This is a genomic window from Erythrobacter sp. HL-111 (genome assembly GCF_900105095.1).
In the GTDB taxonomy this organism is placed as follows: Bacteria; Pseudomonadota; Alphaproteobacteria; order Sphingomonadales; family Sphingomonadaceae; genus Erythrobacter.
In genome coordinates this window covers 1691868-1802821 of the sequence record NZ_LT629743.1, presented here as the reverse complement: position 1 = coordinate 1802821, position 110954 = coordinate 1691868, and the positions used below count along the sequence as shown (strand labels likewise).

The window sequence follows — 110954 nt, the reverse complement described above, 5'->3', positions numbered from 1 at the left end:
CGTGCAGCAGGCTGGCATCCGCATCGCGCAGCTTCTCGAAAGCGCCTTCGCGCCCGGCCCGCTGCCGCCCCCGGAACGCCGCTAGGCGAGGCGTTCGGTATCGTAGCGGGTCCCGTCCTTGCGGAAATAGCCTTCCGGCGAAAAGGTCATGTCGATGTCGGAATACACGCCTTCGTCCGATGCCGCGTCGCCCGCGCTGATCGCGGCATAGACGAAAGGCTGGTCGGAGCGGTTCTGCAGGTGGTGCCCGTTCGGCTCGCCCGCGGGCCAGGCCAGCACGTCGCCCGCGCGCACGGGCGTTTCGCCGCCATCCTCGACCAGCACCGCTTCGCCCGCGAGCACGACGACCAGTTCGTCGAGCCCCTTGTGCCAGTGGCGCTGGGATGACCACGCCCCCGGCTCGAGCACGACATGGCTTGCGCCCATGTTGGTGAGGCCGGCAACCGGCGCGAGTCGCCGCCACCAGCGTCCGCGCACGGCGGCAGCGAAGGGCGCGGGATAGCCGGTCGCATTGGTCTGTTCGATGGCATCGAGATCGAGCTTGGGCATCGGCGCATTCTCCTGCTAGCGGGGGGAGGATGAGCGAGACCCTTGACCTTGCCAAGCGGCTGATTGCCGCCCCCAGCATCACTCCTGCGACCGGCGCGGTGTTCGACGAGCTCGAAGCAATGCTCGCCCCGCTCGGTTTCGCGGTGCACCGGTTCACCCGCGGCGAGGGCGCGGAGGGCAGCGACGAGGCGCCGGTCGAAAACCTCTTCGCGATCCGGCGGGGACCCGAGCCGTGCGCCCATTTCGCCTTTGCGGGCCATCTCGACGTGGTCCCGCCGGGAGAGGGCTGGGCGAGCGATCCCTTCGAGCCGACGGTGCATGGCGACCTGCTGCACGGGCGCGGCGCGGTCGACATGAAGAGCGCGATCGCCGCGATGGTCAGCGCCGCCGCCGCGGTCCCGCGCGAAGCGGGGACGATCAGCTTCCTCGTCACCGGGGACGAGGAAGGCCCCGCGCTCCACGGGACGCGGGCGCTGATCGACTACATGGACGCGCAAGGCATCCGTCCGGACCTGTGCCTCGTCGGGGAGCCCACCAGCGTCAACCGGCTCGGCGACATGATGAAGATCGGACGGCGCGGCTCGGTCAACATCTGGCTGGCGGTCGAAGGCGTGCAGGGCCACGTCGCCTATCCGCATCTGGCCGACAACCCGATCCCGAAACTCGTCGCGATGCTGGCCGAACTCGACGCGCTGGTGCTCGACACGGGGACGGACTGGTTCCAGCCCACCAATCTTGAAATCACCGACATCGAGGTCGGCAACCGCGCGCACAACGTGATTCCCGCCGCCGCCAGGGCGCGCATCTCGATCCGGTTCAACGATCTCCATTCGGGCGCGAGCCTGTCCGAACGCGTCGTCGCCATCGCCGAAAAGCACGGCGGCACGGCCCTGCCGATCATCTCGGGCGAACCCTTTCTCACCGAACCGGGGCCGTTTTCCCGGCTGGTCGCCCAGGCGATCGAGGCCGAGACCGGCCTCAGGCCCGAACTGTCGACCACCGGCGGGACCTCGGACGCCCGGTTCCTGCGCGCGGTGTGCCCCGTGATCGAATTCGGCCTCTGCAACGCGACGATGCACAAGCGCGACGAGGCGGTGGCCGTGGAAGACCTCGATGCGCTAGCCCGCATCTACGCGCGCGTGGCCGAAGGCGCGCTCGCGCTCGGCATGAAGCAGGGGGCCTGAGGCTTCGCATGAAAACATGGTTCGCAATTCCGCTGTGGCAGCGCGTGATCGGCGCGCTGGTGCTCGGCATCGTGGTCGGCTTCCTGTGGGGGCCGGGCGCGGAAAGCATCAAGATCGTCGGCGACATCTTTATCGCCTTCATCAAGATGCTGGTTGTGCCGCTGATCTTCTTCAGCTTGGTCGCGGGCGTCGCCTCCATCGGGGACCTGAGGAAGCTCGGCAGCGTCGGCTGGCGCGCGCTGGTGCTGTTCGTGGTGACGGGGCAGATCGCGGTCTGGCTGGGCCTTGCCATCGGCACCCTGCTCGCCCCCGGATCGGGGATCGACGGGCGGAGCATGGCTTTCGACGAGGCCACGCTCGAAAACGCGCAGAACCGTCGCGAAAACGCGCAGGGCTTCGAGGAGATGATCCTCGAGGTCATCCCGTCGAGCCCGGTGCAGGTCATGGCGGACGTCAATGTCCTGCCGCTGATCGTCTTCGCGCTCCTCATCGGGATCGGCATCCTGATGGCGAAGGAGGAGGGCGAGCCGGTCCTCAGGATCTTCGATAGCGGCAACGCCGTCATGCAGAAGGTGACGATGATCGTGATGGAACTGACCCCCTTCGGCGTCTTCGCGCTGATGGCCTGGGTCGCGGGCACGCTCGGGCTCGACGCGCTGCAGGCGCTCGGCATCCTCGTCGCGCTCAACTATGTCGGCTGCCTGCTCATCATCGGGATCGTCTACGCCGGCATGATCAGGTTCATCGCCCGCCTGCCGGTGATCGACTTCTTCCGCGGCATCGCCGACGCGATCGCGGTGAGCTATTCGACCGCGAGCTCCAACGCGACGCTGCCCGTCACGCTGCGCTGCGCCGAGCGGAACCTCGGTGTTTCCAATTCGGTGGCGAGCTTCGTGATCGCGCTGGGCGCGACGATCAACATGAACGGGACCGCGATGTATCTCGGCCTTGCGACCCTGTTCGGGGCGCAGGCGTTCGGCGTGGACCTGTCATGGGCGGACTATTTCACCATCTCGGTGCTCGGCACGCTGGGCGCGATCGGGGCGGCGGGGATTCCGGGGGCGGGCCTCATCATGATGGTGCTGGTGTTCGGCGCGGTCGGCGTGCCGCTCGAAACGATCGCGCTGGTCGCGGGCGTCGACCGGATCATGGACATGATGCGGACCACCACGAACGTTTCGGGCGATGCGGCGGTGGCAACGACCGTGGCCAGCCTGACCGGCGAACTCGACCGGGCGGAAATGATCAGCGCGGACGACGTATAGTCTCGCCCTCGTTGAGCACGATCTTCTCCCCGTCCGCCCCCGTATCGGCGAGCTCCAGCGGTTCGAAGCTGCCCAGGTGGCACAGTGCGTTCGGGTTGCCGCCGAATTCGTCCTGCAGGGTCACGCTCATCCCGGAACAGATCTGGCTGCGCCCGAACCCGGCGGACTGGGTGAAGCCGTTGATGAGCACGCCCTCGCAGGGCAATTGCAGGCGGTTGATGAAGAACCGGCCGTCGTTCATGAAGACGACGCTGTTCTCGTCATTGACGACGAAGAAGGTATTGGCGGTCTGGAGGCAGCGGCGCGGCTCGCCCTCGGCGCGGACGAAGACCGTCGCCGCCCTCGGCCAGATGCGGGCATTGGAAACCTTGCTCTCGATCGCGCGATCGCCCGCCGGCGCGCTGACACAGCCGAGGGGGAGGAGCGCGATGGCGAGCGCTCCGCCTGTGGTCGCGGCCTTGCGGAACGTCATCTCGCCCTCTCTTTCCATCTGATTTATAGCCGGAAATCTCGCCCGGCAGCGGTGAACCGCGGCTGAACCCGGGCCTCCGCGACGCGCGCCTATTCGTCCTCGCCCTCCTCGTCCTCCTCGACATATTCAACCGGAACAAAGCGGCCGAGCCCGCAGCCCGCGCCGCGCTGGACCCCGCCGCCGATCTGCTGGAGCACGTAGATGATCTCCGCGCTGCACAGCTGGCTGATCTCGGTGTCGTAGGTGAAGGCTTCCCACAGGCCCAGCTGCGGGCAAGAATTGGCGAGGACGTTGCGGTAGACGCGCCCGCCGCGCATCTCGAAATCGATCACGTCGTCGCTCCGCACCGGCGTCTGGCGGATCTGCGCCAGCGGAATGCAGTTCTGCGCCTCTCCCACCACGCGCACGGGCGGGTCGTAGGCGGCCGGATCGTCGGAGCGTTCGCCCTCGTCCACGGGCGCGCAGGCGGCTGCCAGCGCGAAGAGCGGCAGAGCGGAAAAGGCCAGGGGTCTCGGCATCGTTCTCTCCTCCGGTGCGCTGTCCCATGCGCGCCCGGTCAGGCGCGCACCTTTTTCCTTTCCCCCTGTTTCGGGTCCTTTAGCACCTTCTTGCGGTAGCTGCACAGGTCGACCACCGGGCAGCGCCAGCATTCGGGCGTCCTCGCCTTGCAGACATAGCGCCCGTGCAGGATCAGCCAGTGATGGGCGTGCAGGCGAAACGGCTGCGGCACGCGCTTTTCGAGCTTCGCCTCGACCTGGTCCGGCGTCTTGCCCTTGGCAAGGCCGGTGCGGTTGCCGACGCGGAAGATGTGGGTGTCGACCGCGAAGGTTTCCTCGCCGAACCAGCAATTGAGCACGACATTGGCGGTCTTGCGCCCGACACCGGGCAGCCTGACCAGTTCCTCGCGGCTCGCCGGGACCTCGCCGCCATGCTCCTCGACGAGAATGCGGGAAAGGGCGATGACGTTCTTCGCCTTTGAATTGAACAGGCCGATCGTCCTGATGTGCGCGACAAGCCCCTCGAGTCCGAGGTCGAGCATCTGCTGCGGGGTCTCGACCTGCGCGAACAGCGCGCGGGTCGCCTTGTTGACCCCGACATCGGTCGCCTGCGCCGACAGCGCGACAGCGACGAGGAGCTGGAAGGCATTGCCGTATTCGAGCTCGGTGCGCGGTTCGGGATTGTCCTCGGCAAGGCGGCGGAAGAATTCGAAGATCTGGTCCCGCGTCACGGCATCGTGCCCTCGTCGTCGGACGGCGCCAGCCTGTCGCGATAGTTCTGCATGGCATCGGAAAAGGCCGCCGCGATGATCCCGGTGGGCATCGCGACAAGCCCGATCCCGCCCACCGCCACCACCGCCGCGAGCACCTTGCCGAGCGGGGTCATGGGTGAGACGTCGCCATAGCCCACGGTCGTGAGCGTGATAACCGACCACCACATCGCGCGCGGGATCGATCCGAACGCCTCGGGCTGGACCTTGCCTTCGGCCCAGTAGAGCGCGGTCGCCCCGCCCAGCAGCAGGACGAGGCCGAGCGCGCCCGTCACGAAAAGGTCGTAACGACGCTCGATCACCGCCGATCCGAGCGCCCTGAGCGCCATCGAGAAGCGCCCGAACTTGAGCAGCGCGGCGAGCCGGAAGAGCCGCAGGAGGCGCAGGATCGGCGCGCCGGGAAGGAGGAAGGGGACGATCGTGACGACCACTACGAAAAGGTCGACCAGCGCGAAGAAGGAGCGGATCCAGACGAATCGCTTGGCCCAGTCGCTCCCGGGGCCGGGGCGTTCGGCGACCGACCACAGCCGCGCGGCGTATTCGGCAAGGAAGAAGATGCCGAAGCCGAACTCGGCCCACAGGATCGCGCTGCGGTTTTCGCTCGCGAAGGCGGTTTCGGTGCCGATGATCGCGACCACGACCGAGGCGAGGATGGCGATGATGATCACCCGGTCCGCGCCCGTCATCCGCCCGTCGGCCCGGGCCGAGGCGAACAGTTGATGATAGGTACGCGCGCGCAGGACCGCCGGCTTGCGGTCGGGCGGGGAGCTGGGCGGTGTCGCCGGGGGCCTTGCTGGCGGGTTCACAGGCCGAGCACGTCCTCCATCCGGTAACGCCCCGGCTCGCGTCCGATCAGCCAGAGCGCACCCTTCACCGCGCCGCGGGCGAAGATCGCGCGGTCCTCGGCGCTGTGGGCGAGGGTGATGCGCTCCTCCTCGCCGGCGAAGATCACGCTGTGTTCGCCTGCGACCGTCCCGCCGCGCAGGGTGGCGAAGCCGATCGCGCCCCTTCGACGCTCGCCGGTGAAGCCGTGGCGTCCGCTCTCCATGTTGTCGGTGAGGGCGATCCCGCGCGCCTCGGCCGCCGCCTCCCCCAGCAGCTTGGCCGTGCCCGAGGGCGAATCGACCTTCATCCGGTGGTGCATTTCGAGCACCTCGATGTCCCATTCCGGCCCGAGCCGGGCCGCCGCCTCGCGCACGAGATGGGCGAGCAGCGTGATCCCGAGCGAGGTGTTGCCGGTCTGGAGCACGGGAATCGCCTTCGCCGCTTCGGCGATCATCGCGAAGTGCTCCTCCCCGAGCCCGGTCGTGCCGATCAGGATCGGGATGCCTGCCGCCCTGGCCGCGGCAAGACTGGCCTTGAGCCCGTCCGGCGCGGAAAAATCGACTGCCACCTCGCACTGGCCGAACAGGGGTTCGGGATCGCCGCCCCGGTCGACCCCGACGCGAAATTCGTGCCCCGCCTGCTCGATCGCGTCGGCCAGCGCCCGGCCCATGCGTCCCTTGTGTCCGATCACGGCAAAGCGCCGCGCTCCCTCGCTCATTGCCCCCTCCTTCGTTGCGGGCCTACGCCACCTGTGGTCAAAGGCGTTCATGGCAAAGTTCGAGCGTATCGTCATCCTCACAGGCGCAGGCGTTTCCGCCGAAAGCGGGATCGACACCTTCCGCGATGCCGGCGGCTTGTGGGAACGCCACCGGATCGAGGATGTCGCGACGCCCGAAGGCTTCGCACGCGATCCCGATCTCGTGCTCGGCTTCTACGACCAGCGGCGCGAGGCGCTGAAAGCGGTCGAGCCCAACGCCGCGCACCGTGCGCTCGCCCGGCTCGAGGCGGAGTTTCCGGGCGAACTGCTGCTGGTGACCCAGAACGTCGACAACCTCCACGAACGCGGCGGGTCGCGCGACGTGCTGCATATGCACGGCGAATTGTCGAGCGCGCTGTGCACCTCGTGCGAAATGCGCTCCCCCTGGGACGCGCCGCTCTCGGACCGACCGGCCTGCCCGGTCTGTCAGGCGCCGACGCTGCGGCCCGACGTGGTCTGGTTCGGCGAAATGCCCTACCGGATGGAGCGGATCTACGCGGCGCTCGGCAATTGCGACCTGTTCGTCAGCATCGGCACGAGCGGGGCGGTCTATCCGGCGGCGGGGTTCGTCCAGGAGGCGCTGATGAACGGCGCGCGCACGCTCGAACTCAATCTCGAGCCGAGCGAGGGCAGCCGCTACTTCACCGAATCGCGCCACGGTCCGGCGAGCGTCCTCGTGCCGGGATGGGTGGACGAGGTGCTGGCCGGCTGATCATTCCGGCCCGGACAGATCGATCGCCCACAGCGCCGCAGCGAGCGCGAGGCTCGCGATTACGAGGGCGGACGCGATGATCCTGAGCTTGAAGCTGCGGATGGGCGAGGCCTTGTGCGATTCCATCCGGTCCGTGACCCTGTCCGCGTTGCGTTCGGCCGCGACGAACACGAAAATGCCGGTGAGGATGAAGCAGGTCGCGATGACCTTCCCCGTCCAGGCCGGTTCGAGCTTGGCGAACAGCGCGTTGAAGCCGAGGCCAACCCCGACCGCGGCGAGGCCGGTCCGCATCCAGCCGGCGAAGGTCCGCTCGTTCGCCATGAGCGTGCGGTCTTCGGCCCAGTCCGTGCGATCCTCGGCGAGGTCGTCGCGGTCCTTCGAATCACCCATCGCGCTTCACCTGGTCGATGCCCACGAAAAAGGCCGGCTGCGGGGCCGGCCTTCCTCGATTTGCGGGTCGGCGCTTACGGGCGCGCCCTGGTCGGTTCGCCCCCGCCCTTGAACTTGTCTTCGGGATGCGGGCGGGGATTGCTCGGCGTTTTCCTTTTCATTTTCTGCCACTGCGAAAAGCCGAAGATGGCACCAGCGGAAAGAATGAAGAGATTGAGAAGTGTCATGAAATAATCCTTTCGTCTTGAACTTCCAACGAAAGGAGGACTTGCCGGTTCCGCGCCGCCGCTGCGCTGCGACGGGGCGAGACGCGTTCGCGTCAGGGCGTGGCGCAGGCCCGGCAGGCGGGATCCCTGGCGATGGTCAGCGTCCGCATCGCAGGCGTCATCCCGTCGAGCAGATGGAGCCGGCCCCATTGCGGCCGCCCGAACGCGCTCACCCCGTCCAGCAGCACGCGCACCGCCTGCATCGCCGCGAAGCTTCCGGTCCAGCCGGCCATCGCGCCAAGCATCCCGTCCTCGGCGCAGGTGTCGCAATCCTCGGCATCGAAGGCGTCGCCGACGAAGCAGCGGTAGCACGGCTGGTCCGGCAGGTGCCCGGCAAAGGCGCCGACCTGGCCCTGGAACCGGCCGACGGCGGCGGAAAGCAGCGGGACCCGCGCCGCGACGCAGGCATCGGAAACGGCGAGGCGGGTCGCGAAATTGTCGGTCCCGTCGAGCACGAGGTCGGCCCCGGCGACGATCCCGGCGGCGTTCCGGGCCGTCACCCGCGCATCGGTGATCTCGACGGCGAGCGAGTCGTCGAAATTGGCGAGCCAGCGCCGCGCGCTCGTCGCCTTGCCGTGGCCGACATCGCGGGTGGTGAAGATCGTCTGGCGCTGGAGGTTCGAGGCGTCGACCGTGTCATCATCGACGAGGGTGAAGCGCCCGATGCCGGCGCCAGCGAGATATTGCAGCGCGGGCGAGCCGATTCCGCCGAGGCCCATGACGACGACATGGCGCCGCGACAGCGCGACCTGCCCCGCGCCGCCGATCTCGGGGAGGACGATGTGGCGGGCGAAGCGGTCGAGGCGGCCTGGGGAAAGGGGTGTGGAAAGGCTCATGGACAGGCTGTTGGCATCCTGTGGAGCGCCTGTCGACAGGCCTGTGCAAAAGCGCGCGCGCGGCCGGTCGACAGGCCTGCCCGCAAGCCGGGGACGAGCTGTGGACAGCTTGGGGACAGACGCTCGCCGCCGCCTGTGGACAAGGCTGTCCACAGGCGGCGGAACCTAGGCGTGCCTCAACTTTCGAGCTGGCGCAGCAGGCTGCGCACGTCGCCGTCCATGTCGGCATCGCGCTGGCGCAGGTCCTCGATCAGGCGAACCGCGTGGATCACGGTCGAATGGTCGCGCCCGCCGAACTTGCGCCCGATCTCGGGATAGCTGCGGGGGGTCAGCACCTTCGACAGGTACATCGCCACCTGCCGCGGCCTGACGACGGCACGCGCGCGGCGCTTGGAGCTCATCTCGGCCCGGTCGATGCGGTAGAACTGGCACACGGTGCGCTGGATCTCGTCGATCGTGATCCGTCGGCGATTGGCGCTGAGGATGTCGGTCAGCTGCTCCTCGGCGAGTTGCAGCGACACTTCCTGCCCGGTCAGCTGGGCATAGGCGATCAGCTTGTTGAGGCCGCCGACCAGTTCGCGCACGTTGCGCGTGATCGTGCGGGCGAGGAAGTCGATCACGTCCTCGGGGACCGAAAGCGGGGCGAAGCGCGAAAGCTTGGATTCGAGGATCTTCTTGCGCAGCTCGATATCGGCCGCCTGGATATCGGCGACGAGGCCCATCGACAGGCGGGAAAGCAGGCGCGGCTCCACCCCGTCGAGCGCCTGCGGGGCACGGTCGGCGGCGAAGACCAGCCGCTTGCCTTCGGCGAGCAGCGCGTCGATCGTGTAGAGCAGTTCCTCCTGCGCCGACGCCTTGCCGATGATGAACTGGATGTCGTCCACCAGCAGCAGGTCGAAGCTCCTGAGGCGCGCCTTGAACTCGATCATCTGCTTGGCTTTGAGCGCCTGGACGAATTCGACCATGAAGCGCTCGGCCGAACAGTAGAAGATCCGCGCGCGCGGGTGCGCCTGGAGATAGGCGTGCCCGATCGCGTGGAGCAGGTGCGTCTTGCCCTGCCCGGTCGCGGCCTTGAGGTAGAGCGGCGAGAACTGCGGCTTCTCGTTCGCCGCCATGCGCTGCGCGGCGTTGCAGGCGAGCACGTTGGCATCGCCGGTGACGAAGGCGGCGAAGGTCAGCGAGGGGTCGAGCCCGACCGAGCCGGTGAAGCCGGCATCGCCGATCGTGCCCGCGGCGACCGCGATCGCGCTCGCCCCGTCATTGGCCGGCCGGCGCGGGGCGTCGAGATTGAGTTCGGGCAGCTGGCGACGGCCCGGGTGGACCTGCACGCGGACCTGGCGGACCTCGCTGCGCGCGATCTTCCAGGCGAGCTGGAGCCGCTCGCGGAAGCGGTCGTTGACCCAGTTTGCGGCGAATTCGGTCGGCAGGTAGAGATCGAGCGTGCCGGTCTCCTTGTCGATCCGGCCGAGCTGGATCGGCCTGATCCACTGGCTGTGAAGCTGATGGCCGAGATCCTTTCGCAGGCCCTGGCTGATATCGGCCCAGTCGGCCGCGAGGTTGACGGCTTCGGCGTCCTCCATGAGATCATCATCGGTGGAGCGACGCGCTGCCCGCGCCTTGTCTATTTTATGTACCATCACTTCCCCATTCCGTCCTCGCCCCGGGGCGCGAGCGTCCCGGGCGGTGCATCTCTTTTGCGACAGGCAAAAGCCGCCCACCCCCGGGAATCGCGGTCCCGCGGAAAACGTCCTGTCGATCAGCTTTCAAGAACCCGGACTGTCCCGCCCCGGGTGAGACAGGAATAAAGAACCGTTCGGCCCTCAAGGCAAGCAGCCGCGTTTAAAAAAAATGAAATAATCCTGTTGACTCGGCGCTATCCCGCAGGCCCTCGTTCAAGTGCCTGTTTTGCTTTGCGAAGCCCTAACCGTGCCGCGCGAATCGGCAGGTTTCCTAACATTTCGGGCGCGATCCGTTGTCATATTTGTCGTAATAAAAAGGGGCTGCGGCCAGACGGCGCAGCCCCTTTCGAATTGGCCGGACCGAGGCGGTCCGAAACCCGGTAGAATCACTTATGGCCGCCCGCTGATTCGCCCGCACGGGGCTCCGGGCAGGGCGGTGTCAGAGCGCGGCGACGCGCTTCGACAGGCGCGACATCTTGCGCGCGACGGTGTTCTTGTGGATCACCCCGCGGGCGACGCCGCGCTGCATTTCGGGCTGGGCCGCCTTGAGGGCAGTGGCCGCCGCGTCCTTGTCGCCGGATTCGATTGCCGTTTCGACCTTCTTGATGAAGCTGCGGATACGGCTCATGCGGGCGGTGTTGATTTCCGCGCGGCGGTTGTTGCGACGGATGCGCTTACGGGCTTGCGGCGTGTTGGCCATGGCTTTTTGTCTGTCTCGCGTTCGTTGTGACCGCAGGAATCGCGGCCGGAGGTGTCTCGGGTTGGTCGAAAGGGACGCCCGGAGCAGCTCTCCATGCGTCTGAAAGCGGGGCGCTTACCGCCGGAACGCACAAAGGTCAAGGATTCGCACGGGATCTCGCGCGGGGCAGCCCTGGCTGCGGGCGCTATCTCTGGCACCTGGGGCAGAACCAGGTGCTGCGCCCGCCTTGCGCGAAGCGGCGGATGGTCCCGCCGTCCGCGCGCCGGCAGGGCTCGTCGGTGCGCCCGTAGACGTCGAAGGAGCTCGCGAAATAGCCCAGTTCCCCGTCGGGTGCGGCATAGTCGCGCAAGGTCGAGCCGCCGTCGCGGATCGAGGCTTCGAGCACGTCCCGGATCGCGGGGACGAGCCTTGCGAGCTGCCCCCCCGTCACCTTGTCGCCGGCCTTGCGCGGATGGATCCGCGCCCGCCACAACGCCTCGCAGACATAGATGTTGCCGAGCCCGGCGACGATGCGCTGGTCGAGCAGGCACAGCTTGATCGCCTGGCTCCTGCCCGCGAGCGCGGCCTCGAGATACGCCGGGGTGAGGTCCCCGCCGAGCGGTTCGGGGCCCATCGCGGCGAATTGCGGCCAGGCTTCGAGCGCCGCGGTTTCGACGAGATCCACGGAACCGAAGCGGCGCGGATCGCACAGGGCGAAGCGGTGCCCCTCGGTCTCGATCACGAGGTGGTCGTGGACGTGCGGTTCGGCAGGGTCGATCCGCCAGCGCCCGCTCATGCCGAGATGGAAGATCATCGTGCGCCCGCGATCGGTGTGGAGGAGGCCGTATTTCGCCCGGCGGGCGAGCGCCGTCACCCGCGCCCCGGTCAGCACCTGCACGAGATCGGCCGGGAAGGGGCGCCTGAGGTCCGGCCGGTTCACCGCGACGCGCGCGATCCGCCGGCCTTCGAGGAAGCGGGCGAGCCCGCGCACGGTGGTTTCGACTTCGGGCAGTTCGGGCATTTCGGGCTGCTGTCATGGAACGGCGCGGACCGCGCCGGGAAGGGTCAGGGGGAGCGGCACGCTTTCGCCGGCTCTCCGCGCGAATACAAGGCCTTTGCCCCGCGCGCGATTCACCCTAAGGCATGGCCCCATGAACGAGCCAGCTTCCAGCCCTTCCGAAACCAGCGAAACCGTCTCCTTCGGCTACGAGGACGTGACCCCCGAGGAAAAGACCCGCCGCGTGGGCGCGGTCTTCACCAGCGTGGCCGGGAAATACGACATCATGAACGATGCGATGTCGGCAGGGATGCATCGCCTGTGGAAGGACCGCTTCGTCAAACGGGTGAAGCCGCAGCGCGGCGAACAGGTGCTCGACATGGCCGGCGGCACGGGCGACATCGCCTTCCGCATGGTCGCGCGCGGGGCCCACGTGACGGTCGCCGACATCAACCAGGACATGCTCGACGTCGGGGCCGAGCGCGCGGTCGAACGCGGCGGGAGCGAGGACGAAGGCAGCCTCGTCTTCACCCGCCAGAACGCGGAAGCGACCGATTTCGCCGGCTCCAGCTTCGACGCCTACACCATCGCCTTCGGCATCAGGAACGTGACCCGCATCGACCGCGCGCTGGCCGAAGCCCATCGCGTGCTGAGGCCGGGGGGGCGGTTCTTCTGCCTCGAATTCTCCACCGTCGAATGGTCGGGGCTGAAGGAGGCCTACGACCTCTATTCCGAACAGCTCCTGCCGCGCATGGGCCAGGTGATCGCGGGCGATGCGGATTCCTATCGCTATCTCGTCGAATCGATCCGCAAGTTTCCGCGCATGGCCGAATTCGAGGCGATGATCGCGCGCGCCGGCTTCGTGAACACCAGGGTCGAGCCGATCCTGGGCGGGCTCGTCGCGATCCATTCGGGCTGGAAGGTCTGACCCGCGCGAGCCCGAGGGAACCCTTTGCCGCTTCGAGCGCACTGACCTGACATGACCGCTCCTGCCATCCACCTTCTGCGCCTCGCCAATTGGGGAACGACGCTCGCCCGCCGCCGCGCGCTGGTCGGGATCGAGGAGGATCCCAACGCGCCTTCCGCCCTGCGCCGGCTGGTCAGGCTCGCCCGGCTCGCGACCTTCACCAGCGCGAAAGGCCCGCGCGACTACGCCGGTGCCTTCCGTGCGATCGGTCCGGCGGCGATCAAGCTCGGCCAGAGCCTCGCGACGCGGCCCGACCTCGTCGGCGAGGAAGCGGCGCACAATCTCCTCAGCCTGCAGGACAACCTCCCGCCCGTCCCCTTCGATAAGATCCGCGAGCAGATCGAGGCGAGCTTCGAACAGCCGCTCGAGGCGCTGTTCGCCGAAGTCGATCCCGTGCCGGTTGGGGCCGCTTCGATCGCGCAGGTCCACAAGGGCGTGACGAACGACGGGCGCAAGGTCGCGATCAAGGTCCTGCGTCCGGGCATCCGCCAGAAATTCGCGCGCGACATCCAGACCTACGAATGGGCCGCCGCCCATGTCGAGGCGATGGGCGGCGAGGCCTCGCGCCTGCGCCCGCGCCTGACCATCGCCAATTTCAAGCGCTGGTCGAATTCGGAACTCGACCTCAGGCGCGAGGCGGCCTCGGCGAGCGAGCTTGCCGAGCAGATGAAGGGCGTTCCGGGCTACCGCATCCCCGCGATCGACTGGGACCGCACCAATGGCCGCGTGCTCACGATCGAGTGGATCGACGGGGTCAAGATCTCGAACACCGAGGCCCTGATCGAGCGGGGCCACGATCTCCCCGCGATCGCCGAAAAGCTCGTCATCAGCTTTCTCACCCAGGCGATCAGCGCGGGTTTCTTCCACGCCGACATGCACCAGGGCAATTTGTTCGTGGAGGATGACGGGACGATCGTTGCGATCGATTTCGGGATCATGGGCCGGATCGACCGGCGCGCGCGGCAATGGCTGGCGGAAATCCTCTATGGCCTGACGACCGGCAATTACCAGCGCGTCGCCGAGATCCATTTCGAGGCGCAATATGTGCCCTCCTACCATTCGGTCGGCGAATTCGCCACCGCGCTGCGCGCCGTGGGCGAGCCGATGCGCGGCAAGCCGGTCAAGGAATTGTCGGTCGGCCAGATGCTCGACGGGCTGTTCGCGATCACCCGCGATTTCGACATGCAGACCCAGCCGCACCTTCTGCTGCTGCAGAAGACCATGGTGATGGTCGAGGGCATCGCCACCCAGCTCAATCCCGACATCAACATGTGGGACACCGCCGCGCCCTATGTCCGCTCGTGGATCCGCGACGAGCTCGGCCCCGAATCCGCGCTCGCCGACCGGCTCAAGGAGGATACCGAGACGCTGCTGCGCCTGCCCGGCCTGATCCGCCGTCTGGAAGAGAAGTTCCCGCCCAAGGGCGGCGCGCCCGAAGCGCCGCCCCTGCCCGAGATCCGGCTCCTCACCGAACGGCGCGCGCGGGAACGGCAGGGCGGCTCGCTGCCGGGCTATCTCCTCGCCGGCGCGGTCGGCGCGGGCGCGATGTTGGCGCTGGTCGCCGCCGGGGTCATCGGCTGAGCCGTCACTGCGCCCGCTCGACCAGCGCGCCGCTCGGCAGGATGCGGCTTGCGACAAGGACGAGGATCACCGTCACCGCCTCGATCCCCATCGGTGTCACCCAGCCGAGGTAGAATCCGTCGACCACCAGGCTGTAGGCGCGCGCGAGGAAGGTGAGGCCGAAAATCGCGCCCGCGACCAGCAGGAATTCGCCGCGCCGCTTCCACGCGCCGAACATGAGACACCCGCCCGCGACCACGAAATAGGCGAAGAAATCGCCGCGCAGGCTCGACAGGCCCTGCGCGCCGCGCGGCACCAGGCCGAAGCCGCCGCCCATCGCCGCCGGATCGACGAGGAAGGACCCGCCGATGATGATGAAGGTCAGCCCGGCAAGGAACAGGGCGGCGCGCAGCAGGGTGACGGTCATCGACGGAATCCTCTTCGTTATGGCGTTGCCCTTATGCCGTTGTCGCGGCCTTCGTCTCAAGGCGTTTGGCGCCGGGGCTTCGAGCCTCTATAAGGGAAACCTTAACCATGGCGGGCGCAAGGCACCCGCTGGCCCTTGGCGGCGAGGGCTTGACGGTTAGGGGACTCGCCGGCCGAACGGGCGCCTGCCGGCCCGGCCCGGCCCTGCGCCTGGCGGCGATGAGGAGATGCGTGACGCGATGAGCGGCTCTGGGCCGAAAATCCTGCTGGTCGTGGGCGGCGGTATCGCGGCCTACAAGTCGCTGGAACTCGTCCGCCTGATCCGCAAGGGCGGGGGCGAGGTCACCTGCGTCGTGACCAAGGGCGGGCAGCAGTTCGTGACGCCCATGTCGCTTGCCGCGCTGTCGGAAAATCAAGTCTACACCAGCCTGTTCGATCTCAAGAACGAGGTCGAGATGGGCCATATCCAGCTCTCGCGCCAAGCCGACCTCGTCGTCGTCTGCCCCGCCACCGCCGATCTCGTCGCCAAGATGGCGAGCGGGATCGCCGACGATCTCGCCACCACTCTGATCCTCGCCACCGACAAGCCGGTGATGGCGGTCCCGGCGATGAACGTGAAGATGTGGGAGCACGAGACGACGCAGCGCAACATCGAATGGCTGCGGCAGGCGGGCGTCACCGTCCTGCACCCGGACGAAGGCGCGATGGCCTGCGGCGAATTCGGCTATGGCCGCCTGCCCGAACCGCAGGCGATCTGGCGCGAGATCGCGGCCCATTTCGGGATCGAGGTCGGGGAACCGGCCCCCGCGGCGCGCCCCGCGAAAGAGTTCGAGACCGGAGCGGAGGACGACGGCCCGGATGACGGTGACGTCGGGCGCGGGCTCGGCGGGCTGTTGTCGCGGATCATCCCGCGCTCCACCGCCAAGCGCACGCACGAGGAGATCGAGGCCGAATACGAGGATTTCGGACAGGACCCGGATTCGGTCGACCTGCCGGAGGGCGAAGACCTTCCCCCCGAAGAGGAAGCGCCCGAGTTCAAGCCCGATTTCGGCGGCCCCCTGCTCGCGAAGAAGGGCGGCGCGTCTTCCGCGCCGCCGATCGATCCCGATGCGCTCAACCACGAATTCGACCCGCGCCGCGCCCGGCCCGAACCGATCGAGCCCGCGCCAATCGAATCGGCCGAAGGCGATGCGCCGCGTTTCGAGGGCGATGCCGCCTACCTCCCGCTCCAGGGTCGCCACGTCCTCGTCACCGCCGGGCCGACCTGGGAAGCGATCGATCCGGTGCGCTACATCGCCAATCGTTCGAGCGGGAAGCAGGGCTTTGCCATCGCCGCCGCCGCCGCCGCGCTTGGCGCGAAGGTCACGCTGGTCGCGGGGCCGGTGGCGCTGAAGACGCCCGCCGGGGTTAAGCGCATCGACGTCGAATCCGCCGGGGAAATGGCCGAAGCGGTCAGGAAGGCATTGCCCGCCGATGCCGCGGTGATGGTCGCCGCGGTGGCCGACTGGCGGCCCAAGGAATACCGCCCGGAAAAGCTGAAGAAGCGCGGCTCCGCCCCGCCGGCGCTGATGCTGACCGAAAACCCCGACATCCTCACCAATCTCGCCGCGGGCAAGGACCGGCCCGAACTCGTCATCGGCTTCGCGGCCGAAACCAGCGACGTGATCGGCAATGCCCGCCAGAAGCGCAAGCGCAAGGCGGCCGACTGGATCGTCGCGAATGACGTTTCGGGGGACGTGATGGGCGGAGACGAGAACCTCGTCCACATCGTCAGCGAAAGCGGGGTCGAGACGCTCGAGCGGATGCCCAAGCTCGAGGTCGCGATGGCGCTCGCCCAGCGGATCGCCGCGAGCCTCAAGGCCGAAGCCGCGGAATGACCGCCATCCCCGTCGCGGTGAAGCGCCTGCCGCATGGCGAAGGGCTGGACCTGCCGGCCTATGCGACCGATGGCGCGGCGGGCATGGACGTGGTCTCGGCCGAAGACGTGACGATTGCGCCGGGCGCGCGGCACCCGGTCGCGACCGGCCTCGCGCTCGCCATCCCGCCGGGATACGAGATCCAGGTCCGTCCGCGCTCGGGCCTGGCCTTCAGGCACGGCATCACCGTGCCCAACACGCCCGGCACGATCGATTCGGACTATCGCGGGGAATTGAAGGTGCTGCTGATCAACCACGGCAGCGAACCCTTCGCCATCGCCCGCGGCGACAGGGTGGCGCAGCTCGTGCTAGCGCCGGTCGTGCAGGCGGCTTGGCGCGAGGTCGCCGAGCTCGACGAGACCGCGCGCGGCGAGGGCGGTTTCGGCTCGACCGGGGGCCACGCCGGGCTGTAGGCGCCGGGCGCATGAAAAAAGGCGGCGCCGATCCCCTGGCGCCGCCTCCCTCCCATCCGGAAATGGCCGGTGCGTGCCCGGCTCAGTCGATTTCCTTGACCTTCTTGGTGTCGTCGTCGCGGATCGTGATCCGCAGCGTCTCGCCCGAATTGCCGGGGAAATCGGTGAAGATCGCATCGACCAGGTTGGGCACGAGCTGCTGCAGCCGGTTCGAGCGGGAAACGGCCTGCGCCTGCCCTTCGAAAAGGCGTTCGCCGGTCGAGGTCTGGTCGATCTTGATCGCGATCCCGCTGGTGTAGACGGTGTAGCTTCGCACGTCCGGTCCGGCGAGCCACGGGTCGTAGAAGCCGAAACCCCAGCCGCGGTTGAAGCCGAAGCCGCCGAAGCCGCCCCAGCCGCCCCACGGGCCGAAGAAGGGACCGCCGGCGCCCACGTTATTGGTGCGGATGCGTTCGCGCCCGTTGTCGACGCCATAGTCGAAGCGGACCAGCAGGTTCGCCTCGGCCGGCGACGCGGCGGGGGCGTAACCGAGTTCGGTCAGCTCTTCCGCGACGAGGTCGGCGTACATCGAGAATTCGAGCCCGCCGGCAAGCTTGGGATCCTCGGCCACCACGGCGAAGGTTTCGCCCTGCGGGGCGGGAAGCTGCGCGGCGAAGCGCGACACGTCCGCCTTGAACGGGGTCGCGCAGGCGGCGAGACTGCCTGCGAGGGCAAGCGCGAGGCCGATTCGGACCGTGGCGGTGTAGGAACGGCGGGTCGGGTTCATGTCAGAATATTCCATGGCATACCTTTGACAAGTTCACCAGCGCCTTGTGCCTCGTCCGGCCGGCCGCCATGCCCTCTCGTTCCCCGGCTGCGAGAGCCCTTTCGTCGGGATGGCATGGCGGCCCGCCCTTTGCTGGCGGCTTGTCCGTTGGCCTCGACAAATCGTGCGACCTGACCGGCGCGCGGATGCAGCACCGTCATGCGGCCTTCTAACTCCGGGGGCATGAACCTTCATTGAACGCGCAACCGGCTCGCTTCGCCGGAAAAAGGCGCGCGATCAAGGGTTTCCGGGATGCCCGGGCGCCGTCAGCCACGCACTAGGCCGAGCGCGCGATAGGCTGCCTCGAGCGTCGGCACCCCGCGTTCGCGCGCCTGCGCCGCACCGCGCGCGAGAATCGCGTCCAGCGCCTCGCGGTCGGCCTTGAGCTCGCGGAAGCGCGCGTTGATCGGGGCGAGCGTTTCGACCAGCAGCTCGCCGAGCTTCGGCTTGAACGCGCCGAAGCCTTCGCCGCCATGCTCGGCCAGCACCTCGGCGGTGCTCTGCCCGGTCAGCGCGCCGTAGATCCCGACGAGGTTCTTCGCCTCGGCCCGCCCTTCGAGCCCGGCTTCCTCGGAGGGCAGGGGCTCGGGGTCGGTCTTGGCCTTCTTGATCTTCCTCATGATCGTGTCGGCGTCGTCGACGAGGTTGATCCGGCTCATGTCGCTGGGGTCGGACTTCGACATCTTCGCGGTCCCGTCGCGCAGCGACATGATGCGCGCGGCGGTCGGCGGGATGAAGGGTTCGGGCAGGATGAAGAGCGGCGCGTCCGGCTCGCAGAAATCATTGTTGAACTTCTGCGCGATGTCGCGGGCAAGCTCGAGATGCTGCTTCTGGTCCTCTCCCACCGGCACGTGGGTCGCCTTGTAGAGCAGCACGTCGGCCGCCTGCAGCACCGGGTAGGTGAACAGCGCAACCGCCGCGCCTTCGCGGTTCTTCCCGCTCTTGTCCTTGAACTGGGTCATCCGGTTGAGCCAGCCCATCCGCGCCGTGCCGTTGAGAAGCCATTGCAGCTCGGCATGGGCAGGGACCTGGGCCTGGTTGAACAGCACGGTCTTTGCCGGATCGACACCGCAGGAGACGAGCGTCGCGACCATTTCGCGGGTCGCCGCGCTCAGCTCTGCGGGGACGTGCGGCATCGACAGCGCGTGGAGGTCGGCGAGGAAGATGAAGCATTCCCCGCCGCTCGCCACCGCCTCGTCCTGCAGCTTCACGTAATTGACGATCGCGCCGAGGTAATTGCCGAGATGCGGCTTGCCGGTCGGCTGGATGCCGGAGACGACGGTCATCGGGGCGCTGTCATGCGAAGTCATTCAAGGGGCTCTCTTCCTGGTGAGGGTGGCGATGCGGGCGCGGTCGATCGCGCCGGTGGCGAAGGCGATGCCGAAATAGACCAGCGCTGCCGCCGCGACCAGAGCACCGACCGCGAGAAAGCCGACGAGCAGCCCGTCGTCGAACACCCCGGCGAGCGCATCGCGCGCTAACCACAGCGCCGCGCCCATCACCGCCGCTGCGAAGACCTGCCGCGCGATTCGGGCGATCAGCGACGGCGGCACGGTGTAATGCCCGCGCCTTGCCAGCACTGCGAGCAGGAAGGCGACATTGATCCAGGCTCCGATCACGCTGGCGAAAGCGATGCCGGCAACGCCGTAGCCGAGCCCCTCGAAACCGGCCCCGCCCACCGACAGCCCGACATTGGCGATGCAGGCGCTGACGAACACGGCGAGCGAGATGAAGGCAGCGACCACCGGCGTTTTCGTGTCGGCGCGGGCGTAGAAATTGGGCACCAGCACCTTGACCAGCACATAGGCCGGAAGGCCGAGGACGAGCGCGGCGAGCACGTCGCCCGTCGCCGCCGCATCGGCCAGGGTGAACTCGCCCCCGCCGAAGATGACCATGACGAAAGGCGTCGCGCACACGGCGAGAGCGACCGCGGCGGGGATGGTGAGCAGCATGGCCAGCTCGATCGCGTCCGACTGGATCCGGTCGGCGCCGTCGCGATTGGCGCTGCCGACAAATTTCGACAGCGTCGGGAGGATCGCGGTCGACAGGGCGATGCCGATGATCCCGAGCGGCAGCTGGTTCAGCCGGTCGGCGTAGTTCATGTAGCTCACCGATCCGTCGTCGAGCTGGTTCAGGAAGTAGAGCTGGACCAGCGTGTTGATCTGGTAGGCCCCTCCCCCGATCGCCGCGGGCAGGGCGATGATCGCGAGCCGTTTCACCTCGGGCGTGATGCGCGGCCACGTGAGGCGCGGGCGGAATCCCTCGACCCGGACCCAGTAATACAGCCAGGCAAGCTGCATCACGCCCGCCCCGACCACCGCCCAGGCGATGCCATAGGCGATTTCCGCGATGCTCGCGCCGGTCGCTTCGGCGAACCATTCCCCGGCGAGCAGCGCGGCGATCAGGACGAGGTTGAGGATGATCGGGAAGCTCGCCCCGGGCGCGAATCGCGAGACCGAGTTGAGCATCCCGGTGAACAGCGTCACCAGGCTGACCAGGATGATGTAGGGGAACATGATCCGCGCGAAATCGACCGCGAGCGGATAGGTCGCGGGATCGACCGGCTTTTCCGACAGGAGCCAGATCACCCCCGGCATGGCGAGCTCGAACAGGGCGACGAGCGCGATCAGCACCGGCAGGAAGACGCTCAGCACCTCGGCGGCGAAGCCGCGCGCCTCCTCCAGCCCCGTTTCCCGGTCGTCGCTGCCGTTGTCGCTGCCGTTGAGGCGCTTCGAGAACATCGGCACGAAGGCGGCCGAGAACGCGCCTTCCGCGAACAGGCGGCGAAAGACGTTGGGGATTATGAAGGCCTGGAACCAGGCGTCGGTCACCCCGTTGGCGCCGAGCACGCGCGAGAAGATCATCTCGCGCGCCATCCCGGCGACACGGCTCAACAGGGTCAGCGACCCGATCGTGCCGACATTCCTGAGCAGGCTCACGGCTGAACGGCCCGCCTGGGGGCGCGCGTCAGGCGTCGCCGCCGGGGGTGGGTGTCGCGGCGCCCTGCTTGCCCTGCTCTGCCTGCTGGCGGCGCGCGTTCAGCTGCTGCACGTAGAGCCCGCCGAAATCGATCGGATCGACCACCAGCGGCGGGAAGCCGGCATCCCGCACCGCATCGGCAACCACCCGGCGGGCGAAGGGGAACAGCAGGCGCGGCGCCTCGGCATAGAGGAAGGCGTGAGCCTGGTCCTCCGGGATGTTGCGCAGGCCGACGAGGCCGCAATAGGCCAGCTCGACGAGGTAGAAGTGCCCCTTCTCGCCCGAGGCGGTGATGTTGATCTTGAGCGTGACCTCGTGGACTTCCTGTCCGGCCGGCTGCGCGCCGATGTTGAACTGCACGTCGATCCGGGGCTGGCCTTGCCACTGGTAGACGTCGGGCGCGTTCGGGTTCTCGACCGACAGGTCCTTGACATACTGGGTGATGATCGCGGCGGCGGGCTGGTTGTCCGTGCCGTTCGCGCCGGGCTGGTTGTCGAGATTGGTGAGAACGTCGCCTTCTTCGGCCATGGGAAAAGTCTTTCGAAAAGGAATGTGGTCGGTTCCATCCGCCCGGCCCGGCCGCATGGCGCGGGAAAAACGGCTTCCGGCGCGCGCGTAGCACCGGTGCCGCGAGCCCGCAACCTGACCGGCCCGTGCCGGATCGGCGAGGTGGGCTATCCACAAGCCTCTGCGAATGTGCGACTATCGCTCGTCACGCAGGGAAAATGCGGCAATTTGCAACCGATTCGGCGTTGGCAATTTGTAATTGATGCCTATTTCGGGCACGACAGGGGTTCTTGCGTCGCACCGCGGGAGGAGCGGGGCGACCACCAATTGAGATCGGGTATCCATTGTGATCGTAGAAATCGTCATCCTCGCCATGATCGCCGCTTTCCTGGGACTGCGGCTGTATTCCGTGCTCGGCCGCCGGGCCGAACACGAAGAGGAATCGATCCCGCAGCGCTTCGATTCGGGCAGTGACGACGAACCGCGCGCGCCCCAGGCGCCGCAATACGCCGCGCCCCCGAAACAGCGCGTGATCGAAATGGAAGGCGTCATGCCCGCGGTCGAACGCGGCATCCGCGAAATCGCGCAGGCCGACAGCCGCTTCGACCTCGCCCAGTTCCTCGAAGGGGCGAAGGGCGCCTATCGAATGGTGCTCGAGGCGTTCTGGTCCGGGGACCGCGAAACGCTCCGCGAATTGTGCGATGACGATGTCTACGAAGGCTTCGTCGCCGCGATCGACGCGCGCGAGGCAGCGGGCGAGAGGCTCGACAACAAGCTCATCCGGATCGAGGAAACCCGCATTCACTCGGCCTCGCTCGACGGCGGTCGCGGCGGCCGCACGGCGCGCATCGCGGTGCTCTTCGTCGCCGACATCGCGGCGGTCACCTATGACCGCGACGGCAACGTGATCGCCGGTTCGCTCGACGACGCGATCGAAAGCCGCGACGTGTGGACCTTCACGCGGAACACCGCGTCGAAGGATCCCAACTGGCTGCTCGACGAAACCGACGAGGGCTGAGGCGCTTTCGCCCCCTAACGGTGGCCGATGCGCGGACGGGGCCAGGGGAAGGCGGGGACGATAAACAGGGGCAGGATCATGCGTGTGCCGGTCGCAATCGGGGCCGCTTGCGGATTGTCGCTGGTCCTCGCGGCCTGCGCGGCGATCCCGCCCTCCGCGCCCCCGCCTGCGGTTTCTGGCCCTCCGCCCGCCCCAACCCCCGCGAGCGCCTTCCTCGCCGGCGTTGAGCCCGGTCCGCCGGTCGGCGCGCTCGGCCTTTCGCCCCCGAACGCCCGGGCCGCGCTTGCGTCCTTCCGCGAATCATGCCCGCGCCTGCTCGGCCGCGAGGATGCGAGCGGCCTCGCTCAGGGGGCCGACTGGCGTGCCGCCTGCTCCGCCGCCGCCACTTGGCCGGGAACCCGCGCGAGCGATTTCTTCGCCGCCCATTTCGAAACCGCCCGCATCGGCGCGGGCGAGGCCTTCGCCACCGGCTATTACGAGCCGGAAATACTCGGCAGCCGTACCCGCCGCCCCGGCTTCGAAGTGCCGGTCTATGCCATGCCGGGCGATCTCGTGCGCGAATGGCCCGCCGACCTGCCCCCGTCCGAGCGCGAAGGGCCGCCGCCGCTTGGCCGGCGCGATGCGAGCGGCGCCTTCGTGCCCTATTACAGCCGCGCCGAGATCGAGGACGGTGCGCTCGAAGGGCGCGCTCCCGTCATCGCCTGGGCCGCCGACCCCGTCGAATTCTTCTTCCTCCAGATCCAGGGTTCGGGCCGCCTCGTCACGCCCGAGGGCGAGGTGATCCGCATCGGCTATGCCGGGCAGAACGGGCGCGGATACACCAGCATCGGTGCGGTGATGCGCGAGCGCGGGCTGCTGGGCGAGGGTCCGGGACAATATCCCGGCTCGATGCAGGGCATCATGGCCTACCTGCGCGAGAACCCGGACGAGGGGCGCGCGCTCATGCGCCTGAACGAAAGCTGGATCTTCTTCCGCGAACTGAATGGCGACGGGCCGCTCGGCGCGCTCGGCGTGCCGGTGCGCCCGCGCGCGTCGGTCGCGGCCGATCCGCGCTTCGTGCCGCTGGGCGCGCCCGTCTGGCTCGACCTCGACCGCGACGAGGCGGACGGATTGTGGATCGCGCAGGACTCCGGCGGTGCGATCAAGGGCGCGAACCGCTTCGACACCTTCTGGGGTGCAGGCGAGGAGGCGCGCGCCATCGCCGGCACCATGAGCGGGCGGGGCGAAGCCTTCGTCCTGCTGCCCGCCGGCACGCTCGACCGGCTGGCGCAGCGCCGGTGAGCGCGCCGCGCGGCCTCTCGCCCGAAGAGCGCGCCGCCTGGGCGCGGCTGGCCGAAAGCGTGACGCCGCTCGCCGGGCGCAAGGTGCCGGGCGCGGATGAGGGCGAGCGAGAGGGCGGGGGCACCGGTCCCCCACTCCCCGCCCCGAGCCCGAAGCCCGCCCCGCCGCCCGCCCGCACCCGGCGCCGCGCCGCCGTCTCCCAGTCCCCACGCCCGGTCCCTGCATCGCCTGCGCCGCGCCCGCGCTTTTCCTCCGAGCTCGCTTCGCACTGGAACCGCCGCATCAAGACCGGCCGCGTGACCCCCGATCTGACGCTCGACCTCCATGGCCACACGCTCGATGCCGCCCATGCGCGGATCATGGGCGGGCTCGATCAGGCGCGGGCGATGGGGGCGCGGGTGGTGCTGGTGGTGGCGGGCCGGGAACGGCCGGTCGATCCCGCCGACCGGATGGAGCGGCGCGGCGCGATCCGGGCGAAGCTGCTCGACTGGCTCGCCGCGAGCCGCCACGCCGACGCGATCGCGGCGGTGCGCCGCGCCCATGTCCGCCACGGGGGCGAGGGCGCGCTCTACCTCGTGCTCAAGCGGCCAGCAGGCTGAGCGGCCGGCCCGCAAGCCTCACCCCAACGCGCTTCACCCCCACAACCACGTCGCCATCATCCGGCCCGGCATGAGGAAGGCGACGAGACCGGGGATGGTCAGCGCGCCCAGGAACAGCACCAGCACTTCCTTCCGGTGCGTCTTCATGTCCCCCCGACGCGCGGCGGCGACGAGCTTCCACGAAGCCAGCAGGGTCAGCGGAACGAAGAGCTGGAGCGGGCTTAGGTGAAGCTCCCCGTGCCTTTGGCCGATGAACATCGCCGACAGGGCGGTCACGACCATCAGGCCTGCCCACACGCTCCCCAGGGCCCTGTGCCGCGCGGTGCCTTTGCGCGCGAGCAGCAGGTACCCGCCGAGCGGGATGGCGGGCAGCACGGCGACGACATGGACGAGGGTGGCGACCTCGCGGATATTGGGATGATGGGGCGCGGCACCGGCAAGGGCGCGGAGCACGGCAGCCAGCGCGAGCGCGCTCATGCCCAGTGCGATCAGCGCGACGAGCGCGCGCAGGCGCCGCGAAAGGTCGAAGCCGCCCGGGCGGGGCCGGACGCCCCCGCCGGAGAGAGGCGGGCAAAGGGCAGGATCGGTCATCGCAAACGCTCCCGTCAGGTGTGCAGGTTCGATTGCCCCCCAGCATGACGGCACGCCCTTCGCGGGCAATCGCGCCTGCGTGAAATGGGCCGGCCCTGCGCGAGCTGCGCGCCGTGCCACTTTACGAAGCGCGAAAGGGCAGGGTAATTTGCCGGCCATGGCCGAGTTTTCCGTCTCCCCCGGCGACGACCTCCGCATTGTTCGCGCGCCCGCCCTGCGCGGCGTGCTGATCGACCTTGCGATCATGGGCGCGGTCGGCGTCTTCCTCGCCATCATCGGGCCGTTCGGCAGCATCGAACTGCCGCTCGCCTGGCGGCTGGTGAGCTGGCTCGCCTTCGCCTATCTCGGCTATGCGATCTATCGCCCGATGGGCTTCCTCGTGAACCGGGCCGAGGCTGCGCTCGACCTGCCGCGCGCGGCGCTGTGGTTCGCGGCGACGCTGCTGGCGACCGTACCGATGGCGGCGATCGTCTGGATCGCGACCCACCTGCCCCCGCCGATCCCCCTGCCGGGGCTGGAACTGGCGCTGGTGCACTATCTCTACGTCTTCGTCGTGGGCGGGGCGGTGGTGCTGCTGTTCCAGCTGATCCGCTCGCGCGGCGCGCGGGCGGAGGATCCCGGCACGGCGCCCGGCCGGCGGCTCGACGGCACGGTGGCGGACCGGGACCCGCGCCGTGCCCTGCTCGCACCGGACCTTGGCGGCAACCCCCTGCTCGCCCGGCTGGCGCCCGAACTCGGCAGCGAGGTGATCGCGCTCGAGATGGAGGATCATTACGTGCGGGTCCACACCGCGCTCGGGTCCGATCTGGTGCTGATGCGGATGCGCGACGCGGTCGCGCATCTGGCGGCGCTCGACGGGCGGCAGGTCCATCGCAGCTGGTGGGTGGCACGCGGCGCGGTCGAGGACGTGAAGCGCGAAGGGCGCAACGTCCGACTTATACTGCCGCGCGGGATCGAGGCGCCGGTCGCCCGCGCGCAGGTCGCCGAACTGCGCGAGGCGGGCTGGTTCTAGCGGGCACGAAAAAGGCCCCCGGGATCCCTCCCGGAGGCCCTTGTCGCCGAACACTGCCGGATCAGGCGTGATACCGGGCGAAGGTCACGTCGAAGCGGTCGGCGTTCATCACCTTGGTCCAGGCCGAGACGAAGTCGGACACGAAGGCTACCTCGTTGCCCATTTCGGCATAATATTCGGCCTGTGCGCGCAGCTGCGAGTTCGAGCCGAACACGAGGTCCGCCCGCGTCGCGCGCCAGCGTTCCTCGCCGGTCTTGCGGTCGGTGCCGACATATTCCTCGTCGCCGCTGTCCTCGACCGGGCCCCACTTGGTCCCCATGTCGAGCAGGTTGACGAAGAAATCGGGCGTCAGCGCGCCGGGCCGGTCGGTCAGGACCCCGTGCCTGCGATTGCCGCTGACCGCGCCCAGCGCCCGCATCCCGCCGACCAGCACGGTCATTTCCGGGATCGAGAGGCCGAGCAGGTGCGCCCGGTCGATCAGCATGTCCTCGGTCTTCACGTCGGCCTTGGTCTTGAGGTAGTTGCGGAAACCGTCGGCGAAGGGCTCCATCGGCTCGAAGCTCGCCGCGTCGGTGTGCTCCTCGTCCGCATCGCCGCGCCCGCCGAGGAAGGGGACGGTAATCTCGACCCCCGCATCCTTGGCCGCCTTCTCGACCGCCGTGGAACCGGCAAGCACGATCGCATCGGCCATGCTCATGTCGCCGCGCAGTTCGTCGAGCGTGGCGAGGACCTTGGCGAGTTCATCGGGATCGTTCGCCGCCCAGTCCTTCTGCGGGGCGAGCCGCACGCGCGCCCCGTTCGCGCCGCCGCGGTGGTCGGACGAGCGATAGGTCGAGGCCGAGGCCCACGCCGCCTTGACGAGTTCGCTCACCGAAAGGCCGCTTTCGAGCACCTTGGCCTTGAACGCCGCGATCTCGCCGTCGGAGGGGGCCTTGCCGGCGGGAACGGGGTCCTGCCAGATCAGCTCCTCTTCCGGCACTTCCGGGCCGAGATAGCGGATCTTGGGGCCCATGTCGCGGTGGCACAGCTTGAACCAGGCGCGGGCGAAGGCGTCGTCGAGCGCGGCCTGGTCGTTCAGGAACCGCTCGGAAATCCTGCGATAGTCCGGGTCCCACTTCAGCGCCATATCGGCGGTGGTCATGATCGTCGGCACCTTCTTCGAAGGATCGCGCGCGTCGGGGGCCATGTCTTCGGGATCGGGGTCGATCGGCGTCCACTGCCACGCCCCCGCGGGCGACTTCACCAGCTCGTATTCGTATTTGAACAGCAGGCGGAAATAGTCGCCTCCCCACTCGGTCGGGTTCGGGGTCCATGCGCCCTCGATGCCCGAAGTGGTGATGTTGCCGGCGGCGATTTCCGCCTCGTCGTTGAGCCAGCCGAAGCCCATCAGGTGCAGGTCCTCGCTCTCCGGCGCGCGGCCGAAGGTGTCGGAGGGTTCCGCCCCGTGGCACTTGCCGAAGGCGTGGCCCCCGGCGGTGAGCGCGACGGTTTCCTCGTCGTTCATCGCCATGCGCGCGAAGGTCTCGCGCATGTCGCGCGCCATGCCCTCGGGATCGTGCGGATCGCCGCCGGGTCCTTCGGGATTGACGTAGATGAGGCCCATCTGGATCGCGGCGAGCGGGTTTTCGAGCGCCTTGCCTTCCTTGGGCTGGATGCGCGTGGCGACGCCTTCGTTGACCCATTGCTCTTCCGTGCCCCAATAGGTGCTTTCGGGCTCGAACACGTCCTTGCGCCCGCCGCCGAAACCGAACACGGGGCCACCCATGCTCTCGATCGCGACATTGCCGGCAAGGATCATAAGGTCGGCCCAGCTGATGTTCTTGCCGTACTTGCGCTTCACCGGCCAGAGCAGGCGCCGCGCCTTGTCGAGATTGCCGTTGTCGGGCCAGGAATTGAGCGGGGCGAAGCGTTGCTGGCCGGAACCCGCGCCGCCGCGTCCGTCGCCGGTGCGATAGGTCCCCGCCGAGTGCCACGCCATGCGGATGAAAAACGGCCCGTAATGCCCGTAATCGGCCGGCCACCAGTCCTGGCTGTCGGTCATCAGCGCATGGAGGTCTTGCTTCAGCGCCTCGTAATCGAGCGCATTGAAAGCTTCCGCGTAGTCGAAATCCTCGCCCGCCGGGTTCGCGCTGCGTCCGCCCTCGGTCAGGATATCGAGCTGCAATGCTTCCGGCCACCAGTCGCGGTTGGTCCGGCCGAGCAGCGAACGCATCGCATTGCCGTGGACCGGGCAGCCGCCCATTTCACCTGTCTTCGCGTCCATGATGTCCTCCTCTCTCTTGCTTGTGCCGCCCGCCCCCGGGACTCGGGGATAGCCGGTCTTGATGGCGAGAGGATGATGGAGTCGCTGTGATCTGTCCAATCGATTAATTCGGCCGGATTGATCGATTTTGTGAGCGGAAAGGCCTGCCCCGGCCCCGGGTGATTCCGGGTCCCCCGTTCGCGGGGATGGCCACTGGGGGAAACACCCGAACGCAAACGGGCTCCCGCATGGGAGCCCGCAAGGTCGACCGGCTGCCCGCAGGCGCCCGGAGCGAATCTGAGGAACAGCGCCGGGGAAGCTCGCCCGGACGGGCGAGCCCCGACCGTTACGCCGCCTGCGCGATCTCTTCCACCGGCTCGTTGCGGATGAGGTAATCGAATGCGCCCAGCGCGGCGGTCGCTCCGGTGCCCATCGCGACGACGATCTGCTTGTCCTTGACCACCGTCGCATCGCCCGCGGCATAGATGCCGGGCAGGTTCGTCGCGCCGTGTTCATCGACCACGATCTCGCCGTATTTCGAAAGTTCGATGCCGCAGTCCTTCAGCCATTCGGTGTTGGGCACGAGGCCGATCTGGACGAACACGCCTTCAAGTTCGATCCGGCGCTCCTCGCCGCTTTCGCGGTCCTTCACCACGAGGCCGTTTACGCGCTTGCCGTCGCCGGTGATCTCGGTCGTCTGGCCGTTCGTGATGATCTCGACATTGGACATCGAGCGCAGCTTGGCCTGCAGCACCTCGTCGGCGCGCAGCTTGGTGTCGAATTCGATCAGGGTGACATGGCCGACGATGTTGGCAAGGTCGATCGCCGCTTCGACGCCGGAATTGCCGCCGCCGATCACCGCGATCCGCTTGCCCTTGAACAGCGGGCCGTCGCAGTGCGGGCAATAGGCAACGCCCTTGTTGCGGTATTCCGCCTCGCCCGGCACGCCGAGGTTGCGCCAGCGCGCGCCCGTGGCGAGGATCAGCGCGCGGCCTTTCAGCACCGCGCCGTTCGACAGTTCGAGCTCGTGCATCCCGCCCTTTTCGGATGCGGGGCGCAGGGCCGTCGCATTGGCGAGGTCCATCACGTCGATGGCGTATTCACCGACCTGCGCGCGCAGGTTGTCGGTCAGTTTCGGCCCTTCGGTATAGGTCGTGCCCGGCAGGTTCTCGATCCCGAGCGTGTCCATCAGCTGCCCGCCGAAGCGTTCGGCCGCGATGCCCGTGCGAAAGCCCTTGCGCGCGGTGTAGACCGCGGCCGCCGCGCCGGCCGGCCCGCCGCCGACGATCAGAACCTCGAACGGGTCCTTCGCCGCAAGCTTGGCCGCCGCCTTGGCATCGGCCCCGGTGTCGAGGCGCGAGAGTATTTCGGCCAGTTCCATCTTGCCGTTGTAGAACAGCTCGCCATTCAGGAAGGTCGCGGGCACCGCGAGGATGTCGCGCGCCTCGACCTCGTCCTTGAAGGTGCCGCCTTCGATCAGGGTCGCGGTGACATTGGGATTCTCGAGCGCCATAAGGGTCAGCGCCTGCACCACGTCGGGGCAGTTGTGGCAGGTGAGCGAGAAGAACATCTCGAACTCGAACTCGCCCTCCAGCGCGCGGACCTGTTCGACCAGGTCGGCATCGACCTTGGGCGGATGGCCGCCCGCCCACAGCAGGGCGAGCACGAGGCTGGTGAATTCGTGGCCCATCGGCAGGCCGGCGAAGCGCACGGCGGAAGCATGATCGTCGGCGCGGCGGATGAGGAAGCTCGGCACGCGGCCCTCGGTCCCGTCGAACCGCGCGGTGACGAGGTCGTGCAGCGCGGCGATTTCCTCGATCAGTTCGCGGGTCTGCGCGCTCTTCGCGTCGTCACCCAGCGTCGCGACCAGCTCGATCGGCTGGCGCAGGTTCTGGAGATACTGCCCGAGCTGGGCCTTCATGGTCTGGTCGAGCATGGCTTAAACCTCTTGCTGCCTTTCTTTCGCGGTTCCTTCGACGCGGAGCCTTGATGGATCCTCGGTCGGGGCGCGGGTGCCGGATCGATGTCCGGGAATTCGGTGATGGTACGTGCCCCCTCGCGCCTCGCCTTGACCCGCATCAAGCGGCGGGCGCGGCAGGCGTGGGACCGGAAAACCGTCCGCCTCCGTGGGGGAGGGGGGAGGGGAGGCGAAAAGCCTTCCGGCCCCTTTGCGACCCGAGGGCCCTCCGTTTTTTTCGAAGGCTTCTCGGGTTTCCGGACGCGGCGCCCCCGCCGGAGGGGGAGGGGCAGGAACGCCGCGTCCTGGTTCTGCCGGGCGGAACGGGCCGCCGCGGCGTGAGAGCTGGATCGCGCCCTTAGATCTTGCCGACGAGGTCGAGCGAGGGGGCCAGCGTCTCGCTGCCTTCTTCCCACGCCGCCGGGCAGACCTGGCCCGGGTTCTCGCGGACATACTGCGCGGCCTTGATCTTGCGGACCAGTTCGTTGGCGTTGCGGCCGACGCCCTCGCAGGTGATTTCCATGATCTGGATCACGCCATCGGGATCGACCACGAAGGTCGCGCGGTCGGCAAGGCCCATTTCCTCACGCAGCACGCCGAACTGCTTCGACAGGGTGTGGAGCTGGTCGCCGAGGAAGGCGAACTGGAGCTTGCCGATCTTTTCCGAATTGTCGTGCCAGGCCTTGTGGCTGAAATGCGTGTCGGTCGACACGGCGAAGACCTCGACGCCCATCTTCTGGAGCATTTCGTACTTCTCGCCCAGGTCCTCGAGCTCGGTCGGGCAGACGAAGGTCCAGTCGGCCGGATAGAAGAAGAATACCGCCCACTTGCCGGCGATGTCGTCGTTCGTGACGTCGAAGAAGTCCTTGCCGGCCTGGAAGGCGGTCGCCTTGAACGGCTGGATGGTCGAACCGATGATGCCCATTGATGTTCTCCTCGTACTTGAAGGGTTGCAGGTGAAAAAAGTCGTTCTGAAACTTGCCTGCCCCACATAAGGCGTGCTGCGTTGCAAAAAAGCGGGAATGTGCGATTGCAACAATCGATTTTTTCAATCGTCACAACGGGAACCGGTCGCAGGCGTTCTGGGGTGGCGATGGCCGGGCCGCGGTTTCTCGCACCTGCGGTAGAGCGGGCGCGCAAGGATCGATGAACAGGCCGGGGGCGGCGACGGCGACCGCTTCGCCGCCTTGGGCGCAGGGCTGAAGCGAGGCGTCCCGCGGCGGCGTTCCGGGCGGTTTTCGGCCACGCGCATCCTCTCGTTCGCGGGGCGGAGGGCTCAGTTGCCGGTCGCTTCGGGGTCAGAGGGATCGCGCGGCGCCCACCATGGGCGGCGGTATTTCTGTTCCATGTCGGCCGGCAGCACCCCGTCGAGCAGCATGTTCGCGATCACCGGCCCGTCATCGGTCATGGTGATCCACAGGAAGTGGTCGAATTCCCCGTATTCGACGCCGCGATTGGACGACACGCCCCCGGTCGAGGCGAGGGTGATCCGGTGCTGGTGCGGAACGCCCGGCGTTTCCTCGTAATTGTAGACGTGTTCGTGGCCCGACAGGAAGGTGTAGGGTCGCCGACCGAGCATCTTCTCGACCTTGCTCCACTCGCTGGGGCTGCGGGTATGCTTCGGCCACGGCCCGGTCGCGGGGACCTCCTCGCCTTCTTCGGGCCGGACCCAGGTTTCGAGCCAGAACGGGCGATGCATGAACAGGAAGGTCCAGCGCGCGTCCCCGTTCGCTTCCAGCGTCTTTTCCAGCCAGGCAAGCTGTTTCGCCTGTTCCTCGGCCCAGTCGCCGCCGCGTTCGCCGTAGCCTTCGAGGCCCTCGCGGTCGAACAGGGCGGAGTTGAGCACGATGAACAGCGCGCCCTTGTAGGTGAACGAATACCAGGACGCACCCAGCCGTTCGGCCCAGACCTCGGCCATCACCTCGTTCGAATAGTCGTGGTTGCCCGGCACGTAGAAGAACGGCGAATCGAGCGTGCCGATCATCCGGTCGATCTCGTCCCATTCGCGTTTCAGCTGGCGGCGATCCTCGGTGTAGCCTTCGACGAGATCGCCCACCGAAACGACGAAGGCGGGCTGGACGAGGTCGATCTTGTCCATTGCATCCTGCCACACGCCCGGGCGGTGGCCGCCGGTGCGGTCCGAGACCACGACGAAATGGAAGCGCGCCTCGGCATCGAGTGCCTCCAGGCTGGTCCAGGGCAGCGCCTCGCTCTCGCTCCCGCGCGCCTCGGGCGGGATCTCGGCTTCTATCCGGGGGTTCTCGTGCGACAATTCCGCGTGCGACGCATGGTCCGGATGGGCGGCGAGCGGGGCGAAGGCAAGGGCGAGGGTGGCGGCGAAAGGTGCGACGCGGATCATGGGCAACCTCCTGTTCGGCCACAGCGATGCGCGGGTAATGTTACCGCTGCGCTACCGCCTGCCCCCTTGCGGGCGCATCTTTTCAAGGCGCTGACCGGACTGTGCGGAAGAGCCCTGTCCGCGCTGCCGCTTGCGCTACCGCTACGCTACCTGAGCGCGTCCTTTTCTGCGCTACCGCTACGCTACCTGAGCGCGTCCTTTTCTGCGCTACCGCTACGCTACTTGAGCGCGGTGGAGCATCTTGTGGTCCGCAAGGACCAGCGCCATCATCGCCGCGGCCACGGGCGCGCCGCGGATGCCGACGCAGGGATCGTGGCGGCCCTTGGTCACGACCTCGACCGGCTCGCCGTCGGAGGTGATCGAGGAAACGGGCGTCAGGATCGAGGAGGTCGGCTTGAACGCGACGCGGCACACCACCGGCTGCCCGGTCGAGATGCCGCCCGCCGTGCCGCCCGCGTGGTTGCTTGCAAAGACGGGCCTGCCGTCCGGGCTCCCCGGTTCCGGGGGGCTCATCGCATCGGCGTTCTCGACCCCCGTCAGCCGCGCCGCCTCGAAACCGTCGCCGATCTCGACGCCCTTGACCGCGTTGATGCTCATCATCGCGCTGGCAAGGTCGGCGTCGAGCTTGGCATAGACCGGCGCGCCCCAGCCTGCGGGAACTCCGGTCGCGACGCATTCGACCACCGCGCCGAGCGAGGAGCCGTCCTTGCGCGCCTTCTCGATCTTCTCCTCCCAGCGCACCGCGGCCCAGCTGTCGGGGCAGAAGAAGGGGTTCTTCGTGATCTGGTCGTAATCGATCGCCTCGCGCTCGATCGGGTCGCCGCCCAGTTCGCAGACATAGGCGTGGATCGTGACCTCGGGGATGATCGCCCGGGCAACCGCCCCGGCCGCGACCCGCGCCGCCGTCTCGCGCGCGCTGGAACGCCCGCCGCCGCGATAGTCCCGGTGGCCGTATTTCGCGTCATAGGCGTAATCGGCGTGGCCCGGGCGATAGCTGCGCGCGATCTCGGTATAGTCCTTGGACCGCTGGTCGGTGTTCTCGATCATCAGGTGGATCGGCGTGCCGGTGGTCCTGTCCTCGAACACGCCCGAAAGGATACGGACCTGGTCCGCCTCGCGCCGCTGCGTCGTGTAGCGGCTCTGCCCCGGCCGGCGCGCGTCGAGGAAGGGCTGGATGTCCTTTTCGCGCAGGGTCAGGCCCGGCGGGCAGCCGTCCACCACTGCGCCCAGCGCCGGCCCGTGGCTTTCCCCCCATGTCGAAAAGCGCAGCACGCGCCCGAAAGTGTTGAAGCTCATGGGCAGCGAGCCTTAGCGGATTCGCGCGGTGTGTCGAGATTGTGGCGATTTTCGCCTGCCGCCCAGCGGCGACAGGTGGCGCGCCGACGATAACAAGCGGGCCGCTCTGGCAATCGGCTGCGGCTTGGTGCAGGAACATTGCGCTCAGGCAGCGAAGCGGTAGCGCGCGAAAAGACCATGATTGCAAAGCTCAAGGGCCGCCTCGACGAAATCGGAGAGGACTGGGCGATCGTCGACGTGAACGGCGTCGGCTATCTCGTCCATTGCTCGGCCCGGACCCTGTCCGCGCTGGGCGGGGTGGGCGCGGCCTGCACCATCCACACCGACCTTCAGGTGAGCGAGAACGACATGCGCCTGCTGGGCTTTGCCGAGGCATCGGAGCGCGACTGGTTCCGCCTGCTGACCGGCGTGCAGGGGGTCGGGAGCAAGGTCGCGCTCGCGATCCTCTCGGCGCTGTCGACGGGCGAATTGCGCGATGCCTGCGCGGGCGGCGATGCGGCAAGCGTGGCGCGCGCGAACGGGGTGGGGCCGAAGCTTGCCGGACGGATCGTCAACGAATTGAAGGACAAGGCCGGCGCGCTGCCCGGCGGGACGGGCGCGCCCGCCGGCGCGGCGAGCATCGCCCCGGCAGGCTCGGCCAGCGCCGACGCGGTGAGCGCATTGGAGAACCTCGGCTTCAAGCCCGCGATCGCCGCCCAGGCCGTCGCCCGCGCGCAGGCCGAACTGGGCGAGGATGCTGCGACGAGCGAGCTGATCCGCGTCGCGCTGAAAAAAGCTGCGGGATAAGAGGAGGAAGCAGGATGAGGACGAGAGCGGGAATCGCGGCGCTGGCGATCTGCATGGCGGTCCCCGTCGCCGCGCAGGACATGAGCGCGTTCAAGACCGGCCCGGTGATCGAGGACTTCGGCCCGCACGCGCCGGTGCCCGGCGTCGAGCGGCTGCCCGCGGACGCCGAATTCGCGGTGGCATTCGACGTGAACGAACCGGCGGGAGAAGGCGGCGCCAATCGCGGCTTCATGGCGGCGGCGCGCTTCCTCAACATGCACGTCGCGAATGGCGTGCCGGAGGAAAACATCCGCCTCGTCGTGGTGGTCCACGGCAAGGCTTCCGAGGAACTGTTGAACGCCGAAGCCAACCCTTCGCGCGCGCTGGTCGAGGCGCTGCTGGAGAAGGACGTGCGCTTCGTCCTGTGCGGCCAGAGCGCGGTCGCCTACGGCATCGCGCCGGAGGACCTCATCACCGGCGTCGAGATGTCGCTCTCTGCGATGACGGCTCACGCGGTGCTGCAACAGCGCGGCTATACGGTGAACCCGTTTTGAGGATGCGGATCCCGAACGTATCGTAAAGAGAGGATGACAATCTAAGAATGAGTTGAAGCAGAAGAAGCGATTTCAGGGAGGCGAATTATGTGGCCGTTCAAATCGAAGAAAAACAAAGCGGATGCTGCTCTCGCTGAGATGCCGCGAGCAATTGAGATTGCTTCTGAAAAATGGACTGAATTTGAAGCTCAGCCATTCGCTCAGTCCATGTCTCTTGAGGAAAAAATCTACCTCTTTGTCGAAGCTTTGAAGAACGGATTTGGCGAATGGAAAGCATTTCGCGATGCGCCAGATGGGTTTTTTCTGCTTATCACTGTCAAAGGGATAGAGCGATCGAAGTCATATCTTAGACTGGAGCTCGAGAAAATTCTCGGCTGTCCTGTCCCAGAGCCGCACGTCCGGTCCGACCAGGAAGAACTCGCAATCTTACAATCGAAGCTGATCGAACGGTGCGCAAGAAAATGGATATTTTTCGAGGAAAATTTGTATTTCGAACCGGGAACACCTCTTTCCGAGCGTATTGAGGCCTTTCGCATCCCATTCTGTGAAGGGCTTCGGAATGATTTTCCAATGTTCAAGGACGCATCCGATCGAGAATTCGATCCGATCATTATGCTTGGGATTGACAAAACTAAACGAGAATCGATCAGCGAAATCGAAGCTGCGATGAGAAGGCGTTAGGCACTTTTTAGTTTTGACCGACCCCGCCCCCCTCCATTCCCCCGCGCCCCAGCCCGGCGACCCGGATGCGGCACTCCGCCCCAAATCGCTTGCCGAGTTCATCGGACAGGAGGCCGCGCGGGACAACCTTCGCGTCTTCATCGAGAGCGCGCGCGGGCGGGGCGAGGCGATGGATCACACGCTGTTCTTTGGCCCGCCGGGACTCGGCAAGACCACGCTGGCGCAGATCGTCGCGGCGGAACTCGGCGTCGGCTTTCGCGCCACCTCCGGCCCTGTCATTGCCAAGGCGGGCGACCTTGCCGCGCTGCTCACCAATCTCGAACCGCACGACGTGCTCTTCATCGACGAGATCCACCGGCTCAATCCGGTGGTCGAGGAAGTGCTCTACCCCGCGATGGAGGACCGCGCGCTCGACCTCATCATCGGCGAGGGGCCGTCGGCGCGCAGCGTGCGGATCGACCTGCCGCCCTTCACGCTGGTCGGCGCGACCACAAGGCAGGGCCTGCTGACGACCCCGCTGCGCGATCGTTTCGGCATTCCGGTCCGCCTCAATTTCTACACCCATGACGAACTCGACCTCGTCGTCACGCGCGGGGCGCGGCTGCTCGGCCTTGCGATCGAGGCGGAAGGCGCGCGCGAGATCGCCCGCCGCAGCCGGGGCACGCCGCGGGTCGCCGGACGGCTGCTACGGCGCGTGCGCGACTTCGCCCATGTCGCGGGGCAGGGGACGGTAACGAAGGCCATGGCCGACGATGCGCTGACCCGGCTGGAGATCGACCGGCTCGGGCTCGACGCGATGGACCGCAAGTACCTCACCATGATCGCGACCACCTACAAGGGCGGGCCGGTCGGCGTGGAAACGCTCGCAGCCGGGCTCGCCGAACCGCGCGACACGGTCGAGGAGGTGGTCGAGCCGTACCTCATCCAGCTGGGCCTGCTGGCGCGGACCGCGCGCGGGCGAGTGCTCAACGATGCGGGCTGGCAGCATCTTGGCCTTGTCCCGCCCCGGGGGCCTACCGACGGCCAGCTCGGGATGTTCGGAGACCGCGATCCGGGCGAGGCATAGGCGGACGGCTTCGTTAACCATGCGGGCGCGCGTCGGCTAAAACTTGCGGCGGCTTTGGTGCCGGAATGGGACAGGCCGGCTCAAAAGCCGTGATTTCGCCCCGTTTCCGGCCATGGTGCGCTTGCCTTGGTGGTTAACGCCGTTGCCCTCGCGGGGCGATCGCCATCACAAGGACTGTGCAATTCTCGCCGAGGCAGGCTCGCTGTCCGGGGGTCTTGTCCAAGATGCTTGTTTCTTCGAGGTGAGTCCATGTCGCTCAAATTGGCTGCCGCAAAGCTTTCCGCCACCGCCGCGGGCGTCGCCATGATGACGGGCGGTGCGCTGCAGGTCGCCCAGCAGGGCGGCGCGGTCCGCACGGCCGAACCGATGACGACCGAGGATCCCGATTACACGACCGATCTCGACGGCCGCCTGGTCGAGGTCGAGCGGCAGGGCAAGTACATCAAGACCGCGCCGCAGCTGGCCGAGCCGACATACATCAAGACGCGCGAGCGGATCGTGCCCGACGCCGAACCGCGCCGCCGGCGCATCGTCGAACGGACGATCGAATGCCAGCCCTATGCGGGCGCGCCTGACATGGCGACGAGCGTGCCGGCCGGTGCGGTGCAGGCCTATTTCGACCCGGCCGAATGTCCCCCGATCCAGCAGGTCGCCTATGCGCCCGCGCCGCTTCCGCCGCTTCCGCCGGTCCAGGGCGGCGGCGGTGCGGCGCCGCTCGTCGTCGGCGGCGGGCTCGGCGGGTTCGGCGGCGGGTTCGGCGGGGGCTTCTTCGGAGGCTTCTTCGGCGGCGGCGGGGGCGGTTCGTCCTCGGGCGACGTATCGGTCTCGACGACGACTTCCACCTCGGGCGGTTCGAGCTCGGGCGACGTGAGCTCGTCGGGCGATGTCAGCTCGACCTCGGGCGGCACGACCTCGACCGGGGGCTCCAACGGCGGGACGAGCGGGGTCGTCATCGACATCGACATCGACAATTCGAGCTCGACCACCTCGTCATCGGGCACGGTCAGCTCGACCTCCTCGACCGGCTCGATCTCGTCGTCGACCGGCCAGGTTTCGACCAGCACCTCGACCGGCGCGGTCTCCTCGAGCACGGGCAGCGTCTCGAGTTCTTCGGGCAACGTGTCGAGTTCGTCCTCTTCGTCCTCTTCTTCGTCCTCCTCCTCAAGCTCCAGCTCGTCATCCTCCAGCTCCTCGGGCGGGACCACGAGTGGCCACCCCGGTTCCACGTCCTCTTCGTCGGGCTCCAGTTCCGGCTCGTCCTCGTCCTCGTCTTCGGGCGGGGCGACCAGCAGCGGCGGCACCTCGGGCGACCTGACTAGCAGCACCAGTTCCTCCTCCTCAGGCTCGTCCTCCTCCAGCTCCTCGTCGAGTTCGGGTTCGAGCTCCGGCGGCTCGAGCACCGGCGGTTCGACGAGCAGCGGTTCCAGCTCGGGTTCGTCGTCGTCGTCCTCTTCGTCGAGTTCCTCGAGCTCCTCCTCGGGCGGGACCAGCAGCGGGATCGAAGTTCCCGCACCGCCGATGGTCGGCCTGTTCGGCCTCGCCGCGGCCGCGATCCTGCGGCGGAGGAAGGGCAAGGGGGACAGGCGGGCAAGGACCACGGCCTGACGCCGACCCGCAGGACCGCCCGTCAGCGGCCAACAAGCCCACGCCATGGGTGCAGGCGGCACCCGTTCCCGATGATGCGGCCGGAGCGGCTTTCCGGGGCCCTGTTGCTCGCCACGAACAGCGTCCCCGCGTCGGCAGTGCGGGAACTGGCCGGATCATGCAAGGCGCGCGGAGCCGCGACCGGATCGACCCCGCGGATCGACCTGGAGCGGCGCGCGCTTATTCGGGCTGGACGATCGCGCCGCCCGCTTCCTGCCAGGCGAGAATTCCGCCCGCAAGATGCCGCTCCGGTTCGCCTGCCTGCGCGGCGAGCCTTTCGGCGGCCTTGGTCGAGCGGCTGCCCGAGCGGCAATAGAACACCACCGTTTCGTCCTCCGCCACGTTGAGCGCGGCGGGGTCGAATTCGTCGAGCGCGATGTGGTGCGCCCCGGGGATCATGCCGGCGGCGACCTCTTCATCGGTGCGGACGTCGATCAGCCGCACGTTTCCCGCCCCCAGTCGCGCAATGAGTTCGGCGGGGGAGACATCGATCACCGGACCGGCGGGCGCCGCGAACCCGGCCTGCGCGGAGGCGAGTTCGAAACCCAGCGGCGGGCCGGAGCCGCGCTTTCCATCGCCCCTTTCGGCCGACGGCGCGCAGGCCGCCAGGGTCGCAAGGCCGGCAAGGCTCAGGAAAAGCACGCTCCGCATCGGTTTTCTCCGTTCCAGTCGCAGCTCCCTCAGGCGGCGAGTTTGCGCAGCACGTAATGGAGGATGCCGCCGTGGCGGTAATACTCCATTTCGTTCGCCGTATCGATACGGCAGAGCGCGGTGAAGGTGAATTTCGTCCCGTCCTTGCGCGTGACCTCGATCTCGACGTCCTGCGCCGGGGCAAGATCGGCCAGCCCCTTGATGCTGAAGGTGTCGTCGGCGGTGAGGCCGAGCGTCTTGCGCGTGTCGCCGTCCTTGAACTGCAGCGGCAGCACGCCCATCCCGACGAGGTTCGAGCGGTGGATGCGCTCGAAGCTTTCGACGATGACCGCGCGCACGCCCAGGAGGATCGTGCCCTTCGCCGCCCAGTCGCGGCTGGAGCCGGTGCCGTATTCCTTGCCCGCGACGACGACGAGCGGCGTGCCGTCCGCCTTGTGCTTCATCGCGGCGTCGTAGATCGGCATCTGCTCGCCATTATAGGTGGTGTAGCCGCCCTCGACCCCCGGCACCATTTCGTTCTTGATGCGGATGTTGGCGAAGGTGCCGCGCATCATCACTTCGTGGTTGCCGCGACGCGAGCCGTAGGAGTTGAAGTCCTTCTTCTGCACCTGGTTCGAAACCAGGTAGGCACCCGCGGGCGAATCCTCCTTGATCGAACCGGCGGGCGAGATGTGGTCGGTGGTGACGCTGTCGCCGAGGATCGCGAGCGGTTTCGCATCGACGATGTCGGTGACGGGGGCGGGGGTCATCTCCATCCCTTCGAAATAGGGCGGATTGGCGACATAGGTGGACCCGGCGCGCCATTGATAGGTGTCCGACGGTTCGACCGTGATCGCCTGCCAGTGCTCGTCGCCGTCATAGACGTTGGCGTAGCGCGATTCGAACATCGAGCGATCGATGTTGGCCGCACGGTGCTCGGCGATCTCGGCATTGGTCGGCCACAGGTCGGCGAGCATCACGTCGTTGCCATCATTGTCCTGGCCGAGCGGGGTGGTGGTGATGTCCTCGGTCACCGTGCCCTTGAGCGCATAGGCGACGACCAGCGGCGGCGAGGCGAGGAAGTTGGCGCGCACGTCGGGCGAGACGCGGCCCTCGAAATTGCGGTTGCCCGACAGGACCGAGGCCGCGACGATGTCGTTCTCGTTGATCGCGGCCGAGATCGGCGGGGCGAGCGGGCCGGAATTGCCGATGCAGGTGGTGCAGCCGTAGCCGACGAGATCGAAGCCGATCGCGTCGAGATCGGCCTGCAGGCCGGACTTCACGAGGTAGTCGGTGACCACCTGCGATCCGGGCGCGAGGCTGGTCTTGACCCACGGCTTGGGCTTCAGTCCGCGCTCGTTCGCCTTGCGCGCGACGAGGCCGGCGGCGATCAGGACATCGGGGTTCGAGGTGTTGGTGCAGCTCGTGATCGCGGCGATCACCACGTCGCCGTCGCCGATATCGTGGTTCGCGCCCTCGACGCCGACGCGCAGCGGCTTGTCCTTCTTGTAGACTTCCTTGAGGTCGCGGTTGAACAGCTCGCCCACCTCGGGGAGGATGACCTTGTCCTGCGGGCGCTTCGGCCCGGCGAGACTGGGCACCACGCTCGCCATGTCGAGTTCGAGCGTGCTGGTGAAGACCGGCTCGGCATGGGGATCGAACCACATGCCCTGTTCCTTCGAATAGGCTTCGACGAGCGCGATGGTCTCTTCCGACCGGCCGGTGAGGCGCAGGTATTCGATGGTCTTGTCGTCGATGCCGAAGAAGCCGCAGGTCGCGCCGTATTCGGGGGCCATGTTGGCGATGGTCGCGCGGTCGGCGAGGGTGAGGTTGGCGACACCCGGACCGTAGAATTCGACGAAACGGCCCACCACGCCCACCTCGCGCAGCATCTGCACGCAGGTCAGCACGAGATCGGTCGCGGTCACGCCTTCGGCCATGCGGCCATCGAGGCGGAAGCCGACGACTTCGGGGATCAGCATCGAGATCGGCTGGCCCAGCATCGCGGCCTCGGCCTCGATCCCGCCGACGCCCCAGCCCAGCACGCCGAGGCCGTTGATCATCGTCGTATGGCTGTCGGTGCCGACGCAGGTGTCGGGATAGGCGACCATCACGCCGTCCGGCCCTTCGGACGACCACACGCCGCGCGCGATGTGCTCCAGGTTGACCTGATGGCAGATCCCCGTGCCCGGCGGTACGGCGGAGAAGTTCTCGAAGCTCTTGGAACCCCACTTGAGGAAGTCGTAACGCTCGGCATTGCGCTCGTATTCGAGCGCCATGTTGGCTTCCATCGCCTTGGGATGGCCGAATTCGTCGACCATGACCGAATGGTCGATGACGAGGTTGACCGGGACCAGCGGGTTGATCTTCTGGGTATCGCCGCCCAGCTGCTTGATCGCATCGCGCATCGCGGCAAGGTCGACCACGCAGGGCACGCCGGTGAAATCCTGCAGCAGCACGCGCGCGGGGCGGTACTGGATCTCGCTCCCGGTCTTCGGATCCTTCTGCCAGTCGACGATCGCCTGGATATGCTCGCGCCCGACGGTGAAGCCCTCGTCCTCGAAGCGCAGCAGGTTTTCCAGCAGCACCTTCATCGAGATGGGGAGCTTCGACACGTCGCCCAGCGCCTCCGCCGCCTTGGCGAGCGAGTAATAGGCGTATTCCTTGCCGCCCACGTTCAGGGTCGAGCGGGTGCCCAGCGTGTCCTTGCCGGTATCGGTCATGTCGTATCCCATCCTTTTGGCTGTGCCCTTGCCCGCGCGCGGGCAGAGGGGTCCGGGCGCCTTGCGCGTCCGACTGAAATCCTTGCGCGCGCAATTGCTGGAGTGCGGGGCCAAGGTCAAGGGCGCGCGAAGGTCCGGGCGGGCGGAATCGGACCCTCCGTGGTCAAATCCCGGTCGGATCGCCCGCGGCCCCGGCCCCGGGCGTTTCCGGGGCGCGCCGGGTGACCAGCCAGCACCCCGCGACGATCAGCGCCGCCCCGGCGAGCGTGGGCAGGGCCAGTTCCTCGCGGAAGAACAGCCAGCCGAACAGGCTCGCCCAGAGGAAGCCCGAATATTCGATCGGGACCAGCGCCTGCGCCTCCTCACGGGCATAGGCCCAGGCGATGGCGAGCGATGCCGCGACGGTGAGCGCCCCGGCGGCCGCGAGCCCGCCCATCACCTCAATCCGCGGCATTTCCCAGGCGAACGGCGCGAAGGCGAGGAGGAAGAGCCCGCCGATGCCCGAATGGAAGGTCGCGATCTCGACCGGGCCGGCGAGCTGGCTCTGGCGGCGGATGACGACGAAGGTATATGCGTAGAGCACCGCGGAAAAGGCGAGCGCGGCAAGCCCCTCGGCAGCCTCGCGCCCCATCTCGCCCTCGCCGATGCGGCCGCCGACGATCACCAGCGTTCCCGCAAGGCCCAGCAGGCTCGCCGCGATCGCCTCGCGCCGGACCGTCTCGCCGAGCAGGATGCTCGCGAGATAGAGCGCGAGCAGTGGCGCGACGAAGGACAGCGCGATCGCCTCGGCGAGCGGGAGCCGCGTCAGCGCGAAGAAGAAGGAAAGCGCCATGACGGCCGAGACGATCCCGCGTTCGAGATGCAGGCGCAGCAGGGCCCCGCGCGGCCAGGCCGGCCCGCGCGCCAGCCAGAACGGTGCGATCAGCGCCGCCCCGATCAGCGAACGCAGCACGGTCGCGGTGTAGGCCCCGGTCGCGAGCGCGGCGCCTTTCATGAAGGCGTCCATCAGCGCGAGGAAGCCGACCCCGGCGAAGGCGGCGGCATAGGGCGCGAGGCGCCGGGGAGGCGGGATGGCGTCGGGCATTGCTTCGCGTTTTCCTAGCCCCGCGCCGCGCCCGTGAACAGGATTCAGCGCAGCGAAAGCGAGGATGATTGATAGGGGGTGGCCGCTGCCATTATATCGGGCGGTACATAACACGATGCCGCGCGCGAAACGCGGCGCAGGACGGACGGTGGAACGGCACATGACATTGAGGGCTCACCTGCTGGCGGGCGGCATCGCCGCCGCGCTCGCGATTGGCGGCGGGGTCGCGGCGCAGGAGCCCGGGGCGGAGGACCTGCGTCCCGCCGACCAGCAGGAGGAGCGCGCGGCGAGGCCACCGGCGAAAGCCGAGGCCGGTTTCGACGAGGCGTTCCCGCGGATGATCTCCGATCCGGTGGTGCAGGGCGATCTCGATCCGCCGGGTCCGCTGGTGCGGCCCTGGACGATCGCCAATGCCGAAAGCCTCGTCGCCTTCATCGAGGGGATCGCGCGCGAGGGCCTCGACCCGGCCGACTACGACCTTGCCGCCTTGCGGACCGCCTTGCGCTCCGGCCCGTCGGAGGAACTCGACGCGCTCGCCTCGCGCAATTTCGTCTGGCTGGTCGAGGACCTGCGCGACGGGCGCACCCCGATGGACGCGCGCAAGCAGTGGTTCGTGGTCGATCCCGACCGCGACATCTTCCGCACGCCGGACCTCTTGGAAACGGCGCTGGAGACGGGCGACATCGCGGGCACGCTGGAGGCTCTCAACCCGACCTATCCCGATTACGCCCGCCTGCGCGACGAACTCGCCGCGACGCCGCCGGACGATGCCGCGAAGCGCAAGCTGATCCGCGCCAACATGGACCGCTGGCGCTGGCTGCCGCGCGATCTCGGCAGGCTCTACCTCATCACCAATGTCCCCGAATACCAGCTTCGCCTGACGGTGGGCGACAAGACGCTGAAGACCTATCGCACCATCGTTGGCAAGCCGGGACGCACCGCGACGCCGCAGCTCGCCGAAATGGTCGAAGGCGTGGTGTTCAACCCGACCTGGACCGTGCCGCAGTCGATCGTCAGGGGCGAAGGGCTGGGCCAGCGCGTGCTTTCCGATCCCGCCTGGGCGCGGGCCAAGGGTTACAAGGCGACGCGCGGCGCGAACGGCTACATCACCGTCGTCCAGCAGCCCGGGCCGACCAATTCGCTGGGCCGGGTGAAGCTGGAGATGCCGAACCCGCACGCGATCTTCTTCCACGACACGCCCTCGCGCCACCTCTTCGCGCAGGACGACCGCGCGCTCAGCCATGGCTGCATCCGCACCGAGGGCGCGCTCGAACTGGGCATGACGCTGGCGATCCTCGGCAAGGGCGCGAGCCGCGACGAGGCGGTCGAGATCTCGACCTCGGGCGAATACACCAAGGTCATGATCGAGCGGCATATCCCCGCCTACATCACCTATTTCACCTACGGCACGAACGTGGAGGGCGAGATGACCGAGTTCGAGGACATCTACGATCGCGACGCGCCGGTGCTGGCGAGCCTCGACGAGCCGCGGGTGCGCAACCGGACCGACGTGATCGACGACGAGGTGATCGTGATCGAGAACGATCCGCGCGACGAGGGCTGAACGGCCTAGCCTCTCTTATTCACGGCGATGCGGTTGGGCGCCTCTCGGCGCGAGCTTGACGCCACTGCTGCGTGCGGCGGCGTAGAGCGGGCGTGCGGCACCGCTGGCGTCTGTTTCACCGCGCTGTGATCGATGGGCTTTTCTGGTTGAAGGACTTGGCTCGGGGTTTCTGCGGCACTGCCGCGCCCGCTACGTCGGCGCAGGCTTGAGCGCGAGAACGATGGCACGCATCAGATCGGCATCGGGGCACGCAGAGGCGAACGCTACGCGGATTCGGGTGGCGCTTTCCATGACGCGGGCAGCAACCTTGAGCAGCCGCAGGCGCAGGGTCGTAAACTCGGCTTTTGCCAGAGCGGTGGTCTTTGGGATCGCCTGCTGAACGCGCCACAGCAGCCAGTAGGCAGCGGTGTGCAGGATCAGGCGCATCTGGTTGGCGTTCGCCGACCGGCACGAGGTGCGGTCACTGGCCAGCTGGGTCTTGTGCAGCTTGATCAGGTTCTCGGCCTGCCCGCGCGCACAGTAGAGCGTGTCATAGATGTATTCAGCCGAGCCTTGGGTTAGCGATGTGACGACATAGCGGATATCCATGCCCAGCGTGCTGGCCTCGATCCTGGCGACGACGCGGCGCTGGCGGTTCCAGCTCTTCGCGCCGTAGCGGGTCTCGGCATAGCTGCGCAGGACCGGGAGTTGGCACTCGGCGCGGCGGACCGCGCAGGCATCGGCGGCAGTGACGATAACCGGATCAGCGCGCAGCGCGGCGTTGGTCGGCAGACCGAACACGTAATCGACATGGGCCGCCTCGCAGAAGGCCATGACCTCGGGCCGTCCATAATGCCCGTCACCGCGGATGGTGATGTGGGTATCAGGCCAGTGGCGGCGAAGATGGCGCACCAGACGCCGGATATGCCCTGCCGCCTCCTTGCCAGAAGGCGTCTTGCCCGTGCGCAGCAGCATCGCCACCGGCCGGCCCGTTGCCGTGTCGTAGACATGGATCGGCAGGAAGCAGCGCTCCCCATGATGTCCGTTCCAGAAGGAGAGTTGCTGATAGCCGTGCACGACGTCGCAGGTGTCATCGATATCCAGCGTCACCGCCGCCGGCGGAGTGGGGTAGCTGGCGCAGTAGATGTCGATCATGATCCCCAGCATCTTTGCCAGCTCGCGCGTGCTCGGCGCATTCTCCCAGCGGCTCATCGTCGGTTGGCTGGCCAACCCCGCACCCGATCCCGGCAGCTTGCCCAGCGCAAGGCGGAAGCCCGGATCATCGCGCAGAGCGTCGAGATCATCGGCATCCTCATAGCCGCAGGCGATCGCGAACATCCGCGCGCGCAGGATATCTTCAAGCCGATGAACCACCCGAGCAGGATCGCGCGGATCGGCAATACACGCCGCAAGCCGCTGGCAGAGCCCCATCATGCGCTCGGCCTGAGCCAGCACCAGCACCCCGCCATCCGAGGTCAGCCTGCCGCCGTCAAACGCAGCTGTGACCTTCTTGCCGCGCACTGCTGGAAACGAAAATACGGACGCGCTATCATCGCATCCGGCGGGTGTGGTCTGTGGCATATTTTGCCCCGTTGCAGGTCTGGCTTAAGCAACCACATTCCTACAACAATGCAAATGCTTACGCCACTCCCGCCAACCCGTCAGACCACTGCCGGTGAATAATCCGGGCTAGGGGAGCGAACTTTCGAGCAGGATTTCTCGGCGATACAGGATCGCTGCGGGCAGGGCGTAGGGGAGGCAAACCAGCAGAACGGCCTGCCATTCCCCGCTCGCCAAGGTGAGTATCGCGCCGATCAATGGAGTTTTGAAAAACAGGAGGGCGATGATCGCGGCGCCGATCGGTGCCGACTTGATGCTTGTCGCCGTAATCGCACGGTCCTCAGGAGAGGGGGCGTGGCTCATCACCTCAGAACGCGCCGGTAACGTAGCGCTGGAGATCGGAAGGCCTGCTCGGGCGCAGAGGCTCGAGATTCGCCGACTGGAACGAACCGTCCTCCTGCAGGCCTAGGCTGTCGGCGAACAGCAGGCGTCCGCCCGACAGGTTCATCAAAGCGATGCGGAACTGTTCTTCGCCCATCGCGAAGCAGCCGTTCGACCGGCCGAGCCTGCCCCAACGGTCGATATGCGACGGCTCGGCATAATCGGCGCGGTGCATCACGATGTAGCGGCGCAGCGCGTTGTCGTTGGTCTCGTCGAGCCCGCCGAGGCGCACGCTGGTGCCGTAGCGGCCCTTGTACCATTCCCACGTGACATAGGCCCCGCGGCTGGTCGCGTTCGAGCCTTCGACATTGGAATAGCGGTTGAGCACGCCGTCATGTTCGGGGTCGGAACCCTGCCCGTGGCTGACGTGGTAGGAATGCACTTCCTGCAGGTCGAGATTGACGAAGTGGAACCGCCGCTCCGCCGAATGGACGCCGTAATCGGCGATGCCGACGATGTCGCGCTTCCAGATCGAATCGCCCGCCCTTTCGAGTTCGCGCCGGGCGATGGCGAAGAGCGCGCGGTCGCGGGCGGAGCCCTTGATCGGCTGGGCGGCGAGACGGGCCGGGGGCAGGGCGAGCACGGCACCGGCGGCAAGGCCGGTCTTGATCAGGTCGCGGCGTTTCATCATCGCCGCCCAATATGACCGATCCTTGCTTTCGCCACAATGAAAATGCTCCTGCGGGTCGGCCTCAGCCGGCGAAGCGCGCGTTCTCGTCCGCCATCGCCAGCATCGAACGGGCGTGACGGCGGGCGACGGCGCGCTGGTCCGCGCCATATCCGCCGCCGAGCGCCGAGGCGACCGGAAGCCCGCGGCCCCGCGCCTCGCGCAGCACGAACCGGTCGCGCCGCTCCAGCCCCTCGTCCGTCAGCGCGAGCCGTCCGAGCTTGTCGTCCACGTGCGGATCGACGCCGGCCTGGTAAAGCACGAGGTCGGGTGCGAAATCGTCCATGATCCCCGGCAGGTGCGCGGCGAGCGCTGCCATGTAGCCTTCGTCGCCGAGCCCGTCGGGCAGCGGCACGTCGCAGTTCGAACGCGCCTTTCGCACGGGAAAATTCTTCTCCGCATGGAGCGAAAGCGTGAAGATGTCGTCCCTCAGCGCGGTCAGGCTTGCGGTCCCGTCGCCCTGGTGGACGTCGAGATCGACGATCAGGATGCGGCGCGCGCTGCCCTCCGCGATCAGGCGGTTGGAGGCAACCGCGAGGTCGTTGAAGACGCAATAGCCCGCGCCCGTGTTCTCCAGCGCATGGTGGCTCCCCGCCGCGCTGTTGGCGGCGTAGCCGTGGCGCAGGGCGAGCCGCGCGGCGAGCCATGTCCCGCCATTGGTGTGCCGCACGCGGTCGCGGATGCGCTCGGTCACGGGAAAGCCGATGCGCCGCTCCTTGTCGCGCGGGACGCTGGCGGTGAAGACCTCCTCGACATATTCGGGATCGTGCACCGCTTCGAGCCATTCGCGCGGGCAGGGGGCGGGCGCGTGTTCGGTGATCGCAGCGCCGCCGTTTCGGGCCTGCACGCGCAGCTCCTCCATGACGAGGTAATACTTGTCGAACCGGAACGTGCCGCGCTCCGGGCGCGGGGCCATGTAATCGGCGTGGTGGACGACGTGGAGCATGAACCCGGCTCAAACGGGCGCATCGGCGAGCCGTTCCAGCTCCACGACAATCGCCTCCTCGCTCCTGCTCGCCGCATTGCGCCAGGTCGTCGCGGTGCCGGCGTGGATCGGCACGCTCCCGGCGATCAGCACGAGGAGGTTCGGCGTGCCGGAAGGCTCGTCCAGCCCGAAGCGGCGCGCGACGGCAGGCTTATGCCCGTTGCTGGTCTGAGGCATCCCGATATCGACGAGGACGACCTCGTATTCACGCTCGACAAGTGCTTCGATCCGCGGGAAACGGCACTGATGCCCGGATCACTCGCGGTGGTCCTCGATCCGCAATTGCCCGATGTGCAGCACGTCGACCTTGGCCTCGCGGATGTGCAGGCGGCGCACGGCGAGACGGCCTATCGCGAGCGTTCCGATCGCGAGCGCGCCCACCGCCAGCGCCCCGATGGCGAGAGCACCGATCGCCGCGGCCCCGCTCGACACCGCGCCCGCCGAAGCGGCGCCGATGGCCCGGGGAGGCGCAAGGGCGGGGCGCCCGGCCACCTTACTCGGCGGCTTCGGGAGTCGGCGCCGGCTCCGGCTCCGGCTCCGCCTGGGGCGCGTGCGGATCGAAGGCCACCGCCTCGCCCGCCTCGATCGCGGCGGCCTTTTCCTCGACCAGGCGCACGATGTGGTCGAGCATGGCCTCGTCGTCGATCGCGTGCGCCTTGACGCCCGACAGGTACACCATGTGCTTCCCGTTGCCGCCGCCGGTCAGGCCGATATCGGTCTCGCGCGCTTCGCCCGGACCGTTGACGACGCAGCCGAGCACCGAGAGGCTCATCGGGGTCTTGATGTGTTCGAGCCGCTTTTCGAGCGTTTCGACGGTGCGGATCACGTCGAAGCCCTGCCGCGAGCAGGACGGGCAGGAGACGACGCGCACGCCGCGGGTGCGAAGGCCGAGCGCCTTCAGCATCTCGTAGCCGACCTTGATCTCTTCCTCCGGTTCGGCGGAAAGCGAGACGCGGATCGTGTCGCCGATCCCGGCCCACAGCAGCGAGCCCATGCCGATCGACGATTTCACCGTCCCGCCGATCAGCCCGCCCGCCTCGGTTATGCCGAGATGCAGCGGGCAATCGACCGCGTCGGCAAGCCCGTGATAGGCTGCAACCGCGAGGAAGACGTCGGACGCCTTCACCGCGACCTTGAATTCGTGGAAGTCGTGGTCCTGCAACAGCTTGATGTGGTCGAGCGCGCTTTCGATCAGCGCTTCGGGGCAGGGCTCGCCGTATTTTTCGAGCAGGTCTTTCTCGAGGCTGCCCGCGTTGACCCCGATGCGGATCGCGCAGCCGTTCGCCTTGGCCGCGCGCACGACCTCGGCGACGCGGTCGGCCGAGCCGATATTGCCGGGGTTGATGCGCAGGCACGCCGCGCCCGCATCGGCCGCCTCGAGCGCGCGCTTGTAGTGGAAATGGATGTCGGCGACGACCGGGATGCGCGCCGCGCGGGTGATCTGGCGGAAGGCCCGGGTCGATTCCTCGGTCGGGCAGGAGACGCGGATGATGTCGCAGCCGACATCCTCGCAGCGGCGGATCTGGTCGACCGTCGCCTTCACGTCCTCGGTCGGGGTGTTGGTCATGGTCTGCACCGTGATCGGGGCGTCGCCGCCCACGGGCACGTTGCCCACCATGATCTGCCGGCATTTGCGCCGCTCGATATCGCGCCAGGGTCTCACAGACATGCGCCCGATATAAACATCCGGGCGTTGCGGGGCAATGACATGCTTGGGCGCGCGAGCCCCCTGCGCCCGGCCGCGCGATTTGCCCGAAGGCTATGCGGGGAAGCTGACGCCCGTCATGCGCTCGCTCATGTCCCACAGCCGCGCGGCCGTATCCGGGTCGAGGGCGTAGGGGCGCACGCCGCGATCGGTCGCCTCCGCCTCGATCGCGGCCTCCCGGCAGTCCTCGCAATAGAAGCCGCCGCGTCCCTCGATCGTCTCGCTGGTCGCGGCCCAGACGCTGGTCGCCGCGCCTTGCGGGATCGATTTCCACGAGTAACCGGGATCGTTCTTGCTGATGTACTGCATCAGGCCCTGTGCCATTTCCGTGGTCAGGTGCCGGCCGAGATTGGTGTCGATCCCGCCGGGATGGACCGCATAGGCGTGGATGCCCTTCGCGCCGAACCGGTTTTCGAGCGCGACGGTGAACAGGACATTGGCGGTCTTGGACTGGCCGTAACTCGCCCAAGGATCATATTCGCGCCGCTCGAAATGGGGATCGTCGAGATCGACGCCGGTCATCTGGTGCGCGCGGCTCGACAGGTTGACGATGCGCCCGCTGCCGGGCCGGCCTGCCGCCGCCTCGATCAGCGGCATCAGCCCCGCGGTGAGCGCGAAATGGCCGAGATGATTGGTCCCGAACTGGCGCTCGAACCCGTCCTTCGTGTGTTCGAAGGGCGTCGCCATGACCCCGGCATTGTTGATGAGGAGGTCGATTCGCGCGAATCGCTCCCGCGCCTCCCCGGTGCAGGCGCGCACGCTCGCAAGGTCGGCGAGGTCGCAGGCGATCGTTTCGACCGACTCGCTCCCCGTGTCCGCGCGGATCGCCTTCGCCGCCGCGGCGAGCTTTTTCTCGTCGCGCCCGGCGAGCACCACCTGCGCGCCCTTGCTGGCGAGCGCGCGGCCGGTTTCCCGGCCCAGCCCCGAATTGCCGCCGGTGATGAAGGCGGTGAGGCCGGACAGGTCCCTGCCTTCCAGAACCTCGTCGGTGGTCGTTTCCTTGCCGTAGGTCATCGCGAATTCTCCCCTGAGCGCATCTTGGCATTCTGCGCGGGGTTGGGCTAGGCAGCCAGGCCATGAAAAACGCCATGTTCGCCGCGCTCGCCGCGCTTTTCGCCCTTGCCTCTCCGCTTGCCGCACAGGAATCCGCCATGCCGCCCGACGAGCCGAAATGGTCGATCGCGATCCATGGCGGGGCGGGGACGCTCGATCCCGACCGGATGACGGCGGAACGCCGCGCCGAATACGAGGCCGCCTTGCAGGAAGCGCTCGATGCGGGGGCGGCGGTGCTGGCGGACGGCGGCAGCGCGGTGGACGCGGTGAAGGCCGCGATCATCCCGATGGAAAATTCGCCGCTGTTCAATGCGGGCAAGGGCGCGGTGTTCACTTGGGAAGGCCGCAACGAGCTCGACGCCTCGATCATGGACGGGCGCGACCGCAGTGCGGGCGCGGTGACGGGCGTGACGACGATCAGGAACCCGATCCTGCTCGCCGACGCGGTGCGGAGCGAGAGCGAACACGTTTTCCTGATGGGCAAGGGCGCTGAAAGCTTCGCTGCGACGCAGGGCATCGAAACCGCCCCGCCCGAATATTTCGCCACCGAATCGCGGCGCGAGGCGCTTGAACGGATGAAGGCGCGCGAGCTGTCCGCGCTCGACGTCGATCACAAGTTCGGGACCGTGGGCGCGGTGGCGCTCGACAGCCAAGGCAACCTTGCTGCGGGCACCTCGACCGGCGGGATGACGGGCAAGCGCTGGGGCCGCATCGGCGATGCCCCGGTGATCGGCGCGGGGACCTATGCGGACAATCGCAGCTGTGCCGTGTCAGCGACAGGGTGGGGCGAATATTTCATCCGGGTCGGCGTGGCGCAGGAGATCTGCTCGCGGCTTCGCTTCGTCGAATCCGAGGCGTTCGCCGCGATGATGGCTGATGGCGACGCAACCGGACCCGCCGAGCTCGACGATGATCTTCGAACCGAAATGCAGCAGCGGGTCGCGGACGCCGTGATGGCCGAGGTCAAGCAGCTCGGCGGTGATGGCGGGGTGATCCTCGTCACGCCGGAAGGCAACGCGCTCTACAGCTTCAACACCACCGGCATGTATCGCGGCCGTGCCAACAGCGAAGGGCTCAGCGAAGTCGCGATCTTCGGCGGCGAGGCGGAAGCGGGCGCATCGAACACGCCCGACCATTGAAGCGCCTTCCCTTGAGGGGAGGGGAACGGGAGGGTTTCAGAAGATGTTGCCCACCAGCGGAAGGCCGTCTTCGCGCTCGGCGAAATCCTCGATCACCTCGCCCACGCTGGCGAGCGCGGCTTCGCTGCCTTCGTCCATCCCGTCATGCGTTTCGCGCGCCCGGTAATAGGCCGCGAAGGTGACCGGCGGATGTTCGGGGGGGCGGGCGAAGCCGATGTCGACATAGCTCGACCCGATCCCGGGCCAGATCGATGTGCCGGTCTTGTCGCCCGCGATCCAGCTTTCGGGGAGCCCCGCGCGCACCCGCCGCGCGCCGGTAGGCGTGTCGATCATCCATTGCCGCAGCCTTGCGCGCTCGGCCTCGGGCATCACGTCGCCATAGGCGAGCTTCGCCACGGTGCGCGCCATCGCCGCGGGCGTCGTCGTGTCGCGGTATTCGGTGACGGGCACGTTGTTGAGTTCGGGTTCGTACCGGTCGAGCCGGCTTTCCCCGTCCCCGATGCTGCGCCAGAAGCCGGTCAGCGCCGCCGGGCCGCCGAGTTCGCGCAGGAGGATGTTCGCCGCCGCGTTGTCCGAATATTTCTGCGTGTATTCCGCCAGTTCGAGCAGGGTCGCGCCCTCGGCCAGCCGCCTTTCGGTGAAGGGCGAAACCGGCATGAGGTCGCCCTTCGTCCACGTCACCCGGCGGTTCGCGTCGATCTCCCCCGCCGCATCCAACGCCAGCACCATCGCCGCCAGCGACAGCTTGAAGGATGAACAATGCCCGAAGCGCCGGTCGCGGTTGAGGCCGACCGACACGCCCGTCGCCGTCTCGTGGATCTCGACGCCCAGCGTCCCGCCCGCCTTCGCCTCGATCAGGCGCAGGCTCGCCTGCATCCGCCCGAGCGGGCTCTGGTCCGGCGGCACGCAGGCGGCAAGGCCCAGCGCCGCGCTTCCGGCGATAAAGCCGCGTCGATCGATCGTCACAGGCGGCGCTCCATGCACAGGCTGAATTCGTCCGGGAGGTAAGGCCCGAAGCCCGCGCTTTCGACGAAACCGTGGCTTTCGTAAAGCCTGAGCGCAGGGCGAAAGGGTTCGGTCTTGCAGGCGGGCGACCAGCTATGCATCTCGGCGAGGTGCAGGCGAAGCAGGTCGAGCACGTCCGCGCTCGTCAGGTCGTCGGGCGCGATGGTGAAGCCGCTCACGAGAACTTGTCCGCCTTGCGCTTGCCGAACCGCATGTCGCCTTCGAGCTTCGCGCGAAGCTGGGCATAGAAGGCCTCGAGGAAGGCGCGCTCGTCGCCCGCGCCCGGGTCCCACCCGATCTTGCGGCAGATCGCCGCGTGGACCGATGCGAGCGCCGCGGCCTGGTCCTCGCGCAGGATGCGTTCAAGCGTCTGGAGCTCGCGCTCGCCATAGACCGAGAGCTCCTCCTCCCCGAAATCGTAGCGCGCGCCGGTGACCGCGCTCGTCCCGGCGGCCGCGGCTCCCTGCGTCGACAGCGCTTCGGCGAGCCGCGTGCGCGGAGCCTCGACCACCCAGGTTCCCGCGATCACGTCGCCCGCGCGCAGGGCGTCCCTGTTGAAGAAGGGGAAGGCCATGAAGATCAGGAACCAGACCAGCCCGGCGATCCCGGCATTGCCCTGCTCGCCCGATGGCGCCATCAGCAGGAAGAGGACGGGCATGAACAGTTCGATGTCGCGGATGAGGTTGCGCGCGATCACCGCCTCGGGCGTGAGCCGCCCGCCGCCCCCGCTTTCCCCCGGCCGCGCGGCGACGCGGATGCCGACCAGCCGCTTGCCCGGGGTCGCCCCGCGCGGGCCGAGCTCGAAGGCGAGGAAATACCCGTAGCGCGCCGCAAAGACGAGCAGGATCGCAAGGATCAGCACGAACTCGCCCGCCGCCGAGATCCTGTCGCCCGCGCTGCCCAGGCTCTCGCCCAGCACCGCCATGAACAGCAGGCTGAAGACGATCTGGATCACGAACAGGGCGAACAGGATGATGATGAAATCGATCGCCAGCGCAGCTATGCGGCTCCCGCGCGAGGCGATGGTGACGGGCAGGGCCAGCCCCTCTGGCGTGACGAGGCTGCGCTGCCGCTTCGCCCGCGGGTCGGCGGGGCCGTCGGCCCGGGCGGGGCCGGAAGGCCGGGCAGCCGCGCTCATGCCGGCTCGTCCGACGGGGCCGGGCGGTAGAGGAAGAAATAGGCGAGCCAGAAGGCGAGCAAGCTCCCCCCGATCGCGAAACGCCCCTCGCTGCTGCCGACCAGCTGGCGCGGGAAGGCCTCGAGCAGCGCGGCGATGATCATCATGATGACGACGCCCACCATGACGACCGCGCCGCGCCGCCCGCTTTGCGCCGCGGCGGCGAGCAGGCTGCGAGTCCCGGGAAAGGCCATCGAACGGCCGATGTGCAGCCCCGCCGCGCCCGACAGGAGGATGCCGAACAGCTCGGTCGTGCCGTGGACCGACAGCCAGGCGGCGAATTCGACCCCCAGTCCCGCGTCCGCGAACAGCCATAGGAAGGCGCCCAGCAGGGCCGTGTTGTGCACCAGCAGCAACAGCGAGGGGATGCCGAAGGCGAAGCCGAGCGCGAAGGCGAGGATGCACACGCCCGCGTTGTTGCTGAAAAGGAAGGCGGCGAAGCTCGACAATCCCGTCGTCCCGCCCTCGACGCCGAGGGTTTCCAGCAATTCCGCGCGGCTCGCCCCCGGGCGGCGGCTGTCGGCGAGGCTCGTGGGGACGAGGCGGTGGAACCATTCGGAATCCCCGGCCACCAGCAGCCAGCCGACGATCGTGCCCGAGACCATGACGAACAGCGCGATCGAGAGGTCGAGCCAAATCTCCCGCACCGCGCGGCTCCATCCGCCCAGCAGGAATTCGCGCAGCCAGGCGAACAGCCCCTTGCGCGGCCCGTAGACCTGGAACCAGGCGCGCTGGACGAGGCTTTCGAGATAGGCCAGCGTCGCCGCGTCGAGCGAGGTTTCGCGCGCCACCGCGAGCGAGGAGGCGGCGGTGCGATAGAGCGTCGGCAGGGCGAGCAGGTCCTCGTCCCCCACGCGCCTGAGGCCGCCTCTCTCCATCGCGGTGACGATCGCGTCCAGTCGCCGCCATTCGGCCTCGCGCTCCAGCCGGAAGCGGTCCGAGCGCAGCGCCGCGCCCGCGATGTCGGCGGGAGTCTCGATCTCCCGGCGGGAGAACCACGATCCGAGCGCGGGAGCCTTCATCCGCCGTCTCTCATCCAATCGCCTCGCTGCCGCGAATCGCGAGGTAGCGGTCGATCAGTTCGAATCCGACCGCTTTCCACGGCGCCTCGATCACGTCGACGCCCATGCGGCGCAGGCGCTGCAGCACGAGGCTGCGCTGCCGCGCGAGCGTGTCGGCGGTGACCGAGCGGGCGAGCGTGGCGATGTCGCCCGGCTCTTCCTCGATGAACGCCTCGAGCTCGCTGTCGGCGAAGGTCACGAACAGGACGAGGTGCTTGCGGACCAGCCGGGACAGGCTCTCGACCATCAGCTGGGCCGCGGTCGGATCGGTGAAATCGGAAAACAGCACGATCAGCGAGCGGCGCTGCAACCGTGCGGTCAGGGTGGCGAGCGCAAGGGTGAAATTGGGCTCGACGCTTTCGTAGTCGAGCGCGGCGGCGGCGCTCTGCAGCCGCGTGAAGCCGCGCGTGTCGTGGACGAAGGGGGTCATAAGCTGCGGGCGCCGGGCGAAGCCGAACAGGGCGGTGCGGTCGCCGCCCTTCAACGCGACATAGGCGCAGGTGAGCGCGGCGGAGACCGCCCGGTCGATCCGCGGCAGGCCGTCCAGCGGCTCGCACATGGCCTGCCCGCAATCGAAGGCGAACACGATCTGGTTGTTGCGCTCGGCCTCGTTCTCGCGCGCATAGAGGTGGTTGTGCCGCGCGCTCGCCTTCCAGTCGATGCGGCGGCGGTCCATGCCCGGCTCGTATTCCGAAAGCGCCTCGAACTGCGTCCCCTCGCCGCGGATGCGCCGGGCGATGAGGCCGCTGCGTTCGTCGCGCAGGAAGGCCTGCAATTCCTTCGAGCGCACGGGGGAAAGGTCGGGCCAGATGCGGATCTTGCTGCCGAGCCTTTGCGAGACCTGCCGCGCGCCGAGGCCCAGCGGGCCGGTCCAGCGCAGCCACAGCCGGGTGACGGGGGCCGTGCCGCGCCGTTCGGGCACGAGTTCGAGCGCGCCCGAGAACAGGCCGGGTTCCTCCCCCGGCGCGAGCTGCAATTCGGCCCGTCCGGCAAGGCCGAGCCGGGGATCGAATTCAAGCGCAGCCTCGGGTCGGCCGGCACCCGCGCGGAGCAGGGCATGGACTTCGATCATCGCGGGCTGCCCGACCTCGGTGTCGGCCGGGGCCGTGACCTCGCGCCGCGTGCATGGCCCCGCGGCGAGCCCGTCGAGCAGCACCAGAACCACCAGCGCGAGCGCGGCCGCGGGAGCAATCATCCATGCACCGGGCGCGGCCGAGGCGATCAGCAACGCGACCGGGGCGAGCCCCGCGACCAGCCACGCCGCGCGCACCGTCGGCACGATCGGCAGGGCCGGGAGACGGGCGAGGAGGGCGCGCAGGCGGTTCATCGGCTCAGCGCGGGGCCTCGGTGCTCTCGACCAGTTCGGCGACGAGCGCCTCCATCTCGCGCCCCTCGATCTCGGCTGCGGGCGAGAGGGTCAGGCGGTGGCGCAGGACCGGCACGGCGAGCGCCTTGACATCGTCGGGGATGACATAGGCCCGGCCCTGCAGGGCGGCGCGGGCGCGCGCGGCATGGGCGAGCATCACCGCCGCGCGCGGGGAAGCGCCGACGACAAGTTCCGCGTGGTCGCGGGTCGCGCGCACCAGCCGCACGACGTAATGGGTGATCTCCTCGGCCACGGTGACATGGTCGAGCGCGGAGGAAAGCTGCGCGAGCCGCGCCGGGTCGGCGACCGGCGACACGCCGAGATCCGCAGGCCGCTGCGGACCCTGCCGCCGGCCGTAGTCGCGCACGATCCGCGCTTCCTCGGCCTCGCTCGGATAGGGCACCAGCAGCTTGAACAGGAAGCGGTCGAGCTGCGCCTCGGGCAGGGGATAGACGCCCTGGTTCTCGATCGGGTTCTGCGTCGCGACCACCATGAAATGATCGGGCAGGCCGTGCGTTTCCCCGTCCAGCGTCACGCGGCGTTCCTGCATCGCCTCGAGCAGCGCGGCCTGCGTCTTGGGCGGGGTGCGGTTGATCTCGTCCGCCAGCAGGAGATCGCAGAAGATCGGCCCGCGCGTGAGGGTGAACTGGCTGGTCTGGAAATTGAACAGGTTGGAGCCGAGAATGTCGCCCGGCAGCAGGTCGGGGGTGAACTGGATGCGCCCGAAATCGAGGCCCAGCGCGGTCGCGAAGCTCTGCGCGAGGAAGGTCTTGGCCGTGCCGGGCGGCCCTTCGAGCAGGACGTGCCCCTGCGCCACCAGTGCTTCGAGCAGGCGGTCCACCATGTCGTCCTGCCCGACGATCGCCTTGGCGATCTCGGCGCGGATGGCGCCCGCCAGGTCGCGCAGTTCTTCGAGGGTCATGCTCATCGCGTCAGCTTCCTTGCCAGTTCGTCGAGCGCCTTGGCGGCGCGCAAAATGTCGTCGGGGGCCTCGGCCGAGCGCAGGGCCTTGGCGCGGGTCGAAAAGGGCGTTTCGTCCGGCAGGCGCGCGGCCAGCGCGGCGTCGATCGCCGCCTCCTGCGCCCGCTTCACGCCGAGCAGGCGGGCGATCCGGCGCTGGGCTAGCGCCGCGTAAGGCGCGGCCAGCAGCCGCATCCGCTTCGCCCGCACGATCAGCCCGGCGCCGTTCCTCACCAGCCGCGCCTTGCCGAAGCCGGTCTCGGGCGCGCCCGCGGCGACCGCGCCGAACCGCATGAAGGCGCGCCAGCCGACTATCACGAGCGCGAGGACCAGGCACAATGTCGCGGCGAGGAAAGGCGGCCGGAAGGCGAGGGTGAGCAGGTTCTGCGCCCCGCTGAAACCGTTGAGCGTCAGGTCGAACACCACCCGCGTGTCCTCGCCATAGCCGGTCTCGCGCACCAGTTCGAGCGCCGCCGCCGCGCGCGCCGGGTCGGCAAGGCCCCAGTTGTTCACGAGGTCGGGTTCGGCCACCACCACCGTGAAATGCGCGTTGTCATAGAAGTCGGACCCTTCCTCGCCCAGCACGTTGAAGGCGAGGACATGGCCCGCCGCGTCGGTGACGAGCGGTTCGAGCGTATCCTGCTCCTTCGCGAAACGGATCGTGCGGGTCGGCAGTTCGCCCTCCAGGCCGAAGCCGTCCCAGCCCGGGCTCTCGTCCTCCTCGAGCTGCTCGATCTCGGTCTCGAAGGCGTAAGGGGCGGGCAGATCGTCGGTCCAGGCCGTCTCGAACGCCGTGCCCAGCGCGACCCAGCCTTCCCTGAACCTTTCGCGGATTTCCCGCGGTGCACGGTCCGGCACGGTGTTCGCCTGCCATTTCGGCAGGACGAGCAGCGTCGGCCCGCGGTATTGCCGCGCTTCGAGCAGCGCGCCGATCTCCTCCGGATCGGCATAAGGCGAGGGCGCGATGACGAGGAGGTCGCCCGTTTCGAGTTCGCCCGGCGAACGCGACACCTCGACCTCGTGGCCCTCGGCCTCCAGCAGGCGGACGAGCCCGGCATAGCCGTTGAGACCGACCGAGACGGCGTGGGCCGCGCCGTCGCTCTCGCGCTCGCCGGTGTCGCCCGCCGAGAGGAACCAGAGCAGCGCGAGGAAGGCGAGGAAGCCGGCCACGAGCACCGCGAACACCGTGCCCTTGCCGAAGGGCGCGGCGTTGCGGCCCGTGCCGTCGGGCGCGCCGGTCGCCGCCGCGTTCATGCCGCCTCCCGCCCGCCCAGCCGGGCGAGCGCGAATTCGGCATAGGCCGCGCGCGCCGCTTCCCAGTCCGAGCGGTCGAGCGAACGCAGCGCGAACAGGCTGCGCTCGACCCGCTCGGCGACCACGGCGAAGGCGGCGCGGGCGGCATCGGGGAGGGCGGGAAGCGCGGCGAGCTCGCGCGCGGTGGAGGAGGGTTCCACCCATTCGGGCCGGGCGGCGGCGATCTGGCCGACGCTGCGTTTGAGGAGGAGATGCGTCGCCTCGTCATAGCGGCCTTCGAGTGCGAGGCGGTCGGCATCCTCGAGCAGGGCAAGGCTCTCGCGCTCGTCCGGGCGCCAGTCGGGCCTGCCCGGTGCTGCCGCCTGCCCCCCCGATGTGCCCGCCCCGCGGGCGAGCGGGCCGTAGATGCGGGCGAGGAAGAACAGCACCGCCGCCGCCAGAACGAGCGCGAGGATCCACCAGAACTCCGCGATGAACAGGGCGACCGGCCGGATGATCGCGGCGAGGGCTTCGAACACGGTTTCGAGCGCCCGGTCGAGCCAGCTCGGCTCGCGCTCGCGCACTTGGGGCAGCTCGACCGGCGCGAACTGGATGTCGGATGCGCCGCGCAGCTCCTCCCAGCCTTCGGGGGCGACATTCGCGGGATCGGCGGGCGGTCCGGTCCCGCCGCTGTCCTGTGCCGAAGGGGGGAGGGTCTGCGCCGCGCCGGTCATGCCCCGCGATTGGTGGCACGCGGCGGGGGGCATGGCAAGAATGGTCGCGGGCTTTCCCGACGCCGGCCCGTCAGCCCCGCGCCCGGCTTTGCCGATATGTGCCGAGGATTCGCAATTCCTTGGAAAAATAAGCACATTCCTCGAGCGCGCGATCGACCGCGGGATCGCCCGGCGCGCCGTGGATGTCGGCGTAGAACATGGTCGCCGAAAAGCTCGCGCCCTTCTGGTAGGATTCGAGCTTGGTCATGTTGACCCCGTTCGTGGCGAACCCGCCGAGCGTCTTGTAGAGCGCGGCGGGGATGTTGCGGACCTCGAACACGAAGGTCGTGATCGCCTCTTCCCCCGCAAGCTGCGCCGGGTCGAGCGGATCGGCGGCGAGCACGACGAAGCGGGTCGTGTTGTCGGGGCTGTCCTCGACCCGTTCGTCGATGATGTCGAGCCCGTAGAGCTGCGCCGCGATCGCCGGGGCGATGGCGGCGATCTTCGGATCGTTTCTTTCCGCGACGAAGGCCGCCGCGCCCGCCGTGTCGGCATGGGAGAGCGGCACGATCCCGCGCTCCCTCAGGTAGAGCCGCGACTGGCCGAGCGCCTGCGGGTGCGAATAGGCCGCCTCGAACGGACCGGGTCCCTTCGCCATCAGCGCGTGATGGATTTCCATGAAATGTTCGCCGATGATCGACAGGCCGCTTTCCGGCAGCAGGAAATGGATGTCGGCGACGCGCCCGTGCTGCGAATTCTCGATCGGGATGATCGCCTGGCCCGCGCGCCCGTCCTTCACCGCGTCGAGCGCGTCCTCGAAGCTGAAGCAGGGCAGCGGCAGGGCATCGGGCCGGGCCTCGATCGCGGCGCGGTGCGAATTGGCCCCGGGCGAGCCCTGGAAGGCGATCGCGCGCGCCGGATCGGCCTCGGCCGCGGCGCGCAGCGAATCGACGATCGCAAGGGCCGGGCCGGGGAAACTGCGCATGACGAAAGCGGTGCTAGCCCCCCTTGACAGGTCCGGCAAGCCTGCTTGCAAAAGGTGCAAGACCTGATGCCGCCATGGCTCTTGCGCGCGCGTGAGGGCGTCAGTAAGGGACGCGCGCAATGGCACAAGACAACAACACCAATCGGGCGTCGGGCGCGGATACGGTCAAGACCGAATCGGGTTCGAGCGACCTGTTCAACACCGCTGCGGGCTGGGTCCTGTTCGCCGGTGTCGTCGGCCTCGGCCTCAGCGTCCTCAGCGACAAGTATTTCCATGGCTACGATCCCTCGGACCTGCCCACCGAACGCATGGGCTATGTCGTCGAGGGCGTCGAGGAAGAGGGCGCGGCTGATGCCGGACCGACTCTCGCGCAGGTGCTGGCCGATGCCGATCCCGAAGCGGGCGCTAAGGTTTTCGCCAAGTGCCAGTCCTGTCACAATGTCGAAGAGGGCGGCCCCAACGGCGTCGGCCCCAATCTCCACGGCGTGATGGGCAAGCCGATCGCGGCCAATGCCCCGGGCTTCAACTATTCCGGCGCGCTCAAGGAAAAGGGCGGCGAATGGACGTGGGAGAACATGAGCGACTGGCTCGCCTCCCCGCGCAATTTCGCGTCGGGCACGTCGATGAGCTTCGCCGGCCTCGGCAGCATCGAGGACCGCGCCAACGTCATGGCGTACCTCGCGGAAAATGGCGGCGCCCCGCCCAAGCCCGAGCCCGAGGCTCCGGCCGCCGAGGAGGCCGCGCCGGCTGAAGAGGGCGGGGAAGAGCAGCCCGAGAACGGGGCCGATCCGGCCGAAGACGGGGCGGAAACCGCCGAGGGTTGATCCTTTCGCGATCCGAATGACGCAAGGGGCGCTGCGGCGCCCCTTTTCGTTGCTACTCGCGGCCCTTGAACCCCTGCGCCACCACGTACCATTCGGACGAACCCTTCCGGCTCGCGGGGGGCTTGGCGTGCTTCACCGTCCGGAAATGCTGCTTGAGCAGGGCGAGCAGTTCCGCATCGGTCCCGCCGGCCAGCACCTTGGCGACGAAGGCCCCGCCCTTCTCCAGCGTCTCCACCGCGAACCACGCACCCGCCTCGACGAGCGCCATCGTGCGCAGGTGGTCGGTCTGCTTGTGCCCCACAGTGTTCGCCGCCATGTCGGACAGCACGAGATCGGGCGGACCGCCAAGCGCGTCCTCGAGCCGTTTGGGGGCGGCATCGTCCATGAAATCCAGCTCGAAGATCGTCACGCCCTCGATCGGCTCCACGGGCAGGAGGTCGATCCCCACCACCTCGGCCCTGGGCGCCCGCGCGCGCACCACCTGCGCCCAGCCGCCCGGCGCGATGCCGAGGTCGACCACGCGCCTCACGCCATTCAGGAGCGCGAAGCGGTCGTCGAGTTCGATCAGCTTGTAGGCCGCGCGGCTGCGATAGCCTTCCGCCTTGGCGCGCTGGACATAGGGGTCGTTCAGCTGCCGCTCGAGCCAGCGGGTCGAGGACACCTTGCGCCCCCGTGCGGTCTTCACGCGGCGGTCGGGGTCGCGGCCGGAGCGGCTCATCTTTCGGGTCTTTCGCCGCGCAGCTTCCTCAGCGCGCGTTCGCCCTGCCGGTCGGCCGCCATCATGCTCCGCAAAATCCCCTCGCGTATGCCCCGGTCGGCAACGCCGAGCCGCGCAGCGGGCCACAGGTCGAGGATCGTCTCGAGGATCGCGCAGCCCGCCACCACGAGGTCCGCCCGGTCATTGCCGATGCAGGGCAGGTTGCAGCGTTCCGCCGGGGACATCCCCGACAGCCGCGCGCTGATCGCGCGCATGTCGTCGGAGCAGACGATCAGCCCGTCCACCGCCTTGCGGTCGTATTGCGGCAGTTCGAGGTGCAGGCTCGCCAGGGTCGTGACGGTCCCGCTGGTGCCGAGCAGGCGGATGTCGTCGGCGCGCGGCGCATCGCCGATCCGCGCGGCGAACCCGGCGAAGCTGTCCGCGACCAGTTCGCGCATCCGCGCATAGCGTTCGAGCCGCCCGGCCCGGCCCGCCTCGCCTTCGATCCCCTCGTCATGGCCGACCGTGTCGGTCAGCGAGACGACGCCCCAGGGCACCGACTGCCAGTCGAGGATGCGCGGCACGCGGCGGCCCGCGGCATCGCCCGCCTCGAGCAGCACGAGTTCGGTCGATCCGCCGCCGATGTCGAAGATCATCGCCGGGCCCTCGCCCGCCTCGAGCAGGATGTGGCAGCCCAGCACGGCAAGCCGTGCCTCTTCCTCGGCGCTGATGACGTCGAGCGCGATGCCGGTTTCGCGGCGCACCCGTTCGATGAATTCCGCCCCGTTCACCGCCCGGCGGCAGGCCTCGGTCGCGACCGAACGGGCGAGGCGGACATTGCGGCGGCGCAGCTTGTCGGCGCAGATCGCGAGCGCCGACAGCGCGCGGTCCATCGCCGCGTCCGACAGCCGCCCCGTGGTCGCCAGTCCCTCGCCCAGCTTCACCACCCGGCTGAAGGCGTCGATCACCGTGAAGTCCCGGCCCGAGGGGCGGGCGATCAGGAGGCGGCAGTTGTTGGTGCCGAGATCGAGCGCGGCATAGGCCTCCCCGCGCAGCGCCCCGCGCGCGGGCGCGCCTGCGGGGCCGGGCGCGGCCGGGTTCGCGCGCGGCGCGCGCTCGGCCGGGCCGCCGCGGCGACTGCGGGCGTCGCCGTCGCGCCGGCCGGGCCGGTGCCTGTCGTGTCCGATGTCCCCGGTACGGCAGCGGGGCGCGCCGCGGCCCTGCGAAGGCCGCTCGCCGGTGGCGTCGGGCTGGAAGGAGCGGGCGTAGCGTGGATCGGCTACATTGCCGGACGTGTCGCCCCTTTGTTTACCAGCACTCCTGTGTCTGTCCGGCGGCAAGGTATCCGCCATGGTGTGTTCTTCTTCTCGCTTCACCCGCACGCGATCGACGCGCGGGGCACCTGACGACAGGGCTAAACCAAGAGGCCCGGCCGCGCAAGCGAGGGGCTTGGCCCCGGGCGCCGGGGGCGGGGCGGGGGGAGAGGGCGAAAGGAGGGGCGGCCGCCCGGCATCTCCCCCTTGACCTTGCGGCGCGGCAAAACTAGGGAGCGCGCTCGTTCGCCAGCCGCGCCCCGAGGCGCCGCCTGCGGACCGGTGCCCCGTCGTCTAATGGTAAGACTACGGACTCTGACTCCGTCAATTGAGGTTCGAATCCTCACGGGGCATCCAGTCTTTTGCCTCGAATCGGGCTGGCCGTTCGCTCCGGGTGGCGATAGGCGGCAAGCGGCCATCTTCCGCGTCGCCGCTTAGCCATGGAGGCAGCTCCCTTTCCTGTCCTGCAGGAGAGCCCCGGGGCGGTTGGATCGGCCTCCGGCAAACCCTGCGCGCCAAAGCCTTTTCGGCCCCAACTTCCTCCCGAGAATGACTCTCGTCAAATTGCGTGCTGCGCGGCTGGAGGCGGCTTGCCGGGGGGCGGGCTTGGCCCTAGGGGCAGGCGCGATGAACGACACGCACCCCGACCGCGACCTCCGGGATCGCCGCTTCTACCGCGCCGGCGAGGAAAGCCGCTTCGCCGACGAGAACCCGGACCGCACCCCCCAGACCGAGCATCCGGCCTACAAGCTCGCCTTCCGCGACACCGATTTCCTGCTGCGCGACGAACTGCGGCCCGTGCGGTTCCAGCTCGAACTGCTGAAGCCCGAAATGCTGCTCGACGAGGCGCGGGTGGGATCGACGCTGGTGATGTACGGCTCGGCCCGCATCCCCGCACCCGCGCAGGTCGAGGCCCGTCTGGAGGCGGCCGAGGAAGGCGACGAATTCGAACGCAAGGTCGCCCGCCGCCTTGCCGAAAAGGCGAAATATTACGACGAGGCCTATCGCCTCGCCCGCCTGGTTTCGGAAAAGGCGATCATCGAGGACGGCCTGCGGCAATTCGTCGTCACCACCGGCGGCGGGCCCTCGATCATGGAAGCGGGCAATCGCGGGGCCTCTGATGCGGGGAGCGAATCGATCGGGCTCAACATCGTGTTGCCGCACGAACAGGCGCCCAACAGCTACGTCACGCCCTATCTCAGCTTCCAGTTCCACTATTTCGCGCTCAGGAAGATGCACTTCCTCCTGCGGGCGCGCGCGGTGGCGGTGTTCCCGGGCGGTTTCGGGACCTTCGACGAATTCTTCGAGCTTCTGACCCTCGTGCAGACGGGCAAGATGAAGCCGATCCCGATCCTCCTGTTCGGGCGCGATTTCTGGACCCGCGTGATCGACTTCGAGGCGCTGGCCGAGGAGGGCACCATCTCGAAGCGCGACCTCGACCTGTTCCACTGGTGCGAGACGGCCGAGGACGCGTGGGAACACGTCGCGGAATTCTACGAACTGAAGCGCTGACCTTCTCTTGCGGCGCTTGCGCGCTGCCGAGCCGCCCTCTCCCCCGCCCCGGGGTTCCGGCGGATGCCGGAACCGCACCCACGCAAGGATTGCCTAGTCCAGCCGCCGCACCGCTTGGTGGCCGAGCGGCCCGCTACCCGCGCCGTAGCCGGGCGCCTGCCGGATCGCCTCGACCACGAAACGCCGCGCGAGCCTCGCCGCGTGTTCCAGGCTCTGTCCGTGCCCGATCAGCGTGGCGATGGCCGAGGACAGCGTGCAGCCCGTCCCGTGGGTGTGGCGCGTGTCGATCCGGGCATGGTCGAACTGGACCGAGCGGCCTTCGGTCGGGATCAGGATGTCGATGATCCGCGCGTCCTCGGTATGCCCGCCCTTCGCCAGCACCGCGCAGCCGTATCCCGCGACAAGCTCGCGCGCGGCGCCCTCGACCAGTTCGGTGGTCCGCAGGTTGCGCCCGGCAAGGTGTTCGAGTTCGGGCAGGTTCGGCGTTACCAGTGTGGCGCGCGGGAAGAGCCGCTCCTTCATCGCCGCAACCGCGTCCTCGGCGATCAGCGCGGCGCCCGAGGTCGCGACCATGACGGGATCGAGCACCAGCGGCACGCGGCTGTCCACCTCTTCCAGCGCCCCGGCGACATGGGCGATGATATCGGCATCGTGGAGCATCCCGATCTTGATCGCATCGACCCCGATGTCGCGGATGCACGAACGGATCTGCTCGGCCACGAAAGGGCCGGACAGGGGCGTGATCGCCTGCACGCCGGTGCTGTTCTGCGCGGTCGCGGCGGTGATCGCGGTCATGCCGTAGCCGCCGAGCATGGCGATGGTCTTGAGATCGGCCTGGATCCCCGCGCCGCCCGATGAATCGGACCCGGCGATCGAGAGGATGCGGGGGGGAGGTCTGGTGCTCATCGCCTTCCCCTATCCCTTCGCCTCGCGCGAAGTCGAGAGCCGATGGCGCGGCTGCGGCCCGACTTCGCCGGCATGAAGCCGGATCAGCCCCCGAACCGCCGCCTTGTCGAGGGCGGGAATTCCGCGTGCAGCGCCTTCGCCCGGGTCGGCCGGTCCATCAGCTCGCCGCGGCAATTGGGGCACAGGTCGTCGAGCGCTTCGGCGCAAGCGGCGCAGAAGGTGCATTCGAAGCTGCAGATGAACGCGCCCGGCACCTCGGCGGGGAGGTCCGTGCCGCAGCGCTCGCAATCGGGGCGCATTTCCAGCATCGCCGCCGCTCAGGCCGCCTGCCGGACGGCTTCGCACACGCTTTCGACCACCTGCTCGACCTCGTCCGGGTCGTCGCCTTCGGCCATGACGCGGATGACGGGCTCGGTGCCCGAGGGGCGGATGACCAGCCGGCCATGCCCTTCGAGGACGCGCTCCGCCTCGGCGATGGCGGACTTGACACTGGCGGCATCGAGCGGGGCACCGCCGTCGTAACGCACGTTCCTGAGCAGCTGCGGGACGGGATCGAACTGGTGCAGGATCTCGCTCGCCGGGCGGCCCTCGCGCACGAGGCTGGTGAGAACGCGCAGCGCCGCCACGGTTCCGTCGCCGGTGGTCGCGTGGTCGAGCAGGATCATGTGGCCCGACTGCTCCCCGCCGACATTGTATCCGCCCGCGCGCATTCTCTCGAGCACGTAGCGGTCGCCGACCTTGGTCCGTTCGAGCGTCAGGCCGATCCCGGCAAGGTGGCGTTCGAGCCCGAGATTGCTCATCACGGTGGCGACGACGCCGCCGCCGGTGAGTGCGCCTTTCTCGTGCATCCGGGTCGCGATCAGGGCCATGATCTGGTCCCCGTCGACCGCGCTGCCTTTCTCGTCGACCACGATCAGGCGGTCGGCATCGCCATCGAGCGCGATGCCGAGATCCGCGCCTTCCTCCACCACCCTGGCCTGCAGCGCCTCGATCGCGGTCGAGCCGACGCGGTCGTTGATGTTCGTCCCGTTGGGCGCGACGCCGAGAGTGACGACTTCCGCGCCCAGTTCCCAGATCGCGGAAGGGGCGACCTGGTAGGCCGCGCCATGGGCGCAATCGACCACCACCTTGAGCCCGTCGAAGCGCACGTCGCTTCCGATCGACCGTTTGACCGCATGGATGTAGCGCCCGCGCGCATCCTCGATCCGGCGGGCGCGGCCGATCCCTTCGGCGGGGGCGAGCCGCGGTTCGGCCTCCATCAGCCGCTCGATCTCGGCCTCGGTCTCGTCCGACAGCTTGAACCCGTCGGGGCCGAACAGCTTGATCCCGTTGTCGGGAAAGAGGTTGTGGCTGGCCGAGATCATGACGCCGAGATCGGCCCGCATGTCGCGGGTGAGCAGCGCGATCGCGGGGGTGGGGAGCGGCCCGGTCATGATGACGTCCATGCCGACACTGGTGAAGCCCGCCACCAGCGCGCTTTCCATCATGTAGCCCGACAGGCGCGTGTCCTTGCCGATCACGACGCGGTGGCGATGCCCGCCGCGCACGAAATGGGTGCCGGCCGCCTGCCCGACGCGCATCGCCGTCGCCGCGGTCATCACCCCGGCATTGGTGCGCCCCCGGATCCCGTCGGTGCCGAAAAACCTGCGTGCCATGTGCGGACTTGCCCCTCGCTTGCGGTCTCGCTCGATTGCCAAGCGGGTCATGGCGTGGTTATCGCGCGAAGGGAAGGGCGGTAACCTTGAAAACGGACGGATTTCCTTGAGCGAAGCAGCGCGGCCCGCGGGCGGGCAACCTTACGAACTGGTGACGATCCGCCTGCCGGTGGTGCTGACCTTCGCGGCGCTCGTCGCCGGGCTCGCGGGCGGGGTGGTGCTGGCGGAAAGCGGGCTGCCGGACTGGCTGCGCGACGCGCTGGCGCTCGTGGGCACGCTGTGGCTGCGCGCCCTCCAGATGACGATCATCCCGCTGGTCGCCTCGCTCCTGGTGCTCGGCCTCTCGCAGATGGTGCGGGCGGCGAGCGCGGGACGGGCCGCGCGCCGGTTCCTGCTGCTGGTCCTCGGCGTGCTGGTCGCGGGCGGGGCGTTCACCGCGCTGGCCCTGCCGCTGGTGCTCGATGCCTTCCCGATCCCGCCGGGCGCCTCGGGCTTTCTCGCCAGTGACGCGGGGCAGCCGCAGGAGGTGCCGGGCATCCTCGATTTCCTCGCCAGCCTCGTCGCGCCCAACCTCGTCGCGGCGGCGGCAGAAACCGCGATGCTGCCGCTGACGATCTTCTTCGCCCTGTTCGCCGTCGCCGTCACCCGCCTGCCGGAAGAGCAGGGCGAGCGGCTGCTCGGCTTCTTCCATGCGCTGGCCAATGCGATGCTGCTCATCATCGGCTGGGTGCTGTGGGTCGCGCCGGCGGGGGTGTTCGCGCTCGCTTTCGGCGTCGGCCTCAGGAGCGGGAGCGGCGCCTTCGCGGCGCTGGCGCATTACATCCTCGTCGTCTCGGCGATGGGCGGGTTCGTGGTGCTGCTCGCCTATGCCCTTGCGGCGGTGCTGGGCGGGGTTTCGCCGTGGCGGTTCGCGCGCGCCGCGCTCCCGGCGCAGGCGGTGGCGGTCTCGACCCAGAGCTCGCTCGCGAGCCTTCCGGCAATGCTCGATTCGGCCTCGCGCCTCGGCCTCAGGGCGGCGACGGCGGAATTCGTCCTGCCGCTTGCCGTCGCGATCTTCCGCGCGACGAGCCCGGCGATGAACATGGCCGTCGCGCTCTATGTCGCGGCGCTCGCGGGCGTCGAAATCACCCCGGCCGCCGCCGGGGCGGGGATCATGGTGGCGCTCGTCATTTCGGTCGGATCGGTGAGCCTACCCGGATCGATCAGCTTCGTCGTCTCGATCGGTCCCATCGCGCTCGCCATGGGCGTGCCGATCGAACCGCTCGCGCTGCTGGTCGCGGTCGAGATGCTGCCCGACATCGTGCGAACGCTGGCGAACGTGACCATGAACCTCGCCGTCACCAGCGCGGTCGACCGGACCGGCCGGTGACGCGCACATGAAGCAAGACCGACTGCGCGATCCGCAACTGCGTGTTTGCAACCCTTCGCGCCCGCGCGCGTTGGTGCTATCGACCCGTCACCTGTTCATCCCTTGAAACCCACCGGAGGAATTATGGCTTTCCAATTGAGTCCGCTTCCCTATGCGCCCGACGCGCTCGACCCCGCGATCTCGGCCGAGACGCTGGCCTTCCATCACGGCAAGCATCACCAGGCCTATGTCGACAAGACCAACGCCGCGATCGAGGGCACCGATCATGACGGCAAGTCGCTCGAAGCGGTCATCGCCGCCGCGCGCGGGAGCAGCGCGGGCCTGTTCAACAATTCCGCCCAGACATGGAACCATGGCTTCTACTGGAACTCGCTGTCGCCCGACGGCGGGGAGCCCTCGGCCGAGCTCAAGACCAAGATCGACGAGGCCTTCGGTTCGATGGACGAGCTGAAGAAGGCGCTGAAGGAACGCGGCGCGGGTCATTTCGCGTCCGGCTGGGTGTGGCTCGCGGAAAAGGGCGGCAAGCTCTCGATCGAGGAATCGCACGACGCCGACACGCTCGCGGACAGCGAATTCAACCCGCTGCTGACGATCGACGTGTGGGAGCACGCCTATTACCTCGACCACCAGAACAAGCGGCCGAGCTATCTCGACGCGGTCGTCGACGGCAAGCTCAACTGGAAGTTCGCGAGCGAGAATCTCGAGCGCGGGTCGACCTGGACCTACGCCTGAGTTTCCCGGCGCGAAACGGAAAGGGCCTGCCGCACATCCTGCGCGCAGGCCCTTTTCGTTGGTGCCGGCGGGAAGGCCTCAGCCCTTGGCGGCGGCGACGCCCTTGCCGGCCGCGACATCGTCGAGCTCCTCGAGGATGGCGCGGTGTGCGGTCTCGTCGTCGATCGAGCGCTTGGGGATGTCCCCGTCGGCGAGCATCGAGTTGAGCGCGGCGCGGGCGCGGCCCACCCGGCTCTTGATCGTGCCGACCGCACAGCCGCAGATCTGCGCGGCTTCCTCGTAGGAAAAACCGCCTGCTCCCACCAGCAGCAAGGCCTCGCGCCGTTCGGGCGGGAGGGTAAGGAGGGCGCGGTGCATGTCGGACAGGTGCAGCGGCTCTTCCTGCCCGGCGGGCGCGGTCAGGATGCGTTCGGCCACGCCCTCGTCATACTCGCCGCGAAAACGGTTGCGCCGCATGTCGGTGAGATAGGCGTTCCGCAGGATCACGAAGGTCCAGGCGCGCATCGAGGTGCCGGGTTCGAAACGTTCCTGCGCGGCCCAGGCCTTGAGCAGGGTTTCCTGCACCAGGTCGTCGGCCATGTCGGGGCGCCCGCACAGGCCCCGCGCAAAGGCGCGCAGGTGCGGCACGACCTCGGTCAGCTCGCGCTTGAATTCGGCCTTTTCGGCGGGCGTGCGTTCGATTTTCTTCTTTTTCCTGTCGGCCATCATGCTCCGCTCCCCCGCGAAGGGGGCTGGTCGGGCGGGCCTTTGTCGGCTCCGCCCGGATCGCTTTCGTCAAGCCGGTCGAGCAGGTCCTTGAAACTGTCGGGAAGGTCTTCCTCGAGCACCGAATCGTAAAGCTGCCTGAGCCCGTGGCTCCAGTCCGGCTTCCCCCGCGGCTGCGCCGCGGCGCACGGTTCGTCGGGCTTGTCCGCCGCCCTGCCTGTCTCGCCGCCCTGCTGCCGGCCGGATGCAGGCCGGCCGCGCGCTGCGGCCCCGGCCTCGCGTGATGTTTCCTGTGACGCCATATGCGTATCTGGTTTCCTCGATCCCGGTTGGCGCGCCTTGCGTTATCGGCCCCTCCGCCCTGTTGCTTCCGTGCCGCAGGCGATCAGACGCAGGCGGCCGGGAGGCGCGTGTTGTGGGAACGTAGCGCGCGGTGTTTGGTTCCGTCCACACACCAGGGCCATGCATCCCACATGAATTCGAAAGCCTCCCCCCAAGGCGCGTCGGCGCCGAGCAGGACCGCAATCGGCGCGCCCGCCGATCCGGGGCCGCCCGCGGGCCCTGCGCCCGGCCCGGTCGGCGCGCTTTCGGCCCCGCCGCCGCAGGCGAGCCGGGCGCGGCGCTGGCTGGTGAGCTATCCGCGCGCCATCCCCGTCGCGATCTTCCTCGCCATAGCGGCGATCACCGCCTTGAGCGTCTTTGCGATCGAGAGCAACGCGCGCGCCCGCGAAAAGGCGCAGATGCGCGAATACGCGCAGGGCATTGCCTCCGCGCTCGAAGGGCGGGGGACCAGTTTCGCCTCCTACCTGCGCGCGGGGGCGGCGCTGTTTTCCAGCCTCGAGGAGGTGACGCCCCGGACCTTTCGCCAGTTCGTCAGCGAATTGCGTCTGGACCTCGATTATCGCGGGGCCGAGGGGATCGGCTGGATCGAGACGCGCGATGTCGAAAGCCCGATCACCCGCCGCGCCCTGGTGCGCTACATCTGGCCCGACACCGAACGCAACCGGCGCGCAATCGGCTTCGACATGTATTCCGAAGAGGTCCGCGCCGCCGCGCTTGAGGAGGCGCGCCGCACCGTGCGCCCGACCGCCTCGGGCCGGATCGTGCTCGCGCAGGAGGGGGCCGGGATGGCCCCGGGGTTCATCATCGCGATGCCGGTCTTCGCCGGCGACCCCTCGCTGCGCGACAGCCAGCGCAGCCTTGCCGGCTTCGTCTATTCGCCGTTCGACGCCGACGAGTTCCTGAGCGCGGCGATCGCGCAGGCGGCCCCGGCCGATCTCGGCGTGCGGCTCTATGACGGCGACGCGCGGACCGACAACCTGCTGGTCGCCCATTCACTCGCGGGAGACCGGGTGCAGCGGATCGAGCAGGAGGTGACGATCGCCCACCGCGAACTGCTGCTGGTGGTCGAGGCGACGCAGGCGCAGACGCTCGCCCCGCTGTCGATGGTGACCCTGCTGTTCGGCCTTGCCGTCGCGAGCCTGCTGATGCTGCTCGCCCGCCTGCTGACCCAGCAGGCCTTCGAGGATCAGGCGCGTCTCGCCTTCTTCGAGGAACAGCATTCCATCCGCAACTCCTTGAGCCGCGAGCTCAATCACCGGGTCAAGAACACTCTCGCCAACGTGCTTTCGATCCTATCCCTGACGCGGCGGCGATCGAACACGCTCGACGAATTCGCCGACAGTCTCGAGGGGCGGATTCGGGCGCTGTCGGCGACGCACGACCTCCTTACCGGGACCGACTGGAGCACCACCCCTCTGGCCGCGGTGATCGATGCCGAATTGCAGCATTTCCGCGCGGGCAGCGACGAATCGGTGACGGTGGAGGGGCCGCCCGCCCAGCTCGCGCCGAACGATGCGCTGAGCTTCGGCCTCGCCATCCACGAACTGGGCACCAATGCGGCGAAATACGGCGCGTTGAGCGTGCCGGGCGGCCATGTCTCGATCCGCTGGCGGCTGATCGAGGGAAACCTCGCCGAGGTCGAATGGCGCGAGCGCGGGGGGCCGCCGGTCGCCGGGACCCGCAAGCGCGGCTTCGGGACGGAGCTGATCGAGAAGATCGTCGCCCACGAACTGCGCCACCCGGTAACGCTCGAATTCGCGCCCGAGGGCGTGCACTGCGTGATGCGCGTACCGATTCGCCGCCGGGGCGATTTCCACATCCGCGAAGGCGCGCAGCGCCCGGCGGGACGCTGAAACCCGCCGCGGCGCCGAGCCTTCCTCAGCAGTTCTCGAGCGGGCGGCTCGACCCGAAGAAGAGCGCCTGGCTGATGGCCGCGCGCACCGTCTGTTCCTGGAACGGCTTGGTCACGAGATAGGTCGGTTCCGGCCGGTCGCCGGTCAGCAGGCGTTCGGGATAGGCGGTGATGAAGATCACCGGCACGCTGGTGATGGCGAGGATATCGTCCACCGCGTCGAGCCCGGAGGACCCGTCGGCCAGCTGAATGTCGGCAAGGACGAGCCCCGGCGTCCTTTCCGCCACCGCCTCCTGCGCCTGGGTGCGGGTCGCGGCAGTCCCGGCGATTTCGTGGCCCAGCGAGGAAACGAGGTCTTCGAGCTGCATCGAGATCAGCGGCTCGTCCTCGATGATGAGCACGCTCGTCGCCTGTTCGCGGTCGATCTCGGCGACCGCCTCGGCCAGCAGGCGTTCGACCTGGTCCGTTTCGATATCCATGATCTCGCCCGCCTCGCGCGGGGTGAAATCCTCGAGCGTGGTGAGCAGCAGCGCCTGCCGGTTGAGCGGCGTGATCGCGCGCAGCCGGTCCTGCGCCCCGGCCTCGTGCTCACTGCCCATGCGTCCTTCGACCCCGCCGGCGGCGCGGTCGGTCGCGCCGACATCGAGGAATCCGGTCGACCACACCTTGTTGAACGCGCGATAGAGCGGGATGCGCCCGTTTTCGAGCGACCGCTTGACCTCGGCGTCGGCGAGCGCGGCCTCGAGCGTGGCGCGCACGAAGGCATCGCCGGTCGCCTGCGAGCCGGTGAGGGCGCGGGCGTAACGGCGCAGGAACGGGAGGTTGGCGGCAACTTGCTCGCTCAGGGACATGAAGGTCTCCCCTTGGAAGAATGAAGGTGAAAAGGTCCGGGTCGAACGATTCGGGGGCATAACGGTTTCCCCGCCGACAGTCGCCCCCGCGTGCCCGGAACGGGGCTTGGGGCCCGTCTGGTCCATTCCGCAAAGCGGCACCTTAAAAAAAGTTGGGAAAGGCTGGAACCGCCCTTCGGGCCGCACATTTAGGTTCTGTCACCGCCGAGACCCCCCTCCCGTCCAAGCGGCTGGTGATACGATCCCGAAGGCCTCCACTCCCTATCGAGTGGAGGCCTTTTTTCGTCTCAGGCGGCGGAAACGCCCTGGGGTAGGGTTTTTTCGTAGATCGCGTATTCGCGGTTGATCTCGCTCCCGATCGCGTCCGCGATGGCGACCATTCCCTTGTTGTCGTCGAGGATCCATCCGATCTCGCCCCGCTTCGAGCCGTAGACTTCGTGCGCGTTGTCGCGGATCGCGCTGATCATCATGAAGGCGAGCTGGCTGGCGAGGCGCGAATTGTGCAGTTCCTTCAGCACCCCCATCAGCGGCACGCGCATGTCCGATCCCGCCGGATGCTTCAGCCAGCGCAGCATCTTCACCCAGCCGAAGGGAAGCAGCCGGCCTTCGATCCTGGCGAGGACGTCGTTCACGTCGGGAAAGGTCAGCATGAAGGCGACCGGCCTGCCGTCGAGCTCGGCGATCATGTTGAGATCCTCGCGGATGATCGGCTTCAGCTTCTTGCCGGCATAGGCCACTTCTTCGGGGGTGAAGGGGACAAAGCCCCAGTTCTGCGACCATGCATCGTTGAGGATCGCGAGCACGGTTTCCGCTTCCTCGTCCCAGCGCGCCTTGTTCACCGGGCGCACGGCGACGCGCGGGTTGCGGGCGCCCGACTGGACGATGCGCTGCACGATCGGCGGGAAGCCCTGCGGGATGTCGATCTCGTAGGTTCGCAGCGTCTTCGCGCGGACGTATCCCGCGCTTTCGATCCACGCGGCGTAATGTTCCGGGTGGTGACCCATCATGATCCGCGGGGGATGGTCGGCGCCGCGCACCAGCAGGCCCGGCTCCTCCCAGATCGACATGGAAACGGGGCCGAGCGCGCGCGTCATGCCCTGCTTCGCCAGCCAGGCTTCCGCCGCCCGCAGCAGGGCAAGGGCGATCGCCTCGTCCTCGGCGTCGAAATAGCCGAACATTCCCGCGCCGGGGCCGAACCCCTGCGCGCTCGGCATTTCGAGCGCGAGTTCGTCGATATGGGCCGAGATCCGCCCGACGTCCCGCCCGCCGCGGCGCGCGACGAAGAGCTGCGCGCGGGCATGGCCGAAAAAGGGGTTCTTCGCCGGATCGACCAGTTCGAGCTGTTCGGAACGCAATTGTGGGACCGCGTGGGGCACGCGCGCGGAAAAGACGCGGCCGAGGTCGACGAAACGCGCCCGACCGCGCTTGCCGCCGACCTCCTCGATCCCTATTTCAGCGTCCACCGTCCGCCCCCTCCCGTATTTGCGTTGCGTCAATGCGACAGGGCGTGTCTGCGGCGAAGGCGCAAGTCATGCAACCCGGCCGATCACTCTTGCCAACATATCGCATTTGGTTGGAGCGCCCCGATTGGGGTAAGACCCGCGCGAGATCGAACATATGAACATGCAGCATTCCCTCTCCCACCCGCTTCCCGAGCGCCCCGTGCGCGCGACGCGTGCGGACTTCATGAGCGCCGACGACAAGGCCATGCTGCGCGCCGCGCGCGACCTGACCAGGGGACTGGGCGAGGCGAAGCCGGCGATCTACTGGCCCGACATGCTTGCCTCGGCGCTGGTCGGCTATGGCGGCATCGCGCTCGCGATCCTGACGGACAGCGTGGCGGTGGCGGCGATCGCGGGGCTGGTCGCCTCGCTCGCGCTCTACCGCGCGCTGATGTTCATCCATGAACTGACCCACATCCACCGCGATGCGCTTCCCGGATTCCGGCTGGGCTGGAACCTGCTGGTCGGTATCCCGCTGCTGACGCCGAGCTTCATGTACGAAGGCGTCCACACGATCCACCACAAGCGCACGCAATACGGCACCGCCGAGGATCCCGAATACCTCCCGCTCGCGCTGATGAAGCCGTGGAGCCTGCCGCTCTTCGTGATCGTCGCCCTGCTCGCCCCGGTCGCGCTGCTGGTCCGCTTCGCCGTGCTCGTGCCGTTGGGCGCGCTGATCCCGGCCGTGCGGAAGTTCACCTGGGAGCGTTTCTCCGCGCTTTCGATCAATCCCGATTTCCGCCGCAAGGCCCCGACCGGGGATTTCGCCAAAAGGGTTCGCTGGCAGGAAGCCGGCGCGAGCCTGTGGGCGATTCTCGTGATCGCCGGCAGTTTCGCGATCGGCTGGCGGCCGCTCCTGATCGCGCTGGCGATCATGTCCTTCACCGCGCTGCTCAACCAGCTTCGCACGCTCGTTGCCCACCTGTGGGAGAACGAGGGCGAGGCGATGACCGTGACCGCGCAGTTCCTCGACAGCGTCAACGTGCCGCCGCCGGGGCTTGCGGCGGAGATCTGGGCGCCGGTCGGCCTGCGCTACCACGCGCTGCACCACCTCATGCCCTCGATGCCCTATCACGACCTGCCCGAGGCGCATCGCCGCCTCGCGCGGGAACTCGGCGCGGGTTCGACCTACGAGGCCGCGAACCACCCGGGGATGCTGACCCTGGTCGCGCGCATCGCGCGGAGCACGATGATCTCCCGTTAAGGGGGCGCGGCGGGGAGCCCGCGCTCAAGAGGCGGGATCGGCCGGCTGCAGCTTGGAACCCGGCGGGGCGGTGATGCGCCCGTCCTCCCCGCCATGAATGTCGGCGCCCTCGCTCGGGGCGTCTTGCTCGGGCGGGTCTTCCGGCTCGTCGATCGGCTCGGCCCCGGGCTCCGCCGGGACGCCGCCATCCGCATCGTCCGCGGGCAGCGCGCCGTCCGGTTCGCCCTCGGGCGGGAGCGTCCCGTCGGGCCGGTCGCAGGCCGCAAGGCCGAGCGCGAGCGGGCCGAGCGCGGCGGCCAGGACAATCTTTCTCATGGGGCAATTCCTCTCGGCGCGGACCCTAGCCGCCCGGGGGCGGGCTGACAAACCGGCCCGCCTAGTCGAGAAAGCGGATCATCGCGCAGCGCCGCTCCGCCGGCAGGCCGTGATCGGCCTCGAGCGCGAGTTCGCTGGCAAGCCGCGGATGCGCGTCGAGCGCGGTGACCTCCTCGAACCCCAGCCTTTCGTAGAAGGGCGCGTTCCAGGGCACGTCGCGGAAGGTCGTGAGGGTCAGCGCCTTGAAGCCCGAATTGCGCGCGTCGATCATCGCCGCGCGCAGCAGGCCCGCCCCGATGCCGCGCCGCTGGTGGTCGGGATCGACATCGAATTCCCACACGTGCAGTTCGCGGCCGAAGGGTTCGGTGACGATGAAGCCGATGATTTGCCCTTCCTCGTGCGCGACGAGACAGTGCCCCTTGCGGATGTAGCGCCGCAGCCGTTCGAGCGGGAGCGTGTGCTGCCCGGCGATCCCGGCGAGCCCCTCGACCTGTTCGAACATCCGGCCGGCACGCGCCTCGATCGCCGGCATCGCCTCGGCATCCTCGATCCGCGCGAGGCGCAGCGACCAGTCCTTTGCCTGGCCCATGCCTATTCCTCCGTCCGGATGAGCACGGTTTCGCCCAGCAGCAGGAACAGGAAGAACGGCGCCCAGGCGGCGAGGAAGGGCGGATATCCGCCGAAGGAGCCCATCGCGAGCGCGGCGTTGTCGACCACGAAATAGGCAAAGCCCAGCGCCATGCCGATGATTGCGCGCACGAACAGCTGGCCCGACCGCGCGAGGCCGAAGGCGGCGATCGAGCCCAGAAGCGGCATCAGCACCGCCGACAGCGGTCCGGAGAGGCGGTGCCACCAGCTCGCCTTCATCTCGTCGGTGCGCCGCCCGACCGCGTCGAAGGCGTCGATCGTCTCGCGCAGTTCGAGAAAGCCGAGCGAATCCGGATCGACCGCCTGCAGGTCGATCCGCTCGGGCGTCAGCGCCTCGCCGACGACGAGCGTGTCGAGCGCCTCGGTCTCCGTCGTGCCGACATCGAAACGCTCTGGGTTCTCGAGCCGCCAGCCCGGCGCCGCATAGGTCGCCCTGCTCGCGCAGACGAATTCGCGGATGATCCCGCCCGGCGCACGCTCGTACCAGGTGACGTTGTCGAATTCGAGCCCTTCGCCCGTGCCCACGAGCGAGGAGGCGGTGAGGATGTTGGTGCCGTCGGTAAGGTAGACGTTGGCGCGCCCCCCGCTCTCGTCCGGGATCGCCGCGTATTCGTTCGCCTCCCATGCCTTGAGCGTCGAATTGGCGCGGGTCACGATGCGCTCGTTGAAGGCGAAGCTGACCACGGCGACCAGCGCGGCGGTGAGCAGCAGCGGGGCAAGCACCTGGTGCGCGGAAAGACCCGCGGCCTTCATCGCCACCACCTCGCTGTTCTGGTTCAGCGTCACCAGCGTGATGAGGGTCGCGAGCAGGACCGAATAGGGCAGGAACCGGCTGATGAGCTGCGGCACGCGCAGGCTCATGTATTTCAGCACCTCGGCCTGCCCGTTCCCTTCGACCTCGAGGATCTTGCCCGTCGCGCCGAGGAGGTCGAGCGCCATCAGCACCACGACCAGCATCACCAGCACCGCCAGGATCCGGACGATGAAAAGCTTCGCGAGGTAAAGCGTCAGCGTGCGCGACGGGAAGAAATCGAGCTGCATGGGATTGCGCCTGCCGTCCTATTCCGCCGGCGCCATCCGCGGCGCGGCGCCGGGGCGCCGGCGCCGCTTGAACAGCCTGGCCACGCGCTTGGTGAGCTTGGCGAAGGCGGTTTCGAGCGCGCCGATCGCCTGCCCGCCCGGGATGTAGGCGACGCGGTAATACATCCACAGGATGAGCCCGGCGAACAGCACGAACGGCCCCCACAGCGCGAGGATCGGGTCGACCCGGCCGAGCGCGGCGATGTCCTCGCCATATTCGTTGACCTTGTGATAGGCGACCACGAGCACGATCGAGACGAACACGCCCAGCGCGCTCGACGAGCGTTTGGGCGGGATCGCCAGCGCCACCGCGAGCAGCGGCATCAGGAACATCATCACGATTTCGACCAGCCGGAAGTTGAACGACGCCTGGCTCGCGTCGCGCTGGCTCGGCGCGGCATCGGGGTTCCAGCCGATCCTGAGCAGTTCGGGCAGGATGTATTCGCGGGTGGCATCGCCGCGCGCGCGGAATTCCTCGATCGCGGGAAGGTCGATCGGCAGGTCGTGGCGGCTGAAGGAAAGCACGCGCGGCGTCTCGCTGCCGGTGTCCTGGATGATCGTGCCTTCGGTCAGGCGCAGGATGATCGTGTCGGGATCGTCGCTGGTCGCAAGGAAGGCGCCCTCGCGCGCGCTGATCGAGAGCACCTGCCCGCTGGCGCTGGAGACCCGGGCGAAGATGCCGATCAGCCGCCGCCCGTCGTCCTCGCTCTCCTCGATCCTCAACGCCATGCGGTCGGCTAGGGTGGTGAATTCCCCGACCTTGATCGAGGCTCCGAGCGCGCCCGAGCGCAGTTCGTATTCCATCTGTTCGTAGTAATAGCGGCTGACCGGCTGGATGTAGAAGACGAGCGCGATGTTGACCGCGACCAGCACCAGCGTGATCGCATAGGGCATCCGCAGCAGGCGGTTGTAGGACAGGCCCACCGCGCGCATCGTGTCGAGTTCGGAGGACGTGGCGAGCTTGCGGAAGGCGAGCAGCACGCCGAGCAGCAGGCCGAGCGGGATCGCGAGGCTCGCATATTCGGGGATCAGCGCGCCCAGCATCCTGAACACGACGCCGACCGGCCCGCCTTCGACCGCGACGAAATCGAACAGGCGCAGCATCTTGTCGAGCAGCAGCAGCGAGGCGGCGAGCGCGAACACGCCGAGCATCGGCACGATCGTCAGCCGGAAGACGTAGCGGTCGATGCTGGGCAGGAAATTGAACACTTCGGGTCGTGGGGCCTTCTTGCCGGCTTGCGCTCGCCGCTCGTTCGCGCGGGGCGGATTCCTCTCGCGGAAGCGCCCATAGCGCCAATTTGCCGCGCGGTCATTCACCGTTTGCGCGGGCGGCGGCGCGCGCCGGGCGGCCTACCAGAAGCGGCTGCCGGGCCCGCCCTTGAACGGGCCGGCTTCGTAGCGGCTGATCCAGCCGCCGTAGAAGCCGCCCGGCTGCGGGGTGATCGGCTCGCCGTCGATCAGGCACTGCTCGAAGGGGTCGGGATAGAAGGCGAAATGCCCCGCGATGCCCGCGAAGCCCGGCGAAGGATCGGGATAGGCCCAGACCGCCGCTTCGATCCGTTCGCCTTCGATCGCCACGTCCCAGTAGCGCGCCTGCCCCTTCCATTCGCACAGCGAGCGGCGGGCGGGATTGGGTTCGAGAAACTCCGTCGCGACGTCCTCGGGCGGGATGTAATAGGTCGGCGGGTGGCTGGTTTCGAGCGTGCGCCAGGCGTTGCGGCTGTCGGCGAGGGCGATGCCGCGGTGGATCACCTGGACGTGGCGCCCGGTCGGTTCGGCGATGGCGGGCCGGGGGTAGTCCCACACGCTCTCCTGGCCGGGGCCGACGGGGTCGGGTTCGGGGTGATGGGGCTGTCTCAAGAAAGCGGGCCGCTCACGCTCTTTCGTCCTTCACGCCTTTTCGCCCCTCACGCCTTTTCCAGCGTGCATTGCAGCGGGTGCTGGTTCGCCCGCGCGAAGTCCATCACCTGGTTCACCTTGGTTTCGGCGACCTCGTAGGTGAAGATCCCGCACACGCCCACGCCTTTCTGGTGGACATGGAGCATCACCCGGGTCGCCTGTTCGAGGTCCATGCCGAAGAAACGCTTCAGCACCATCACGACGAATTCCATCGGGGTGTAATCGTCGTTGAGCAACAGCACCTTGTACTGGCTCGGCTTCTTGGGCTTGGTGCGGGTCTTGGTGGCGACGCCGACCTGGCTTCCGCCGTCGCCCGGATCGTCCCCGCCCGGATCGCCGCTCCCCGCCGCGCGCGGGACGGGCGCGCCGGGCGCCGGCACGGCAGCGTCGGGCAGGCGGGGGCCGGCCGTGATGTGCGGGGAGGCGATCATCACCGTTCATTATGGGATTCGTTTGCCCAGACGCAAGATGGACATTTTCCCGATGCCCGGATGCCGGGATGCGGCGCCCGCACTGCGGGATAAGGGCGGGGCGGAGGCGGGGCCGACGCGAAGGCCGGGCGGGCACAATCAAAATGGGCCGGACAGACGGGAGAGGTCTGTCCGGCCCAGCGCCCTGGGGCGCGCTTTCTTGAACCGGCTTGGGAGAGAGAGGAGAGGGCCGGTTCAGGAACTGGTGAAGGGGCTTACGCCGCCTTGGTCATCTTCTCGCCGGCGACGCTGACGCGGTTCGAGATCGGCGCGAAGGCGTCGTTGTAGAGCTTGAGCCAGGCTTCGGTGCGCTGCGAGCCGAACGAGACGATCGCGTCGAAATTGCGACGGACGAGCTCGCCCTGGAATTCCATCAGCTCGGTCGGCGACTTGAGCGAGGCCATCTTCTTGGCGTCTTCGGTCATGGTCTCGACGACGGTCTTGCCGGTCTCGACATTGTCACGGACGAGGTCCTGCGCGCCGGTGAAGAAGATCTTGCCGCTTTCGACGATGGCGTCGATGTTGGCCTTGTTGAATTCGCCCATCTCGCCTGCGATCTCGCCGGTCTTGCTGTAGGCGGCCTTGACGCGCTCCTGCATGTCGGTGGCGAAATCCTTCACGGTGGCAGTGAAATCGGTGTTGGTGGCAGTGGCCATGATGGTGTCCTTCAGCTTGGTTACGGGGTTGGAGGCAGTCTTCGTCTTCGTCTTCGCTTTCGCCGGGGCGGCCTTGGCGGCAGCCGGCGCCTTGGGGGGCGAAGCCTTGGCCGGGGCCTTCTTCGCCGTAATCTTCTTCGCGGGGGCTTTCCTTTCGGGCGTCTTCTTCGCCGCAGCCTTTCCGGCAGCCGGAGCCTGCGCCGCCGGTTCGGCCGCGACGGCCTGTTTCACCCTGTCGACCCTGGCTTCGCCCTTGGGCTCGCCGGCCTCGACCGCTTCGGCCACCGCCTTGGCGCTCGTGGTCTTGGCGGCGGCTTCTTCGTAAGCCTTTTCGGCCGCGGCATCGATTTTCGATTTCGCGGTCGGTTTGGTGGTCGTTTCGGCAGCCTTGTCGGACATTTCAGCCTCGCGTCATGTTGCACTGCACAAAATAGGCAGGGCCGCCGCCGAAGTCAAGCGGTTTTTGTGCAGCGCACAATAAAGCGCGCAGGCTGCTGGAATCGCGTTCGAAACACCCCGGGAAGGTCGCCCGGCGGCCAATCGTCAGCGCGTCTTGACGTATCGTCCCGGCGCGTCCTCGATCACCTTGTCGCCGCGCCCGCCCGGCTTGCGCTTGCCGCTCGCCTTGACCTTGCCCGGCGCCTGCCGGTCGAGCCATGCGTGCCAGTGCGGCCACCAGCTTCCCGGATGCTCCTCGGCGCTGTCGATGAAGGCCTGGAGCGAGCCGGCCGAGGAGTCCCCGGTCCAGTACTGGTACTTGTTCGCCGCCGGCGGATTGACGACGCCCGCGATGTGGCCCGACCCGGCGAGCAGGAATTCCACCGGCCCGGTGAAATGGTCGGTGATCCGCCACACGCTTTCGGGCGGGGCGATGTGATCCTCGCGGCCCGCCTGCACGAAGCTCGGCGTTGCCACCCGGGTGAGGTCGATCGGCGTCCCGTCGGCGGACAGCGCGTCGGGCACGACCAGCTTGTTGTCGCGATAGAGGTCGCGCAGGTATTCGTTGTGCCAGCGAGCCGGGAGGTTGGTGACGTCGCCGTTCCAGTGGAGCAGGTCGAAGGCGGGGTAGTCCTCTCCCAGCAGGTAGTTGTTGACGACGTAGTTCCAGATCAGGTCCTTGGCCCTCAGCGCGTTGAAGGTCGCGGCGAGATAGCGCCCGTCGAGATAGCCCTGCGGGGAAAGCTGGCCGATCATCTCGAGCTGGCCATCGTCGATGAAATGCTTGAGATCGCCCGATTTCTCGAAATCGACCTGCGCGGTGAAGAAGGTCGCGCTCTTCACCTTGTCCGCTTCGCCCCGCCGGGCGAGGATCGCGAGCGTCGCGGCGAGCGTCGTGCCCGCGACGCAATAGCCGATCGTGTGGACATGGGGCACCGCAAGCCGATCCCGGATATGGTCGATCGCTTCGATCTGGGCGCGGATGTAATCGTCCCACACCACGTCGGCGAGGCTTTCGTCGGCCGATTTCCAGCTGACCACGAACATCGTGATGCCCTGGTCGACCGCCCACTTGATGAAACTTTTCCTGGGACTGAGATCGAGAATGTAGAAGCGGTTGATCCACGGCGGGAACACCACCAGCGGGACCTCGTAGACCTCCGCGGTCGAGGGCGAATACTGGATCAGCTGGTAGAGCGGGGTTTCGTGCACGACCTTGCCCGGCGTCGCGGCGAGGTTCTCTCCGAGCGTGAAGGCCTCGGGATCGGTGTGGGTGAGCTGGCCGCGCTTCAGGTCGTTGATGAGGTGCTGCATCCCGCGCACCAGATTCTGCCCGCGCGTCTCCACCGTGCGTTTCAGCACGACCGGGTTCGTGAGCAGGAAATTGCCCGGGCTCATCGCTTCGGCCAGAGCGTTCACCGCGAATTCGAGCTGCTGGCGCTTTTCGCGGTCGAGCCCGTCCATCGCCCGGACGGTGCCTTTGAAATAGTCGGCGAGCATCAGGTAGGTCTGGTGCATCAGCGCGAAGGCGGGATGTTCGCGCCACGCCGGGTCGGCGAATCGCCGGTCCTGCCGCGGCAGTTCGGGCGCGCGCTCGCCGTCGTTCGCGGCCGCCCCGCCGGGCGCGCCTGCCATGAAGCTCGCCGCCATGCCCTGCCACAATTGCAGCGTCTCCTCGGCGAGCTTGCCCTGCGCCTCGAACAGGCCTTTGGGCATGTGGGCGAGCATCGACTGGGAGATCACCATCCATTGCGCGGGGTCCATCAGGTTCGTGCCCGCCGATGCCTTCGCCGCCGCCTCGCTCGCCTGGTGCGTCGCGAAATCGAGCCACATCCGCTGCAATTGCGTGCTGGCCCTGGTCCAGTCGGCAAGCTCGCCCGCCTCGATGCCTTGAGGGAACATCGCCGCCAGCGACGCGTCGTTTCCGCCCGCCCCGGCAAAGGCGCCCGCGAGCATTTCGCGCATCGCCGCGCCCTGCATGTCGAGAAAGGCCTCCACGGCGTTGCTGCCGGGTTCCCCGGGTGACTTTTCGTTCGGGTCGTGATCGGCCATGACTGCGAATGTCCTCCTCAGCGCGCCCCACCGATCCTAGCGAAAACGGCTTTCCACTTCGACAGATAATGTCCTAGGCTGATTTTTGCCCACGCAACGCGAAAATCGCAGCATTAATGCCCGGACATGGAATGAACGATCAATTCTACCGCATCAAGCGGCTGCCGCCCTATGTCATAGCCGAGGTCAACGCGATGCGGCACGCGGCGCGCCGGGCGGGCGAGGACATCATCGACCTGGGCATGGGCAATCCCGATCAGCCGCCTCCGCAGCACGTCATCGACAAGCTGTGCGAGGTCGCGGCCAAGCCCGACGCGCACGGTTATTCGCAGTCCAAGGGCATTCCCGGGCTCCGCCGCGCGCAGGCGAATTATTACGCCCGCCGTTTCGGGGTTGAACTCGATCCCGAAACCGAAGTGGTCGTCACCATGGGTTCCAAGGAGGGCCTCGCGAGCCTCGCCAACGCGATCACCGCGCCGGGCGACGTGGTGCTGGCGCCCAATCCGTCCTACCCGATCCACACCTTCGGCTTCATCATCGCGGGCGCGACGATCCGTTCGGTCCCGACGACACCGGACGAGGCGTATTGGCGCTCGCTCGACTCCGCGATGCATTTCACCGTGCCGCGCCCGACCGTGCTGGTCGTGAGCTATCCTTCGAACCCCACGGCGGAGACGGTCGATCTCGCCTTCTACGAAAGGCTCGTCGCCTGGGCGCGCGAGAACGAAGTCTGGGTGCTGTCCGACCTCGCCTATTCCGAACTCTATTTCGACGGCAAGCCGACCCCTTCGATCATGCAGGTCGAAGGCGCGAAGGAGGTGGCGGTCGAATTCACCTCGATGTCCAAGACCTATTCCATGGCCGGCTGGCGGATGGGCTTCGCGGTCGGCAACAAGGCGCTGGTCGCGGCGATGACGCGGGTGAAGTCCTATCTCGACTACGGCGCCTTCACGCCGATCCAGGCGGCGGCCTGCGCGGCGCTGAACGGGCCGCAGGACATCGTCGAGCAGAACCGCGAACTCTACCGCAAGCGGCGCGACGTGATGGTCGATGCGTTCGGCAGGGCGGGCTGGGACATCCCGCCGCCCGCCGCCTCGATGTTCGCCTGGGCCCCGCTGCCGCCGCAGCTCGCCCATCTGGGGAGCCTCGAATTCTCCAAGCAATTGCTGACCGAGGCAAAGGTCGCGGTCGCGCCCGGCGTCGGCTACGGCGAGAAGGGCGAGGGCTATGTGCGGATCGCCATGGTCGAAAACGAGCAGCGCCTGCGCCAGGCGGCGCGCAACATCAAACGCTATCTCTCGCAGGTGGCGGCATGAGCGGGAATCGGCGGGGCGCCTTCGCCTGCACAGGAGGACGGACGAGCCGCGCCAGCCCGCGTTAGCCGTCCTGCGATCGGGTCGTGAGGGAAAGAAAGGGATTACGGGCCGTAGGCCATGTAATGGTCAGGATATGGTAGATCGGATGTCAACCGGGCCCTTGCGACCGCTGACCGAAAGGCAGCAGGCTGTCATGGAGCGGATCGACCGCCGCGTTCCGATCAAGGTCATCGCGCAGGAACTCGGCGTTTCCGAGACCCGCGTGAACCAGCACATCCGCGCCCTGAAGGATATCTACAGTGCCGAAAACCTCGGCGATCTCGTCGAGAGCTATCGCGCGAGCCTGCCCGAATCCGAGCGGGCAGCGCCGGACGAGGCCGACCCCGCCACCCGGCAGGACCGCGCGCCGGGCGACCTTGCGGGGTTGAGCAAATCTTCATTCAGGAAAAGTCAGGTAGGCGAAATCGAGGTCGATCCCGATGGTCAGGGCCGGGTCGACCACGGCGAACTCGTGATGAACGATGTCATGCCGCTGATGGAACAGGCGCCATGGCTCAAACCGAAGGAGCCGAAGGTCGTCCCCGGGTTGCTCGATGGCGAGAACGCCGTCCTGTTTCGGCTCGTGGCCATTGTCGGCATCGCTTTCGGCTGCCTTGCGGCGGTCGTCCTGACGGTGACGGCGGCGGTGACGATCAGCGAGGCATTGGACGGGCGGGCTGCCGTCCCCGTGGATGAACAGGGCCTGTCCTGAGGAGCACTGGACGGGTTCGGAGAATGAACCATGACCGACCGTATCCGCACCGACGCTCTCAAGATCAAGAAGCTGCTCCGCGAAGCCGAAGCGCTCGCCGACGAATCCATGATCGCCTGCGCCCGCCTGCGCCAGGCCATGCTGGCCGCGCGCCAGAATCCGGCGGTCGAAGTGACGACCGGCCAGAGCGCGCTCATTCGGCTGTCCCAGGCCGAAGGCCAGGCCCTGGCGATGTCCAACAGCCTCTTGCGCGTGCACGAGGAACTGAACAAGGTCGCCCGCGAGACCATGGCCGGCGACGACATCAAGACCGAACGGGTGCCGCAGGCGCTCGAACTCGCTGAGGAACCGAAGGCGGCGGTCACCGCCGACGCCTGATCCACTGACCGCAATGCTTGAACCGCTCTTTTCCGACCACCGTTCGATCGTGCAGGACTTTCTGGCCTTCAGCCTGTGTATTGCCGCGTTCATCTGGGGTGGTGGGCCGGAAAAGGCGGTGGCGGCGACATGGCTTTTGCTGTTCGAGATCGCCACGCAAATTCGCCGAGCGGTTTTCGGCGAGGGATACCGATTGTTCGATGTGGACCCGTTCCTCGCCTCGACCGATCTCGTCGCTTGCGTCGCCTGGGTAATGATCGCGCTCTACGCCAATCGAAATTACACGCTGTGGATTGCCGGGACCCAGCTGCTTGCCGTCACGGCCCATATCGCGCGCGCGCTCGCCGACGTGATTTCCCCGGTGGCCTATGCGACCATGGTGATCGCGCCCGGCTGGGCCCAGCTCCTGCTGCTCGGCGCGGGCCTGATCCTCCATGTCCTGCGCAGGCGCGAATACGGCGCCTATCGCGACTGGCGCACCGGCCGCAATGGCCGCCCGCTTCCCTTCGTCGCGCGGGTCGCCGGGTGGAAGGCGGCCGCGGCCGCGCTGTGGCCCGCGCGGGGAGGCAGGGCGGAGCGATGATCGCCCAGCTCGCGCGCAGAAGCCTGCAACCGGTCAGGCCGGGGGCGCCGCCACGCCCCGATCCCCGCCCCGACCCCAGCATCGAACCGCGGACCGATCCGCGCGAGGCTCATGTCGCGGCCCTGATCGACCACCTGCGCCGCAGCCTCATCGCGGCGGAAGGCGAGGAAGAGCGCTTCCACGCGATCTTCCTCGACCGCAGCAACGCCTATCTCGGCGATGCCGGCTTCGGCAGGGGCTGCGGGCAGGCGCTTGTCCTGCGGATGCGCTGCGTGTTCTCCCGCGCGCTCGAACTGGGAACCGCCGGCATCGTCGTCGCCCACAACCACCCCTCCGGCGATTGCCGCCCTTCCGCGACCGACATCGCCGCCACCCGCCGGCTCGGCGCGGTGGGCGCGGCGCTCGACATCGAATTGCTCGACCACCTCGTGATTACCCGCAGGAGCGTCTTTTCCATGCGTGCAGGGGGGCTGCTGTGACCGCGGAGGAACCGGCCGTGCCGTTCCCCGACGCCGACACGCGCATCCCGCGCTTCCTCGAGGCGGGGGAGGTCAGGCTCGATCTCGTCCACCGCGACGGGCGGGTCGAGGCTTGCTGGCTCGGCCTTCGTCCGCGCGAATTCGAACTGCTCTGGCGGCTCGCCCGGAAGCCGGGGGAACGCCTTACCCGGCGCCACTTGCTGGGCTATCCGCCGGCCCCTCCGCCGGCCACTCCACCCGCCGCCCGGCGGTGCGTGCGGCCGGGGCGCGAATGCGGCGGGCTGCTTGCGCTCCGCGTCGCGCGGATCCGCGCCAAGCTCGCGCCCTTCGGCCTTTCGAGGATGATCGCGGCCGATGCGCGCGGCGGCCATTTCCTCGATGCGCCGGACGGACCCTGCGCCGCCGCGCTCGCCGCCGCACCCCCGCCGCGGCCAGCGCGCGCCGGGTAGACAGCGCCCGGCCGATCCTGCACCTTCGCGCGGATCGACCAGACGACCAGAATCGAGGGATCCGTGACCGACACCCCCACCACGACTGCCAGCACGGGCGTTGCCCCGAACGCCGCAGGCGCCGAACCGGCTGCCGTCGACACCCCGGCAGCGCCCCGCATCGCGATCGACCTTTCCGACAGCGGCGTCGCCCACGTCCGCCTCACCCGCGCGGACAAGATGAACGCGCTCGACCCTGCCATGTTCGAGGCGATCATCGACGCGGGCGAGCGGCTCGGGACGATGAAGGGCGTGCGCGTCGTCGTCCTTTCGGGCGAAGGCAGGGCGTTCTGCGCCGGGCTCGACCTGTCGAACTTCACCAAGGCCCCGTCGTCCGATGCCCGGCCGCTGACCGAGCGCACCCACGGCAATGCCAATCCCTTCCAGCAGGTCGCGATGCAGTGGCGCAAGCTCGCCGTGCCGGTGATCGCGGCGGTCCACGGCGTGTGCTTCGGCGGCGGCCTCCAGATCGCGAGCGGGGCGGACATCCGCATCGTCCACCCCGATACGCGCATGGCGATCATGGAGCTCAAGTGGGGGCTCGTCCCCGACATGGGCGGCTATGCCCTGTGGCGCGGCCTCGTGCGGGACGACGTGCTGCGCGAACTGATCTATACCAATCGGGAATTCACCGGAGCCGAGGCGCGCGAGATCGGCCTTGCGACCGAACTGTCCGATGATCCGCTGGCCCGCGCGCTCGAACTCGCCGAGACGATCGCCAACCGCAACCCTGACGCGATCCGCGCTGCCAAGCGCCTGCAGGAGGCGATGACCGAACGGTCCGCCGACGAGATCCTGCTGGCCGAAAGCGTCGAGCAGGAGGCGATCATGCGCACCCCGAACCAGGTCGAGGCGGTGATGGCCGCGATGCAGAAGCGCAGGCCCGATTTCACCGACGGCTGAAGCGCCGGACCGTGCGGCCGCGTCCTAGCCGAACACCGCCACGCACTGGATCCCGTCGAGCACCTGCCGGCCCGCGCTGTCCCACATCCGCAGCCGTTCCGCGGAATAGCCCGCATCCGCGTGCTGGCTCGCGTTCTCGGCAAGGTACCACCCGCCTTCCGAACGCGATTCGGGGTCGAGCACGTTGAACGACCAGTTGATCGAGCTGATCGGCCCCGCGCGATCCATGATCCGCATCGCGCCCGGCGGCATGACGTCGCCCATCAGCACCAGCCGGCTCACCGGATCGAGCCCGTGATCGCCGGTCAGCCGCGCCCAGCGCCGGACCGTCGCGCCGTGGTCCGCGTCCTTGGCCTGGCCGAAGCGCAGTTCGAAATTGTTGCGGATGAAGGAAGGCCCTTCGCCCTTCATCGCCTGCGCGTTCTGATCCGGCGGACCGGGCCAGTCGGCGGGCGGATCGGCCTCCCGCCGGGCGTTCGCGGGGCGCTCCGCGGCGAACAGCCAGAAGGCGGTCAGCGCGAGCCGCCCGCCGCAGCGGATTTCGCTGCGGACCTGCGTGACGTTGCGCCCCTCGCGCACCATTTCGGCGGAGAGCTCGATGTCCTCGCCCACCGGCGCGACAAAGCCGATCTGCCCGGCGCGCAGCGGCGGCAGGCCGGCAAAGGCGCGCTGCGCCATGGTGAAGGCGATGAGGGCGGAGGCCCCGCCATAGAGCGTGCGCCCCTGCATCCATTCGTCGGCATGGGTCAGGCGGCGCGCTCCGGGCTTGCCGTCCACGGGCTCGAGCAGGCTTGCGATCGTCATGGGCAGGGTCTTTGGCGCGCCGCGCCGCGGGGGTCCAGAGTGACGTTGCGGAAGGTCGCGCCGATCGCTTGCGGCTCGCGCGGTTTCGTCGATGCGCCGCACCGGGTGCGAATGGCGCATTGCCTTTGCCGCGGCGAATCGCTAGGTGCCGCGCTCTGTCCGGGCAAGCCGCGTCTTGCCCGGGGCAGGCCGGCCCGATGGCGGAGTGGTGACGCAGCGGACTGCAAATCCGTATACGCCGGTTCGATTCCGGCTCGGGCCTCCAGATCTGGTGCAAGTCCAAGGGGCACCCGCCCCGCCGATGCCGCTTTAGCTCAGTTGGTAGAGCACATCATTCGTAATGATGGGGTCACGTGTTCGAGTCACGTAAGCGGCACCACGCACCTGTTTCCAGACATTCCCAGAAGCCTTGAAATTCTGCCGTTTTTGCGGGATATATCGGTTCCCGGCGGCGCTCTTTGTTCCTGCTGGTGCCCCCAGAAATCAGCATACTTGGGGGCACTTTTGGGGGCACTGGCCGCGAAGCGATATGCAGGTGCCCCCAAATGGCTCTCAAAGCACTGGAAATAAAGGCGTTTCAGCCGACCTCTAAGGCCTACCGCAAGAGCGATGAAAAGGGCCTCTATCTTGAGATTCGTCCAAACGGATCAAAGCTTTGGTTTCTGAAATACCGCGTTGAAGGTAAGGAAAAGCGGCTGGGGCTGGGGAGCTACCCTGATGTCACCCTGGCCGATGCCCGAAAGGCCCGCGATAGTGCCCGCGCGCAAATTCAGGCGGGGCGCGATCCGCTGTTCGAGCGCAAGATGGAAAAGATCGAAAAGCGCATCGGGGCAGGCAATACCTTCCAATCCGTCGCCGAGGATTTCATTCAAACGAAAATGGTGGCGAACGCGAAAGCGGAATCGACCATCACAAAGGCGCGCTGGTTTCTCTCTCACCTCACACCCGCGATCGGCAAAAGGCCAATCGCCGAGATTGAACCCGCCGAGCTTCTGGCGGCGCTGAGGAAGATCGAAAACCGGGGGCACCACGAAACGGCGTCGCGGACCCGCAATTTCGCCAGCCGCGTGTTCCGGCATGGTGTGGCCACCGCGCGCTGCAAGACCGATCCGGCGGCCCTTCTGGAGGGCGCGCTCGCATCCCCTATCGTCAAGCATCATGCGGCCATTATCGAGCCCGGACCGCTAGGGGAATTCCTGCGCGCGATCGATGATTTCACTGGTGGGCCGATTGTGAAGCTCGCCATGCAGCTAAGCTCGCACCTGTTCCTACGTCCGGGCGAATTGCGCCAAGGCCGCTGGGCCGAGGTCAATTGGGACGCGGCGCATTGGACGATCCCAGCCGATCGCACGAAGCTTCGCCGCCCGCATAGCGTTCCATTGTCCCGGCAGGCATTGGCGCTCTTGCGCGAACTGGAGCAACATTCCGGCGGCTTCGAACTGATGTTTATCGGCCAGCGCTCCCACCTTCGCCCGATGAGCGGGAACGCGATCAATCAGGCTTTCAGGCGTATGGGATATGGTGGCGACGTCGTTACCGCCCATGGTCTGCGCTCCACGGCTTCGACCCTATTGAACGAAAGCGGCAAGTGGAGCGCTGATGCGATCGAGCGTGCGCTGGCCCATGGCCATAGCGATAAGGTGCGAGGCATTTATGCGCGCGGACAGCATTGGGATGAGCGCGTCCAAATGGCACAATGGTGGAGCGACTATCTGGATCAGGTGAAGGCGGGTGGCGAGGTGGTGCTGTTCAATATGAAACAAGAGACAGGCTGAGGCAATTGCATCACTCGCGTCTTCGCAGGCTTAAAATCTCGACCTCTGCTTCGGATGACTCAATCACCAAATTCTTCTTCACACTTTCGTTTTGCCTCTTGCGTCGTTGACGAATCGAGGTTTTCCGCGCGTTTCCCGCTTGACAAGGTTACTTAATCCCCAAGCGAATCACCGCCAAGGGTTAAACAACGCTTGCGCTGATTACGGCGCCCATCAATAGTCTAGTGGTCACTGAGGCGACGCGGGGGCGTTCCGCGAAACTTCAGGGACAATCGCTTTGGAATTCCCCAAGCGATCACTGCCACAATCGAAAGGGCTTGCGATGGCAGCTTTGATCACCGTGCGCGACTTCTGCCGCGAATACAATATCAGCCGTTCGACCGCGTATCGTTTGCGCGATCGGGGTGACGTTCCTCACGTAAAGATCGGACGAGCGGTCCGGATCAGGCGCGAGGACGCCGAGCGCTGGTATGAAAGTCTGGCCGAGCAATCTGCCAATGACTGAAGCTTTGGCGGGAAAGCAAGAGCGCCGATAAGGCGGCAACCTTATCAGCGCTCGCATCCTTGGAAACTGTCTCCCCTTGGATGCTGCTCACCTGCCAAATTCGGGGCGGACAGTCCAACAAAATTTCACGGCTGTCCGTCTCACCACCGCAAGCTTGCTTGCGAAACAGGTGAACTTTATCAATGAATATCAATCAAATAGCCCGCTTCTATGGCGGCAAAGTCTGCAATGGGAATGCCCTGATCCCTACGCCCGGCCATTCCAGCCGGGACCGGGGGACCGCGATCAAACCCTGTGCCAGCGCGCCCGATGGCGTCCTTGTGGCCTGCTATAATGGCACCACCGCCGATGCGCTGGCGGTGAAGGCAATGCTGCGAAGGGACGGTTTCCTACCGGCTAAAAACGGGCGCAAATTGTCCCCTTCCGAGCGGCGATCGATCCGATGGGCTGAATTGGCGCATGAGCGCAGGCGCCTAACCTCTCTTATTCACGGCGATGCGGTTGGGCGCCTCTCGGCGCGAGCTTGACGCCACTGCTGCGTGCGGCGGCGTAGAGCGGGCGTGCGGCACCGCTGGCGTCTGTTTCACCGCGCTGTGATCGATGGGCTTTTCTGGTTGAAGGACTTGGCTCGGGGTTTCTGCGGCACTGCCGCGCCCGCTACGTCGGCGCAGGCTTGAGCGCGAGAACGATGGCACGCATCAGATCGGCATCGGGGCACGCAGAGGCGAACGCTACGCGGATGCGGGTGGCGCTTTCCATGACGCGGGCAGCAACCTTGAGCAGCCGCAGGCGCAGGGTCGTAAACTCGGCTTTTGCCAGAGCGGTGGTCTTTGGGATCGCCTGCTGAACGCGCCACAGCAGCCAGTAGGCAGCGGTGTGCAGGATCAGGCGCATCTGGTTGGCGTTCGCCGACCGGCACGAGGTGCGGTCACTGGCCAGCTGGGTCTTGTGCAGCTTGATCAAGTTCTCGGCCTGCCCGCGCGCACAGTAGAGCGTGTCATAGATGTATTCAGCCGAGCCTTGGGTTAGCGATGTGACGACATAGCGGATATCCATGCCCAGCGTGCTGGCCTCGATCCTGGCGACGACGCGGCGCTGGCGGTTCCAGCTCTTCGCGCCGTAGCGGGTCTCGGCATAGCTGCGCAGGACCGGGAGTTGGCACTCGGCGCGGCGGACCGCGCAGGCATCGGCGGCAGTGACGATAACCGGATCAGCGCGCAGCGCGGCGTTGGTCGGCAGACGAACACGTAATCGACATGGGCCGCCTCGCAGAAGGCCATGACCTCGGGCCGTCCATAATGCCCGTCACCGCGGATGGTGATGTGGGTATCAGGCCAGTGGCGGCGAAGATGACGCACCAGGCGGCGGATATGGCCCGCCGCCTCCTTGCCAGAAGGCGTCTTGCCCTGCGCAGCAGCATCGCCACCGGCCGGCCCGTTGCCGTGTCGTAGACATGGATCGGCAGGAAGCAGCGCTCCCCATGATGTCCGTTCCAGAAGGAGAGTTGCTGATAGCCGTGCACGACGTCGCAGGTGTCATCGATATCCAGCGTCACCGCCGCCGGCGGAGTGGGGTAGCTGGCGCAGTAGATGTCGATCATGATCCCCAGCATCTTTGCCAGCTCGCGCGTGCTCGGCGCATTCTCCCAGCGGCTCATCGTCGGTTGGCTGGCCAACCCCGCACCCGATCCCGGCAGCTTGCCCAGCGCAAGGCGGAAGCCCGGATCATCGCGCAGAGCGTCGAGATCATCGGCATCCTCATAGCCGCAGGCGATCGCGAACATCCGCGCGCGCAGGATATCTTCAAGCCGATGAACCACCCGAGCAGGATCGCGCGGATCGGCAATACACGCCGCAAGCCGCTGGCAGAGCCCCATCATGCGCTCGGCCTGAGCCAGCACCAGCACCCCGCCATCCGAAGTCAGCCTGCCGCCGTCAAACGCAGCTGTGACCTTCTTGCCGCGCACTGCTGGAAACGAAAATACGGACGCGCTATCATCGCATCCGGCGGGTGTGGTCTGTGGCATATTTTGCCCCGTTGCAGGTCTGGCTTAAGCAACCACATTCCTACAACAATGCAAATGCTTACGCCACTCCCGCCAACCCGTCAGACCACTGCCGGTGAATAATCCGGGCTACGGTTTCGCCCTGCTGATCGTGTTCCTCGTCCTCGTCGCGCAGTTCGAAAGCCTGGCGAGCCACTTCGTCATCCTCGCCTCGATCCCCTTCGCGCTGGCCGCTGCGATCTACGCGCTGTTTTTCTCGGGCACCTCGCTCAACATCTATTCTCAGATCGGGCTGGTGATGCTGATCGGGCTGATGGCGAAGAACGGCATCCTGATGGTCGAATTCGCCGACCAGCGGCGCGAGGACGGGGCGTCCGTGCGCGATGCCATCGCCTCTGCCGCCGCGATCCGCCTGCGCCCGATCTGCATGACGCTGATCTCGACCGTGCTGGGCGCGCTGCCCCTGATCCTGTCGAGCGGGGCGGGGGCGGAGGCGCGGCAGGCGATCGGCTGGGTGATCTTCGGCGGGCTCGGCATCGCGGCGGTGTTCACCCTGTTCCTCGTGCCTGCGCTCTACGCGCTGATCGCCCCGCTCACCTCCCCGCGCAGCGTCGATTACGCGCGCTATCGCCGGGAAATGGCCGAGAGCGGGGAGAAGGAGCCGCAGGGGCTTCCCGCATGAGGTTCGCCGTCGCTCTTGCCGGGGCGGTTCTGCTCGCGGGCTGCGTCTCGCCCCGGATCCCCGAGGTCGAACCGGCCGGGAGCATCGCCCTGCCGCCCGATTACTTCGCCGATGCCCGCCCCCCGGCCGGACCGGACGAGGCATGGTGGCGGGGCTTTCGCGAGGACGAACTCGACGCGCTGGTGGCCGAGGCTCTCGCCCGCAACCAGACGCTCGATGCGGCGCGCGCGCGGCTGGCCGAGGCGCGCGCGCTGTTGCGCGCGCAGCAGGCGGATTTCCTGCCCACGGTCGACGGCGAAGCCGCGCTCGGCGGCTCGATCGACGATGGCGGCGGCTTCCTCGACGAGACGAGCGCAGGACTGGGCGGGGTGTGGGTGATCGATCTCAACGGCCGCCTCTCCGCCGAACGGGCCGAGGCGCTGGCAGAGGTCGAGGCGTCGGACTATTTCCTCGCCGACCGCCGCCGCCTGCTGGCCTCGGCGGTGTCGAACCGCTTCGTCGAACTGCGCCGCACCGGGGCGCGGCTGCGCCTGCTCGACGAATCCGCCGATCTCCAGCGCCAGACCCTGCGGATCGTGAAACTCCGCGAGGAAGCGGGCCTTTCGTCCAATTTCGACGTGCGCCGTGCCGCGGCGGACCTTTCGCGCACCCTCGCCCAGCGCGGCCCGCTCCTGCTCGCGCGGGCGCGCGCCGCCAATGCGCTGAGCGTGCTGACGGGCGAGCCGCCCGCCGCCGTGCCCGAAGCCGACGGCCGCGATGAAATCCCCGACTATGCGCGCGGGCCGGGCGTGGGCGTTCCGGCCGACCTGCTGCGCGCGCGGCCCGACCTGCTGCTTGCCGAAGCCGACATCGCCGGCGCCGCTGCGCGGGTCGGGGTCGAGCGCGCCGATCTCCTCCCCGCGCTGCGCCTGCCGGGCTTCGTGACCTTGGGCGACGACAGCGTGAACGGGCTGTTCTCGCAGGCGGTCGCCGGGCTTGCGGGCGTGCTCGACGTGCCGATCCTCGACGGGGGCCGCCGCCGGGCGGAGGTCGAGGCTGCCGAGGCCGCGCTCGGCGCAGCGCTCGCCGACTATCGCCAGGCCCTGCTCGAAAGCCTCGCCGAGGTCGAAAGCGCGCTGGTCGCGATCCGCAGCGCCGAGGACCGCCGCGACGAGCTTGCCAGTGCGGTCGAGGAAAGCGAGGCCGCCTTCGAACAGTCCAACGCGCTCTACCGCGAAGGGCTCGCCTCGCTGTTCGACGTGCTCGACGTGCAGCGCCAGTTGATCGGCAGCCGCGAGGCGCTGATCGATGCGGAGGCGGCGCTCGCGCAGGCCTATATCGACCTCTTCACCGCCGTCGGCGCCCCCACCGAGACTGTTTGAACGCCCGCTGCGCCCCACCGCGCCCTTTACCGGCATGGCCCGACTGTGCTTGAACGGGGCGAGGGGGCGATTCATGTCGGGAGGGATTTGAGGCATGGCTACGGGTCACACGCCGATCTGCATCATCACCGGGGCCTCGTCGGGCATCGGCCTGTGGGCGACCAAGGCGCTCGTCACGCGCGGCTGGCACGTCGTCATGGCGTGCCGCGACACCGCCAAGGCCGAGGCCGCCGCGCGCGAGATCGGCATCGCGCCGGAAGGCCGCACGATCATGCGGCTCGATCTCGGCAGTCTTGCGGGCGTGCGCGCCTTCGCGGAGGAATTCCGTGCGTTCGACCGCCCGCTCGACGCGCTGGTCTGCAACGCCGCGACCTATATGCCGCGCCTTGCAGAGCCGCTGCGCTCGCCGGAAGGTTTCGAGCTTTCCGTGGCGACCAATTATTTCGGGCATTTCCTGCTGGCGAACCTGCTGCTCGACGAACTCGTCCGGGCGCGCGACGCCCGGCTGGTGACGCTCGGCACGGTGACCGCCAATTCCGAGGAATTCGGCGGTAAGATCCCGATTCCCGCCCCCGCCGACCTCGGCGATTTCGCAGGGCTGAAGGCGGGCTTCACCGGGCCGCACGCGATGATCGACGGCAAGCCGTTCAAGCCGGGCAAGGCCTACAAGGACAGCAAGCTCGCCTGCATGATGATGAGCCGCGAATTCCACGCCCGCTTCCACGAGTCGACCGGCATCGTCTTCACCACGCTCTATCCCGGCTGCGTCGCGGACACGCCGCTGTTCCGCCATGCGCCGAGGGCCTTCCAGCGGATCTTCCCGTGGTTCCAGAAGAACATCACCGGGGGCTATGTCTCGCAGCCGCTCGCGGGGGAGCGGGTCGCGGACGTGGTTGCCGATCCGGCCTTCGCGCGATCGGGCGTCCACTGGAGCTGGGGCAATCGCCAGCGCGAAGGCCGCGCGGCCTTCGCCCAGAGCCTGTCGCCGAGGGCCACCGACGCTGCGCGCGCGCGCGAATTGTGGGACCTCACCGCAAGGCTCGTCGGACTGGAGGAGCGCGTCCGCGAACCCGCGTGAGTTTGTCTCGCGCGCCGTCGCATTCCGAGCCGGAACCCCCGCGCCCTGATCGCCGCGCTCGAACGGGGCTTTGACAAGCGCTCCGCCTGTCATCCATGAACCGTCCCGCAAGCATGGGGAGGGGTCGCAAGGGGATGGAATCGCAATCCGGGCGCAAGGTGCTCCTCGCCGGAGCGAGCGGCACGATCGGCCACGCCGCCGCGCGCGCGCTGGTCGAGGCGGGTCACGCGGTCGCCTGCGTCCTGCGGGACAGCGCCTCGGGCCGCGAGGCTGCCGCCGCGCTCGAAAGCTGGGGCTGCGCGGTGCATTTTGCCGACCTTGCCGACGGCCCCGCGCTCGCTGCGGTCTTCGCCGAGGCGCGCCCCGCGGCGGTGATGTCCTGCATCGCCTCGCGCTCGGGCTCGCCACGGGACGCGCGCGCGGTCGATTACGCGGCCAATCTCGCCCTGCTCGAAGCGGCCGAAGACGCGGGCAGCGCCGACCATTTCATCCTGCTTTCCGCGATCTGCGTCCAGCGCCCCCGGCTCGCCTTCCAGCACGAAAAGCTGCGCTTCGAGGCGCGGCTCGCCGAAAGCCCGCTCGCGCACACGATCGTGCGCCCCACCGCCTTCTTCAAGTCGCTTTCCGGGCAGGTCAGGCGGGTGCGGGCGGGCAAGCCCTTCCTCGTGTTCGGCGACGGGGAACTGACGCGCTGCAAGCCGATCGGCGACGCCGACCTCGGCCGCTTCCTCGCGCTTTGCGTGACCGATCCGGACAAGCGCGGCCGGATCCTGCCCGTCGGCGGCCCCGGCCCGGCGATCAGCCTCAGGGAGCAGGGTGCGCTGCTGTGCGAGCTTGCCGGACGCGAGCCGGTTTTCAGGTCGGTCCCGCCCGGAATGTTCACGGCCGCCGCGCGCGTGCTCGGCCTCGGTGCACCGTTTTCCGAATGGTTCGCCGAAAAGGCCGAATACGCGCGGATCGCGCATTACTACGCGACCGAGAGCATGCTGGTGTTCGACCCCGCGACCGGGGCCTATTCGGCCGAGGCGACGCCCGAATTCGGCAGCGAGACCCTGCGCGACCATTACGCCCGCCTGCTCGCGGCGGACGGCTGACGGCACGGGGCGCCAGCCGATGGCGAATTGACGCCATGGCGGATTTACACATATAAAAATATCTTTATATGGGATCGCAGCCATGCAGATGGATGCACTCTTCAAGGCGCTGGCGGACCCGACCCGCCTGCGGATCGCCCGGCTGCTCTCGGAAATGGAGCTGGCCGTGGGTGAACTCGCGCAGGTGCTCGGGCAGAGCCAGCCGCGCGTCTCGCGCCATGTCGGCATCCTGTGCGACGCGGGCCTGGCCGAACGCCGCCGCGAGGGCAGCTGGGTCTTCCTCAGGAGCGCCGCCGGACCCGGGGTTGATGCCCCGCTGGCCGAAGGCGCGCTGCGCCTGCTCGCCGCGGCGGAAGCCGAGGACGCCGAATTCGCCGCCATCTGCGAGGCCGACCGGCGCAAGCTCGCCGCGATCCGCTCCGCGCGCGAGGAAATCGCCCATGCCTATTTCGCCCGCCATGCGAGCGAGTGGGACGAATTGCGCGCGCTCCACAGTCCCGACGAAAAGGTCGAGGCGGCCCTGCTCGGCGCGCTGGGGGGCGCCCCGCTGGGTGCGCTGCTCGACATCGGCACGGGGACGGGGCGCATCGCGGAGGTGTTCGCCGACCATGCCGCGCGGATCGTCGCGCTCGACAAGAACCTCGAGATGCTGCGCGTCGCCCGCGCGCGGCTCCAGCACCTGCCCGCGGCGCGGGTCGATCTCGTCCAGGGCGATTTCGCCGACCTGCCCTTCGAGGCGGCGAGCTTCGACACGGTGGTGCTCCACCAGGTGCTCCATTTCGCCCCCGACCCCGCGCTCCCGCTGGGCGAGGCCGGGCGGGTGACGCGCGGGCAGGGGCGGATCGCGATCGTCGATTTCGCCAGCCACGACCGCGAGGAACTGCGCACCCGCCACCAGCACGCCCGCCTCGGCTTCACCGATGCGCAGGTCGCGGGCCTGTTGCGCGGCGCCGGGTTCACGCCCGCCGATCCGGTTGCGCTCGAAGGCGGGGAACTGGTCGTCAAGATCTGGCTCGGCACCCGCCAGGGGCCGCCCCGCGGCGGCGAACGCGCCCGCCCACCCGCGGCCCGCGCCGTGCCCGCCGAAGCCGCATCCTCCTGAACCCCCTCCTGCCAAGACGGTGAGACTTATGCCCCCGACCCTCGACGAGCTTCACGAACACCGCACCGCGCTCGACACGCCGCTCTTCTCGGGCCTGCCGGGGGATGTCGACGTGAGCTTCGAATTCTTCCCGCCCAAGACCGAGAAGATGGAAGCGCAGCTGTGGGACGCGGTGCAGCAATTGAAGGTGCTCGCGCCCGAATTCGTCTCGGTCACCTATGGCGCGGGCGGTTCCACGCGCGAGCGGACCCATGCGACCGTTTCGCGCATCATCCGCGAAGCCGGGCTTCCGGCGGCGGCGCATCTCACCTGCGTCGGTGCGTCGAAGGCGGAAATCCGCGAGGTCGCCGAGCAGTACTGGGAAGCGGGGGTGCGCCGCATCGTCGCCCTGCGCGGGGACGCGGGCGAGCCGGGTGCGCCCTTCACCCCTCACCCCGATGGCTATGCGGGCGCGGCGGAGCTGGTCGCGGGGCTCAAGGAGATCGCCGATTTCGACATCTCGGTTGCGGCCTATCCCGAAACCCATCCCGATGCCGACTGCCCGCAGGCCTGCATCGACCATCTCAAGCGCAAGCTCGATGCGGGCGCGAGCCGGGCGATCACGCAGTTCTTCTTCTCGCCCGAAACCTTCTTCCGCTACCGCGATGCTCTCGCCGCGAGCGGGATCGACAAGCCGGTGATCCCCGGCATCCTGCCGGTCACCAATGTCGCGCAGGCCCGGAAGTTCGCGGGCGCCTGCGGGGCGACCATTCCCGGTTGGATGGACGGCCTGTTCGAAGGGCTCGACGAAAAGCCCGCCGCGCGCCAGCTCGTCGCCGCGACCGTCGCCGCCGAATTGTGCCGCCGCCTCTATGCGGGCGGGGTGCGCAATTTTCACTTCTACACCCTGAACCGGCCCGATCTCGCCTATGCGATCTGCCACATGCTCGGCAAACGCCCGGTCGGCGAAGCCGCCGCCGCGCCTGCCGCCGCCGTGCAGGGAGAAGCCGCATGAGTCTCGCCCCGTCAAAAGCCCGCCGGACCTTCCTCGCCGAAGCGGCCAAACGCGTGCTCATTTCCGACGGCGCCTTCGGCACGCAGATCCAGAACCGCAAGCTGTCGGAGGAGGACTATGCGGGCGATCTCGGCCTTCCCGCCGACCAGAAGGGCAACAACGACATCCTGGCCCTGACCCGGCCCGACGTGATCGCGGACATCACGCGCAATTACCTTGAGGCGGGATCGGACGTGGTCTCGACCAACACCTTTTCCGCCAACCGCATCAGCCAGGCCGACTACCGGGCCGAAAGCAGGGTGCGCGACATCAACCTCGCCTCCGGCAGGATCGCGCGGGAATTGTGCGACGAATACGAGGCAGGGGACGGACGCCCCCGCTTCGTCGCGGGCGCGATCGGGCCGACCAACAAGACGCTGTCGCTCAGCCCCGATGTCGAGGACCCCGGTTTCCGCGAGATCGATTTCGACGAACTGGTCGATGTCTATCACGAACAGGCAGCCGCGCTGGTCGAAGGGGGCTGCGACTTCATCCTGATCGAGACCGTGTTCGACACATTGAACGCCAAGGCGGGCGTGATGGCGGTCAAGCAGCTCGAGCGCGAACTCGGCCGGGAGGTCCCGGTGATGATCTCGATGACGCTGACCGACCTTTCGGGCCGCAACCTGTCGGGCCACACGGTCGATGCCTTCTGGTACGCCGTGCGCCACGCAAGGCCGGTGACGATCGGGCTCAACTGCTCCTTCGGTGCGGAACAGCTGCGCCCCCATGTTAAGAGCCTCTCCGGCCTCGCCGACACCCTGCTGATGGTCTATCCCAATGCCGGGCTTCCCAACGAGCTTGGCGAATATGACGAGGCGCCCGAGACGACCGCGGGCTTCGTCGCCGACTGGGCGCGGAACGGCCAGGTCAACGTGCTTGGCGGATGCTGCGGCTCCACCCCCGAACACATCGCCGCGATCGCGCGGGCGGTCGAAGGCGTCGCCCCCCGCTCCATTCCCACGCCCCCGGTCGCGATGCGGCTGGCGGGGCTTGAATCCTTCGTGGTTGCTGCCTGACGATGAACGAACAAAGCTCGATTTCGCGCTTCATCAATATCGGTGAACGCACCAATGTCACCGGCTCGGCCCGGTTCAAGAAGCTCATCATGGCGGGGGACTACCCCACCGCCGTCGAAGTCGCGCGCCAGCAGGTCGAAAACGGCGCGCAGGTGATCGACGTCAACATGGACGAGGGCCTGCTCGACGCGGTCCACGCCATGACGACCTTCCTCAAGCTGATCGCCGCCGAACCCGACATTGCGCGCGTGCCGGTGATGATCGATTCGTCGAAATTTCACGTGATCGAGGCGGGGCTGAAATGCGTTTCGGGCAAGCCGATCGTCAATTCGATCAGCATGAAGGAGGGCGAGGACGCCTTCCTCGAACAGGCGCGCACCTGCATGGCCTATGGCGCTGCGGTCGTGGTGATGGCGTTCGACGAGGTCGGGCAAGCCGACACGAAAGAGCGCAAGGTCGAGATCTGCAAGCGCGCCTACGACCTGCTGGTGGCGGAAGGTTTTCCCCCCGAGGACATCATCTTCGACCCCAATATCTTCGCGGTCGCCACGGGAATCGAGGAACACGACCGCTACGGGCTCGACTTCATCGAGGCGGTGAAGGAGATCAAGGCGCTCTGCCCCCACGCCAAGACCAGCGGCGGGCTGTCCAACCTCTCCTTCAGCTTCCGCGGCAACGAGACCGTGCGCCGCGCGATGCATTCGGTGTTCCTCTATCACGCCATTCCCGCCGGGCTCGACATGGCGATCGTCAACGCGGGCCAGCTCGACGTCTACGACACGATCGACCCTGCCTTGCGCGATGCCTGCGAGGACGTGATCCTCGCACGCCGTGCGGACGCCACGGAACGGCTGATCGACCTCGCCGAAAGCTACAAGGGCAAGAGCGTCGCGGATGAAAAGGCCGCCGAGGAATGGCGCGGCTGGGCGGTGGAAAAACGGCTCGAACACGCGCTCGTCAAGGGCATCGACGCGCACATCGTCGAGGACACCGAGGAAATGCGCGCGGCCACCGATGCGCGCGGCGGACGCCCGATCGAGGTGATCGAAGGCCCGCTGATGGACGGCATGAACGTCGTCGGCGACCTGTTCGGCAGCGGCAAGATGTTCTTGCCGCAGGTGGTGAAATCGGCGCGGGTGATGAAGAAGGCGGTCGCCCACCTCATCCCCTATATCGAGGCGGAAAAGGACCTCCTCCCCGAAAGCGAGCGCAAGGCCAAGGGCAAGGTCATCATGGCCACGGTCAAGGGCGACGTGCACGACATCGGCAAGAACATCGTCGGCGTCGTGCTCCAGTGCAACGGATACGACGTGATCGACCTTGGCGTCATGGTGCCGTGGTCCGACATCCTGAAGGCCGCCAACGACAACAGGGCCGACATGATCGGGCTGTCGGGCCTCATCACGCCCAGCCTCGACGAGATGGTGACCGTGGCCGAGGAAATGCAGCGCGCCGGCATGACCATGCCCCTGCTGATCGGCGGGGCGACCACGTCGAAGGTCCACACCGCGCTCAAGATCGATCCGGCCTATGAAGGCCCCGTCATCCACGTGCTCGATGCGAGCCGCGCGGTCGGGGTCGCCTCGCGCCTGCTCTCGGACACGCAGCGCGATGCCTTCGTCGAGGACACGGCGGCGGAATACGAAAAGGTCCGCGACGCGCGCGCGAACAAGGGGCAGAGCGACCTGCTGCCGCTCGAGGAGGCGCGCGCCAACGGCTTCGCCTCGCCCGCGCAGGAAAAGCCGGTTGCGCCGCGCAAGCCGGGCCTCCACGTATTCGACGAATGGGATCTCGGCGAGCTTGCCGAATATATCGACTGGACGCCCTTCTTCCGCGCCTGGGAACTGCACGGCAATTACCCCGCCATCCTCGAGGACGATGTGGTGGGTGAGAGCGCGCGCAGCCTCAAGGCCGATGCCGACGCGATGATGGAAAAAATCATCGGCGAGAAATGGCTCACCGCGCGCGGCGTTGCGGGCCTGTGGCCCTGCGTGCGCGAAGGCGACGATGTCACGATCCACGATCCCTCTCGCGCCAATGGCTCGGCAGGCGAGGTGCGCCTGCCCTTCCTGCGCCAGCAGGTAAGGAAAAGCCGCGAGCGGCCGAACATGTGCCTTGCCGATTTCGTTTCCCCCGAAGGCGACTGGATCGGCGGCTTTGCCGTGGGCATTCACGGGATCGACCCCCACATCGAACGCTTCCAGGAGGACAGGGACGACTATTCCGACATCCTTCTGAAGGCGCTCGCCGACCGCTTCGCCGAAGCCTTCGCCGAACGGCTGCACCAGCACGTCCGCACCGACCTGTGGGGCTATGCGCCGGGCGAACAGCTCACCAACGAGGCGCTGATCAAGGAGCAGTATCGCGGCATCCGCCCGGCGCCCGGCTATCCGGCCTGCCCGGACCATTCGTTGAAACCGATCCTGTTCGACTTGCTCAAGGCCGAGGAGAATGTCGGGCTCGAACTGACCGAAAGCTTCGCCATGTATCCCACCGCCGCGGTGTCGGGCTTCTACTTCGCCCATCCCGAAAGCGCCTATTTCGGCGTGGCGCGAATCGGGCGCGACCAGCTGGAGGATTACGCCGCCCGGCGCGGGGTGGACATCGCCACTGCCGAGCGCTGGCTCAGGCCCAATCTCGACTAGGAGAGGAGTTTATCCGCACGAAAGTTTCGCCCGAACGCGAAACGCCGCGCCGACGATTGACCAAACCCTTCGCATGCGCAACATGACAACCGCCTGCCGGAAGCGATTCCGGCGTCTTTCGCGGGAGAGACTGGCCCCCACGCCGCACCGGCAAGGGGGCATGGCGCCGAAGGAGCAACCGCCCCGGAAACTCTCAGGCCAAAGGACCGCGAACAGGCATGGGCACTCTGGAAAGCGTGTCGGGCCCATCATGCCGGCACCACCGAAGGGGAATGCCCCGCGCCGGTCCAAGGTCGCGCGGCTAAGCTCTCAGGTTTCCCGACAGAGGGGGCAGGAACGAAGGGCGCGCCGCGAGGCGTTCGCCCACCTGCCGCCACCTGACGGGGACATGATTTGAGCGACGACGATACCATTGAAGACCAGCCGCCGGCCACCCTGCCGCTCGACGCGTGGCACCGCGCCCGCGGCGCGCGCATGGTTCCCTTTGCGGGCTATGAAATGCCGATCCAGTATGCCGGGGAGCATGGGGGCATCGTCGCCGAACACGAATGGACGCGGACGAGCGCGAGCCTGTTCGACGTGTCCCACATGGGCCAGCTGTCCGTCTCGGGCGAGGGCGCGGCGCAGGAGCTCGAAAAGCTTGTCCCCGGCTCCGTCACTTCGCTCGGCGAAGGGCGGATGCGCTATTCGCTGCTGCTGACCGAGGCGGGCGGGATCATCGACGACCTGATGATCACCAATACGGGTGCGCACATCGCGCTGGTCGTCAACGGCGCTACCAAGTGGGACGACATCGCCCACCTGCGCGAACACCTGCCCGACGAGGTCACGCTCACCCATTACGAGGACCAGGCGCTGCTCGCGCTCCAGGGTCCGAAGGCGGCCGAAGTGCTGGACGCGCTCGTCCCGGGCACGGGCGAACTCACCTTCATGCGCGCCGCCGCGTTCGACTGGAACGGCGTGCCCCTGTGGATCAGCCGGGCGGGCTATACCGGCGAGGACGGGTTCGAGATCTCGGTCCATGCCGGCGCCGCCGAACGTCTCGCCGATGCGCTGGTCGCGGACGAGCGGGTCAGGCCCGCCGGTCTTGGCGCGCGCGATTCGCTCCGGCTCGAGGCGGGCCTGCCGCTCTACGGCCACGACCTCACCAGCGAAATCGACCCGGTCAGCGCCGGGCTCGGCTTCGCCCTGTCGAAGAAACGCCGTGAGGCGGGTGGCTGGATGGGCCACCAGGCCTGCGCGGTTAAGCTGGGCAATGGCTGCGCCAGCACCCGCGTCGGCCTGCGGGTCGAGGGCCGCCTGCCCGCGCGGGAGGGCGCGCCGGTCTATTCCGGCGACACGCTGGTCGGCAAGGTCACGAGCGGCGGCTTCTCGCCCACGCTCGGCCACCCGATCGCGATGGCCTATGTCGGCGCGGACCACGCCGCCGAGGGCACGCCGCTCGAAATCGAGGTCCGGAACAGGCGCCTCGCCGCCACCGTCTCGCCCATGCCTTTCGTCCCGCATCGCTATTACCGAGGGAGCTGAAACCGATGCCGCGTTACTTCACCGATGAACACGAATGGATCGATGTCGAGGGCGATTCGGCCACCGTCGGCATCACCGAATATGCCCAGGACCAGTTGGGCGACATCGTCTTCGTCGAACTGCCGACCGTCGGCGACGAGGTCGAGAAGGGCAAGGAAGCCGCCGTGGTCGAAAGCGTCAAGGCGGCTAGCGACGTCTACGCGCCGATCAGTGGAGAGGTGACCGAAATCAACTCGACGCTCGAGGACGAGCCGGGCCTCGTCAATTCGAGCCCCGAGGACGACGGCTGGTTCTTCCGCGTCAACGTCGCCGACGAAAGCGAGCTCGAAGGCCTGATGGACGAGGACGCCTACAAGGAATTCCTGGCGAACCTGTAAGCCCCCCTCCTGCCCCCCTCCGCCTTCGCGGGGACAGGCATCCGGGGTTGGGGTGGTCGGGGCGGGCGACGGCCCGGCCGGTCAAGGCACCACCCCACCGCGACTGGGCGGCAAGCCGCCAAGTCTCGTTGCCCCTCCTCCGAAGAGGAGGGGATTATGGAGTAAGAACGATGCGTTACCTTCCCCTCACCGACACCGACCGCCAGGAAATGCTGGCCAGCATCGGCGCGCGATCGATCGACGACCTGTTCGTCGACGTGCCCGAGGTCGCGCGGCTCGACGGGCCGATCCACGGCCTGCCCATGCACGCCAGCGAGATGGCGGTCGAACGCCACATGAAGGCGCGTGCGGCGAAGAACCTCGCCGCCGGGGACGCGCCCTTCTTCCTCGGCGCGGGCGCCTATCGCCACCATGTGCCCGCGAGCGTGGACACGGTGATCCAGCGCGGCGAGTTCCTCACCGCCTATACGCCCTACCAGCCCGAAATCGCGCAGGGCACCCTGCAGATGCTGTTCGAGTTCCAGACGCAGGTCGCCCGCCTCTATGGCTGCGCGGTTGCGAACGCCTCGCTCTATGACGGTTCGACCGCGTGCTGGGAGGCGGTGGCGATGGCGACCCGCGTGACGAAGCGCAAGCGCGCGGTCCTGTCGGGTGCGCTCCACCCGCATTACGCCGAGGTCGTCAAGACCATGGCGCAGTTCACCGGCGACGAGATCGCGGCGGCGCAACCTTCGATCCAGCCCGAGGCCGATCTCGACGGGCTGATCGCGCGGATCGACGAGGACACGGCCTGCGTCGTGGTGCAATATCCCGACATTCTCGGGCGCATCAGCGACCTGTCGAAAGTCGCCGAGGCCGCGCATGAAAAGGGCGCGCTGCTGGTCGCGGTCAACACCGAGCCGGTGGCGCTCGGCGCGATCCGCTCGCCCGGCGAGATGGGCGCCGACATCGTCGTGGGCGAAGGCCAGTCGATCGGCGTCGGCCTGCAGTTCGGCGGGCCCTATCTCGGCCTGTTCGCGGTGCGCGATCCCAAGCACGTCCGGCAGATGCCCGGCCGCCTGTGCGGCGAGACCGTGGACGCCGAGGGGCGGCGCGGCTTCGTCCTGACGCTTTCCACCCGCGAACAGCATATCCGCCGCGAGAAGGCGACGAGCAACATCTGCACCAATTCGGGGCTCTGCGCGCTCGCTTTCAGCGTCCACATGACGCTGCTCGGCGAAAAGGGCCTGCGCGAACTCGCGGCGGAGAACCACCGCCTCGCCTGCCTCGCCGCCGACCGGCTGGCGAAGGTGCCGGGCGTCGAGGTGCTCAACAATTCGTTCTTCAACGAATTCACCGTGATGCTCGGCGGCCGGCCCGCGCGCGAGATCGTCCGCGGCCTCGCCGACCGCGGCGTGCTCGGCGGGGTTTCGCTGGGCCGCCTCTATCCAGGGGTAGAGGCGCTCGAACACGCGCTGCTGGTGGCCGTGACCGAAATGTCCACCGAAGAGGACATCGAAACCCTCGCGACCGAACTCGAAGCCTTCGTCAAGGAGACCGTGTGATGAACGCCCCCAACAAGTCGGGCTGGAAGCCCGCGATGGAAGTCGCGGAAGACGGGATGCACAATGGTCCCCCGACCACGACCGGCAACCGCGCCCTCATGCTCGAGGAACCGCTGCTGTTCGAGATCGGCCGTGCCGAAACGACCGGAGTCGACCTTCCCGACATCGATCCCGCCGCGCCCAACCGCCTCGGCGGGTTCGAACGGGCCGAACCGATCGGCCTCGTCGGGCTGACCGAACCGGAGACGGTGCGCCACTACACGCGCCTGTCGCGCCAGAACTACGGGATCGACCTCGGCTTCTTCCCGCTCGGGTCCTGCACGATGAAGCACAACCCGCGCCTGAACGAGAAGGTCGCGCGCCTGCCCGGTTTCGCCGACATCCACCCGCTCGCCCCCCAGCAGACGGTGCAGGGCGCGCTGCAGGTGATCCACGAACTGGGCGAATGGCTGTGCAGGCTCACCGGTATGCCCGGCGTCGCGATGAGCCCCAAGGCCGGCGCGCATGGCGAATTGTGCGGCATCCTCGCGATCCGCGCCGCGCACGAGGCGCGCGGCGATGCGCGCGAAGTCGTGCTCGTCCCCGAAAGCGCCCATGGCACCAACCCCGCCACCGCCGCCTTCGCCGGATACCGGGTGGAGGACATTCCCGCGACCGAAGAGGGCCGGGTCGATGTCGGGAAACTGAAGGCGCGCCTCGGCCCGGACGTCGCGGGCGTGATGATCACCAACCCCAACACCTGCGGGTTGTTCGAAAAGGACTTCCGCACCATCGCCGATGCGGTCCACGAGGCGGGCGGATATGTCTATTGCGACGGGGCGAATTTCAACGCCATCGTCGGCCGGGTGCGGCCGGGCGATCTCGGCGTCGATGCGATGCACATCAACCTGCACAAGACCTTTTCCACCCCGCATGGCGGCGGCGGTCCGGGTTCTGGCCCGGTGGTCTTCTCGGAAGCGCTCGCGCCCTATGCCCCGCTGCCCTTCGTCAGGAAGGACGGCGAACACTACTATCTCGTCGAGGAGGAAAACCGCGAGGAACGCGGGCCTTCCTTCGGCCGGATGACCGCCTTCCACGGCCAGATGGGCATGTTCACCCGCGCGCTGACCTACATGCTCTCCCACGGCGCGGACGGATTGAAGCAGGTCGCCGAGGACGCGGTGCTCAACGCGAACTACATCCTGCGGAACATGGAGGACATCCTCCACGCGCCCTTCGCCGCCTCCGGCCCGTGCATGCACGAAGCGCTGTTCGGCGACCGCGATTTCGGCGGGGACCTGTCCACGCTCGACCTCGCCAAGGGGCTGATCGACGAGGGCTTCCACCCGATGACGGTCTATTTCCCGCTGGTGGTCCACGGCGCCATGCTGGTCGAGCCGACCGAGACCGAGAGCAAGGCGAACCTCGATCAGTTCATCACCGCGCTGCGTTCGCTGGTCGAACGGGCGAGGGCGGGCGACGAGACGCTGAGGCAGGCGCCCTACTACGCCCCGCGCCGCCGCCTCGACGAGACGACCGCCGCAAGGAAGCCGAAGCTCACCTGGAGCGAAGCCGGCGCGTGATGCGTCAGGGGCGGGGCCGGGTTTCCTCCGGCTCCGCCTCCGCTCCTTCCGGCTCGCCGACAAGGATGCGGATTTCCCTGAGGTTGAGGATCGCGACGTAGAATCCGATCACGGCAAGGCTGCTCGCCCCCAGCACCGCGAAGGCCGCGCCCTTCGCCCCGTTCCAGTCGATCGCCACTTCGAGCAGGACCAGCGAAAGCGCGGTCGGTACCGCACGCACGAGAAAGGCCGTCCCCGCCCGCCCGGCCGATACCAGCAGCGATTCCAGGCTCGCGCCGACCAGTTCGACCGCGCCCGCGATCGACAGGATCACCATCGCCCAGTAGAACGCGCTGAAATCCTCCTCCGCGATGACGCTCAGCGCCCAGCGCCCGCCGAGCAGCGCGGTCGCCACCGCGATCACGCCCGCGATCACCGCGATGTTCGCCATGCGCCGGGCGATGGAGAGCGCGTTCTCCTCGTCATGGACAAGCTCGGGCAGGATCGCCTTGGAGATCGTCTGGGCGAGCGTGACCAGCGCCTGGCCCAGCTGCGCCGCCACGCGAAACCCCCCCGCGAGCGCGGCCCCGCCGAAAGTCCCGACCAGCAGCACGATCACCTGCTTGCCCGCGATGTTGAGGCTGCCCGACAGGTTGGTCGACCAGACGAAACGCCACGCCTCGGGATGGCGCGCGGGGATGCGGCGAAGGCTGAGCGCGGAAAGGTCGATCGGCGCGTCGCGCGTCGCGACGATCCACAGCGCGATGGCGACCGCGACCTCGGCCGCCGCCCAGGCAAGGATGAAGCCGAGCACGTTCGGCATCAGGAACCACGCCAGCACCGCGCCGGCGGCACGGATCGCGGGCTGCACGGCTTCCGCCGCGGTCGCGCTCGCATAGCGGAAGCGCAGGCGCAGGAGCCCCGTCGGCGTCGTGCGGATCGCGGCGAGCGAGACGAAGCAATAGCCGAACGCGATCCACAGGAGATCTTCCGGCAGGGGCAGCCAGAGCGGCGCGCTCCACACCAGGAGGGCTGCGACCATGGTCCCCATGACGATGGAAAGGAGGTCCAGCGCGATGGCGAAGCCGGTCGCCTCGGCGGCGCGGGCGGAGTCCATCACCGGTTCGCCCTCGGCATTGCGGCCGTTCGCGCCCCAGCGCACGATGAACTGCCAGGTCTGGAAATTGGCGAGCCCCGTCACCGTCTGGCCCAGCGCGACGAGAATCGCGAAATGGCCGAAGCTCTCGATCCCCAGCGCATTGGTGGCGAGGTAGATGTAGACGAGGCTCATCGCCGCGTTGAAGCCGCGCCCGCCCAGAAGCCATCCGATATTGGCGAAAAGGCGTTTCATCGCTCGCAAGCCGCGACTTACGCCGCGCCCACGCTCCCGTCGCCCCCGGTCCTGTCGCCTTCCCGGCGCTTGAGGATCTTCTCGGTCACGGCGAGCGTGCGTTCGTTGTCGACGTCGATCGCGTAATGCCCGTCCGACAGCACGATCGGCACCAGCTTGAACCCGAAACGGCGCGAGATCTGCGCGAAGAGCTTTTCCTTCGACCCCCAGCCGAGGCGGAAGCGGACGAGGTTCATGAGCCCGAAGGCCTTGATGATGCGGCTGGGGTATTTCACGAACTGCCCGCCCTCGCGCATGATTTCCGCCGCCGCGAGCGCCTCGCGGCTGCCGATCCAGTACATGTTGCAGTTGGAATAGCCGCCGTCGGAGAATTCGTAGAAGCGCGTCTGCCCCAGCGGATCGGCTTCCTGCACCGCCTCGCGCCGGGCGAGCCCGGCGGCGCCCTGCGCGTCCTCGGCGCGGCACTTTGCGATGAATTCGCTGTAGCCCTCCGGCGTCACGAGGCAGTTGTCGGCGGTGGTGATGAGGAGGGGAAACTCGACCCCTTCAGCGCCCGAAAGCACGCTGTCGACGATGTTGAAGCGGCCTTCGGCGAAGGCGAGGCGGCCTTCCTCGACCAGCGCGGCAATCGCGGGGATCGCGGCGATCTCGTCCTTGTCGTGCGCGACGATGCGGATCGCGGCGACCTCGGGGCAGGCGGCGACCGCGGCGACGACTCGCTCGATCATCGGCACGCCGTTGACCGGCACGACCGCCTTCTGCGCGACACCCGCCGCCGCGGCCAGCGGATCGAGCGCGCCCGAACGCTTGCCCGCCATGACGAGCGCGGTGACGGAACGGGGTTGGGGGGCGTGCTGTGACATTGCGAGGCGCGCCTTAGACCGCGTCGCCGGGGAAGCCAAGCAAGAGCGGGGCGCACTTGTGCAACTTCCGGTCGCGGTGCAGGCTGGGCCGATGAAGATCGTCTTCTCCCGCAAGGGTTTCGACACCAGCGCCGGGGGCGGGCCTTCGCCGATCGTGGCAGGCCGGCCGGTCAGCCTGCCGA

The 110954-nt window shown here is 68.0% G+C and carries 109 protein-coding genes, 3 tRNA genes, 1 pseudogene and 1 riboswitch (2 of these 114 cut by a window edge); of the genes and pseudogenes, 49 read left to right on the top strand and 64 right to left on the bottom strand.

Annotated elements, in window-relative coordinates; translation table 11 throughout:
- Positions 1-85: the end of a S1/P1 nuclease gene (locus tag BLU08_RS08525; RefSeq protein ID WP_090198212.1), read on the top strand. Its footprint begins 848 nt before the window's first position; only the last 85 of its 933 coding nucleotides appear in the window; its start codon lies off the left edge, out of view; its stop codon occupies positions 83-85.
- On the opposite strand, the gene BLU08_RS08520 is transcribed toward BLU08_RS08525, so the two are convergent.
- Positions 82-549: a cupin domain-containing protein gene (locus BLU08_RS08520; RefSeq protein WP_090198209.1), complete on the bottom strand. Its 468-nt coding sequence runs from the start codon at positions 547-549 to the stop codon at positions 82-84. The genes BLU08_RS08525 and BLU08_RS08520 overlap by 4 nt on opposite strands.
- Before the next feature lie 29 nt (positions 550-578).
- Between BLU08_RS08520 and dapE the strand changes: the two genes are divergently transcribed.
- Both dapE and BLU08_RS08510 read left to right on the top strand, forming a co-directional pair.
- Positions 579-1733 carry a succinyl-diaminopimelate desuccinylase gene (gene dapE / locus BLU08_RS08515; RefSeq protein ID WP_090198206.1) on the top strand — a complete coding sequence of 385 codons (1155 nt, stop codon included), beginning with the start codon at positions 579-581 and terminating at the stop codon, positions 1731-1733.
- An 8-nt stretch (positions 1734-1741) separates the two neighbouring features.
- The gene (locus BLU08_RS08510) at positions 1742-2998 is read left to right on the top strand and encodes a dicarboxylate/amino acid:cation symporter (protein WP_090198201.1); all 1257 of its coding nucleotides are present in this window, start codon (positions 1742-1744) and stop codon (positions 2996-2998) included.
- Here BLU08_RS08510 and BLU08_RS08505 read toward each other — a convergent pair.
- The 5 genes from BLU08_RS08505 to dapB form a co-directional block, all read right to left on the bottom strand.
- Positions 2979-3470: a hypothetical protein gene (locus tag BLU08_RS08505; protein WP_090198198.1), complete on the bottom strand. Its 492-nt coding sequence runs from the start codon at positions 3468-3470 to the stop codon at positions 2979-2981. The two genes, BLU08_RS08510 and BLU08_RS08505, sit on opposite strands and share 20 nt — an antisense overlap.
- Positions 3471-3559: 89 nt before the next feature.
- Positions 3560-3988 (bottom strand): hypothetical protein, encoded by a 429-nt coding sequence (locus BLU08_RS08500; RefSeq protein ID WP_090198191.1) that lies wholly within the window; start codon positions 3986-3988, stop codon positions 3560-3562.
- Between the two features lie 38 nt (positions 3989-4026).
- The gene (nth, locus tag BLU08_RS08495; RefSeq protein ID WP_090198186.1) at positions 4027-4698 is read right to left on the bottom strand and encodes an endonuclease III; all 672 of its coding nucleotides are present in this window, start codon (positions 4696-4698) and stop codon (positions 4027-4029) included.
- A complete protein-coding gene (locus BLU08_RS08490) occupies positions 4695-5423 on the bottom strand; it encodes a potassium channel family protein (RefSeq protein WP_090198181.1) in 729 nt (242 codons plus the stop codon). Before BLU08_RS08490 ends, nth begins: the two co-directional genes overlap by 4 nt.
- 116 nt (positions 5424-5539) lie before the next feature.
- Positions 5540-6280 carry a 4-hydroxy-tetrahydrodipicolinate reductase gene (dapB, locus tag BLU08_RS08485; RefSeq protein WP_090198178.1) on the bottom strand — a complete coding sequence of 247 codons (741 nt, stop codon included), beginning with the start codon at positions 6278-6280 and terminating at the stop codon, positions 5540-5542.
- Positions 6281-6329: 49 nt separating this feature from the next.
- Here dapB and BLU08_RS08480 point away from each other — a divergent pair, with 49 nt between their 5' ends.
- Positions 6330-7031, top strand: a complete 702-nt coding sequence (locus tag BLU08_RS08480) for an NAD-dependent deacylase (RefSeq protein WP_090198176.1) — start codon at positions 6330-6332, stop codon at positions 7029-7031.
- Here BLU08_RS08480 and BLU08_RS08475 read toward each other — a convergent pair whose 3' ends face one another.
- The 5 genes from BLU08_RS08475 to mutM form a co-directional block, all read right to left on the bottom strand.
- On the bottom strand, positions 7032-7421 hold the full coding sequence (locus tag BLU08_RS08475) for a YidH family protein (protein WP_090198173.1): 390 nt from the start codon (positions 7419-7421) through the stop codon (positions 7032-7034).
- 319 nt (positions 7422-7740) lie between these two features.
- Positions 7741-8523, bottom strand: a complete 783-nt coding sequence (locus BLU08_RS08470) for a HesA/MoeB/ThiF family protein (protein WP_090198170.1) — start codon at positions 8521-8523, stop codon at positions 7741-7743.
- A 176-nt stretch (positions 8524-8699) separates the two neighbouring features.
- Positions 8700-10103: a chromosomal replication initiator protein DnaA gene (gene dnaA / locus BLU08_RS08465; protein ID WP_369816771.1), complete on the bottom strand. Its 1404-nt coding sequence runs from the start codon at positions 10101-10103 to the stop codon at positions 8700-8702.
- 538 nt (positions 10104-10641) lie between these two features.
- On the bottom strand, positions 10642-10902 hold the full coding sequence (gene rpsT, locus BLU08_RS08460) for a 30S ribosomal protein S20 (protein WP_090198163.1): 261 nt from the start codon (positions 10900-10902) through the stop codon (positions 10642-10644).
- Between the two features lie 184 nt (positions 10903-11086).
- Positions 11087-11902 carry a bifunctional DNA-formamidopyrimidine glycosylase/DNA-(apurinic or apyrimidinic site) lyase gene (gene mutM, locus BLU08_RS08455; protein ID WP_090198160.1) on the bottom strand — a complete coding sequence of 272 codons (816 nt, stop codon included), beginning with the start codon at positions 11900-11902 and terminating at the stop codon, positions 11087-11089.
- A gap of 130 nt (positions 11903-12032) precedes the next feature.
- Between mutM and BLU08_RS08450 the strand changes: the two genes are divergently transcribed.
- A complete protein-coding gene (locus BLU08_RS08450) occupies positions 12033-12806 on the top strand; it encodes a class I SAM-dependent methyltransferase (RefSeq protein ID WP_090198158.1) in 774 nt (257 codons plus the stop codon).
- Between the two features lie 51 nt (positions 12807-12857).
- Complete coding sequence (ubiB, locus tag BLU08_RS08445) at positions 12858-14426, top strand: 2-polyprenylphenol 6-hydroxylase (protein WP_090198155.1); 1569 nt, start codon at positions 12858-12860, stop codon at positions 14424-14426.
- Between the two features lie 4 nt (positions 14427-14430).
- On the opposite strand, the gene BLU08_RS08440 is transcribed toward ubiB, so the two are convergent.
- The gene (locus tag BLU08_RS08440; protein ID WP_090198152.1) at positions 14431-14832 is read right to left on the bottom strand and encodes a DUF4345 family protein; all 402 of its coding nucleotides are present in this window, start codon (positions 14830-14832) and stop codon (positions 14431-14433) included.
- Positions 14833-15070: 238 nt separating this feature from the next.
- On the opposite strand from BLU08_RS08440, the gene BLU08_RS08435 reads away from it, so the two are divergent.
- Both BLU08_RS08435 and dut read left to right on the top strand, forming a co-directional pair.
- On the top strand, positions 15071-16708 hold the full coding sequence (locus tag BLU08_RS08435) for a phosphopantothenate--cysteine ligase family flavoprotein (RefSeq protein ID WP_090198146.1): 1638 nt from the start codon (positions 15071-15073) through the stop codon (positions 16706-16708).
- Complete coding sequence (gene dut, locus BLU08_RS08430; RefSeq protein WP_090198142.1) at positions 16705-17160, top strand: dUTP diphosphatase; 456 nt, start codon at positions 16705-16707, stop codon at positions 17158-17160. Before BLU08_RS08435 ends, dut begins: the two co-directional genes overlap by 4 nt.
- 82 nt (positions 17161-17242) lie before the next feature.
- Here dut and BLU08_RS08425 read toward each other — a convergent pair whose 3' ends face one another.
- From BLU08_RS08425 to secB, 4 genes are all read right to left on the bottom strand, one after another.
- Entirely contained in the window at positions 17243-17926 is a 684-nt protein-coding gene (locus tag BLU08_RS08425) for a DUF4136 domain-containing protein (protein ID WP_090201176.1), read from the bottom strand.
- Positions 17927-18231: 305 nt separating this feature from the next.
- Positions 18232-19251 (bottom strand): tryptophan--tRNA ligase, encoded by a 1020-nt coding sequence (gene trpS, locus BLU08_RS08420; RefSeq protein WP_090201174.1) that lies wholly within the window; start codon positions 19249-19251, stop codon positions 18232-18234.
- A 24-nt stretch (positions 19252-19275) separates the two neighbouring features.
- Entirely contained in the window at positions 19276-20904 is a 1629-nt protein-coding gene (gene murJ, locus BLU08_RS08415) for a murein biosynthesis integral membrane protein MurJ (protein ID WP_090198139.1), read from the bottom strand.
- Positions 20905-20932: 28 nt separating this feature from the next.
- The gene (gene secB, locus BLU08_RS08410; protein WP_090198136.1) at positions 20933-21472 is read right to left on the bottom strand and encodes a protein-export chaperone SecB; all 540 of its coding nucleotides are present in this window, start codon (positions 21470-21472) and stop codon (positions 20933-20935) included.
- Positions 21473-21797: 325 nt separating this feature from the next.
- Between secB and BLU08_RS08405 the strand changes: the two genes are divergently transcribed.
- The 3 genes from BLU08_RS08405 to BLU08_RS08395 all read left to right on the top strand — a co-directional run bounded on the left by BLU08_RS08405 (position 21798) and on the right by BLU08_RS08395 (position 24349).
- Positions 21798-22469, top strand: a complete 672-nt coding sequence (locus tag BLU08_RS08405) for a Tim44/TimA family putative adaptor protein (protein ID WP_090198133.1) — start codon at positions 21798-21800, stop codon at positions 22467-22469.
- Between the two features lie 78 nt (positions 22470-22547).
- Positions 22548-23750, top strand: coding sequence for a murein transglycosylase A (locus tag BLU08_RS08400; RefSeq protein ID WP_090198132.1), 1203 nt, complete (start codon positions 22548-22550; stop codon positions 23748-23750).
- On the top strand, positions 23747-24349 hold the full coding sequence (locus BLU08_RS08395) for a Smr/MutS family protein (protein WP_090198129.1): 603 nt from the start codon (positions 23747-23749) through the stop codon (positions 24347-24349). The genes BLU08_RS08400 and BLU08_RS08395 overlap by 4 nt, the downstream gene beginning before the upstream one ends.
- Positions 24350-24382: 33 nt before the next feature.
- Here BLU08_RS08395 and BLU08_RS08390 read toward each other — a convergent pair whose 3' ends face one another.
- Positions 24383-24940, bottom strand: coding sequence for a DUF2306 domain-containing protein (locus BLU08_RS08390; RefSeq protein WP_090198126.1), 558 nt, complete (start codon positions 24938-24940; stop codon positions 24383-24385).
- Positions 24941-25097: 157 nt separating this feature from the next.
- Here BLU08_RS08390 and BLU08_RS08385 point away from each other — a divergent pair, with 157 nt between their 5' ends.
- Entirely contained in the window at positions 25098-25952 is an 855-nt protein-coding gene (locus BLU08_RS08385; RefSeq protein ID WP_090198123.1) for a LytTR family DNA-binding domain-containing protein, read from the top strand.
- Between the two features lie 61 nt (positions 25953-26013).
- On the opposite strand, the gene katG is transcribed toward BLU08_RS08385, so the two are convergent.
- From katG to aroC, 5 genes are all read right to left on the bottom strand, one after another.
- Entirely contained in the window at positions 26014-28215 is a 2202-nt protein-coding gene (gene katG, locus BLU08_RS08380) for a catalase/peroxidase HPI (protein ID WP_090198119.1), read from the bottom strand.
- 325 nt (positions 28216-28540) lie between these two features.
- Positions 28541-30130 (bottom strand): alkyl hydroperoxide reductase subunit F, encoded by a 1590-nt coding sequence (ahpF, locus tag BLU08_RS08375; RefSeq protein ID WP_090198116.1) that lies wholly within the window; start codon positions 30128-30130, stop codon positions 28541-28543.
- Between the two features lie 379 nt (positions 30131-30509).
- Entirely contained in the window at positions 30510-31076 is a 567-nt protein-coding gene (gene ahpC / locus BLU08_RS08370) for an alkyl hydroperoxide reductase subunit C (RefSeq protein ID WP_090198113.1), read from the bottom strand.
- A 351-nt stretch (positions 31077-31427) separates the two neighbouring features.
- Entirely contained in the window at positions 31428-32510 is a 1083-nt protein-coding gene (locus BLU08_RS08365) for a metallophosphoesterase (RefSeq protein WP_090198110.1), read from the bottom strand.
- A gap of 213 nt (positions 32511-32723) precedes the next feature.
- Positions 32724-33806 carry a chorismate synthase gene (gene aroC, locus BLU08_RS08360; protein ID WP_090198107.1) on the bottom strand — a complete coding sequence of 361 codons (1083 nt, stop codon included), beginning with the start codon at positions 33804-33806 and terminating at the stop codon, positions 32724-32726.
- A 177-nt stretch (positions 33807-33983) separates the two neighbouring features.
- Here aroC and ruvA point away from each other — a divergent pair, with 177 nt between their 5' ends.
- The 4 genes from ruvA to ruvB all read left to right on the top strand — a co-directional run bounded on the left by ruvA (position 33984) and on the right by ruvB (position 36872).
- Positions 33984-34592, top strand: coding sequence for a Holliday junction branch migration protein RuvA (gene ruvA / locus BLU08_RS08355; RefSeq protein WP_090198104.1), 609 nt, complete (start codon positions 33984-33986; stop codon positions 34590-34592).
- Between the two features lie 14 nt (positions 34593-34606).
- Positions 34607-35125 carry a DsrE family protein gene (locus tag BLU08_RS08350; protein ID WP_197676853.1) on the top strand — a complete coding sequence of 173 codons (519 nt, stop codon included), beginning with the start codon at positions 34607-34609 and terminating at the stop codon, positions 35123-35125.
- A gap of 87 nt (positions 35126-35212) precedes the next feature.
- Entirely contained in the window at positions 35213-35806 is a 594-nt protein-coding gene (locus BLU08_RS15165; protein WP_157674486.1) for a hypothetical protein, read from the top strand.
- A 13-nt stretch (positions 35807-35819) separates the two neighbouring features.
- The gene (ruvB, locus tag BLU08_RS08345) at positions 35820-36872 is read left to right on the top strand and encodes a Holliday junction branch migration DNA helicase RuvB (RefSeq protein ID WP_090198101.1); all 1053 of its coding nucleotides are present in this window, start codon (positions 35820-35822) and stop codon (positions 36870-36872) included.
- A 653-nt stretch (positions 36873-37525) separates the two neighbouring features.
- Here the strand turns inward: ruvB and BLU08_RS08340 are convergent.
- From BLU08_RS08340 to BLU08_RS08325, 4 genes are all read right to left on the bottom strand, one after another.
- The gene (locus tag BLU08_RS08340) at positions 37526-38446 is read right to left on the bottom strand and encodes a hypothetical protein (RefSeq protein WP_090198098.1); all 921 of its coding nucleotides are present in this window, start codon (positions 38444-38446) and stop codon (positions 37526-37528) included.
- Between the two features lie 250 nt (positions 38447-38696).
- The gene (locus BLU08_RS08335; RefSeq protein WP_090198095.1) at positions 38697-39167 is read right to left on the bottom strand and encodes a rhodanese-like domain-containing protein; all 471 of its coding nucleotides are present in this window, start codon (positions 39165-39167) and stop codon (positions 38697-38699) included.
- A 29-nt stretch (positions 39168-39196) separates the two neighbouring features.
- On the bottom strand, positions 39197-41869 hold the full coding sequence (gene acnA, locus BLU08_RS08330; protein WP_090201170.1) for an aconitate hydratase AcnA: 2673 nt from the start codon (positions 41867-41869) through the stop codon (positions 39197-39199).
- A gap of 163 nt (positions 41870-42032) precedes the next feature.
- The gene (locus BLU08_RS08325) at positions 42033-42953 is read right to left on the bottom strand and encodes a DMT family transporter (RefSeq protein WP_090198092.1); all 921 of its coding nucleotides are present in this window, start codon (positions 42951-42953) and stop codon (positions 42033-42035) included.
- Between the two features lie 160 nt (positions 42954-43113).
- Between BLU08_RS08325 and BLU08_RS08320 the strand changes: the two genes are divergently transcribed.
- The gene (locus tag BLU08_RS08320) at positions 43114-44517 is read left to right on the top strand and encodes a L,D-transpeptidase family protein (RefSeq protein WP_090198089.1); all 1404 of its coding nucleotides are present in this window, start codon (positions 43114-43116) and stop codon (positions 44515-44517) included.
- A 189-nt stretch (positions 44518-44706) separates the two neighbouring features.
- Here the strand turns inward: BLU08_RS08320 and BLU08_RS08315 are convergent, their stop codons facing one another.
- The 8 genes from BLU08_RS08315 to BLU08_RS08280 form a co-directional block, all read right to left on the bottom strand.
- Positions 44707-46077: an IS1380 family transposase gene (locus tag BLU08_RS08315; protein ID WP_090193770.1), complete on the bottom strand. Its 1371-nt coding sequence runs from the start codon at positions 46075-46077 to the stop codon at positions 44707-44709.
- A 108-nt stretch (positions 46078-46185) separates the two neighbouring features.
- Complete coding sequence (locus tag BLU08_RS08310) at positions 46186-46419, bottom strand: hypothetical protein (protein ID WP_090198085.1); 234 nt, start codon at positions 46417-46419, stop codon at positions 46186-46188.
- Positions 46420-46423: 4 nt separating this feature from the next.
- Positions 46424-47125, bottom strand: coding sequence for a murein L,D-transpeptidase catalytic domain-containing protein (locus tag BLU08_RS08305; RefSeq protein ID WP_090201168.1), 702 nt, complete (start codon positions 47123-47125; stop codon positions 46424-46426).
- 64 nt (positions 47126-47189) lie between these two features.
- Positions 47190-48110 (bottom strand): histone deacetylase, encoded by a 921-nt coding sequence (locus BLU08_RS08300; RefSeq protein ID WP_233995912.1) that lies wholly within the window; start codon positions 48108-48110, stop codon positions 47190-47192.
- A 9-nt stretch (positions 48111-48119) separates the two neighbouring features.
- On the bottom strand, positions 48120-48326 hold the full coding sequence (locus tag BLU08_RS08295) for a hypothetical protein (RefSeq protein ID WP_090198082.1): 207 nt from the start codon (positions 48324-48326) through the stop codon (positions 48120-48122).
- A 78-nt stretch (positions 48327-48404) separates the two neighbouring features.
- Positions 48405-48581: a hypothetical protein gene (locus BLU08_RS08290; RefSeq protein ID WP_233995911.1), complete on the bottom strand. Its 177-nt coding sequence runs from the start codon at positions 48579-48581 to the stop codon at positions 48405-48407.
- Between the two features lie 61 nt (positions 48582-48642).
- On the bottom strand, positions 48643-49818 hold the full coding sequence (gene ispG, locus BLU08_RS08285; RefSeq protein WP_090198076.1) for a flavodoxin-dependent (E)-4-hydroxy-3-methylbut-2-enyl-diphosphate synthase: 1176 nt from the start codon (positions 49816-49818) through the stop codon (positions 48643-48645).
- Between the two features lie 90 nt (positions 49819-49908).
- Positions 49909-50868, bottom strand: a complete 960-nt coding sequence (locus BLU08_RS08280) for an SDR family NAD(P)-dependent oxidoreductase (protein ID WP_090198073.1) — start codon at positions 50866-50868, stop codon at positions 49909-49911.
- Positions 50869-50930: 62 nt separating this feature from the next.
- Here BLU08_RS08280 and BLU08_RS08275 point away from each other — a divergent pair, with 62 nt between their 5' ends.
- Entirely contained in the window at positions 50931-52046 is a 1116-nt protein-coding gene (locus BLU08_RS08275) for an isoaspartyl peptidase/L-asparaginase family protein (RefSeq protein ID WP_090198070.1), read from the top strand.
- Between the two features lie 36 nt (positions 52047-52082).
- Here the strand turns inward: BLU08_RS08275 and bla are convergent, their stop codons facing one another.
- From bla to BLU08_RS08230, 9 genes are all read right to left on the bottom strand, one after another.
- Positions 52083-53012, bottom strand: coding sequence for a class A beta-lactamase (gene bla, locus BLU08_RS08270; RefSeq protein WP_090198068.1), 930 nt, complete (start codon positions 53010-53012; stop codon positions 52083-52085).
- Positions 53009-53230, bottom strand: coding sequence for a hypothetical protein (locus BLU08_RS08265; RefSeq protein WP_090198064.1), 222 nt, complete (start codon positions 53228-53230; stop codon positions 53009-53011). The genes bla and BLU08_RS08265 overlap by 4 nt, the downstream gene beginning before the upstream one ends.
- The gene (locus tag BLU08_RS08260; protein WP_090198061.1) at positions 53227-54189 is read right to left on the bottom strand and encodes an RDD family protein; all 963 of its coding nucleotides are present in this window, start codon (positions 54187-54189) and stop codon (positions 53227-53229) included. The genes BLU08_RS08265 and BLU08_RS08260 overlap by 4 nt, the downstream gene beginning before the upstream one ends.
- The gene (locus tag BLU08_RS08255; protein WP_090198058.1) at positions 54186-55250 is read right to left on the bottom strand and encodes a stage II sporulation protein M; all 1065 of its coding nucleotides are present in this window, start codon (positions 55248-55250) and stop codon (positions 54186-54188) included. Before BLU08_RS08255 ends, BLU08_RS08260 begins: the two co-directional genes overlap by 4 nt.
- Positions 55251-55260: 10 nt before the next feature.
- Entirely contained in the window at positions 55261-56616 is a 1356-nt protein-coding gene (locus BLU08_RS08250) for a DUF58 domain-containing protein (RefSeq protein WP_090198054.1), read from the bottom strand.
- A gap of 4 nt (positions 56617-56620) precedes the next feature.
- Positions 56621-57583, bottom strand: coding sequence for a MoxR family ATPase (locus tag BLU08_RS08245; RefSeq protein ID WP_233995910.1), 963 nt, complete (start codon positions 57581-57583; stop codon positions 56621-56623).
- Positions 57580-58869: a DUF4350 domain-containing protein gene (locus tag BLU08_RS08240; protein ID WP_090198048.1), complete on the bottom strand. Its 1290-nt coding sequence runs from the start codon at positions 58867-58869 to the stop codon at positions 57580-57582. Before BLU08_RS08240 ends, BLU08_RS08245 begins: the two co-directional genes overlap by 4 nt.
- Positions 58866-59582, bottom strand: coding sequence for a hypothetical protein (locus tag BLU08_RS08235; protein ID WP_090198045.1), 717 nt, complete (start codon positions 59580-59582; stop codon positions 58866-58868). Before BLU08_RS08235 ends, BLU08_RS08240 begins: the two co-directional genes overlap by 4 nt.
- A gap of 70 nt (positions 59583-59652) precedes the next feature.
- The gene (locus BLU08_RS08230) at positions 59653-60546 is read right to left on the bottom strand and encodes a prephenate dehydratase (RefSeq protein WP_090198040.1); all 894 of its coding nucleotides are present in this window, start codon (positions 60544-60546) and stop codon (positions 59653-59655) included.
- A 119-nt stretch (positions 60547-60665) separates the two neighbouring features.
- Between BLU08_RS08230 and BLU08_RS08225 the strand changes: the two genes are divergently transcribed.
- Positions 60666-61370 (top strand): cytochrome c family protein, encoded by a 705-nt coding sequence (locus BLU08_RS08225; RefSeq protein WP_090198037.1) that lies wholly within the window; start codon positions 60666-60668, stop codon positions 61368-61370.
- 52 nt (positions 61371-61422) lie between these two features.
- Here BLU08_RS08225 and BLU08_RS08220 read toward each other — a convergent pair whose 3' ends face one another.
- Positions 61423-62088, bottom strand: a complete 666-nt coding sequence (locus tag BLU08_RS08220) for an RlmE family RNA methyltransferase (protein WP_090198034.1) — start codon at positions 62086-62088, stop codon at positions 61423-61425.
- Positions 62085-63419, bottom strand: coding sequence for a Ppx/GppA phosphatase family protein (locus BLU08_RS08215; protein ID WP_090198029.1), 1335 nt, complete (start codon positions 63417-63419; stop codon positions 62085-62087). The genes BLU08_RS08220 and BLU08_RS08215 overlap by 4 nt, the downstream gene beginning before the upstream one ends.
- A 244-nt stretch (positions 63420-63663) precedes the next feature.
- Between BLU08_RS08215 and BLU08_RS08210 the strand changes: the two genes are divergently transcribed.
- Positions 63664-63737: transfer RNA gene (locus BLU08_RS08210), tRNA-Gln, on the top strand.
- A 270-nt stretch (positions 63738-64007) separates the two neighbouring features.
- Positions 64008-64892 carry an LOG family protein gene (locus BLU08_RS08205; protein ID WP_090198026.1) on the top strand — a complete coding sequence of 295 codons (885 nt, stop codon included), beginning with the start codon at positions 64008-64010 and terminating at the stop codon, positions 64890-64892.
- A 93-nt stretch (positions 64893-64985) separates the two neighbouring features.
- Here the strand turns inward: BLU08_RS08205 and thiD are convergent, their stop codons facing one another.
- The 3 genes from thiD to glmM all read right to left on the bottom strand — a co-directional run bounded on the left by thiD (position 64986) and on the right by glmM (position 67453).
- A complete protein-coding gene (gene thiD / locus BLU08_RS08200) occupies positions 64986-65798 on the bottom strand; it encodes a bifunctional hydroxymethylpyrimidine kinase/phosphomethylpyrimidine kinase (RefSeq protein WP_090198023.1) in 813 nt (270 codons plus the stop codon).
- Positions 65799-65881: 83 nt separating this feature from the next.
- Complete coding sequence (locus BLU08_RS08195) at positions 65882-66106, bottom strand: DUF1272 domain-containing protein (RefSeq protein WP_090198016.1); 225 nt, start codon at positions 66104-66106, stop codon at positions 65882-65884.
- A 9-nt stretch (positions 66107-66115) separates the two neighbouring features.
- Positions 66116-67453: a phosphoglucosamine mutase gene (gene glmM / locus BLU08_RS08190; RefSeq protein ID WP_090198011.1), complete on the bottom strand. Its 1338-nt coding sequence runs from the start codon at positions 67451-67453 to the stop codon at positions 66116-66118.
- A gap of 106 nt (positions 67454-67559) precedes the next feature.
- On the opposite strand from glmM, the gene BLU08_RS08185 reads away from it, so the two are divergent.
- Together BLU08_RS08185 and BLU08_RS08180 are read left to right on the top strand one after the other, a co-directional pair.
- The gene (locus BLU08_RS08185) at positions 67560-68822 is read left to right on the top strand and encodes a dicarboxylate/amino acid:cation symporter (RefSeq protein WP_233995909.1); all 1263 of its coding nucleotides are present in this window, start codon (positions 67560-67562) and stop codon (positions 68820-68822) included.
- A 123-nt stretch (positions 68823-68945) separates the two neighbouring features.
- Positions 68946-69554 carry a superoxide dismutase gene (locus BLU08_RS08180; RefSeq protein WP_090198003.1) on the top strand — a complete coding sequence of 203 codons (609 nt, stop codon included), beginning with the start codon at positions 68946-68948 and terminating at the stop codon, positions 69552-69554.
- 78 nt (positions 69555-69632) lie between these two features.
- Here BLU08_RS08180 and BLU08_RS08175 read toward each other — a convergent pair whose 3' ends face one another.
- Complete coding sequence (locus BLU08_RS08175; RefSeq protein ID WP_090197999.1) at positions 69633-70259, bottom strand: sigma-70 family RNA polymerase sigma factor; 627 nt, start codon at positions 70257-70259, stop codon at positions 69633-69635.
- Complete coding sequence (locus BLU08_RS08170) at positions 70259-70561, bottom strand: NepR family anti-sigma factor (RefSeq protein ID WP_090197994.1); 303 nt, start codon at positions 70559-70561, stop codon at positions 70259-70261. Before BLU08_RS08170 ends, BLU08_RS08175 begins: the two co-directional genes overlap by 1 nt.
- 171 nt (positions 70562-70732) lie before the next feature.
- On the opposite strand from BLU08_RS08170, the gene BLU08_RS08165 reads away from it, so the two are divergent.
- Complete coding sequence (locus BLU08_RS08165) at positions 70733-72454, top strand: CHASE domain-containing protein (protein ID WP_090197990.1); 1722 nt, start codon at positions 70733-70735, stop codon at positions 72452-72454.
- A 25-nt stretch (positions 72455-72479) separates the two neighbouring features.
- Here the strand turns inward: BLU08_RS08165 and BLU08_RS08160 are convergent, their stop codons facing one another.
- Positions 72480-73304: a response regulator gene (locus tag BLU08_RS08160; RefSeq protein ID WP_090197989.1), complete on the bottom strand. Its 825-nt coding sequence runs from the start codon at positions 73302-73304 to the stop codon at positions 72480-72482.
- 287 nt (positions 73305-73591) lie between these two features.
- Entirely contained in the window at positions 73592-74767 is a 1176-nt protein-coding gene (locus tag BLU08_RS08155; protein ID WP_090197988.1) for an N-acetyltransferase, read from the bottom strand.
- 160 nt (positions 74768-74927) lie between these two features.
- On the opposite strand from BLU08_RS08155, the gene BLU08_RS08150 reads away from it, so the two are divergent.
- Positions 74928-76010 carry a fatty acid desaturase gene (locus BLU08_RS08150; protein ID WP_172801004.1) on the top strand — a complete coding sequence of 361 codons (1083 nt, stop codon included), beginning with the start codon at positions 74928-74930 and terminating at the stop codon, positions 76008-76010.
- Between the two features lie 24 nt (positions 76011-76034).
- Here the strand turns inward: BLU08_RS08150 and BLU08_RS08145 are convergent, their stop codons facing one another.
- The 8 genes from BLU08_RS08145 to BLU08_RS08110 form a co-directional block, all read right to left on the bottom strand.
- Positions 76035-76325 (bottom strand): hypothetical protein, encoded by a 291-nt coding sequence (locus BLU08_RS08145; protein ID WP_090197982.1) that lies wholly within the window; start codon positions 76323-76325, stop codon positions 76035-76037.
- A gap of 61 nt (positions 76326-76386) precedes the next feature.
- Positions 76387-76914, bottom strand: a complete 528-nt coding sequence (locus BLU08_RS08140) for a GNAT family N-acetyltransferase (RefSeq protein ID WP_090197978.1) — start codon at positions 76912-76914, stop codon at positions 76387-76389.
- 2 nt (positions 76915-76916) lie between these two features.
- Entirely contained in the window at positions 76917-78014 is a 1098-nt protein-coding gene (gene lptG / locus BLU08_RS08135) for an LPS export ABC transporter permease LptG (RefSeq protein ID WP_090197975.1), read from the bottom strand.
- 18 nt (positions 78015-78032) lie between these two features.
- Positions 78033-79262 (bottom strand): LptF/LptG family permease, encoded by a 1230-nt coding sequence (locus BLU08_RS08130; protein ID WP_090197971.1) that lies wholly within the window; start codon positions 79260-79262, stop codon positions 78033-78035.
- 141 nt (positions 79263-79403) lie between these two features.
- Positions 79404-79913, bottom strand: a complete 510-nt coding sequence (locus tag BLU08_RS08125; protein WP_233995908.1) for a DUF427 domain-containing protein — start codon at positions 79911-79913, stop codon at positions 79404-79406.
- A 47-nt stretch (positions 79914-79960) separates the two neighbouring features.
- The gene (gene clpS, locus BLU08_RS08120; protein ID WP_233995907.1) at positions 79961-80383 is read right to left on the bottom strand and encodes an ATP-dependent Clp protease adapter ClpS; all 423 of its coding nucleotides are present in this window, start codon (positions 80381-80383) and stop codon (positions 79961-79963) included.
- A 254-nt stretch (positions 80384-80637) separates the two neighbouring features.
- Positions 80638-81477 carry a phasin family protein gene (locus BLU08_RS08115; protein ID WP_090197965.1) on the bottom strand — a complete coding sequence of 280 codons (840 nt, stop codon included), beginning with the start codon at positions 81475-81477 and terminating at the stop codon, positions 80638-80640.
- Between the two features lie 144 nt (positions 81478-81621).
- Positions 81622-83568 (bottom strand): alpha/beta hydrolase, encoded by a 1947-nt coding sequence (locus BLU08_RS08110; protein WP_090197962.1) that lies wholly within the window; start codon positions 83566-83568, stop codon positions 81622-81624.
- A 131-nt stretch (positions 83569-83699) separates the two neighbouring features.
- On the opposite strand from BLU08_RS08110, the gene BLU08_RS08105 reads away from it, so the two are divergent.
- The 7 genes from BLU08_RS08105 to BLU08_RS08075 all read left to right on the top strand — a co-directional run bounded on the left by BLU08_RS08105 (position 83700) and on the right by BLU08_RS08075 (position 88466).
- Entirely contained in the window at positions 83700-84884 is a 1185-nt protein-coding gene (locus BLU08_RS08105; RefSeq protein WP_090197958.1) for an LL-diaminopimelate aminotransferase, read from the top strand.
- A gap of 193 nt (positions 84885-85077) precedes the next feature.
- A complete protein-coding gene (locus BLU08_RS08100) occupies positions 85078-85635 on the top strand; it encodes a hypothetical protein (RefSeq protein WP_233995906.1) in 558 nt (185 codons plus the stop codon).
- 30 nt (positions 85636-85665) lie between these two features.
- Entirely contained in the window at positions 85666-86013 is a 348-nt protein-coding gene (locus BLU08_RS08095; RefSeq protein WP_197676852.1) for a hypothetical protein, read from the top strand.
- 13 nt (positions 86014-86026) lie between these two features.
- Positions 86027-86596, top strand: coding sequence for a hypothetical protein (locus tag BLU08_RS08090; RefSeq protein ID WP_090197951.1), 570 nt, complete (start codon positions 86027-86029; stop codon positions 86594-86596).
- Positions 86593-87075, top strand: coding sequence for a JAB domain-containing protein (locus BLU08_RS08085; protein ID WP_090201161.1), 483 nt, complete (start codon positions 86593-86595; stop codon positions 87073-87075). Before BLU08_RS08090 ends, BLU08_RS08085 begins: the two co-directional genes overlap by 4 nt.
- 17 nt (positions 87076-87092) lie before the next feature.
- The gene (locus BLU08_RS08080; RefSeq protein ID WP_157674485.1) at positions 87093-87524 is read left to right on the top strand and encodes a hypothetical protein; all 432 of its coding nucleotides are present in this window, start codon (positions 87093-87095) and stop codon (positions 87522-87524) included.
- Between the two features lie 159 nt (positions 87525-87683).
- Positions 87684-88466, top strand: coding sequence for a crotonase/enoyl-CoA hydratase family protein (locus BLU08_RS08075; RefSeq protein ID WP_233996157.1), 783 nt, complete (start codon positions 87684-87686; stop codon positions 88464-88466).
- 24 nt (positions 88467-88490) lie between these two features.
- Here the strand turns inward: BLU08_RS08075 and BLU08_RS08070 are convergent, their stop codons facing one another.
- Entirely contained in the window at positions 88491-89270 is a 780-nt protein-coding gene (locus BLU08_RS08070; protein WP_090197939.1) for a thioesterase family protein, read from the bottom strand.
- 191 nt (positions 89271-89461) lie between these two features.
- Between BLU08_RS08070 and BLU08_RS08065 the strand changes: the two genes are divergently transcribed.
- The 4 genes from BLU08_RS08065 to BLU08_RS08050 all read left to right on the top strand — a co-directional run bounded on the left by BLU08_RS08065 (position 89462) and on the right by BLU08_RS08050 (position 91550).
- Positions 89462-89535: transfer RNA gene (locus BLU08_RS08065), tRNA-Cys, on the top strand.
- 38 nt (positions 89536-89573) lie between these two features.
- Positions 89574-89649: transfer RNA gene (locus tag BLU08_RS08060), tRNA-Thr, on the top strand.
- Between the two features lie 166 nt (positions 89650-89815).
- Positions 89816-91045, top strand: coding sequence for an integrase arm-type DNA-binding domain-containing protein (locus BLU08_RS08055; protein WP_090197936.1), 1230 nt, complete (start codon positions 89816-89818; stop codon positions 91043-91045).
- Positions 91046-91322: 277 nt separating this feature from the next.
- Entirely contained in the window at positions 91323-91550 is a 228-nt protein-coding gene (locus BLU08_RS08050; RefSeq protein ID WP_157674484.1) for a helix-turn-helix domain-containing protein, read from the top strand.
- Positions 91551-92207: 657 nt separating this feature from the next.
- Here BLU08_RS08050 and BLU08_RS08045 read toward each other — a convergent pair.
- Positions 92208-93576, bottom strand: a pseudogene (locus BLU08_RS08045) (IS1380 family transposase).
- A 94-nt stretch (positions 93577-93670) separates the two neighbouring features.
- Here BLU08_RS08045 and BLU08_RS08040 point away from each other — a divergent pair.
- From BLU08_RS08040 to gcvPB, 12 genes are all read left to right on the top strand, one after another.
- Positions 93671-94237 carry an efflux RND transporter permease subunit gene (locus BLU08_RS08040; protein WP_233995905.1) on the top strand — a complete coding sequence of 189 codons (567 nt, stop codon included), beginning with the start codon at positions 93671-93673 and terminating at the stop codon, positions 94235-94237.
- Positions 94234-95598 carry a TolC family protein gene (locus BLU08_RS08035; protein ID WP_090197927.1) on the top strand — a complete coding sequence of 455 codons (1365 nt, stop codon included), beginning with the start codon at positions 94234-94236 and terminating at the stop codon, positions 95596-95598. Before BLU08_RS08040 ends, BLU08_RS08035 begins: the two co-directional genes overlap by 4 nt.
- A gap of 94 nt (positions 95599-95692) precedes the next feature.
- A complete protein-coding gene (locus BLU08_RS08030) occupies positions 95693-96676 on the top strand; it encodes a protochlorophyllide reductase (protein ID WP_090197924.1) in 984 nt (327 codons plus the stop codon).
- A 134-nt stretch (positions 96677-96810) separates the two neighbouring features.
- Positions 96811-97770 (top strand): NAD(P)H-binding protein, encoded by a 960-nt coding sequence (locus BLU08_RS08025; RefSeq protein ID WP_090197921.1) that lies wholly within the window; start codon positions 96811-96813, stop codon positions 97768-97770.
- A gap of 82 nt (positions 97771-97852) precedes the next feature.
- Positions 97853-98872, top strand: a complete 1020-nt coding sequence (locus tag BLU08_RS08020) for a metalloregulator ArsR/SmtB family transcription factor (RefSeq protein ID WP_090197918.1) — start codon at positions 97853-97855, stop codon at positions 98870-98872.
- 28 nt (positions 98873-98900) lie between these two features.
- Entirely contained in the window at positions 98901-99866 is a 966-nt protein-coding gene (gene metF, locus BLU08_RS08015; RefSeq protein ID WP_090197915.1) for a methylenetetrahydrofolate reductase [NAD(P)H], read from the top strand.
- Positions 99863-100924, top strand: a complete 1062-nt coding sequence (locus tag BLU08_RS08010; protein WP_090197912.1) for a homocysteine S-methyltransferase family protein — start codon at positions 99863-99865, stop codon at positions 100922-100924. The genes metF and BLU08_RS08010 overlap by 4 nt, the downstream gene beginning before the upstream one ends.
- Before the next feature lie 2 nt (positions 100925-100926).
- Positions 100927-103569, top strand: a complete 2643-nt coding sequence (metH, locus tag BLU08_RS08005) for a methionine synthase (protein ID WP_090197909.1) — start codon at positions 100927-100929, stop codon at positions 103567-103569.
- A gap of 111 nt (positions 103570-103680) precedes the next feature.
- Positions 103681-103788: riboswitch (glycine riboswitch) on the top strand.
- Between the two features lie 174 nt (positions 103789-103962).
- A complete protein-coding gene (gene gcvT, locus BLU08_RS08000; protein WP_090197905.1) occupies positions 103963-105096 on the top strand; it encodes a glycine cleavage system aminomethyltransferase GcvT in 1134 nt (377 codons plus the stop codon).
- Positions 105097-105101: 5 nt separating this feature from the next.
- Positions 105102-105473, top strand: a complete 372-nt coding sequence (gene gcvH / locus BLU08_RS07995) for a glycine cleavage system protein GcvH (protein WP_090197901.1) — start codon at positions 105102-105104, stop codon at positions 105471-105473.
- A gap of 170 nt (positions 105474-105643) precedes the next feature.
- Positions 105644-107017: an aminomethyl-transferring glycine dehydrogenase subunit GcvPA gene (gene gcvPA / locus BLU08_RS07990; RefSeq protein ID WP_090197898.1), complete on the top strand. Its 1374-nt coding sequence runs from the start codon at positions 105644-105646 to the stop codon at positions 107015-107017.
- A gap of 35 nt (positions 107018-107052) precedes the next feature.
- Positions 107053-108579, top strand: coding sequence for an aminomethyl-transferring glycine dehydrogenase subunit GcvPB (gene gcvPB, locus BLU08_RS07985; protein ID WP_233996156.1), 1527 nt, complete (start codon positions 107053-107055; stop codon positions 108577-108579).
- 4 nt (positions 108580-108583) lie between these two features.
- On the opposite strand, the gene BLU08_RS07980 is transcribed toward gcvPB, so the two are convergent.
- Positions 108584-109909: a lipopolysaccharide biosynthesis protein gene (locus BLU08_RS07980; protein WP_090197890.1), complete on the bottom strand. Its 1326-nt coding sequence runs from the start codon at positions 109907-109909 to the stop codon at positions 108584-108586.
- 17 nt (positions 109910-109926) lie between these two features.
- Positions 109927-110772 (bottom strand): NTP transferase domain-containing protein, encoded by an 846-nt coding sequence (locus BLU08_RS07975; protein ID WP_090197887.1) that lies wholly within the window; start codon positions 110770-110772, stop codon positions 109927-109929.
- Between the two features lie 58 nt (positions 110773-110830).
- Between BLU08_RS07975 and BLU08_RS07970 the strand changes: the two genes are divergently transcribed.
- Positions 110831-110954, top strand: partial view of a hypothetical protein gene (locus BLU08_RS07970; RefSeq protein ID WP_233995904.1) — the beginning only. It continues 653 nt past the right edge of the window; 124 of the gene's 777 nt are visible here — the first part of the coding sequence; the start codon lies at positions 110831-110833; the stop codon falls past the right edge of the window.

What these genes read in the sequence shown, in the direction of transcription:
- BLU08_RS08520 (WP_090198209.1), bottom strand. Translation starts at nt 549, where the DNA reads ATGCCCAAGCTCGATCTCGATGCCATCGAACAGACCAATGCGACCGGC.
- dapE (WP_090198206.1), top strand. Translation starts at nt 579, where the DNA reads ATGAGCGAGACCCTTGACCTTGCCAAGCGGCTGATTGCCGCCCCCAGC.
- BLU08_RS08510 (WP_090198201.1), top strand. Translation starts at nt 1,742, where the DNA reads ATGAAAACATGGTTCGCAATTCCGCTGTGGCAGCGCGTGATCGGCGCG.
- BLU08_RS08505 (WP_090198198.1), bottom strand. Translation starts at nt 3,470, where the DNA reads ATGACGTTCCGCAAGGCCGCGACCACAGGCGGAGCGCTCGCCATCGCG.
- BLU08_RS08500 (WP_090198191.1), bottom strand. Translation starts at nt 3,988, where the DNA reads ATGCCGAGACCCCTGGCCTTTTCCGCTCTGCCGCTCTTCGCGCTGGCA.
- BLU08_RS08490 (WP_090198181.1), bottom strand. Translation starts at nt 5,423, where the DNA reads ATGACGGGCGCGGACCGGGTGATCATCATCGCCATCCTCGCCTCGGTC.
- dapB (WP_090198178.1), bottom strand. Translation starts at nt 6,280, where the DNA reads ATGAGCGAGGGAGCGCGGCGCTTTGCCGTGATCGGACACAAGGGACGC.
- BLU08_RS08480 (WP_090198176.1), top strand. Translation starts at nt 6,330, where the DNA reads ATGGCAAAGTTCGAGCGTATCGTCATCCTCACAGGCGCAGGCGTTTCC.
- BLU08_RS08475 (WP_090198173.1), bottom strand. Translation starts at nt 7,421, where the DNA reads ATGGGTGATTCGAAGGACCGCGACGACCTCGCCGAGGATCGCACGGAC.
- BLU08_RS08470 (WP_090198170.1), bottom strand. Translation starts at nt 8,523, where the DNA reads ATGAGCCTTTCCACACCCCTTTCCCCAGGCCGCCTCGACCGCTTCGCC.
- dnaA (WP_369816771.1), bottom strand. Translation starts at nt 10,103, where the DNA reads ATGGAGGACGCCGAAGCCGTCAACCTCGCGGCCGACTGGGCCGATATC.
- rpsT (WP_090198163.1), bottom strand. Translation starts at nt 10,902, where the DNA reads ATGGCCAACACGCCGCAAGCCCGTAAGCGCATCCGTCGCAACAACCGC.
- mutM (WP_090198160.1), bottom strand. Translation starts at nt 11,902, where the DNA reads ATGCCCGAACTGCCCGAAGTCGAAACCACCGTGCGCGGGCTCGCCCGC.
- BLU08_RS08450 (WP_090198158.1), top strand. Translation starts at nt 12,033, where the DNA reads ATGAACGAGCCAGCTTCCAGCCCTTCCGAAACCAGCGAAACCGTCTCC.
- ubiB (WP_090198155.1), top strand. Translation starts at nt 12,858, where the DNA reads ATGACCGCTCCTGCCATCCACCTTCTGCGCCTCGCCAATTGGGGAACG.
- BLU08_RS08440 (WP_090198152.1), bottom strand. Translation starts at nt 14,832, where the DNA reads ATGACCGTCACCCTGCTGCGCGCCGCCCTGTTCCTTGCCGGGCTGACC.
- BLU08_RS08435 (WP_090198146.1), top strand. Translation starts at nt 15,071, where the DNA reads ATGAGCGGCTCTGGGCCGAAAATCCTGCTGGTCGTGGGCGGCGGTATC.
- dut (WP_090198142.1), top strand. Translation starts at nt 16,705, where the DNA reads ATGACCGCCATCCCCGTCGCGGTGAAGCGCCTGCCGCATGGCGAAGGG.
- BLU08_RS08425 (WP_090201176.1), bottom strand. Translation starts at nt 17,926, where the DNA reads ATGAACCCGACCCGCCGTTCCTACACCGCCACGGTCCGAATCGGCCTC.
- trpS (WP_090201174.1), bottom strand. Translation starts at nt 19,251, where the DNA reads ATGACCGTCGTCTCCGGCATCCAGCCGACCGGCAAGCCGCATCTCGGC.
- secB (WP_090198136.1), bottom strand. Translation starts at nt 21,472, where the DNA reads ATGGCCGAAGAAGGCGACGTTCTCACCAATCTCGACAACCAGCCCGGC.
- BLU08_RS08400 (WP_090198132.1), top strand. Translation starts at nt 22,548, where the DNA reads ATGCGTGTGCCGGTCGCAATCGGGGCCGCTTGCGGATTGTCGCTGGTC.
- BLU08_RS08390 (WP_090198126.1), bottom strand. Translation starts at nt 24,940, where the DNA reads ATGACCGATCCTGCCCTTTGCCCGCCTCTCTCCGGCGGGGGCGTCCGG.
- BLU08_RS08385 (WP_090198123.1), top strand. Translation starts at nt 25,098, where the DNA reads ATGGCCGAGTTTTCCGTCTCCCCCGGCGACGACCTCCGCATTGTTCGC.
- katG (WP_090198119.1), bottom strand. Translation starts at nt 28,215, where the DNA reads ATGGACGCGAAGACAGGTGAAATGGGCGGCTGCCCGGTCCACGGCAAT.
- ahpF (WP_090198116.1), bottom strand. Translation starts at nt 30,130, where the DNA reads ATGCTCGACCAGACCATGAAGGCCCAGCTCGGGCAGTATCTCCAGAAC.
- ahpC (WP_090198113.1), bottom strand. Translation starts at nt 31,076, where the DNA reads ATGGGCATCATCGGTTCGACCATCCAGCCGTTCAAGGCGACCGCCTTC.
- BLU08_RS08365 (WP_090198110.1), bottom strand. Translation starts at nt 32,510, where the DNA reads ATGATCCGCGTCGCACCTTTCGCCGCCACCCTCGCCCTTGCCTTCGCC.
- aroC (WP_090198107.1), bottom strand. Translation starts at nt 33,806, where the DNA reads ATGAGCTTCAACACTTTCGGGCGCGTGCTGCGCTTTTCGACATGGGGG.
- ruvA (WP_090198104.1), top strand. Translation starts at nt 33,984, where the DNA reads ATGATTGCAAAGCTCAAGGGCCGCCTCGACGAAATCGGAGAGGACTGG.
- BLU08_RS08350 (WP_197676853.1), top strand. Translation starts at nt 34,607, where the DNA reads ATGAGGACGAGAGCGGGAATCGCGGCGCTGGCGATCTGCATGGCGGTC.
- BLU08_RS15165 (WP_157674486.1), top strand. Translation starts at nt 35,213, where the DNA reads ATGTGGCCGTTCAAATCGAAGAAAAACAAAGCGGATGCTGCTCTCGCT.
- BLU08_RS08335 (WP_090198095.1), bottom strand. Translation starts at nt 39,167, where the DNA reads ATGCGGAGCGTGCTTTTCCTGAGCCTTGCCGGCCTTGCGACCCTGGCG.
- acnA (WP_090201170.1), bottom strand. Translation starts at nt 41,869, where the DNA reads ATGACCGATACCGGCAAGGACACGCTGGGCACCCGCTCGACCCTGAAC.
- BLU08_RS08325 (WP_090198092.1), bottom strand. Translation starts at nt 42,953, where the DNA reads ATGCCCGACGCCATCCCGCCTCCCCGGCGCCTCGCGCCCTATGCCGCC.
- BLU08_RS08320 (WP_090198089.1), top strand. Translation starts at nt 43,114, where the DNA reads ATGACATTGAGGGCTCACCTGCTGGCGGGCGGCATCGCCGCCGCGCTC.
- BLU08_RS08315 (WP_090193770.1), bottom strand. Translation starts at nt 46,077, where the DNA reads ATGCCACAGACCACACCCGCCGGATGCGATGATAGCGCGTCCGTATTT.
- BLU08_RS08310 (WP_090198085.1), bottom strand. Translation starts at nt 46,419, where the DNA reads ATGAGCCACGCCCCCTCTCCTGAGGACCGTGCGATTACGGCGACAAGC.
- BLU08_RS08305 (WP_090201168.1), bottom strand. Translation starts at nt 47,125, where the DNA reads ATGAAACGCCGCGACCTGATCAAGACCGGCCTTGCCGCCGGTGCCGTG.
- BLU08_RS08300 (WP_233995912.1), bottom strand. Translation starts at nt 48,110, where the DNA reads ATGCTCCACGTCGTCCACCACGCCGATTACATGGCCCCGCGCCCGGAG.
- BLU08_RS08295 (WP_090198082.1), bottom strand. Translation starts at nt 48,326, where the DNA reads ATGCCTCAGACCAGCAACGGGCATAAGCCTGCCGTCGCGCGCCGCTTC.
- ispG (WP_090198076.1), bottom strand. Translation starts at nt 49,818, where the DNA reads ATGTCTGTGAGACCCTGGCGCGATATCGAGCGGCGCAAATGCCGGCAG.
- BLU08_RS08280 (WP_090198073.1), bottom strand. Translation starts at nt 50,868, where the DNA reads ATGACCTACGGCAAGGAAACGACCACCGACGAGGTTCTGGAAGGCAGG.
- BLU08_RS08275 (WP_090198070.1), top strand. Translation starts at nt 50,931, where the DNA reads ATGAAAAACGCCATGTTCGCCGCGCTCGCCGCGCTTTTCGCCCTTGCC.
- BLU08_RS08260 (WP_090198061.1), bottom strand. Translation starts at nt 54,189, where the DNA reads ATGAGCGCGGCTGCCCGGCCTTCCGGCCCCGCCCGGGCCGACGGCCCC.
- BLU08_RS08255 (WP_090198058.1), bottom strand. Translation starts at nt 55,250, where the DNA reads ATGAAGGCTCCCGCGCTCGGATCGTGGTTCTCCCGCCGGGAGATCGAG.
- BLU08_RS08250 (WP_090198054.1), bottom strand. Translation starts at nt 56,616, where the DNA reads ATGAACCGCCTGCGCGCCCTCCTCGCCCGTCTCCCGGCCCTGCCGATC.
- BLU08_RS08245 (WP_233995910.1), bottom strand. Translation starts at nt 57,583, where the DNA reads ATGAGCATGACCCTCGAAGAACTGCGCGACCTGGCGGGCGCCATCCGC.
- BLU08_RS08240 (WP_090198048.1), bottom strand. Translation starts at nt 58,869, where the DNA reads ATGAACGCGGCGGCGACCGGCGCGCCCGACGGCACGGGCCGCAACGCC.
- BLU08_RS08235 (WP_090198045.1), bottom strand. Translation starts at nt 59,582, where the DNA reads ATGACCGGCGCGGCGCAGACCCTCCCCCCTTCGGCACAGGACAGCGGC.
- BLU08_RS08230 (WP_090198040.1), bottom strand. Translation starts at nt 60,546, where the DNA reads ATGCGCAGTTTCCCCGGCCCGGCCCTTGCGATCGTCGATTCGCTGCGC.
- BLU08_RS08225 (WP_090198037.1), top strand. Translation starts at nt 60,666, where the DNA reads ATGGCACAAGACAACAACACCAATCGGGCGTCGGGCGCGGATACGGTC.
- BLU08_RS08220 (WP_090198034.1), bottom strand. Translation starts at nt 62,088, where the DNA reads ATGAGCCGCTCCGGCCGCGACCCCGACCGCCGCGTGAAGACCGCACGG.
- BLU08_RS08215 (WP_090198029.1), bottom strand. Translation starts at nt 63,419, where the DNA reads ATGGCGGATACCTTGCCGCCGGACAGACACAGGAGTGCTGGTAAACAA.
- BLU08_RS08205 (WP_090198026.1), top strand. Translation starts at nt 64,008, where the DNA reads ATGAACGACACGCACCCCGACCGCGACCTCCGGGATCGCCGCTTCTAC.
- thiD (WP_090198023.1), bottom strand. Translation starts at nt 65,798, where the DNA reads ATGAGCACCAGACCTCCCCCCCGCATCCTCTCGATCGCCGGGTCCGAT.
- BLU08_RS08195 (WP_090198016.1), bottom strand. Translation starts at nt 66,106, where the DNA reads ATGCTGGAAATGCGCCCCGATTGCGAGCGCTGCGGCACGGACCTCCCC.
- glmM (WP_090198011.1), bottom strand. Translation starts at nt 67,453, where the DNA reads ATGGCACGCAGGTTTTTCGGCACCGACGGGATCCGGGGGCGCACCAAT.
- BLU08_RS08180 (WP_090198003.1), top strand. Translation starts at nt 68,946, where the DNA reads ATGGCTTTCCAATTGAGTCCGCTTCCCTATGCGCCCGACGCGCTCGAC.
- BLU08_RS08175 (WP_090197999.1), bottom strand. Translation starts at nt 70,259, where the DNA reads ATGGCCGACAGGAAAAAGAAGAAAATCGAACGCACGCCCGCCGAAAAG.
- BLU08_RS08170 (WP_090197994.1), bottom strand. Translation starts at nt 70,561, where the DNA reads ATGGCGTCACAGGAAACATCACGCGAGGCCGGGGCCGCAGCGCGCGGC.
- BLU08_RS08165 (WP_090197990.1), top strand. Translation starts at nt 70,733, where the DNA reads ATGAATTCGAAAGCCTCCCCCCAAGGCGCGTCGGCGCCGAGCAGGACC.
- BLU08_RS08160 (WP_090197989.1), bottom strand. Translation starts at nt 73,304, where the DNA reads ATGTCCCTGAGCGAGCAAGTTGCCGCCAACCTCCCGTTCCTGCGCCGT.
- BLU08_RS08150 (WP_172801004.1), top strand. Translation starts at nt 74,928, where the DNA reads ATGCAGCATTCCCTCTCCCACCCGCTTCCCGAGCGCCCCGTGCGCGCG.
- BLU08_RS08145 (WP_090197982.1), bottom strand. Translation starts at nt 76,325, where the DNA reads ATGAGAAAGATTGTCCTGGCCGCCGCGCTCGGCCCGCTCGCGCTCGGC.
- BLU08_RS08140 (WP_090197978.1), bottom strand. Translation starts at nt 76,914, where the DNA reads ATGGGCCAGGCAAAGGACTGGTCGCTGCGCCTCGCGCGGATCGAGGAT.
- lptG (WP_090197975.1), bottom strand. Translation starts at nt 78,014, where the DNA reads ATGCAGCTCGATTTCTTCCCGTCGCGCACGCTGACGCTTTACCTCGCG.
- clpS (WP_233995907.1), bottom strand. Translation starts at nt 80,383, where the DNA reads ATGATCGCCTCCCCGCACATCACGGCCGGCCCCCGCCTGCCCGACGCT.
- BLU08_RS08115 (WP_090197965.1), bottom strand. Translation starts at nt 81,477, where the DNA reads ATGTCCGACAAGGCTGCCGAAACGACCACCAAACCGACCGCGAAATCG.
- BLU08_RS08110 (WP_090197962.1), bottom strand. Translation starts at nt 83,568, where the DNA reads ATGGCCGATCACGACCCGAACGAAAAGTCACCCGGGGAACCCGGCAGC.
- BLU08_RS08105 (WP_090197958.1), top strand. Translation starts at nt 83,700, where the DNA reads ATGAACGATCAATTCTACCGCATCAAGCGGCTGCCGCCCTATGTCATA.
- BLU08_RS08100 (WP_233995906.1), top strand. Translation starts at nt 85,078, where the DNA reads ATGGAGCGGATCGACCGCCGCGTTCCGATCAAGGTCATCGCGCAGGAA.
- BLU08_RS08095 (WP_197676852.1), top strand. Translation starts at nt 85,666, where the DNA reads ATGACCGACCGTATCCGCACCGACGCTCTCAAGATCAAGAAGCTGCTC.
- BLU08_RS08090 (WP_090197951.1), top strand. Translation starts at nt 86,027, where the DNA reads ATGCTTGAACCGCTCTTTTCCGACCACCGTTCGATCGTGCAGGACTTT.
- BLU08_RS08085 (WP_090201161.1), top strand. Translation starts at nt 86,593, where the DNA reads ATGATCGCCCAGCTCGCGCGCAGAAGCCTGCAACCGGTCAGGCCGGGG.
- BLU08_RS08070 (WP_090197939.1), bottom strand. Translation starts at nt 89,270, where the DNA reads ATGACGATCGCAAGCCTGCTCGAGCCCGTGGACGGCAAGCCCGGAGCG.
- BLU08_RS08055 (WP_090197936.1), top strand. Translation starts at nt 89,816, where the DNA reads ATGGCTCTCAAAGCACTGGAAATAAAGGCGTTTCAGCCGACCTCTAAG.
- BLU08_RS08035 (WP_090197927.1), top strand. Translation starts at nt 94,234, where the DNA reads ATGAGGTTCGCCGTCGCTCTTGCCGGGGCGGTTCTGCTCGCGGGCTGC.
- BLU08_RS08030 (WP_090197924.1), top strand. Translation starts at nt 95,693, where the DNA reads ATGGCTACGGGTCACACGCCGATCTGCATCATCACCGGGGCCTCGTCG.
- BLU08_RS08025 (WP_090197921.1), top strand. Translation starts at nt 96,811, where the DNA reads ATGGAATCGCAATCCGGGCGCAAGGTGCTCCTCGCCGGAGCGAGCGGC.
- BLU08_RS08020 (WP_090197918.1), top strand. Translation starts at nt 97,853, where the DNA reads ATGCAGATGGATGCACTCTTCAAGGCGCTGGCGGACCCGACCCGCCTG.
- metF (WP_090197915.1), top strand. Translation starts at nt 98,901, where the DNA reads ATGCCCCCGACCCTCGACGAGCTTCACGAACACCGCACCGCGCTCGAC.
- BLU08_RS08010 (WP_090197912.1), top strand. Translation starts at nt 99,863, where the DNA reads ATGAGTCTCGCCCCGTCAAAAGCCCGCCGGACCTTCCTCGCCGAAGCG.
- metH (WP_090197909.1), top strand. Translation starts at nt 100,927, where the DNA reads ATGAACGAACAAAGCTCGATTTCGCGCTTCATCAATATCGGTGAACGC.
- gcvH (WP_090197901.1), top strand. Translation starts at nt 105,102, where the DNA reads ATGCCGCGTTACTTCACCGATGAACACGAATGGATCGATGTCGAGGGC.
- gcvPA (WP_090197898.1), top strand. Translation starts at nt 105,644, where the DNA reads ATGCGTTACCTTCCCCTCACCGACACCGACCGCCAGGAAATGCTGGCC.
- gcvPB (WP_233996156.1), top strand. Translation starts at nt 107,053, where the DNA reads ATGGAAGTCGCGGAAGACGGGATGCACAATGGTCCCCCGACCACGACC.
- BLU08_RS07980 (WP_090197890.1), bottom strand. Translation starts at nt 109,909, where the DNA reads ATGAAACGCCTTTTCGCCAATATCGGATGGCTTCTGGGCGGGCGCGGC.
- BLU08_RS07975 (WP_090197887.1), bottom strand. Translation starts at nt 110,772, where the DNA reads ATGTCACAGCACGCCCCCCAACCCCGTTCCGTCACCGCGCTCGTCATG.